The sequence below is a fragment of the Kitasatospora sp. NPDC004289 genome (genome assembly GCF_053602875.1).
On sequence record NZ_JBSGEL010000027.1, the window covers coordinates 1 to 110,029 of the forward strand.

Below are 110,029 nucleotides of genomic sequence, written 5' to 3' on the forward strand. Positions count from 1 at the left end.
GCGGCGTGGTGCTTGGAGTGGTGCAGCTCGAGGATCTCGGCGGACATCGCCTTCTCCAGAGCCGAGTAGTCGTACGGAAGATCGGGGAGCGTGTACTGACCCATGGGTAAAAGGGCTCCTAGTTCGCTGTGCTGACGGTGTGTCGGCGTGCCGTCGCCAGCCTATTGCGTATGACTTGCAATTACATCTGCCAGCCAGGAGAGTGTGTCGTGGGGGTGGTGGGCCCGTCAGTCGTCTGCTGAAGCGTCTCGGCCACCGCGCCGGGAGTCCTCCGTCAGAGCTGATCGTCTTCCCAACCGGCGACCGCCGGGACGTCGGGCCGGCCACCCCCACCCACGCCGTCGGGTGCCGACGGGCAGGGCGGAGCCCGGCTCGGGCCGGCGCCTGAGGGGGCCGCCCGCAGCTCGGCGGGGCTCGTCCCCGCTATCCGGGCGTGTTCTGCCGGGGGAGCGCCAGTGCCACCGTGTCGGCGAACTCCCGCACCGCGCTGGTCCGCGACACCACCCGCCCGCTGTGGATCACCAGTCGGCTGTGCCCGCCCGCCAGCACCCCGGCCACCGAGTCGCCCCGAACGGCCAGCAGCTCCGCCGGGAAACCGGCGTCCACCCGGACGGGCGGCAGCCCGAGCGCGATCCTGGCCTGGTTGGAGACCGCCTCGTACGCGGCCTCGGGGCTGAGCCCGCCCCCGCCCGCGAGCAGGTAGGCGGCTTCCAGCGGGTCGGCCCGGCCGACCGGGTTGCCGGTGTCCCGGAGGGCGCCGCCGCCGGCGGCGAGGATCACCCCGGCCTCGCTCAACTCCCTTACCAGGGAAGCCCGGAGGGCATGGCCTGGCCCTTCCAGTCCGACGCAGTGGCCGTTCTGCGGGAGGCAGACCACCCGCAGCCCGGCCGCGGCCAGCGCGGCGGCGGCCCCACCACCCGAACCGCCTGCCCCGCCCGAACCGCCTGCCCCACCCGAACCGCCCGCCCCGCCCGAGGTGCCGCCGACCGCCATCGCGGACAGCGGCCCGATCGTCACCCGCGGCCGAAGCGGCGCCAACGCCGCCACCAGCCGCGCGAGTTGGGCCGGATCCGCGCCGGCCGTGTGCAGGTCCACGGGGCAGTCGGCCTCCCGGGCGGCCTCCAGCAGCACCTGGACGTAGCCGACCGGGTCCGGGTCGAGGTCGGGGCAGCCGCCGGCGGCGGTGGCGCCGAGCTTGAGGGCCTCCCGCAGCTGGGCGCGGCCGTCCGCCCCGGCCCGGCCGGTGAGCAGGCGGGGTACGGCCACTGCCTGGAGGTCGGCCAGTCCGCGCAGGGCCTGACGGGCGGTCAGCACGGCCTCCAGCCGGCGCAGGCCGTGCACGTCGCCGATCCGGACGTGGGTGCGCTGCGCGGTGGCGCCGTACCCGAGTGCGGTGAGCGCGGCCTCGGTGACCCGGCGGACCAGCTCGGCCGGGGTCTCCGGGGGCGGGGTCTGCAGGGCGGCGGAGAAGGCGACGTCGTAGTGGGCGTGCGGTTCGGCGGGCGCGGGCAGCAGCAGGTAGCCGCTGAGGTCGATCTTGGCGCCGGTGGTGGTGGTCGGGGCGCCGGGCAGGGCGGGCAGCGGGCCCAGGGAGCCGCAGGTGCCGACGGCCTGGATCCGGTCGCCGCTGATCCGCACGTCCACCAGTCGGCCGTCGGTCAGCCGGGCGTTGGTGAGCAGCAGGACGGGGCCGTGGCCCAGCGGGTTGCCGCTGCGTGCGGGTTCCTCGCCCTGGTGCGGCCCGTCGGCGGGTGCGCTGTCCGCGGTCATCGGCCGGCTCCTCGTTGCCCGGCGGCCCGCCGGGCGGTCCGGGAGCCGCAAGATCAGTGAGCGTCGAGCCTATGGGGCCCGGGTGCGAGGTGCTCGGAGGCTGGCATAAGTCGTATCGGGTCGGGCCGCGGCCGCGGTGGTCGCCGCTGTCGCACGGTCGCGGCCGGCGGCTCCGGGGGGCTGCCGGCCGTTCCGTGGGTTCCACGGCGCGATCGAACGGCGGTCCTGCGGGGGAGTGCCCGTACGAGCCGTCCACCTGCGATCTTCCGGTCGGGGAACGGATTTCACCTCTGGCCGGGAAACGTGTAATCTCTTCCTCGTTCGCCCCTATAGCTCAGTCGGTAGAGCGTCTCCATGGTAAGGAGAAGGTCTGCGGTTCGATTCCGCATGGGGGCTCTGGTGAGGAAGTAGAGGATCTCCGGATCCGAAGCTCGATCATCTCAGCGGTGTAGCTCAGTTGGTAGAGCAAGCGGCTCATAATCGCTGTGTCACCGGTTCAAGTCCGGTCACCGCTACCCGCGTAGTCGATCGGGGGGATCAACTCCCGATCGGCTACTCTTGTCGTGTCATCAATCGTTGTCCAAGGAAGGCACTCCCGTGGCTGCCACCGACGTCCGCCCGAAGATCACGCTGGCCTGCGTGGAGTGCAAGGAGCGGAACTACATCACCAAGAAGAACCGGCGTAACGACCCGGACCGTCTTGAGCTGAAGAAGCACTGCCCTCGCTGCAACTCGCACACCGCGCACCGCGAGACCCGCTGACCCCGTAGGGCGTCACCGGGCCTGGTGTGATCAGGCTCTTGGCTCCAGGCCGTGTCTCCCGCAAGGGGGCACGGCCTGGAGCTTTTTCTGCATCTCCCGTACCACTGCACAGCGTGACCCACCGTCAGAGGAGTGGCCCATGGCTCTCGACCCCTCGTTCATCGGGCGGACCTACCCGCCCACCGCGCCCTACGAGGTCGGCCGCGAGAAGATCCGCGAGTTCGCGGTCGCGGTCGGGGACGCCAATCCGGCGTACACCGACGTGGAGGCGGCGAAGGCGCTCGGCTACCCGGACGTGATCGCGCCCCCCACCTTCCCGTTCGCGATCGCCTTCCAGGCGGCCGCCCAGGTGGTGAACGACCCGGAACTCGGCCTGGACTACAGCCGGGTGGTGCACGGGGACCAGAAGTTCCTCTACTCCCGGCCGGTGCAGGCGGGGGACAGGCTGAGCGTCGCCATCGTGATCGACGCCATCAAGTCGCTGGCCGGCAACGACGTGCTGACCGTCAGCGGCGCCGTGCACGACGAGAGCGGCGAGCACGTGGTCACCGCGGTCATGACCCTCGTCGCCCGCGCCGCCGACACCGCCGACACCGCGCAGGGGGAGTGAACGAGATGAGCATCACCTACGACTCGGTCGAGGTCGGCACCGAACTGCCCGCCCAGTCCTTCCCGGTGACCCGCGCCACACTGGTCCAGTACGCGGGCGCCTCCGGCGACTTCAACCCGATCCACTGGAACGAGAAGTTCGCCCTGGAGGTCGGCCTCCCCGACGTCATCGCCCACGGCATGTTCACCATGGCCGAGGCGATCCGGGTGGTCACCGACTGGGTCGGCGACCCGGGCGCGGTGGTCGAGTACGGCGTCCGCTTCACCAAGCCGGTCCCCGTCCCCAACGACGGCGTCGGCACCACCATCGAGGTGTCCGCCAAGGTGGCCGCACTGCTGGACGACAACAAGGTCCGGGTCGACCTGCTCGCCAAGAACGGCGACAACAAGGTGCTCGGCATGTCCCGCGCGGTCGTCAGGCTGAAGTGAGCCGCGGCTAGGCTGGGGGGCGTGCTCGTTGAACTGGACGCCCCCCTCGCCCCGCTGACCACGCTGCGCCTCGGCGGCCCGGCCCGCCGGCTGGTCACCGCGACCACCGACGCCGAGGTGGTCGAGACCGTCCGCAAGGCCGACGAGACCGGGGAGCCGCTGCTGGTGATCGGCGGCGGCTCCAACCTGGTGATCGGCGACGCCGGCTTCGAGGGCACCGTGCTGCGGATCGCCACCACCGGCTTCGCCCTGGACGGCACCCTGCTGGAGCTCGCCGCCGGCGAGGTCTGGGCCGAGGCGGTGGCCCGCACCGTGGACGCCGGCCTGGCCGGGATCGAGTTCCTGGCCGGCATCCCCGGCTCGGCCGGGGCCACCCCGGTGCAGAACGTCGGCGCCTACGGCCAGGAGGTGGCCACCGGCATCACCGAGGTGGTCGCGTACGACCGCCGGGCCGGCGAGACCGTCACCCTGGCCAACGCCGACTGCGCGTTCTCCTACCGGCACAGCCGCTTCAAGGCCGACCCGGAGCGCTACGTGGTCCTGCGGGTCCGCTTCCGGCTGGAGGACGCCGGCGGCCTCTCCACCCCCGTCCGCTACGCCGAGGTCGCCAAGGCGCTCGGCGTCGGCCAGGACGAGCGGATCGGCCTGCGGCAGGCGTACGAGACCGTGCTCGGCCTGCGGGCCGGCAAGGGCATGGTGCTCGACCCGGCGGACCACGACACCTGGTCGGCCGGCTCCTTCTTCACCAACCCGGTCCTGACGGCCGGTCAGTACGCCGACTTCCAGGCCCGACTGGGGGAGCTCACCGCCCCGGCCTACCCCGCGCCGGACGGCTGCACCAAGACCTCCGCGGCCTGGCTGATCGACCGGGCCGGCTTCGGCAAGGGCTACGGCTCCGGGCCCGCCACCCTCTCCACCAAGCACACCCTGGCCCTCACCAACCGGGGCGCCGCCTCCACCGAGGACCTGCTCGCGCTGGCCCGGGAGATCCGGGACGGCGTCCGGGCCGCCTTCGGGGTGGAGCTGGTGAACGAGCCGGTGATGGTCGGCGTCAGCCTGTAGGCCCGTCAGCCCGTCAGCCCGTCAGCCCGTCAGCCCGTCAGCCCGCCGGCCCGCCGGCCCGTCGGTCACGCCGGGTCCGCGGCCAGCCAGGCGTCCACGTCCGCCAGCAGCACCTTGCGGACGTCCTCCGGCGCGACCGATCCCCTGATCGACTGCCGTGCCAGCTCGGCGAGTTCGGCGTCCGAGAAGCCGTGCACGTCCCGCGCCAGGTCGTACTGGGCGGCCAGCCGGGAGCCGAACAGCAGCGGGTCGTCCGCGCCGAGCGCGAGCGGCACCCCGGCCTCGAAGAGGGTGCGCAGCGGCACCAGCCCGGGCTCCTCGTAGACCCCGAGCGAGACGTTGGAGGACGGGCAGACCTCGCAGGTCACCTGACGGTCCGCCAGCCGCTGCATCAGCCGCGGGTCCTCGGCGGCCCGCACCCCGTGCCCGATCCGGCCGGCCCCGAGGTCGTCCAGGCAGTCCCGGACCGACTCCGGCCCGGAGAGCTCGCCGCCGTGCGGGGCGGCCAGCAGGCCGCCCTTGCGGGCGATGGTGAAGGCCCGGTCGAAGTCCCGTGCCAGGCCGCGCCGTTCGTCGTTGGAGAGCCCGAAGCCGACCACCCCCTGGTCGGCGTACCGGACGGCCAGGCGGGCCAGCGTCCGGGCGTCCATCGGGGACTTCATCCGGTTCGCCGCGACCAGCACCCGGATCCCGACGCCGGTGGCCGCGGAGGCCTCCCGGGTGGCGTCCAGGATCAGCTCCAGCGCGGGGATCAGCCCGCCGAGCCGCGGCGCGTACGAGGTCGGATCGACCTGGATCTCCAGCCAGCGCGAGCCGTCCCGGGCCTCGTCCTCGGCCGTCTCCCGCACCAGCCGCCGGATGTCCGACTCGTCCCGCAGCACCGAGCGCGCGGTGTCGTACAGCCGCTGGAAGCGGAACCACCCGCGCTCGTCGGTGGCCCGCAGCCGGGGCGGCTCGCCCGAGCTGAGCGCCTCCGGCAGTCGGACCCGGTGCTTCTCGGCCAGCTCCAGCAGGGTGGCGGGCCGCATCGAACCGGTGAAGTGCAGGTGCAGGTGGGCCTTCGGCAGGGCCCGTACGTCACGAGGCTGATCCATTCACCGATCCTGCCGCATGACACCCCCGAACGGGAACCGCCCCTCTCACGTCCTCCGAAGGAGTGAAAGGGGCGGTGCGCACGGGGTGACGGAGCGTCAGTCGCGGGCCTCGCCCAGCAGCTTCTGCATCCGGCTGATGCCCTCGACCAGGTCGGCGTCGCCGAGCGCGTACGACAGGCGCAGGTAGCCCGGGGTGCCGAAGGCCTCGCCCGGGACGACCGCGACCTCGGCCTCGTCCAGGATCAGCGCGGCCAGCTCGGCGGAGGTGGCCGGACGCTTGCCGCGGATCTCCTTGCCCAGCAGCTCCTTGACCGAGGGGTACGCGTAGAACGCGCCCTCGGGCTCGGGGCAGAACACGCCCTCGATCTCGTTGAGCATCCGGACGATGGTCTTGCGGCGGCGGTCGAACGCCTCCTTCATCTCGTCCACGGCCGACAGGTCGCCCGAGACGGCGGCCAGCGCGGCGCGCTGCGCCACGTTGGAGACGTTGGAGGTGGCGTGCGACTGCAGGTTGGCGGCCGCGTTGACGACGTCCTTGGGGCCGATCAGCCAGCCCACCCGCCAGCCGGTCATCGCGTAGGTCTTGGCCACGCCGTTGACCACGATGCACTTGTCGGCCAGCTCGGGCAGCAGGGCCGGCAGCGAGGTGAAGGTCGCGTCGCCGTAGACCAGGTGCTCGTAGATCTCGTCGGTGAGCACCCAGAGGCCGTGCTCCAGCGCCCAGCGGCCGATCGCCTCGGCCTCGGCCTCGGTGTAGACCGCGCCGGTCGGGTTGGACGGCGAGACGAACAGGACCACCTTGGTCTGCTCGGTCCGGGCCGCCTCCAGCTGCTCCACCGAGACCTTGTAGCCGGTGGTCTCGTCGGAGACGACGTCGACCGGCACGCCGCCGGCCAGCTTCACGGCCTCGGGGTAGGTGGTCCAGTACGGGGCCGGGATGATCACCTCGTCGCCCGGGTCGAGGATCGCGGCGAAGGCCTCGTAGATCGCCTGCTTGCCGCCGTTGGTGACCAGCACCTGGGAGGCGTCCACCTCGTACCGCGAGTCGCGCAGCGTCTTGGCGGCGATGGCGGCCTTGAGCTCCGGCAGACCGCCGGCCGGGGTGTAGCGGTGGTTCTTCGGGTCCTGGCAGGCCTCGACGGCCGCCGCGACGATGTAGTCCGGGGTCGGGAAGTCGGGCTCGCCGGCGCCGAAGCCGATCACGGGGCGGCCGGCCGCCTTGAGGGCCTTCGCCTTGGCGTCCACCGCGAGGGTGGCGGACTCGGCGATGGCGCCGATCCGGGCGGAGACACGGCGGTCCGAGGGGCGGTTGCTGGGGGTGGGAGCGCTCATGCCCGCCATCGTCGCAGAGAGGGTGCTCCGGGGGCACGAGGGTCCAGGATGCGTACCGATCGGTCCGCATTGCGTACGGCTTGCGCCCCACCTTGGTGAATGGGGTTCGACCTGACGGCCCGGAACACGTACACTCACTGCTCGATGGCTCCCGAAGTGCAGCTCCACACCGAGGCGTAGTGAACGCAGCGGCCAGGATGCGGTAGGTTGTGAGACATCTCCGGAGCCCACAAGGCCCCGTAGGGCAATAGCTCAATTGGTAGAGCACCGGTCTCCAAAACCGGCGGTTGGGGGTTCAAGTCCCTCTTGCCCTGCTGCTTGAACCGTACTCAGCCCGTTCGCTCCACTGGAGCGAGCGGGCTTGATGCGGAGAGGGCACCTTTCAGCACTGCATTCGCCGGATCGCCCGCACCCGCGACGCGACGCTCGGCAGGACCCGGATTCAGGTGAGGACGAGTGACGGAGACCACGGGCTCCACCGCAACGCCTGAGAGCGGCAACCCCGAGGGTGCCGCGGAGGCCACGCCTGCCGACGAGGCGCTGTCGCGCCGCGACCGCAAGCGCGCCAAGAAGGCCGAGGGTGGCGACAAGAAGGCCGGCAAGCGCGCCAAGAAGGGCGTCTTCGCCCGCGCCGCGCTGTTCTACCGGCAGATCATCGCCGAGCTCCGCAAGGTGGTCTGGCCCTCCCGCAACCAGCTGACCCAGTACACCATCGTCGTGGTGGTCTTCGTGGTCGTGGTGATGGGCCTCGTCTCCGGTCTCGACTACGGCTTCTCCAAGCTCAGCCTGTGGGTGTTCGGCTGATCCGCCGTCACCTCCCGCTCCACTCCCCGACCCGGGCCGTCCTGACGGTCCGGGTCGAGCTGTCGGCGCACTCCGGGCGTTCCCGCTACCGTTGACTCGGTACTGTTGGAGGTCCGAGTCGTTCCCGCAGCGCGCCCGCCGTGGCGCCGGAAGGCCCGGAGCCGTTCCATCTCACTTCCAGGAAAGAAGCAGCCACCGTGTCTGACTCCCCCCTGTACGACGCCGACGAGACCGTCCGCGAGGCGGATGACCTCGCCGCCGAGGCCGCCGACGTCGAGGCTGCCGACGTCGAGGACGCCGAGCAGATCGTGGACGCGGTCGACTCGGACGAGGACGAGGTCGAGGCTGCGGACGAGGCCGAGGCGGGCGAGCCCGCCGAGGAGGCCGCCGTGCACGAGGTGGACGAGGACGAGCTCGACGAGGACGACGCCTTCGCCGCCGCCCTCCAGGCCGTCGGCTCCGACGCCGAGGACGAGGACGAGGCCGCCGAGGCGGAGGCCGAGGTCGAGGAGCCCGAGGTCGAGGTCGACCCGGTGGCCGCCTTCCGCGAGGAGCTGCGCACCGCGCCGGGCGAGTGGTACGTCATCCACACCTACGCCGGCTACGAGAACCGCGTGAAGCAGAACCTCGAGCAGCGCGCCGTCTCGCTCAACGTCGAGGACTACATCTTCGACTCGCAGGTGCCGCAGGAGGAGGTCGTCCAGATCAAGAACGGCGACCGCAAGACCATCCGGCAGAACAAGCTCCCCGGCTACGTGCTGGTCCGCATGGACCTCACCCCGGAGTCCTGGGGCGTCGTGCGCAACACCCCCGGCGTCACCGGCTTCGTCGGCAACGCCTACGACCCGTACCCGCTGACCCTGGACGAGGTCGTCAAGATGCTCGCCCCCGACGTGGAGCGCCAGGCGGCCAAGGAGGCCGGCAAGGCCTCGCCGATCCGTCCGGTCGAGGTCCAGGTGCTCGACTTCGAGGTCGGCGACTCGGTCACCGTCACCGACGGTCCGTTCGCCACCCTGCAGGCGACCATCAACGAGATCAACCCGGACTCGAAGAAGGTCAAGGGCCTGGTCGAGATCTTCGGTCGCGAGACCCCGGTCGAGCTGTCGTTCGACCAGATCCAGAAGAACTGACACTGAGCTTCGAGTTCGGGGCGGGGCTTCGGCCCCGCCCCGAACTCGTTTTGGTCCAGGCGCCGACAACGGTTAGCCTGGTCCGATGTGTGTCCACCCGGACGGGTGTCGCCCCGACCGCCGGACGCACCAGCAAACCACTCTCGGAAGGACCCGGAGAGCATGCCTCCCAAGAAGAAGAAGGTCACGGGGCTCATCAAGCTCCAGATCAACGCCGGCGCGGCCAACCCGGCCCCGCCGGTCGGCCCCGCGCTGGGCCAGCACGGCGTGAACATCATGGAGTTCTGCAAGGCCTACAACGCCGCGACCGAGTCGCAGCGCGGCATGATCGTGCCGGTGGAGATCACGGTCTACGAGGACCGCACCTTCACCTTCATCACGAAGACGCCGCCGGCCGCGCGCCTCATCCTGAAGGCCGCCGGCGTGGACAAGGGCTCGGCCGAGCCGCACAAGACCAAGGTCGCCAAGCTGACCGCGGCTCAGGTGCGCGAGATCGCCACGGTCAAGCTCCCCGACCTGAACGCCAACGACCTGGACGCCGCGTCGAAGATCATCGCCGGCACCGCCCGGTCGATGGGCATCACCGTCGAGGGCTGATCACCCCTCTCGTCCACCCCGTGGTAGGGCCTGCGCGGCCCGTACACCACGAACTCCATCACTTTCAGGAGAAGCAGTGAAGCGCAGCAAGGCCCTCAAGGCCGCGGACGCCCAGGTCGACCGCACCAAGATCTACGCCCCCCTCGAGGCCGTCCGCCTCGCCAAGGCGACCTCCACCTCCAAGTTCGACGGCACCGTTGAGGTCGCCATGCGTCTGGGCGTCGACCCGCGCAAGGCCGACCAGATGGTCCGCAGCACCGTGATCCTCCCGCACGGCACCGGTAAGACCGCTCGGGTCCTGGTCTTCGCGACCGGCGAGCGTGCCGAGGCCGCGCGTGCTGCCGGCGCCGACATCGTCGGTGCCGACGAGCTGATCGACGAGGTCGCCAAGGGCAAGCTGGACTTCGACGCCGTCGTCGCCACCCCGGACCTCATGGGCAAGGTCGGCCGCCTCGGCCGCGTGCTCGGTCCCCGTGGCCTGATGCCGAACCCGAAGACCGGCACCGTCACCCCCGATGTCGCCAAGGCTGTCAACGACATCAAGGGCGGCAAGATCGAGTTCCGCGTCGACAAGCACTCGAACCTGCACTTCATCATCGGCAAGACCTCGTTCTCCGATGACCAGCTGGTCGAGAACTACGCCGCCGCGCTCGAGGAGGTCCTCCGGGCCAAGCCGGCCGCCGCCAAGGGCCGCTACATCAAGAAGACCGCGTTCTCGACCACCATCGGCCCCGGCATCCAGGTGGACCCGAACCGCACCCGCAACCTCCTCGTCGAGGAGGACCCGGCCGCCGTCTGAGCCTCCGAGCTCCAGCGGTAACCGCGTTCGACGGGCCCGCACTCCCCTTCACCGGGGGGTGCGGGCCCGTCCGCGTGTCCGCGTCGACTAGAGTCCGCCTACCGAGATCCGGGACGTAGGGGGTTCCACGAATGCGCACGATACGGGTGACCGCCCTGGCCGCGCTGCTGGTGGCCGGGCTGACGGCCTGCGGGGCCGGCGGCTCCGGCGACGCGAAGAGCGCCGCCACGGCCGCGCCGTCCACCACCGCTTCCGCCGGTGCCACCGGCTCCGCCGCTCCCTCGGGGGCCGCTTCGGAGGCCGCCGGCTCGGCGAGCCCGACGGCGGGCGGCGGTACCGGGGGCTCCGGCGGCACCGCCCCGGGCACCGTCCCGGCCCCGGTCGGGGCCGCCAAGGACGTGCTGCTGGCGGCGAACGGCGTGATGGCCAAGGCCGGCAACGCCAAGCTGTCGGTCGGCACCGGCGCGGTCGCCCAGGGCGGCGGCGGCTCCTTCGCCTGGGCCCAGCCGGGCGGCATCGACCTGGTGCTGGCCCAGCCGGACGGCGCCCAGGCCCGGCTCCGCTCCACCGGCGGCTCCGTCTGGGTCGGCGCCCCCGAGCAGACCGCCGCGCTGGTCGGCGGGAAGCCCTGGATGAAGGTCGACCCCAACGCCAAGCCCGGCGGCACCCAGGTGCTGGCCGGCGGCGAGGACGCCCGCGGGCTGGTCGTGCTGGCCAAGGTGCTGGACCCGTCGGTGGCGCTGGCCGCCGGCGCGGGCAGCCCGGGCCTGACCAAGGTCGGCGTCGAGTCGGTGGACGGCCAGGAGGCCGTGCACTTCCGCGCCACCGGGGTGGCCGACGCGCTGGTCAACGGGCTGACGGAGGACCAGAAGCGCCAGGCCCTGGCCGACCTGGGCCGCAACGGGGGCGCGCTGGACCTCTGGATCAACGGCCGGAACGAGCTGGTCCAGCTCCGGGCCGCTGACCTGACCCCGTCCCGGGCCGGGGAGATGACGGTCCGTTACGGCGAGCTGGGCCGGGCGCCGCAGGTCGCCGCGCCGCCGGCCACCGATGTGTTCGAGGTCGCAGATCTGCTCAAGGGCTTCGGCGGCTGACCCGCGGCGTGAGAGGTTGGCGGGGGAGCGGCGGCACGAGGACGGGGTGACGGGATGACGAGGGCACGGCGCAGCGCGGCCGCGGCACTGGCCGTCCTGCTGCTGACCGGCCTGGCCGGCTGCGGCTCCGGCGGCTCGGGCGGCGGCAAGCCCACCCCGAGCCCCTCCGTCAGCCGGGCCCCGACCGGCCTGCCGAGCCCCACCGACCGCTCCCCGCACGGGGTGCTGCTCTCCGCCCAGCTGGCGATGGACACCGCCCGCCGGGCCGGGTACTCCGCCCGGCTCGGCGACGAGTCCGCCACCGGGGTGCTGTTCTGGGCCCCCAAGACGGTGCTCAGGCTGAAGCGCCCCGGCAGCTCCGAGCAGCTGGTGATACTCGACACCACCGCCTACCGGGGCGGCGACCAGGCCACCGCCGAGCGGAACGCCGGCCGGCACTGGGAGAAGTACGCGGCCCAGGGCGCTGCCCGGGACATCCCGTACGCCGCCCTGGTCGACCGGCTCAACCCGATGGTGGCGCTCACCGCCGCCGTCGCGGCCGAGGGTCCGCAGCTCGTCGGCGAGGAGACCGTCGACGAGCTCACCGTCCAGCACTACCGGGTGGTGCTGAGCGCCGAGCGGTACGCCGCCGCCCAGACCCAGCTGCCGGCTGGCCGCCAGGAGGCGCTCCGGGCCGGGCTCGGCAGCGGGGACGTCACCCTCGACCTGTGGCTGGACGGCAAGGACCAGCTGGTCCGCCTGCACCGCTCGGGCGGCCAGGGCAACGACACCGTGACGTACCAGGACTGGGGCGGCGCCCTCTCGGTGCAGGCCCCGGACGCGGCGGACACCGCGGACATGGGCACGGCACCCTTGCCACCACTGGCCTCCTGACCGGATTTGGTCCGAAAGCAAGGCTCGGGTACGGTAGAGCCTGCCAAAGACCGCTGGTTGTCGCCGTTTCCCTTTCGGGGGAGTCGGCACCGAAGGTCCCGCTTCGTGCGGGCGGCCCGCGCAGGTGTGTCTGGTGCCTTTGATTTCCGGTCCTTCGGGGCCGTCGAGGTCTGCGAGCCCCATGCCCCTGCGCATGGGGCTTTTTTCGTCACCCGTGGTTCGAGGCTTGGATGGTCGGCTGATCGATGGTCGGCCTGACTTCGACATCACGGAAGGAGGCGTAAGCCTATGGCCAGGCCCGACAAGGCTGCTGACGTCGCTGAGCTGACGGACAAGTTCCGTTCCTCCAGCGCCGCGCTGCTGACCGAGTACCGCGGTCTCTCGGTGAAGCAGGTCAAGACCCTGCGTCGCTCGCTGGGCGAGAACGCCCAGTACGCCGTGGTGAAGAACACGCTGACCAAGATCGCTGCCAACGAGGCTGGGATCACCGAGCTCGACGACCAGTTCACTGGTCCGACGGCCGTCGCCTTCGTCACCGGTGACCCGGTGGAGTCGGCGAAGGCTCTGCGTGACTTCGCCAAGGACAACCCCGCTCTGATCATCAAGGGCGGTGTCCTTGACGGCAAGGCGCTGTCCGCCGATGACATCAAGAAGCTCGCGGACCTCGAGTCCCGCGAGGTGCTGCTCGCCAAGTTCGCGGGTGCCCTGAAGGCCAAGCAGTCCCAGGCTGCCGCGCTCTTCCAGGCCCTGCCGTCGAAGCTCGTCCGCACCGTGGACGCTCTTCGCGACAAGGTCGAGCAGGGCGGTGCCGGCGCGCCGGCTCCCGCCGCTGAGGACGAGGCCGCGGAGTAATTCCGCAGGCTCACGCCTCGCTGCGGGCCAGTGCCCGCTTCACCCGTACATACGGCACCTACCTGCCGAACTAGTGGAAGGACGCCAATCATGGCGAAGCTGACCCAGGACGAGCTGCTCGCGCAGTTCGAGGAGCTCACCCTCATCGAGCTCGCTGCCTTCGTGAAGGCCTTCGAGGAGAAGTTCGACGTCACCGCTGCCGCCCCGGCCGCCGCTGTCGTCGTCGGTGGCCCGGCTGCCACCGAGGCCGTCGAGGAGCAGGACGAGTTCGACGTCATCCTCGACGGTGCCGGCGACAAGAAGATCCAGGTCATCAAGGAGGTGCGCGCCCTCACCTCCCTCGGCCTGAAGGAGGCCAAGGACCTCGTCGACACCGCCGGTGCGAAGGTTCTCGAGAAGGTCGCCAAGGACGTTGCCGAGAAGGCCAAGGCCCAGCTCGAGGGCGCCGGCGCCAAGGTCACCGTCAAGTGACTCAGTGCCCTCCCTGAGAGGGCGCGAGGCCGGGCCGATCACCCCTGTGGTGGTCGGCCCGGCCTTTTTTGCACTCCCGGGGACCTGACGTTCACCGTCCTGGCCGACTGTGGGCTCGGCCACTGTCGGCGGGGCCGGGTATGGTGATCGCTGTCGTCTCCGGAGGGCCCGCCACGGGGTCTGTAACGCGGTGGCCTGCTGGGACGATGTACGGCGTGAGGTCCGCACTCCGGTGCGGCCCTTGACGAACCGCACCGGGCGCGCGATTCTCAAGGCGCGCCCCGCGTGGTGGGTCCAGGCGGTCGGAGCGGTTCCGGATGCATATTCCGTGGCTCCGACGGGAACTGACTCATCGTGAGGTGCGGTGGCCCGGGGCGTCCGGGCCATTGGTGAGTGGTAGGAGAGGGGTCTCCGATTCGGTCTCCGAATCAGGGCTTGTCAGCAGTGTGCCTTTTGGCTACACTGTCCCTTTGCGCTGCCTGTTAGCTGCTCCGTGACTCGTCGCCCGGAGTGGCCCCTGTCCTGACCTGGGGTTTTCCGCCTCGGCAAGGCCCGGCCGGTACGCGCGTAGTGAGCTCCGAGCCCTCGGAAGGACCCCCCTCTTGGCCGCGCCGCGCAACGCCTCGAACAATTCCGCATCCACCGCCCCGCTCCGCGTCTCGTTCGCGAAGATCAAGGAGCCCCTCGAGGTCCCCAACCTCCTGGCCCTGCAGACCGAGAGCTTCGACTGGCTGCTCGGCAACGCGGCCTGGAGGTCGCGGGTCGAGGAGGCGTTGGAGAACGGTCAGGACGTCCCCACCAAGTCCGGTCTGGAGGAGATCTTCGAGGAGATCTCCCCGATCGAGGACTTCAGCGGGTCGATGTCGCTGACCTTCCGCGACCACCGTTTCGAGCCGCCGAAGAACTCCATTGACGAGTGCAAGGACCGCGACTTCACGTTCGCGGCCCCGCTCTTCGTCACTGCCGAGTTCACCAACAACGAGACCGGTGAGATCAAGTCTCAGACGGTCTTCATGGGCGACTTCCCGCTCATGACCCACAAGGGCACCTTCGTGATCAACGGCACCGAGCGTGTCGTGGTCTCGCAGCTGGTGCGCTCCCCGGGCGTCTACTTCGACTCGAGCCTGGACAAGGTGTCCGACAAGGACATCTACTCCTGCAAGATCATCCCCTCCCGCGGTGCCTGGCTGGAGATGGAGATCGACAAGCGCGACATGGTCGGTGTCCGCATCGACCGCAAGCGCAAGCAGTCGGTCACCGTGCTGCTGAAGGCCCTCGGCTGGACCAACGAGATGATTCTCGAGGAGTTCGGCGAGTACGAGTCGATGCGCGCCACCCTGGAGAAGGACCACACCCAGGGCCAGGACGACGCGCTCCTCGACATCTACCGCAAGCTGCGCCCCGGCGAGCCGCCGACCCGCGAGGCCGCCCAGACGCTGCTGGAGAACCTGTACTTCAACCCGAAGCGGTACGACCTCGCGAAGGTCGGCCGGTACAAGGTGAACCGCAAGCTGGGCAACGCGGAGTCCCTGGACTCCGGCGTCCTCACCGAGCCCGACATCATCGGTGCGATCAAGTACCTGGTGAAGCTGCACGCCGGCGAGGTCGAGTGGCGTGACGACGAGGGCCGCGACATCGTGGTCGAGGTCGACGACATCGACCACTTCGGCAACCGTCGCCTGCGCAACGTGGGCGAGCTGATCCAGAACCAGGTCCGTACGGGTCTCGCCCGCATGGAGCGCGTCGTGCGCGAGCGCATGACCACCCAGGACGTCGAGGCGATCACGCCGCAGACCCTGATCAACATCCGGCCGGTCGTCGCCTCCATCAAGGAGTTCTTCGGCACCAGCCAGCTGTCGCAGTTCATGGACCAGACGAACCCGCTGTCGGGCCTGACCCACAAGCGTCGTCTGTCCGCGCTCGGCCCCGGTGGTCTGTCCCGTGAGCGGGCCGGCTTCGAGGTCCGTGACGTGCACCCCTCGCACTACGGCCGCATGTGTCCGATCGAGACCCCCGAAGGCCCGAACATCGGTCTGATCGGCTCGCTCGCGTCCTACGGCCGGGTCAACGCCTTCGGCTTCATCGAGACCCCGTACCGCAAGGTCGTCGACGGTGTCGTCACCGAGGCCGTGGACTACCTGACCGCCGACGAGGAGGACCGCTTCGTCATCGCGCAGGCCAACGCCCCGCTGACGGACGACCTGCACTTCGCCGAGCCGCGTGTCCTGGTCCGCCGCCGCGGCGGCGAGATCGACTACATCCCGGGCTCCGAGATCGACTACATGGACGTCTCGCCGCGCCAGATGGTGTCGGTCGCGACCGCCATGATCCCGTTCCTCGAGCACGACGACGCCAACCGCGCGCTCATGGGCTCCAACATGATGCGTCAGGCGGTGCCGCTGCTGAAGAGCGAGGCACCCGTGGTCGGCACCGGCATGGAGTACCGCTGCGCCGTCGACGCCGCCGACGTGATCACCGCCGAGAAGGCCGGTGTCGTCCAGGAGGTCTCGGCCGACTACGTCACCGTGGCCAACGACGACGGCACGTACAACACGTACCGCGCCGCCAAGTTCACCCGCTCCAACCAGGGCACCTCCTTCAACCAGAAGGTGCTCGTCGACGAGGGCTCCCGCGTCGAGGTCAACCAGGTGCTGGCCGACGGCCCCTGCACCGACCAGGGCGAGATGGCGCTCGGCAAGAACCTGCTCGTGGCGTTCATGTCGTGGGAGGGTCACAACTACGAGGACGCGATCATCCTGTCGCAGCGCCTCGTCCAGGACGACGTCCTCTCCTCGATCCACATCGAGGAGCACGAGGTCGACGCCCGTGACACCAAGCTCGGCCCCGAGGAGATCACCCGGGACATCCCGAACGTCTCCGAGGAGGTCCTCGCCGACCTCGACGAGCGCGGCATCATCCGGATCGGTGCGGACGTCGTCACCGGCGACATCCTGGTCGGCAAGGTCACCCCGAAGGGCGAGACCGAGCTGACCCCGGAGGAGCGCCTGCTCCGCGCGATCTTCGGTGAGAAGGCCCGTGAGGTCCGCGACACCTCGCTGAAGGTGCCGCACGGCGAGTCCGGCAAGGTCATCGGCGTCCGCGTCTTCGACCGCGAGGAGGGGGACGAGCTTCCCCCGGGCGTGAACCAGCTGGTCCGCGTCTACGTCGCCCAGAAGCGCAAGATCACCCACGGTGACAAGCTCGCCGGCCGTCACGGCAACAAGGGCGTCATCTCGAAGATCCTGCCGGTCGAGGACATGCCGTTCCTGGAGGACGGCACCCCGGTCGACATCATCCTCAACCCGCTGGGTGTCCCGTCCCGAATGAACCCGGGACAGGTCCTGGAGATCCACCTCGGGTGGCTCGCCAAGCAGGGTTGGGACGTCTCCGGCCTCGCCGACGAGTGGGCCCAGCGCCTGCAGGCGATCGGCGCCGACACCGTCCAGGGCGGCACCAACCTCGCCACCCCGGTCTTCGACGGCGCCCGCGAGGACGAGATCACCGGCCTGCTGGACCACACCACCCTCACCCGTGACGGTGAGCGCCTGGTGAACTCCACCGGTAAGGCCCGGCTCTTCGACGGCCGCTCCGGCGAGCCGTTCCCGATGCCGGTGTCGGTCGGCTACATGTACATCCTGAAGCTGCACCACCTGGTCGACGACAAGCTGCACGCCCGTTCGACCGGTCCGTACTCGATGATCACCCAGCAGCCGCTCGGTGGTAAGGCGCAGTTCGGTGGTCAGCGATTCGGTGAGATGGAGGTGTGGGCCCTCGAGGCGTACGGCGCGGCCTACGCGCTGCAGGAGCTGCTCACCATCAAGTCCGACGACGTCCTGGGCCGCGTGAAGGTCTACGAGGCGATCGTCAAGGGCGAGAACATCCCCGAGCCCGGCATTCCCGAGTCCTTCAAGGTCCTCATCAAGGAAATGCAGTCGCTCTGCCTCAACGTGGAGGTGCTGTCCTCGGACGGCTCGTCCATCGAGATGCGTGACTCCGACGAGGACGTGTTCCGCGCCGCCGAGGAGCTCGGCATTGACCTGTCCCGGCGCGAGCCGAGCAGCGTCGAAGAGGTCTGATTGAGGCCGGGCCGGCTGATGCTGCATCAGCCGGCCCGCCCCCAGGCCCCCCTCAGACCAACAGACAGAACCTCGATTCACGAAAGAGGGCTTGACGACCAGTGCTTGACGTCAACTTCTTCGACGAGCTCCGCATCGGCCTGGCCACCGCCGACGACATCCGCCAGTGGTCCCACGGCGAGGTCAAGAAGCCGGAGACCATCAACTACCGCACCCTGAAGCCGGAAAAGGACGGGCTCTTCTGCGAGAAGATCTTCGGCCCCACCCGGGACTGGGAGTGCTACTGCGGCAAGTACAAGCGCGTCCGCTTCAAGGGCATCATCTGTGAGCGCTGCGGCGTCGAGGTGACCCGCGCCAAGGTGCGCCGCGAGCGGATGGGCCACATCGAGCTGGCCGCCCCGGTCACCCACATCTGGTACTTCAAGGGTGTCCCGTCCCGCCTGGGCTACCTGCTGGACCTGGCGCCGAAGGACCTCGAGAAGGTCATCTACTTCGCCGCCTACATGATCACCTGGGTCGACGACGAGCGCCGTCAGCGCGACCTGCCGTCGCTGGAGGCGCACGTCTCCGTCGAGCGCCAGCAGATCGAGAACCGTCGCGACTCCGACCTCGAGAACCGCGCGAAGAAGGCCGAGACCGACCTCGCCGAGCTCGAGGCCGAGGGTGCCAAGGCCGACGTGCGCCGCAAGGTGCGCGAGGGTGCCGAGCGCGAGATGAAGCAGCTGCGCGACCGCGCGCAGCGCGAGATCGACCGCCTCGACGAGGTCTGGGCCCGCTTCAAGAACCTCAAGGTCCAGGACCTCGAGGGCGACGAGCTGCTCTACCGCGAGCTGCGCGACCGCTTCGGCACCTACTTCTCCGGCTCGATGGGCGCGGCGGCCCTCAAGGACCGCCTCGAGACCTTCGACCTGGCCGAGGAGTCCGAGCGCCTGCGCGAGATCATCCGGACCGGCAAGGGCCAGAAGAAGACCCGTGCGCTCAAGCGCCTCAAGGTCGTCTCCGCCTTCCTGCAGACCACCAACAAGCCCAACGGCATGGTGCTGGACTGCGTCCCGGTGATCCCGCCGGACCTGCGTCCGATGGTCCAGCTCGACGGTGGCCGCTTCGCCACCTCCGACCTGAACGACCTGTACCGCCGCGTCATCAACCGCAACAACCGCCTGAAGCGGCTTCTCGACCTCGGCGCGCCCGAGATCATCGTGAACAACGAGAAGCGCATGCTCCAGGAGGCGGTCGACGCCCTGTTCGACAACGGCCGTCGTGGCCGGCCGGTCACCGGCCCGGGCAACCGTCCGCTGAAGTCCCTGAGCGACATGCTCAAGGGCAAGCAGGGTCGTTTCCGTCAGAACCTGCTCGGCAAGCGCGTCGACTACTCGGCCCGTTCGGTCATCGTCGTCGGCCCGCAGCTCAAGCTGCACCAGTGCGGTCTGCCCAAGGCCATGGCGCTGGAGCTCTTCAAGCCGTTCGTGATGAAGCGCCTGGTGGACCTGAACCACGCGCAGAACATCAAGTCGGCCAAGCGCATGGTCGAGCGCGCCCGCCCCGTGGTGTGGGACGTCCTCGAAGAGGTCATCGCCGAGCACCCGGTGCTGCTGAACCGTGCGCCCACCCTGCACCGCCTTGGCATCCAGGCCTTCGAGCCCCAGCTTGTCGAGGGCAAGGCCATCCAGATCCACCCGCTCGTCTGCACCGCGTTCAACGCGGACTTCGACGGTGACCAGATGGCCGTCCACCTGCCGCTCTCCGCGGAGGCGCAGGCCGAGGCCCGCATCCTGATGCTGTCCTCGAACAACATCCTGAAGCCGGCCGACGGTCGCCCCGTCACCATGCCGACCCAGGACATGGTGCTCGGTCTGTTCTTCCTCACCTCGGACCGCGAGGAGGTGAAGGGCGGTGGCCGCTCCTTCTCCTCCACCGCCGAGGCGATCATGGCCTTCGACGCCCGCGAGCTGGACGTCCAGGCCCCGATCGACCTGCGCCTCCCGGTCGGCACCGTGCCGCCGCGCGGCTGGACCCCGCCGGTGGACGAGGAGGGTCAGACCTCCTGGTTCGAGGGCGAGTCCTTCCGCCTGAGCACCACCCTGGGCCGCGCGCTCTTCAACGAGCTGCTGCCCGAGGACTACCCGTTCGTCGACTACGAGGTGGGCAAGAAGCAGCTCTCCGCGATCGTCAACGACCTGGCGGAGCGCTACCCCAAGGTCGTCGTCGCGGCGACCCTGGACAACCTCAAGTCGGCCGGCTTCCACTGGTCGACCCGGTCCGGCGTCACCGTCTCGATCTCGGACGTCGTCGTCCCGCCGAGCAAGCCGCAGATCCTCGAGGGCTACGAGGCCCAGGCCGAGAAGGTGCAGCGCCAGTACGAGCGCGGCCTGATCACCAACGAGGAGCGCAAGAGCGAGCTCATCGGCATCTGGACCCGCGCGACCAACGAGGTCGCCGAGGCGATGAACGCGAACTTCCCGAAGACCAACCCCATCTTCATGATGGTGGACTCGGGTGCTCGTGGAAACATGATGCAGATGCGTCAGATCGCCGGTATGCGTGGTCTGGTGTCGAACGCGAAGAACGAGACCATCCCGCGTCCCATCAAGGCCTCGTTCCGTGAGGGCCTGTCCGTGCTGGAGTACTTCATCTCCACCCACGGTGCCCGTAAGGGTCTGGCCGACACCGCGCTGCGCACCGCCGACTCGGGTTACCTGACCCGTCGTCTGGTGGACGTCTCGCAGGACGTCATCATCCGCGAGGAGGACTGCGGCACCGAGCGCGGCCTCAAGCTGGCGATCGGCGTCCGCGGCGAGGACGGCTCGCTGCGCAAGACGGACGACGTCGAGACCAGCGTCTACGCCCGCATGCTCGCCGAGGACATCACCGTCGACGGCAAGCTGCTGGCCACCGCCAACACGGACCTCGGCGACGTCCTGATCGACGAGCTGATCCGTCACGGCATCGGCGAGGTCAAGACCCGCTCGATCCTCACCTGTGAGTCGGCGGTCGGCACCTGCGCCATGTGCTACGGCCGTTCGCTGGCCACCGGCAAGCTGGTCGACATCGGTGAGGCGGTCGGCATCATCGCCGCCCAGTCCATCGGTGAGCCCGGCACCCAGCTGACGATGCGTACCTTCCACACCGGTGGTGTGGCCGGTGACGACATCACCCAGGGTCTGCCCCGTGTCGTCGAGCTCTTCGAGGCGCGCACCCCCAAGGGTGTCGCCCCGATCTCGGAGGCCCAGGGCCGGGTCCGGGTCGAGGACACCGAGAAGACCCGCAAGCTGGTCGTCACCCCCGACGACGGCAGCGACGAGATCGCCTACCCGGTCTCCAAGCGCGTCAAGCTGCTGGTCTCCGAGGGCGAGGCGGTCGAGGTCGGCCAGAAGCTGACCGTCGGTGCGACCAACCCGCACGACGTCCTGCGCATCATGGGCCAGCGTGCCGTCCAGGTCCACCTGGTGGCCGAGGTCCAGAAGGTCTACAACTCGCAGGGCGTGTCGATCCACGACAAGCACATCGAGATCATCATCCGGCAGATGCTCCGCCGCGTGACGATCATCGAGTCGGGCGACGCCGAGCTGCTCCCGGGCGAGCTCGTCGAGCGCGGCCGCTTCGAGCAGGAGAACCGTCGCGTGGTCTCCGAGGGCGGTCACCCCGCCTCCGGCCGTCCGCAGCTGATGGGTATCACCAAGGCCTCGCTGGCCACCGAGTCCTGGCTGTCGGCCGCCTCCTTCCAGGAGACGACCCGGGTCCTCACCGACGCGGCGATCCACGCCAAGTCGGACCCGCTGCTGGGCCTCAAGGAGAACGTCATCCTCGGTAAGCTCATCCCGGCCGGTACGGGTCTGCCCCGCTACCGCAACATCCGGGTCGAGCCGACCGAGGAGGCCAAGGCCGCCATGTACTCGGCCGTCGGCTACGACGACTACGACCTGTCGCCCTTCGGCGCCGGCTCCGGCCAGGCCGTTCCGCTGGACGACTACGACTACGGCCCGTACACGGGCTGACAGTCAGTCACCTGATCGCAGGGCGGTCACCCCACACGGGGTGGCCGCCCTGCGGCGTTTCCTCCCCCGCCCGGGGGAGTGCGCGGGACCGCTCCGGGGAGGGAGGTGCGGAGCGGGGGAGCGGGCCAGGCTGGGGGCAGTTGGTTCGGACTGCGGAGGGCTTGGTCGTGAAGCGGGTACTGGTGACGGGCGTGGTCGTGGCGGGTGTGCTGGCGGGGGCGGGCGGGTGTGCCGTGGAGCCGGAGCGCCGGGAGGCCGCGTACGCGGTGGACGGGCCGGCGCGGGTGCTGGTGGTGGACTCGGGGACGGGGGACGTGCAGGTCACGGGGGAGGGGTCGGGGGTGGCGGTGACGGAGCGTCAGGAGTGGCGGGGGAAGGCGCCGGAGGTCCGGCACGAGCTGGTGGACGGGACGCTGACGCTGTCGTACCGGTGCCCGGGCCACGACTGCTCGGTGGGGTACGTGGTGCGGGTGCCGACCGGGACCGAGGTGAAGGTGAAGGCGGGCACCGGCGACGTGCGGCTGGCGGGGCTGACCGGGGTGGTCACGGCGGAGGCCGGGACGGGGGACGTCCGGGGGGCCTTCGCGGTGGCGCCGAGGAGTGTGCGGGCCGTGGCCGGCACCGGTGACGTGCGGCTGGAGCTGCCGAAGGGGGAGGAGTACGCGGTGGACGCCGAGGCGGGCACCGGGTCGGTGCGGGTGGACGTGCCGGTGCGCATCGCGTCGGAGCGGAAGGTCACGGCGCGGGCGGCGACGGGTGACGTGACGGTGGTCGGTGGCTGAGGCGGGCGCCGTGCGGGATGATCGACTTCACGGGGGTGAGGTCGGGGTGGAGCGGTGGCGGGCGTACGCGGAGCGGGCCGGGGCGTGGTGGCGGGCCCGGTGGGCCGGGGTGGATCCGTACGTGCTGGACGTCGGGCTGGCGGTGGCCTCGGCGGCCATCGCGGTCTGGACGGTCTGGCACGACGAGCCGGCCTGGGAGTGGTGGGTCTACGCCCTGGCGGTCGCCACCGCGCTGCCGGTGGTGTGGCGGCGGCGCGCCCCGTTCACGGTCTTCCTGCTGAACGCGGTGGCCTCGATCGGGGTGACAGTGGCGGCGCACTCGGCGATGCCGCAGGTGCCGCTGGCGGCGGTGGTGACGGTCTACACCGTCGCGGACCGGGGCCGGGACTGGCAGCGCTGGCTGATGCTGACCGGCCTGGTCTGGGGCAACGTGGCGGGCACCCGCTCGCTGAACGGGGCGCTGTTCAGCCTGCTGACCTCCGTCGGGGCGTTCGTCTTCGGTTCGCTGGTGCGGGAGTTGCGCCGCAAGGCGGCGGACGCCGCGGACCGGGCCGGTGAGCTGGCCCGCCGGGCCGAGGCGGACGCGGCCCGCGCGGTGGCCGAGGAGCGGGCCCGGATCGCCCGGGAGATGCACGACATCCTGGCGCACGCGGTCTCGCTGATGGTGATCCAGGCCGAGGCGGGCCCGCTGGTGGTGCGCAGCGATCCGGACCGGGCGGTGCGCACCTTCGACACGATCGCCGACTCCGGCCGGGACGCGATGGTCCAACTCCGGCGGGTGCTGGGAGTGTTGAAGGAGCAGGGGGCCGGCCCCGAGCTGGCCCCGCAGCCGACCCTGGCGGAGCTGCCGGCGGTGGTGGAGCGGGTCCGGGAGTCGGGGCTGCGGGTGGAGCTGGAGTGCGCCGAGGCCGGTCCGCCGGAGGTGCAGGCCGCGGCGTACCGGATCGTGCAGGAGGCGCTCACCAACACGGTGAAGCACGCCGGGGCGACCTCCGCCGAGGTGAGCGTCACCCGTACCGGCCGGGAGCTGCTGGTGCGGGTGGCGGACGACGGGCGCGGGGTCGGTGCCCCGCGGGCGGGGGAGTGGTCGGGCGGCCGCGGGCTGGTCGGCATCCGGGAACGGGCGGCCGCCGTGGGCGGCCTGGCGGAGGCGGGGCCCGGCCCCGAGGGACGCGGCTTCGTGGTCAGCGCCCGCCTGCCGTTGGCGAGTTGAGAAGGGGAGCAGCATGACGATCCGGGTGGTGGTCGCCGACGACCAGGAGCTGGTGCGGGCCGGGTTCGGGATGATCCTGGACGCGCAGCCGGACATCGAGGTGGTGGCGGAGGCGGCCAACGGTGCGGAGGCGGTCGAGCGGGTGCGCGAACTCGCCCCGGACGTCCTGCTGCTGGACGTCCGGATGCCGGTGATGGACGGCCTGGAGGCGGCCCGCCGGGTCTGTGCGGAGCACCCGGCCACCAAGGTGATCATGCTGACCACCTTCGACGTGGACGACTACGTCTACGACGCCCTGTACGCCGGGGCCAGCGGCTTCCTGCTCAAGGACGTCCGCCGGGACGACCTGGCCCACGGGGTGCGGATGGTGGCCTCCGGCGAGGCACTGCTGGCGCCCTCGGTGACCCGCCGGCTGATCGGCGAGTTCACCGCCCGCCGGGGCTCCGGCCCGGGGCCGCAGCGGCCGCCGTCGCGGCTGCTGGAGCAGCTGACGGCCCGTGAGGCGGAGACCCTGCGGCTGCTCGCGCGCGGGCTCTCCAACGCGGAGATCGCCGGGGCCCTGGTGGTGAGCGAGCACACCGTGAAGACGCACGTCTCCAACGTGCTGGCCAAGCTGCAGCTCCGGGACCGGGTGCACGCGGTGGTCTTCGCGTACGAGTCCGGCGCGGTGGTGGCCGGGGAGGACTGATCCCGGTGGCCTCCCCCGCGCGGGGGAGACCACCGGTTCACCGGCGCGGGCGATCCCCGGGCGGCGCCCGGACGGCAGGCTGGTGGTCATCGAGAAGCCGTCACCACCAAGGGAGTTCGACGATGACCTGGGACCGTCCGGCGCTGGTCGCGCCGCTGCTGTTCGGCCTCTACGGAGCGGTCCGGCTGCTGCCGGAGGCGCGGGAGCCGGGACCGAGCTGGCTGATCGGCCATGCGCTGCTGCTGCTCGGGCTGCTGCTGTTCGTCCCGGTGCTGGCCGAACTGGCGCGCCGGGCCCGCGGGTTCGGCCGGGTGCTGGGCCCGCTGGCGTACCTGGGGCTGGCCGCCTCGGTCGGGCAGGTGCTGGTGGACCTGTGGGTGGGCCTGGTGGCGGAGGACAAGGCCGCGATGCGGGAGCTGTTCCAGCGGGTGCAGGACGTGCCCGGGGTGCTGCCGGCGTTCTACCAGGTGGGGCCGCTGCTCTTCCACCTCGGCCTGGTCGCGCTGCTCGCCGCGGCGGCCCGCCGCACCGCCTGGTGGTGCCCGCTGGTGGCGGCCGCCGGAGTGGCGCTGTCGGCGGTGAGCCTGGACCTGCTGCCGGTGGCCGCCGTGCTCTGGGTGCTGGCGCTCAGCCCGCTGGAGCGGCGGCCGGTGGCTGTCGGTGGGGCCGCGTAGATTCGTTCCCGTCACCCCACCCCACCGTCCCGAGAGGGCTCCCCAGCCATGTCCGTCGCCACCGAGCAGGTCACCTACCTGGAGCTCTCCGAGGACGCCGGGAGCGCCCACAAGTTCTACGAAGTCCGGCTGGACGGCGCCGAGTTGACCGTCACCTACGGCCGGATCGGCGAGCCGGGCCAGCGCAAGGCCACCGTCTACCCGTCGCCGGAGAAGGCGGCCGCCGCGGCGGCGAAGAAGGTCGGGGAGAAGGTCCGCAAGGGCTACGCCCCGGCGGTGCGCGGGGTGCGGCAGCGCCGCTCGGTGACGCGCCGCCAGATCGTCAGCTCCCGCTCCACCGCGCGCCAGGCCCCGCTGCTCTGGCGGTTCCGCTCCGGCGCCCCGGCCTTCGGGGTCTTCGTCGGCCAGGAGCACGCCTGGGTGGGGAACGAGCAGGGCGACGTCTACACCCTCACCCACGACGGCGAGGTGACGGGCCGTTACGGCCTCCCCGACGGCGTGAAGTGCATCGTCGCGGACGAGTACTGGATCTACGCCGGCTGCGACGACGGCAAGGTCTACGACCTGGGCGGCAAGGTCCCCCGGGTGGCGTACGAGATCGCCGCCGACGTGGACATCTACTGGCTGGACATCCACGACGGCCTGCTCGGCGTGGCGGACGCGGTCGGCGGCATCACCACGGTGGACCACGAGGACGAGTTCCAGTGGCGCCGCGCCACCCGGGGCGGCAGCGCCGGCTGGATGGTGCGCTGCGACGGGGACGCGGTCTACCACGGCTACGACCGGGGCGTGACGCGCTACGCGGCCGGCGGCGAGCAGGAGTGGCACACCCCGACCACCGGCGCGGTGCTGTTCGGCTGGCAGGAGCGGGACGAGGTCTTCGCGGGCACCTCGCGCGGCGTGGTGCACCGGCTGCGGAAGTCCGACGGGGCGCAGACCGGGCTCTACCGGTGCGACGCCGCGGTGTTCTCCTGCGCCGCCTCGCCGGACGGCCGGTACGTCTTCGCGGGGGACAACCACTCCTCGGTCTACTGCTTCGCCGCTGACGGCACCCGGCTCTGGAAGCTGGGCACCGGCTGCGGCTCGGCGTACTCCATGCAGTACCGGGACGGCCGGCTCTACCTGGTCACCACCGACGGCTCGCTGGCCTGCCTGGACGCGAGCGAGGAGGCCGTGCGGGCGGCGGAGGGCGGGCACCTCCCGCGGACCACCGACGTGAAGGCCTCGGGCTGGGAGCGGGTGGTGCCGAGCGCCGAGGTCGAGGTGGTGACGGGAGCCCTGGACGGCGGCGTCGAGGTCGAGTGCGTGCAGGAGGGCGCCCGGACCAGGGTGCGGGTGGTGACGCCCGGCTTCCGCGCGGACTGGCGGGTGCAGTTCCCGAAGGAGGTCCGGGTGCCGGGCGCCCGCTACTGGGTGTCGGAGGTGCTGGAGTCCGGCCGGGGCGGCTTCTACCGCGCTCGGGGCGAGATCAAGCGGGTGCTCTGACCTTGCTCAGCGCCGAGGCCAACTCGGCCGCTGTGGTGGGGAGTTCCGGCATCAGCTGGTCGGCGCGCAGGGCCGGGGCGCGCTCCACCACGGTGACGCCGGTGCTCGCCTCCAGCACGGGGGCGTAGCCCGCCGCGCGCAGCGCCGCCAGGGTGGCCTCGGGAGAGGCCGCGGCGATCAGCACCGTCGGTGCGACCCGGCGCAGCCCGAGCTTGGCCAGCGGGCGGCTGTGGGCGAGCTCCAGCACCAGCGCCTCGTCGTCGGAGCGCAGGCAGCTGCCGGCGGCGGCCACCCGGATCCGGCCGTGGGTGCGGGCGGTGTCCCGGACCAGGTACTCCAGCGGCTGCGGGAGCGGGGCCGAGGCGGTGCTGAACTCCCGCAGCCGGTCGATCAGTTCGGTGGCGTCCTGGCCGGCGTCCAGCGCCCGGCGGACGGAGGCGGGGCCGAACCGCCAGACGGTGGCGTGGCCCTCGGACTCCCGGTCGGCGGCTCCGGCCAGCAGCTCGGCCAGCTCGGGGGAGGCGGGTCCGGTCACCACGGCGGTGAGGTCGGCCTGGAACCGGGCGGTCCGGGCCGGCTCGGGGACGAGGCCGGCCAGGGCGTCGCGGAGCCCGGCCACGGCGGTGGCCAGCGCGTGGTGCCTGTCGAGGGAGAGCCCGGCACCGGGGACGGCCGGGAAGAAACGGTCCGCACCGGCCCGGAGCAGGTCGAGCACGGCGTGTCCCACGGGGGTGAGCACGCCGTGCCCGACCACTCCGAGCAGCGCGGCCTCCGCGAGCGTCGCCCGGGCGGCGTCCTGGGTGGCGGTGTTGACCTCGACCACCAACGGGGCGTACCAGGCGGCTGCTTCCACGAGGGCGGCGGTTCCCCCGTGGCCAGCGGTTCCCCGGGGGGCAGCGAGGGTGGTGGTCACACCGGGGGCGCGGGGAACTGCGCGCGGCGGAAGAGGCAGGCCCGTCTGCCGGGTACGGGGATCCACTTGCACGTGAGCGTCCGTACCCGGCACACGGGTCGTTGCGTTCCCCTTCGCGCAGTTCCCCGCGCCCCCGGGGTGACCACCTTCCGCAGAGCCAGCGCCTGCATCCCCCGCGCGGGAGGCCAGCGCGGCGAGCAAGGAGCGGCGGAGCGGCAATGCCGTCCGGTCCTGAGGGGTCGTCAGGGCGACCTCCGGGCCGCCGTGCTCACGGGTGAAGACCTCCGGCGTCACCGCCCAGGCCGCGACCAGCGGCAGCAGCCGCTCCGCGGGGGAGGCGGCCAGCCAGGTGTCGTAGCGGGCGGTCGGCAGCAGCTGCGCGGCCGGAGCGGGTGCGGGGCGGCGGCCCCGGGCGGGCGCGGGCGACGGCTCGCGGTGCGGGGCGAGCAGGCCGGCGTTGGCGGCCAGGTCCAGCCACAGGCGGGTCTGCGCCTCCCCGGCCCCGATCTCCTTGGCCAGCCGGGCGGTGTCCCGTACGGCGATCCCGCCCGCCTTGCGGAGCGTCAGCGGCCGGGCCGCGACCGCCCGCAGCAGCACCTCCACCCGGGAGGCCGAGGCCGTCGCGGCCGCCTGGGCCTCGGCCAGTGCGTGGCCCGTGCTCGCGTCGCCGCCCGTGTCCCCGTCCCGCTCCGCGACGGCGGTCGGCGGATCCGGCTCGAAGGGCAGCGGCCACGACGGGTCGCGCAGGGCCAGCCCCACCTCGTACGGCAGCTCCACGACGCCCGGCCCCGCCGGTGCCAGCAGCCCGCGCGCGGCCGCCCATGCCACCGTCGGATCCCCCGAACCGTTCGGCGGGAAGCGGTACTTGGCGAACGGTCCGGTGTCCTCCGAGCGGAAGTACCCGCTGCTCAGCCGCGGCGAACCGAGCCCCGGCGCGGCCAGCGCCGAGAGCAGCCGGACCACCGCCTCCGGTGCCCCCGCCAGCACCTCCCGCACGGCCGCCCGGTCCCGCAGCAGCGCGACCACACCCCGCTGCGCCTCCTCCCGGCTGCGCGCCGGGCCCAGCCCCAACGAGTCCTCCACCAGCCGGACCTGGGCCGCCAGGTAGGCGTCGGAGTACAGCACCTCGGCCGGCCGCCCGTACCCCAGCAGGCCGCCGGACGGCCGGTGCAGCACGGCCGGGAGGACCAGCGACGAGCCGTGCGGCGGCAGCAGCAGCGCACGCGCGGCCAGGTCGTCGAGCAGCGTCAGGGCCCGGGCGCCTTGCGGGCCGAGCGCGGCCGCGAGGTCGGCCCGTTCGACGGCCCGCTCGGACGGTTCCAGGCCGTCCGCACCGGCCCAGCCGCCCGGACGGCGCCCCGCGAAGCCGGTCAGTGCGGGCCCGGCGGCGTCGGCGACCGGCCCGTACCGGCGCTCGGCCAGGACGGCCACCGCGGCGAGCACCTGGAGCCGGGCCCGGTCCAGGCCGGTCAGGGCGAGCCGCACCGAGGAGGTGGTCAGCAGGAGCTCGGCCAGCCGGAGCGGATCGGCGGCCTCGGAGCGTCCGTGCGGCAGGCCGCGCTCCTCCAGCAGGACGGTCAGCTGCTCCGGGGTGCGCCGCGTCAGCCAGGTCGCCAGCGCCTTCGTGCTGTTCACCGCACCACCGTAGCGGCCCGGAAACCCACTCGCGGGCGGTGCCTGACGGACCGTAACGTCACCGGCATGACCACGAAGCGTCCGCTCACCGCCGTCCTCACCGGAGCAGGGATCTCCACCGACTCCGGCATCCCCGACTACCGGGGCCCCAAGGGCCTCTGGCAGCGCGATCCGAGCGCCCAGCAGCTGGTCACCATCGGTCCCTACCTGGCCGACACCGAGATCCGCCGCCGGGCCTGGCTGATGCGCCGCGACGCCGGGGCCCTGCACGCCGAGCCGAACGCGGGCCACCGCGCCCTGGTCGAGCTGGAGCGGGCCGGGGTGCCGATGCGGGTGCTCACCCAGAACGTCGACGGCCTGCACCAGGCCGCCGGGCAGACCCCGCGCAAGGTGCTCGAACTGCACGGCACCGCCCGGGACGTGCGCTGCGCCTCCTGCGGCGACCGGGGTCCGATGACCGGGGCGCTGGCCCGGGTCGAGGCCGGCGAGCCCGACCCGGCCTGCCTGGTCTGCGGCGGGATCCTCCGGCCGTGCACCGTGATGTTCGGCGAGAGCCTGGACCTGAAGGTGCTGGACCAGGCCGAGGCCGTCTCGATCGCCTGCGAGGTGTTCGTCGCGGTCGGCACCAGCCTCCAGGTCCACCCGGCGGCCGGTCTGGCCGAGGTGGCCGTGATGAACGGGGCGCGGCTGATCGTGGTGAACGGCGAGCCCACCCCGTACGACGAGATGGCCCACGAGGTGATCCGCGAGCCGATCTCCACCGCCCTGCCCGCCCTGGTCGAACGCCTGCTGGCCGTCTGACGACCGACCTGACGGTCCGTTCGGCCGTCTGCGTACGATGGCCCTCCCCGCACAGTCTGGGAGGGCACCAGCATGGCCGAGCAGGACAGCAGGGCCGCCGTGGCCGCCGCGTACGACCCGTGGTCGCCGGAGTTCGTCGCGCACCCGTACGAGGCGTACGCCCGGCTGCGCACCGAGGCGCCGGTGGTCTTCCACGAGCCCAGCGGGCAGTGGCTGGTCTCCCGGTACGCCGACGTCAACGCGCTGCTGCGGGACCGCCGGCTCGGCCGCACCTACACCCACCGCTTCACCCACGCCGAGTTCGGCCGCCCCGAGCCGGACCCGGCGCACGAGGCCTTCCACACCCTCAACGAGCACGGCCTGCTCGACCTGGAGGGCGTCGACCACACCCGGATCCGCCGGCTGGTGTCCAAGGCCTTCACCCCGCGCATGGTGGCCGGGCTGCGGCCGACCGTGGAGAAGCTGGCCGGCGAGCTGGTCGACGGGCTGCTCCGGGACGGCGGCGGCGACCTGATCGCGAGGGTGGCCGAGCCGCTGCCGGTCGCGGTGATCGCCGAGATGCTCGGCTTCCCGGCCGAGGACCGGCAGCTGCTGCGCCCCTGGTCGGCCGACATCACCGCGATGTTCGAGCTCAACCCCTCCGACGAGACCGCCCGACGGGCCGTCACCGCCTCCACCGAGTTCTCCGACTACCTGCGCGGCCTGATCCGGGCCCGCCGCGCCGAGCCCGGCGAGGACCTGATCAGCGCCCTGGTCGCCGCCGCCGACGGCGGCGACGCGCTGACCGAGCAGGAGATGGTCTCCACCTGCGTCCTGCTGCTCAACGCCGGCCACGAGGCCACCGTCAACACCACCGGCAACGGCTGGTGGGCGCTGTTCCGCAGCGAGGCCGAGCTGGCCCGGCTGCGCGCCGAGCCCGAGGCCCTGCTCCCCACCGCCGTCGAGGAGTTGATGCGCTGGGACACCCCGCTCCAGATGTTCGAGCGCTGGGTGCTGGACGACGTCGAGCTGCACGGCACCACGATCCCGCGCGGCGCCGAGATCGCCCTGCTCTTCGGCTCCGCCAACCGCGACCCCGAGCGCTTCCCCGACCCCGACCGGCTGGACCTCGGCCGCACCGACAACGCGCACATCACCTTCGGCGCCGGAATCCACTTCTGTCTCGGCGCCCCCTTGGCCAGACTGGAGCTGACCGAGTCCTACGGGGCGCTGCTGCGGCGGGCGCCCGGTCTGCGGCTGGTCACCGAGCCGCGCTGGCGGCCGGGGTACGTGATCCGGGGGCTCGAAGAGCTGCTGGTGGAGATCTGACAGGGGGACGGGCATGCGACGGGCGAGCGGCACCATGGTGGGCCTGGCGATCGGCGACGCTCTGGGGAAGGACACCGAGTTCACCCCGTACGAGGAGCTGCTGCGCGGCACGCCGTGGCGCGAACGCCAGCTCCCCAAGCGGGCGTTGGTCACCGACGACACCCAGATGACGCTCGCCCTGGCCACCGGCCTGCGGGCCGCCCTGGAGCGCGGCCCGCTGGCCCCGCTGCGCCTCGCCAACCGGGTCCGCGAGGAGTTCGTGCACTGGTACCACGACCCGGACAACAACCGGGCCCCCGGTACCACCTGCCTGCAGTCCTGCAACCGGCTGCGGAAGCCCGACACCACCTGGCAGCAGGCCAGCGACCTCGGCTCCAAGGGCTGCGGCGCCAACATGCGGGTCGCCCCGGTCGGCCTGGTCCCCGGCCTGACGGACCGCCAGCGCTCCGGTGCCGCGCAGCTGCAGTCCGGCCTCACCCACGGCCACCCCACCGCGCTGGCCGCCAGCGACCTCACCGCGCACACCGTCCACCTGCTGGTGAACGGCGCCGCCCCGGCCGAACTGCCCGGCCTGCTCCGGGAGTACGCGCTCACCGTCCGCGCGCGCGGCTACGACGCGCTCTGGCTCGGCGACCTGGCCGATGGCGCCCAGGACCCCTCGCCCGAGCACTTCGCCCTGCGCGGCTGGGGCGAGTGCCTGCACCAGCTCGACCGGCTGGACGCGGCCCTCGCCCACCCCGAGCCCGAGGGCGACCCGTGCACCGTCACCGGCGAGGGCTGGATCGCCGAGGAGGCCTTCGGCACCGGCCTGCTCTGCTTCCTGCTCTTCCCCGACGACCCGGTCGCGGCCGTCCGGCGCGGCGCCGTCTCCGGCGGCGACTCCGACTCCATCGCCTGCCTGGCCGGCGCCTTCGCCGGCGCCCACCACGGCCTGGACGCCTGGCCGGCCGACTGGGTCCAACGGATCGAGTACCGCGAGGAGTTGCTGGCCTTCGGCGCCCTCTGGGACTGAACGGCGCGCGCCGGGGCTGAACGGACACCCACGATTCGGCGAACACTGGGTGACGCACTGTCAGGAAGATCGCCGCGCCCCTAGGCTGCGGCCATGCTGCTGATATCCGTCATCCTGCTGGTCGTCGGCGTGGTCCTGCTCGTGCTCCGCTGGCGCGGGGCCTTCGACGGCCGGGCCTCGATCTTCGGCGGCCTGGCCTCGCTGCTGCTCGGCCTCGGCCTCGGCCTGACCACCTTCGTCCACGTGGTCGAGCCCACCGAGGTCGGCGTCCCCACCACCCTCGGCAAGGTCGGCTCCGCCTGGCAGCCCGGCCTCCACCTCAAGTCCCCGCTCACCGACGTCACCACCTTCTCCACCCGCCCGGTCGACCTCAACCTCACCGGCGACACCACCGTCGAGGTCCGCTCCTCCGAGGGCGGAGTCCTCTTCGCCGACGTCACGCTGAAGTGGTCCATCGACCCCAAGCACGCCGTCGACCTCTACAAGCTGGCCGGCAGCGAGGAGTCGGTGCAGCAGCGGCTGGTCTACTCCGACAGCCGCGAGATCATCCGCAACGTCTTCGCCCGCTACACCAACGTCGAGGGCTACAGCTCCAAGCGCGAGGCCATCAGCTCCGAGATCGACAAGCTGGTCGTCGAGCGCCTCACCCCGCGCGGCATCGTCGTCAACGGCGTCAACCTGCGCAACGTCAAGCCCAGCGACTCCCTGCAGAAGGCCATCGAGGCCAAGATCCAGCAGGACCAGGCCACCGCCCAGGCCCAGGCCTCCGTCGCCACCGCCAAGGCCGAGGCCGAGAAGAAGAAGATCGAGGCCGAGGCCCAGGCCAACGCCAACCAGCTGCTCGCCAACTCGCTGACCGACAAGATCCTGCTCAGCCAGTGCATCGAGGCCTTCAAGGCCGCCGCCGAGAAGAACCCGGTCTACGCCAGCCCCTGCGGCGGCACGGGCAACCCGGTCATCGTCGACTCCACCAAGCGCTGAACCGAGCGCCGACTCACGGGGTGACGACCCGTCCGTCGAAGGCGGCGAAGGCACTGCCGACCAGCTCGCGCAGCGCCTCGCCGTCCACGGCGTCCAGCCGCTTCACGTACAGGCACCCCTTGCCGACGGTCACCGGCCCCAGCCGGGCCAGCAGCTCCGCGTGCCGCTCGAAGCCCTCCGCGACGTAGAGCGTCAGCGCCTGCTTGCGCGGCGACAGCCCGACGGCCGGCCAGCTCCCGGTCCGGTCGCTCGCGTACCGGTACTCGTACCGCCCGAACCCGACGATCGACGGCCCCCACATCACCGGCGGCGCCCCCGTCACCTCCGCCACCAGCGCGCACAACGCCTGCGCGTCCGCCCGCCGCCGCGCGTCCGGCACGGCGGCCAGGAAGGCGGCGGGATCCTCGTCGGTCGGCACGGTCTTCGGTTCGGCCATGGCCCCACCGTAGGGGGCTCACCGGGCTGCGCCCCGCAGGGGCGCGAGGAACTGCGCGAGTACGGAAGGCGGACCGGCGTGGGATCGGGGCACGTCAGCCAGTTGCACGTGTCGCCGTTCCCCCGCGCGCAGTTCCTCGCGCCCCCGGGGCGACCACTAGCGTGTGATGGACCCCGAGCGGCCGTTCAGCGCCGCACGGTCCGCCGCGGCGCGCCCCTCGTACCAGCCGTCCGCGTTGGAGACCCGGACCCGCTGGGAGGTGAGCCGGGGGAACATCCGGTCCACCGTGTGGTCGACCGCCTCCTCGCGGGCCGCCAGCGCGGGCAGCAGCCGCTCGTCCGGCGCCAGCCGCTCGGCCGTCCCGTCCTCGCCGACCCGGTGCCCCGCGACCGCCTCCGCCGTGGCGGTGGTGAGCCGCTCGCGGATCCGCGCGGCGTAGGCGATCAGGAAGGACTGCCGGAAGGACTTGGTGCGCGAGGCGCCTTCCTTGTGGTGCCGGCTGCCGGCCCGCTGCATGGCGGCGGTCGCCTGCACCAGCAGCGAGGTGTAGAGCAGCTCCACCGCGTCCAGGTCCGAGTCGAAGCCGATCACCGTGCAGAAGCCGAACTCCTTGGCCCACACCGTCCGGCACCGGTTGGCCGTCGCCACCGCGTCGAGCAGCATCGCCTTCGGGCTCTCATACGGGTTGTCCACCCCGATCCGCACCGCCCCCGGGGTGCTGGAGGAGTCCTGACCGGCCGTCAGCAGGGCCTCGTCGATGCTGTGCTGGGCGATCAGCTGCTGCGCCTTCGCGGTGAGCGCCTCCGCCTCCTCCGGGTACTCGGTGGACTCGGCCTTGGCCAGCAGCGCCCGGATCCGGGAGAGCATCTTCGGCTCGCCCGGCACCGGCCCCACCGCGCGGTGCTCCACCGGGGCGGCGGCGCCCGGGGCGGGCCCGACCGGCGTGACGGGGGGCAGGAGCGCCCAGAGCCGGATCAGCTCCAGCGCGGCGGTGGCCAGCGCGAAGCGGTCCAAGCGGTGCTTGGCGGCGTAGGCGGCGAGGTAGGCGCCGTCGCCGTCCCACCACACCTCGGTGGCGAGTTCGCGCAGCTGCTCGTGCCAGCGCCGGTCCAGCGCGGCGGCCGGGTGCCGGCGCTGCTCGGCGGCGATCAGGTCGACCCCGAGCTCCTGGTGGACGGGGCCGAGCTCGCGGCGGACCATCCGGGCCAGGTCGGCGGGGCGCCAGCCGACCGTCCAGGCCCGGCCGACGGTCCGTTCGGCCTGGGCCACCAGGGCCCGGCTGACCTCGGCCCAGTCGGCCGCGGCGAGCAGCGAGGCCCCGGTGTCGAGGGCGAGGTCGAGGCGCTCCGCCTCGGCGCCCGTCACCTGGGCGACGGCCTGCGCGACCAGGGCTTCGGCGGTGGACTGCTGGGGCACGGTGATCTGCCTCGCACAGGAGAAGGAAGAGGGGGGACCACAGCAATGATGCCGGAGCGGCAGCGCCGCCCCGGCATCGTCGTCCTCACCCGGACGCGGTCAGCGCTCGATCGCCGTCGCCAGGATCTCCGGCAGCCGCTCCAGCAGCCGGGCGGCCGCCAGCCGGGTGCCGAGCACCGCGAACAGCGCGCCGTACAGCAGCCCGCCCGGCAGCACCGTCCACTCGGGCAGCACCAGCATCAGCAGGGCGACCGGCGAGGCGATCAGCGCGGCCAGCAGCATCGAGCCGAAGGTGTTCAGCATCACCAGTCCGCCCTGGCCCGGTGCGGCGTTGCGCATCGGGTTGGAGTCGGCCGGCAGCGCGAACGGGGCCAGCACGCTGAGCAGCGCCCCGGCACCGACCCCGGCGCCGAGGCCGGCGAGGGCCAGGCCGAGCGCCGGCGGCCACTCGGACCACTTCCCGGTGACCACCGCCAGCACCAGCGACAGCACCACCGTCACCGGAACCGCGTACGAGAGCACCCCGTAGGCGCGGCCGCGCAGCTCGTCCCGGGCGTCGGCCGGGCCGGCCAGGGTGGCCGAGACCATCCAGAACGCCGAGCCGTCCATGCCGAACAGGTTGACCATCTGCAGCCCGAGCATCATGCCGGTGAAGGAGACCAAGTAGACCGTGGCCCAGCCCTGCACCATCGACAGCACGCACATCACCAGCGTCATGCCGATGCTGGTGAAGACGGCCGCCTTGGCCCGCGGCTCGCGCCAGGCGTACCGCAGGTGACGCTGCATCACCGCGCCGACCCGGCCCGGCGGGAAGAGGTCCCGGGTGGAACGGCCGACCTGGCGGGTGGTGATCAGGGTGGAGGAGTCCGCGGTGACCATCAGGTCCACCAGGCTCCGACGCCACCAGCGCAGCAGCAGCACCAGCAGTGCGGCGGTGGCCGCCAGCTGGAGCAGCGCCAGCGGCACCGACTCGCCGGCCGTCCGGCCCGCGTCCAGCGCGCTGACCGGCGGGATCCAGCGCAGCACCGCGGCGAACGGCTCCAGCGGCGAGAGGTCCAGGCCCTTCTCGCCGGACTTGCCGAGGATCGACTGCGAGACCAGGTTGCCGACCTGGATCAGCAGCGCGAACAGCAGGCCGCCGAAGATCGCGAAGTCCTTGCCCCGGCGGCTGGAGAGCAGCTTGGCGTTGCCCGCCGCGACCGCCCGGGAGAGCGTCACCAGGGTGAGCACCGCCAGCGGCACCCCGAGCACCGCGAACGGCACCGAGACCGCGCCCGCCGAGCCGGCCACCGCGGCGCCGCTCAGCATCACCAGGGCGATCACCGGGCCGGGCCCGATCAGCGCACCCAGCAGGGTGCCGCGCAGCATCGCGGCGGGACGCAGCGGCAGCATGGTCAGCCGGGTCGGGTCGGCGGCCTCGTCGCTGCTGAACAGGAAGAGGGGGAGCGCGCCCCAGCCGATCGCCATCGAGGTGGTGAGCATCACGGCGGCGTCGCCGGCCCCGGCGTGGCCGTGCAGGAAGGCGAAGGCGGTGGCGATCAGCGCGGTGAGCAGGAGGCCGGCCAGCGAGCCGATCACGTACAGCGCCCGCCGGCCCGGGCTGCGCCTGAGCCCGTTGGCGAGCAGCCGGAGCTTGAGCCGGACCAGGGTGCGGACGACCACCGCGTCCGGGGTGACGGCGGCGCTCACCTCGCCTCGCCCAGCCAGTCCAGGCCCTGGCCCTCGTCCTCGCGGACGCCGATCAGTTCCAGGAAGGCGGTGTGCAGCGAGCGCTCGCCGCGGACGTCGTCCAGCGGGCCCTGGGCGATCACCTGACCCGCGTTCACCACCGCGACCCAGTCGCAGAGTTGCTCCACCAGCTCCATCACGTGGCTGGAGAAGACCACGGTGGAGCCGCTGGCGGCGTACCGCTTGAGCACCCCGCGGATGGTCTGGGCGGAGACCGGGTCGACGCCCTCGAAGGGCTCGTCGAGGAAGAGCACGTCCGGGTTGTGCAGCAGCGCGGCGGCCAGCCCGATCTTCTTCCGCATGCCGGTGGAGTAGTCGGCCACCAGCTTGTCGGCGGCGGCCTGCAGGTCCAGCACGGTGAGCAGTTCCTCGGCGCGGCGGTCCACCTCGGCACCGGGCAGCCCCCGCAGCCGCCCGTTGTACTGGAGGAGCTCGCGGCCGCTGAGCCGCTCGAACATGCGCAGGCCCTCGGGCAGGATGCCGATCCGGGCCTTCACGCTCACCGGGTCGGCCCAGACGTCGGCGCCGTGCACCCGCACGGTGCCGTGGTCGGGCCTGAGCAGGCCGGTGACCATCGAGAGGGTGGTGGTCTTGCCGGCCCCGTTGGGTCCGACCAGGCCGATGAAGGAGCCGGCGGGCAGGTCGAGGGTGAGTCCGGCCACGGCGGCGTGGTCGCCGAAGCGCTTCCACAGGTCGTGGATGCTGACGGCAGGTGTCATGTGCGCACTCCTAGGTACGGGTCTACCGTCAGCTTTTCAGAGGAACCCCGGACGGCGGCACCCTTCGAACGGCGGGAAGTGATCATGGTCCGTCCGGGTGAAGTTGCAACTGCCGGGCGGTGTCCTTCGTCATGCTGACTGGGGGACACGAGGAGGACCGATGAACGTCCAGCCGTGGGGTCCGCAGTACCCGCAGCAGCAGCCGGCGCGTCAGCAGGACGCCCAGCTGGCCATGCGGGCCGGCCACACCGACCGCGAGCGCGCGGTAGACGTGCTGAAGGCCGCGTACGCGGAGGGTCGGCTGTCCGCCGACGAGTACGGCCAGCGCTTCGAGGCGGTGCAGCGGGCCAAGACGTACGGCCAACTCGCCTACCTGGTCTCGGACCTGCCCGTCGGCCCGGCACCGACGCCGATGGTGGTGCCGATGGCCGCCGTCGCCCCGCTGCCGCCGCCGTACTTCCCGCCGCCCAAGGCCCGGACCAACCCGCTGGCCGTGACCTCCCTGGTGCTCGGGCTGTTGTGCCTGCCGAGCTTCGGCATGACGGCCGTACCCGCCGTGGTGACCGGGCACCTGGCGAAGGGTCAGATCCGGCAGAGCCGCGAGGAGGGTGACGGGATGGCCACCGCCGGTCTGGTGTTCGGCTGGATGGCGGTGTCGTTCTGGGTGCTGGCGATGATCAGCCTGGCCGCCTCGGGCTGAGCCGCCGGGCCCCGGTGCCGCCCCGGCCACCGCCCGTGACCGGCCCGGTCGCGGGCGGAGCTGCGGCGTTGCATTTGTTTTGACCGGCGCGGATGCGCTAGGTACGCTCTGACCTTGTGCCTGGGGTGTCCCCGGGTCCTTGTGCGTGCCAGCAGACCGGCCGCAGTGCCGGAGCGGTTCACCGCTCCGTGAGCGGCGTCACTGCACATCCATGGATTCCGTTCCTCGGACGAGGCTCAACACACCCGACCGCGTGGGTCGGAGAGTTGAGGACATCGCAGGTTAGTTTTACGCAGCCTTGGCACACAGAAAACGGAGAAACGGTGCCTACGATCCAGCAGCTGGTCCGAAAGGGCCGGCAGGACAAGGTCGAGAAGAACAAGACGCCCGCGCTGAAGGGTTCCCCCCAGCGCCGTGGCGTCTGCACGCGTGTGTACACCACCACCCCGAAGAAGCCGAACTCCGCGCTTCGCAAGGTGGCCCGTGTGCGCCTCACCAGCGGGATCGAGGTCACCGCCTACATTCCGGGCGAGGGCCACAACCTGCAGGAGCACTCCATCGTGCTGGTTCGCGGTGGCCGTGTGAAGGACCTTCCTGGTGTCCGCTACAAGATCATCCGCGGTTCGCTTGACACCCAGGGTGTCAAGAACCGCAAGCAGGCTCGCAGCCGCTACGGCGCCAAGAAGGAGAAGTAAGAATGCCTCGTAAGGGCCCCGCCCCGAAGCGCCCGGTCATCATTGACCCGGTCTACGGCTCCCCGCTGGTGACCTCGCTGGTCAACAAGATCCTGCTGCACGGCAAGCGCTCCACCGCCGAGCGGATCGTCTACGGCGCCCTCGAGGGCGTCCGTGAGAAGACCGGTGCCGACCCCGTGGTCGCCCTCAAGCGTGCGCTTGAGAACGTCAAGCCCACCCTTGAGGTGAAGTCCCGCCGCGTCGGTGGCGCCACCTACCAGGTGCCGGTCGAGGTCCGCCCGGGCCGCGCCAACACCCTGGCCCTTCGCTGGCTGGTCGGGTACTCCCGCGCCCGTCGTGAGAAGACCATGACCGAGCGTCTGCTCAACGAGATCCTCGACGCCTCCAACGGCCTCGGTGCTTCCGTGAAGCGTCGTGAGGACACCCACAAGATGGCCGAGTCCAACAAGGCCTTCGCGCACTACCGCTGGTAGTCCGAACCCCGTCACTAGACAGAGAGAGAACGAGCCACCATGGCTGCAACCTCCCTTGACCTGGCCAAGACCCGGAACATCGGGATCATGGCCCACATCGACGCGGGCAAGACCACCACCACCGAGCGGATCCTGTTCTACACCGGTGTGTCGTACAAGATCGGTGAGGTCCACGATGGCGCTGCCACCATGGACTGGATGGAGCAGGAGCAGGAGCGCGGCATCACGATCACGTCGGCCGCGACGACCTGTCACTGGACCCTCGACGGTGTCGACAACACCATCAACATCATCGACACCCCGGGTCACGTCGACTTCACCGTCGAGGTGGAGCGTTCGCTCCGCGTCCTCGACGGCGGCGTGACGGTGTTCGACGGCGTTGCCGGTGTCGAGCCCCAGTCCGAGACGGTGTGGCGTCAGGCCGACCGCTACGGCGTTCCGCGCATCTGCTTCATCAACAAGCTGGACCGCACGGGCGCCGACTTCTACTTCTGCGTCAAGACCATCGTGGACCGCCTCGGCGCCACCCCGCTGGTCATGCAGCTCCCGATCGGCGCCGAGGGTGACTTCACCGGTGTCGTCGACCTGGTGAAGATGAAGGCCCTGGTCTGGTCCGCGGACGCCCCCAAGGGCGAGATGTACGACACCGTCGACATCCCGGCCGACCTGGAGGAGAAGGCCGCTGAGTACCGCGAGGCGCTCATCGACACCGTCTCCAACACGTCCGACGAGGTCATGGAGCTCGCCCTCGAGGGCGAGGACATCCCCGAGGACGTCCTGGTCGCCGCGATCCGCAAGGGCACGCTGAACTCGGACTTCACCCCGATCTTCTGCGGCTCGGCGTTCAAGAACAAGGGCGTCCAGCCCCTGCTCGACGCGGTTGTGAAGTACCTGCCGTCGCCCCTCGACATCGAGGGCATCGAGGGCACGAAGCCGAACAACCCCGACGAGAAGATCGTCCGTCAGGCCTCGGACGACGAGCCGCTCGCCGCGCTCGCGTTCAAGATCATGTCTGACCCGCACCTGGGCAAGCTCACCTTCGTCCGCGTGTACTCCGGCCGCCTGGAGTCCGGCACCTCGGTGCTGAACTCCGTCAAGGGCAAGAAGGAGCGCATCGGCAAGATCTACCGCATGCACGCGAACAAGCGTGAGGAGATCGACTCGGTGGGCGCCGGCGACATCATCGCCGTCATGGGCCTCAAGCAGACCACCACCGGTGAGACGCTGTCCGACGAGAAGAACCCGGTCATCCTGGAGTCCATGGACTTCCCGGCCCCGGTCATCCGCGTCGCGATCGAGCCCAAGTCCAAGGGTGACCAGGAGAAGCTGGGTGTCGCCATCCAGCGTCTCGCCGAGGAGGACCCGTCCTTCCAGGTCAACACGGACGAGGAGACCGGCCAGACCATCATCGCGGGTATGGGCGAGCTGCACCTCGAGGTGCTCGTCGACCGTATGCGCCGTGAGTTCAAGGTCGAGGCCAACGTCGGCAAGCCGCAGGTCGCGTACCGCGAGACGATCCGCAAGGCCGTCGAGCGCATCGACTACACGCACAAGAAGCAGACCGGTGGCTCCGGCCAGTTCGCGAAGATCCAGATCGCGATCGAGCCGATCGAGTCCGGCGAGGGCTACGAGTTCGTGAACAAGGTCACCGGTGGCCGCGTTCCGAAGGAGTACATCCCCTCGGTCGACGCCGGTTGCCAGGAGGCCATGGAGTTCGGTGTCCTCGCCGGCTACCCGCTCCAGGGTGTCCGCGTGACCCTGCTCGACGGTGCCTCGCACGACGTCGACTCCTCCGAGCTCGCCTTCAAGATCGCCGGTTCCATGGCGTTCAAGGAGGGTGCGAAGAAGGCCGGCCCGGCTCTGCTGGAGCCGATGATGGCCGTCGAGGTCACCACGCCCGAGGACTACATGGGCGACGTGATCGGCGACATCAACTCTCGCCGTGGCCAGATCCGGTCCATGGACGAGCGTCACGGTGCCCGCGTCGTTTCGGCGCTGGTGCCGCTCTCCGAGATGTTCGGCTACGTCGGTGACCTGCGCAGCAAGACCTCTGGTCGCGCGAGCTACTCGATGCAGTTCGACTCGTACGCCGAGGTTCCGCGGAACGTGGCGGACGACATCATCGCCAAGGCCAAGGGTGAGTGACGTCCCGACATTCGGGATGTTCGTAACCCCTTAGGCTATTAGGAGGCGAACCTGGGGAATCCACCCGGATTCCCCAGGTCTCCTCCGCCCCCACCCGCGGGACGGCACGGGCTTCGGCCCGGACCCAACCCGATCAAAGACCAACTGACGTCAGCACGGCGTACAGAACTGTCCTCAGGAGGACTGCAGTGGCGAAGGCGAAGTTCGAGCGGACGAAGCCCCACGTCAACATCGGCACCATCGGTCACATTGACCACGGTAAGACCACTCTTACCGCGGCCATCACCAAGGTGCTGCACGACGCGTACCCGGAGATCAACCCCTTCACGCCGTTCGACCAGATCGACAAGGCGCCGGAGGAGCGGCAGCGCGGTATCACCATCTCGATCGCGCACGTCGAGTACCAGACCGAGGCGCGTCACTACGCCCACGTCGACTGCCCGGGTCACGCCGACTACATCAAGAACATGATCACCGGTGCGGCCCAGATGGACGGCGCGATCCTCGTCGTCGCCGCCACCGACGGTCCGATGCCGCAGACCAAGGAGCACGTCCTCCTGGCCCGCCAGGTCGGCGTCCCCTACATCGTCGTCGCGCTGAACAAGTCCGACATGGTGGACGACGAGGAGATCCTGGAGCTCGTCGAGCTCGAGGTCCGCGAGCTGCTCTCCGAGTACGACTTCCCGGGCGACGACCTGCCGGTCGTCCGCGTCTCGGCGCTGAAGGCGCTCGAGGGCGACGCCGAGTGGGGCCAGAAGCTCCTCGGCCTGATGGAGGCCGTGGACGAGGCCATCCCGACCCCGGCCCGTGCCGTGGACCAGCCGTTCCTGATGCCGATCGAGGACGTCTTCACGATCACCGGTCGTGGCACCGTCGTCACCGGCCGCATCGAGCGCGGTGTCCTCAAGGTCAACGAGACTGTCGACATCATCGGCATCAAGGAGACCAAGACCACCACCACGGTCACCGGCATCGAGATGTTCCGCAAGCTGCTCGACGAGGGCCAGGCCGGTGAGAACGTCGGTCTGCTCCTCCGTGGCATCAAGCGCGAGGACGTCGAGCGCGGCCAGGTCATCATCAAGCCGGGCTCGGTCACCCCGCACACCGAGTTCAAGGCCCAGGCCTACATCCTGTCGAAGGACGAGGGTGGCCGTCACACCCCGTTCTTCAACAACTACCGCCCGCAGTTCTACTTCCGTACCACGGACGTGACCGGCGTCGTGACCCTCCCCGAGGGCACCGAGATGGTCATGCCGGGCGACAACACCGCCATGGACGTCGTGCTGATCCAGCCGATCGCCATGGAGGAGGGCCTGAAGTTCGCCATCCGTGAGGGTGGCCGCACCGTCGGCGCCGGCCAGGTCACCCAGATCGTCAAGTAATTGCCGATCTGACCACTGGTCAGCCGGAGGGCCCGCCCCCCGTCCGCGAGGACGGAGGGCGGGCCCTCCGCCGTTCCACAGCAAGGCACCACCATGCGCATCCTCGTCACCGGCGGGGCCGGCTTCATCGGCTCCGCGTACGTCCGGGCCCGACTGGCGGCCGACCCAGCGGCCCGGGTCACCGTGCTCGACGCGCTCACCTACGCGGGCGTCGAGGCCAACCTCGCCCCGGTGGCCGGCCACCCCGGCTACTCCTTCGTCCGGGGCGACGTCTGCGACCGCGGGCTGGTGGAGCGGGTGCTCCCCGGCCACGACGCGGTGGTGAACTTCGCCGCCGAGACCCACGTGGACCGCTCGATCGCCGGAGCGGCCCCCTTCGTGCGCACCAACGTGCTCGGCACCCAGGTCCTGCTGGACGCGGCGCTGGAGCACGGTGTCGGCCGCTTCCTGCACGTCTCCACCGACGAGGTCTACGGCTCGATCGCCGAGGGCTCCTGGACCGAGGACGAGCCGCTCGCGCCGAACTCCCCGTACGCCGCCTCCAAGGCCGCCGCCGACCTGCTCGCCCTCTCCTACCACCGCACCCACGGCCTGGACGTGGTGGTCACCCGCTCCTCCAACACCTACGGGCCGTACCAGTTCCCGGAGAAGCTGATCCCGCTCTTCGCCACCGAGCTGCTGGACGGCCGGACCGTCCCGCTCTACGGCGACGGCGGTCACGTCCGGGACTGGCTGCACGTGGACGACCACTGCCGGGGCATCGAACTGGCCCTGGCCCGCGGCCGGGCCGGCCGGGTCTACCACCTGGGCGGGGGAACCGAGTTGACCAACCGTGAGCTCACCGGCCTGCTGCTGGCCGCCACCGGCCGCGGTTGGGAGGCGGTCCGCCGCGCGCCCGACCGCAAGGGCCACGACCGGCGGTACTCACTGGACGGCGCCCGGGCCCGCGCCGAGCTCGGCCACGAGCCGCGGGTGGAGTTCCGGGCCGGCCTGGCCGACACCGTCCGCTGGTACCGCGAGCACCGCGGCTGGTGGCAGCCGCTGCGAGTCGGGGGCCGAACTGTCGTACCGCGGGCCTGAGTTGGAGCCCGCAGGGGCGCGTGGTGCGGATCACGCGCTGCTCCGATTGGCATCCGACCTGCCGATTGTGGCAGGATGTCCTAGTTGCTCGGTTGAGTTGCCGATGCTGCGCGCCTCCCGCCGGGAGGACTGGAAGCGAGTCCCAGGTACTCGTCGTTCCCGTGATGGCCGTTCATATTCCCACGTGCTGTATGTGGGCGTAGTGGTGTGTAGTCGACACCGCGGCAGCTGCGGGGCGGACGTACGGGAATCTTCCGGGAAGCGTGGGCAGGGCCTCGACCCGGCGCCTGGCGGGTGCAAGACCTCGCCGACCCCGATGTACCGAGACCGAGAAGGCGTGACCTTCCCGGTTCCTTGCAAGCGAGAGGGCGACACGCCCGAGCGCGGGGGTCGGAGAAGGTAACCACCCGGGGGTGCCACCGGACCAAGCCACCCGGCCGAATCCGGCTGCAGAGGCAACAGACGACACAAAGGACTACTGAGTAGCCATGGCGGGACAGAAGATCCGCATCCGGCTCAAGGCCTACGACCACGAGGTGATTGACTCCTCGGCGAAGAAGATCGTCGAGACCGTCATTCGCACTGGTGCGCAGGTCGCGGGCCCGGTGCCGCTGCCCACTGAGAAGAACGTTTACTGCGTCATCCGCTCGCCGCACAAGTACAAGGACTCGCGCGAGCACTTCGAGATGCGCACTCACAAGCGTCTGATCGACATCCTCGACCCGACCCCGAAGACCGTTGACTCGCTGATGCGCCTCGACCTTCCGGCCGGCGTCGACATCGAGATCAAGCTCTGAGAGGCGCGACGAAGATGGCAAAGCAGATTAAGGGCATCCTGGGCGAGAAGCTCGGCATGACCCAGGTCTGGGACGAGAACAACCGGATCGTTCCGGTGACCGTCGTCAAGGCCGGGCCCAATGTCGTGACCCAGGTCCACACCGCTGACGGCATCGGCTACGACGCCGTGCAGATCGGCTTCGGCGAGATCGACCCCCGCAAGGTGAACAAGCCCCTCGCGGGTCACTTCGCCAAGGCCGGTGTCACCCCGCGCCGCTTCCTGGTCGAGCTCCGCACCGCGGATGCTTCCGAGTACACCCTCGGCCAGGAGATCACCGCAGAGCTGTTCGAGGCGGGTGTCAAGGTCGACGTGACCGGCACCTCCAAGGGCAAGGGCTTCGCCGGTGTCATGAAGCGTCACAACTTCAAGGGCCTCGGCGCCGGTCACGGCACCCAGCGCAAGCACCGTTCGCCCGGCTCGATCGGTGGCTGCGCCACCCCGGGTCGCGTGTTCAAGGGCATGCGCATGGCTGGTCGGATGGGCCACGAGCGTGTGACCACCCAGAACCTGACCGTGCACGCGGTCGACGCGGAGAAGGGCCTGCTCCTCATCAAGGGTGCGGTCCCGGGCCCGAACGGCGGCCTCGTCCTCGTCCGCACCGCGGCGAAGGGGCTGTGAAATGAGCACCATTGACATCCTGTCGCCGGCTGGCGACAAGGCCGGCAGCCTCGAGCTGCCCGCCGAGATCTTCGACGCCAAGGTCAGCATCCCGCTGATGCACCAGGTCGTCGTGGCGCAGCTCGCTGCCGCCCGTCAGGGCACCCACAAGACCAAGACCCGCGGCGAGGTCCGTGGCGGCGGCAAGAAGCCGTACCGCCAGAAGGGCACCGGTCGCGCCCGTCAGGGCTCGACCCGTGCGCCGCAGTTCGCCGGCGGTGGCGTCGTGCACGGTCCCGTGCCGCGCGACTACTCGCAGCGGACCCCGAAGAAGATGATCGCCGCCGCTCTGCGTGGCGCGCTCACCGACCGGGCCCGCCACAACCGCATCCACGTCGTCACCGGCGTCGTTGCGGCCGAGGCGCCGTCGACCAAGGCCGCCAAGGGCCTGTTCGGCAAGATCTCCGAGCGCAAGAACGTCCTCCTGGTCGTCGAGCGCGAGGACGAGCTGGGCATCAAGTCCGCTCGCAACCTGCCGAACGTGCACATCCTGGACGCGGGTCAGCTGAACACCTACGACGTGCTCGTCTCCGACGACGTGGTCTTCACCCAGGCCGCCTTCGAGCGTTTCGTGGCCGGTCCGGCCGCGTCCGCCAAGGCCGTGGCTGCTGAGGGCGAGCTCGAAGGGAGCGCCGCCTGATGGCTGCAGAGATCACGAGCAAGACGTTCACGGACCCCCGTGACGTCCTGGTGAAGCCGGTCATCTCCGAGAAGAGCTACTCGCTCCTCGACGAGAACAAGTACACGTTCATCGTGTCGCCGGGGTCCAACAAGACCCAGATCAAGCAGGCCGTCGAGGCGGTCTTCTCGGTCAAGGTCGAGGCTGTCAACACGATCAACCGTCAGGGCAAGCGCAAGCGCTCCAAGACCGGTTTCGGCAAGCGCAAGGACACCAAGCGCGCCATCGTGACGCTGGCCGAGGGCAACCGCATCGACATCTTCGGTGGTCCGACCTCCTGACGGAGGACTCGGATCGTCGTTAAGGACGAGGACGAAAATGGGTATCCGCAAGTACAAGCCGACTACGCCGGGCCGTCGTGGCTCGAGCGTGGCCGACTTCGTCGAGATCACGCGGTCCACGCCGGAGAAGTCGCTGGTTCGCCCGCTGCACAGCAAGGGCGGCCGTAACAACGCCGGTCGTGTCACCGCTCGCCACCAGGGTGGCGGCCACAAGCGCGCCTACCGCGTGATCGACTTCCGTCGTCACGACAAGGACGGCGTGCCGGCCAAGGTCGCTCACATCGAGTACGACCCCAACCGCACCGCGCGCATCGCGCTCCTGCACTACGCGGACGGCGAGAAGCGCTACATCATCGCCCCGCGCGGCATCGCCCAGGGTGACCGGATCGAGAACGGCCCCGCGGCCGACATCAAGCCGGGCAACAACCTGCCGCTGCGCAACATCCCGGTCGGTACCACCATCCACGCGGTGGAGCTGCGTCCCGGCGGCGGTGCCAAGATGGCCCGCTCCGCCGGCTCCGGCATCCAGCTGCTGGCGCGTGAGGGCAAGATGGCGCACCTGCGCATGCCCTCCGGTGAGATCCGCCTGGTCGACGCCCGCTGCCGCGCCACTGTCGGCGAGGTCGGCAACGCCGAGCAGTCGAACATCAACTGGGGCAAGGCCGGCCGTATGCGCTGGAAGGGCGTCCGCCCGACCGTGCGTGGTGTGGCCATGAACCCGATCGACCACCCGCACGGTGGTGGTGAGGGTAAGACCTCCGGTGGTCGCCACCCGGTCTCGCCGTGGGGTAAGCCCGAGGGCCGTACCCGTCGCCCGAACAAGGCGTCGGACAAGCTCATCGTGCGCCGCCGCAAGACCAACAAGAAGCGCTAGGAGCAGGTCAGATGCCGCGCAGTCTCAAGAAGGGCCCCTTCATCGACGGCCACCTTCTCAAGAAGGTGGACGCGCAGAACGAGGCGGGCACCCAGAACGTCATCAAGACCTGGTCCCGTCGCTCCGTGATCGCCCCGAGCATGCTCGGTCACACGATCGCGGTCCACGATGGCCGCAAGCACGTCCCGGTGTTCGTCACCGAGTCGATGGTCGGCCACAAGCTCGGCGAGTTCGCCCCCACGCGCACCTTCAAGGGGCACGTGAAGGACGACCGCAAGTCGAAGCGCCGCTAGTCGCTCCGCGAGCTTCAGCGCCAGCACGACTCAAGTGACTTACTCCATTAAGGGGACAACCATGGAAGCCAGGGCCCAGGCGCGGTACATCCGCGTCACGCCCATGAAGGCCCGCCGCGTGGTGGACCTCATCCGTGGCATGAGTGCCACGGAGGCCCAGGCGGTCCTGCGTTTCGCTCCGCAGGCTGCCACCGTGCCGGTCGGCAAGGTGCTCAACAGCGCCATCGCCAACGCCGCGCACAACTACAACCACTCCAACGTGGACGACCTCGTCATCAGCGAGGCGTACGTTGACGAGGGCCCGACCCTGAAGCGGTTCCGTCCGCGTGCCCAGGGCCGTGCCTACCGGATCCGCAAGCGGACCAGCCACATCACCGTGGTCGTCAGCAGCAAGGAAGGGACCCGGTAATGGGCCAGAAGGTTAACCCGCACGGGTTCCGCCTCGGCATCAGCACGGACTTCAAGTCCCGCTGGTACGCCGACAAGCTGTACAAGGACTACGTCAAGGAAGACGTCGCCATTCGTCGCATGATGACGAAGGGCATGGAGCGCGCCGGCATCTCCAAGGTCGAGATCGAGCGCACCCGCGACCGCGTCCGCGTTGACATCCACACCGCTCGCCCCGGCATCGTCATCGGCCGCCGTGGCACCGAGGCCGACCGCATCCGCGGCGACCTCGAGAAGCTGACCGGCAAGCAGGTCCAGCTGAACATCCTCGAGGTCAAGAACCCCGAGCTGGACGCCCAGCTCGTGGCTCAGGGCGTCGCGGAGCAGCTGTCCTCCCGCGTGTCGTTCCGCCGTGCCATGCGCAAGTCGATGCAGGGCACCATGAAGTCCGGCGCCAAGGGCATCAAGGTCCAGTGCTCCGGTCGTCTCGGCGGCGCCGAGATGAGCCGTTCGGAGTTCTACCGCGAGGGTCGCGTGCCGCTGCACACCCTCCGTGCGAACGTCGACTACGGCTTCTTCGAGGCCAAGACCACCTTCGGCCGCATCGGCGTGAAGGTCTGGATCTACAAGGGCGACGTCAAGAACATCGCCGAGGTCCGCGCTGAGAACGCCGCTGCCCGCTCGGGCAACCGTCCGGCCCGCAACGACGCCCGCCCCGCGCGTGGCGGCGAGCGCGGTGGCCGTGGCGGCGAGCGTGGCGCCCGTGGCGGTCGTCGTCCCGCGAACACCGAGGCCCCGGCCGCGGTGACCGAGGCGCCGGCTGCCGAGAGCACCGGAACGGAGGCCTGACCTCATGCTGATCCCCCGTCGGGTCAAGCACCGCAAGCAGCACCACCCGAAGCGCCGTGGCGCTGCCAAGGGTGGCACCGAGCTGGCGTTCGGCCAGTTCGGCATCCAGGCCGTCACCCCGGCCTACGTGACGAACCGTCAGATCGAGTCCGCTCGTATCGCGATCACCCGTCACATCCGCCGTGGCGGCAAGGTCTGGATCAACATCTACCCGGACCGTCCGCTGACCAAGAAGCCGGCCGAGACCCGCATGGGTTCCGGTAAGGGTTCGCCGGAGTGGTGGATCGCGAACGTGCACCCGGGTCGGGTCATGTTCGAGCTGTCGTACCCGAACGAGAAGGTGGCTCGCGAGGCGCTCACCCGCGCCGCGCACAAGCTGCCGATGAAGTGCCGGATCGTCCGGCGCGAGGACGGTGAGAGCTGATGTCGGCCACGAAGGCTGCAGAGCTTCGCGAGCTGGACAACGAGGCTCTCGTCGCCAAGCTCCGTGAGGCGAAGGAGGAGCTGTTCAACCTCCGCTTCCAGGCGGCGACCGGGCAGCTCGACAACCACGGACGGCTCAAGCTCGTCCGTAAGGACATCGCGCGGATCTACACCCTGATGCGCGAGCGCGAGCTGGGCATCGAGACGGTGGAGAACGCCTGATGACTGAGAACACCAACGAGACGCGCAGCTTCCGCAAGACCCGTGAGGGTCTCGTCGTCAGCGACAAGATGGACAAGACCGTCGTCGTCGCCGTCGAGGACCGCGTCAAGCACGCGCTGTACGGCAAGGTCATCCGCCGTACGAACAAGCTGAAGGCGCACGACGAGGCGAACGCCTGCGGCATCGGCGACCGGGTCCTCCTCATGGAGACCCGCCCGCTGTCCGCGACGAAGCGCTGGCGCGTCGTCGAGATCCTCGAGAAGGCCAAGTAACGAAGCCGATGTGGTACGGCCGTATGTGCCTGGTGTCGCAAGACGACCGGGTGAGCAGCGGCCGGCCCGTCGACCTTCGTTGACGATCAGGAGAAAGCTGTGATCCAGCAGGAGTCGCGACTGCGCGTCGCCGACAACACCGGTGCCAAGGAGATCCTTTGCATCCGTGTTCTCGGTGGCTCCGGTCGCCGCTACGCCGGTATCGGGGACGTCATCGTCGCCACCGTCAAGGACGCGATCCCCGGCGGTTCGGTGAAGAAGGGTGACGTCGTCAAGTGCGTCGTCGTCCGCACCGTCAAGGAGCGTCGTCGTCCGGATGGCTCGTACATCCGCTTCGACGAGAACGCCGCCGTCGTTCTGAAGAACGCCGATGGTGACCCCCGTGGCACCCGCATCTTCGGCCCGGTGGGCCGCGAGCTGCGCGACAAGAAGTTCATGAAGATCATCTCGCTGGCGCCGGAGGTGCTCTAACCCATGGCGAACAGCATGAAGATCAAGAAGGGTGACCTGGTTCAGGTCATCACCGGCAAGGACAAGGGCAAGCAGGGCAAGGTCATCCAGGCCATCCCCGCCGAGAACAAGGTCCTGGTCGAGGGTGTGAACCGGGTCAAGAAGCACACCAAGCCGGGTCCGGGCACCCAGGGTGGCATTGTCACCGTCGAGGCTCCCGTTCACGTCTCCAACGTCCAGCTGGTCGTGGAGAAGGACGGCAAGAAGGTCGTCACCCGCGTTGGTTACCGCTTCGACGACGAGGGCAACAAGATCCGCGTTGCCAAGCGAACCGGTGAGGACATCTGATGTCTGAGACGACTGTTGAGAAGGTGGCCCCCCGCCTCAAGGAGCGTTACAACTCCGAGGTGAAGGGCCAGCTGCAGGAGCAGTTCAAGTACGAGAACGTCATGCTGATCCCCGGCCTGGTCAAGGTCGTGGTCAACATGGGTGTCGGCGAGGCTGCCCGTGACAGCAAGCTGATCGAGGGCGCGATCCGCGACCTCACCGCCATCACCGGCCAGAAGCCGGCGGTGACGAAGGCCCGTAAGTCCATCGCGCAGTTCAAGCTGCGCGAGGGCCAGCCGATCGGCACCCACGTCACCCTCCGTGGTGACCGCATGTGGGAGTTCGTGGACCGTCTGGTGTCGCTGGCCCTGCCGCGTATCCGTGACTTCCGCGGCCTCTCGCCGAAGCAGTTCGACGGCCGTGGCAACTACACGTTCGGTCTGACCGAGCAGGTCATGTTCCACGAGATCGACCAGGACAAGGTCGACCGTCAGCGCGGTATGGACATCACCGTCGTGACCACCGCTCAGAACGACGACGAGGGCCGGGCGCTCCTGCGCGCTCTGGGCTTCCCGTTCAAGGAGGCGTGAGCCAATGGCGAAGAAGTCCCTCATCGCGAAGTCCGAGCGCAAGCCGAAGTTCGGCGTGCGTGCGTACACCCGCTGCCAGCGCTGCGGCCGTCCGCACTCGGTGTACCGCAAGTTCGGCCTGTGCCGTGTGTGCCTCCGTGAGATGGCGCACCGCGGCGAGCTGCCGGGCGTGACCAAGAGCTCCTGGTAAGCCAGAGCCTTAGTCGCACCAGCGAATCAGCAGGAGTGCCCGACCCCACACGCCCCCGTTTTGGGGAGCCGTACGGAATCCCGTAAGGTAGTGGGGTCGGGCCCCCTGTCGCGGTCAGTTGTGTGCTGTCCGCGACCCTCTATGAGAGGGCTCGCACCCAGTCTTACTACGTCGCAGGTCCCCTGCGTCTGTGCCCCCGCCGCACTCCACGAGTGCGTCGGGGGGACCTGGCGCGGAGAAACCACGGCGAGAGAGGCCTGAGGCCATCATGACCATGACCGACCCCATCGCAGACATGCTCACGCGTCTGCGTAACGCGAACTCGGCGTACCACGACACCGTGGCGATGCCGGCCAGCAAGCTCAAGGCGCACGTCGCCGAGATCCTGCAGCAGGAGGGGTACATCTCCTCCTACAAGGTTGAGGAGCCGGTTGAGGGCGAGGTCAGCAAGAAGCTGACCATCGAGCTCAAGTTCGGCCCCAACCGTGAGCGCTCCATCGCCGGCATCAAGCGCATCAGCAAGCCGGGTCTGCGCGTTTACGCAAAGTCCACCAACCTGCCGAAGGTCCTCGGCGGCCTGGGCGTGGCGATCATCTCCACGTCCTCGGGTCTCCTCACGGACAAGCAGGCTGCCAAGAAGGGCGTAGGCGGAGAAGTTCTCGCCTACGTCTGGTAATTCGGGAAACGGAGGTACAGCAATGTCTCGCATTGGACGGCTGCCCATCCCGGTTCCCGCCGGCGTGGACGTCACCATCGATGGCCAGGCGGTCTCGGTGAAGGGCCCCAAGGGCACCCTCACCCACGTCGTCGCCGCGCCGATCGAGATCGGCAAGGGCGAGGACGGCACGCTGCTCGTCACCCGCCCGAACGACGAGCGTCAGTCGAAGGCCCTCCACGGCCTTTCCCGCACGCTGGTGGCGAACATGATCACCGGCGTGACCGCGGGCTACCGCAAGTCGCTCGAGATCAGCGGTGTTGGTTACCGTGTCGCCGCGAAGGGCTCCGACATGGAGTTCCAGCTCGGCTACAGCCACCCGATCCTGGTCGAGGCGCCGGAGGGCATCTCCTTCGTCGTCGAGTCGCCCACCAAGTTCCACGTGGACGGCACCGACAAGCAGAAGGTCGGCGAGGTCGCCGCGAAGATCCGCAAGCTGCGGAAGCCCGACCCGTACAAGGCCAAGGGTGTCAAGTACGCGGGCGAGGTCATCCGCCGCAAGGTCGGAAAGAGTGGTAAGTAAGCCATGACTGTCTCTGTCAAGATCGGCAAGGGCAACGGCTACAAGAACGCCGCCCGCAAGCGCCGCGCGATCCGCGTTCGCAAGCGCGTCGTCGGCACCGAGGTGCGTCCGCGCCTCGTTGTGACGCGCTCGAACCGTCACATGGTCGCCCAGGTCATCGACGACGCCAAGGGTCACACCCTGGCGTCGGCGTCCACCCTCGACGTGTCCATCAAGGGCAACGAGGGCGACAAGACCGAGCTGGCCAAGAAGGTCGGGAGCCTGGTCGCCGAGCGCGCCAAGGCCGCCGGCATCGAGTCGGTCGTCTTCGACCGCGCGGGCAACCGGTACGCCGGCCGCATCGCCGCCCTGGCGGACGCGGCCCGCGAGGCCGGGCTCGACTTCTAAGCCGCTCGTCGACCCAGTCGACGGACGTAAACGAGAGAGGTAATACCAATGGCTGGACCCCAGCGCCGCGGCAGCGGCGCCGGCGGCGGCACCGGCGGTGGCGAGCGGCGTGACCGTAAGCGCGACGACCGGGGCAACGCCCCCGCCGTCGAGAAGACTGCTTACGTCGAGCGCGTCGTCGCGATCAACCGTGTCGCCAAGGTTGTCAAGGGTGGTCGTCGTTTCAGCTTCACCGCGCTGGTCGTGGTGGGCGACGGTGACGGCACCGTGGGTGTCGGTTACGGGAAGGCGAAGGAGGTTCCGGCCGCCATCGCCAAGGGTGTTGAGGAGGCCAAGAAGAACTTCTTCAAGGTCCCCCGTATCCAGGGCACCATCCCGCACCCGATCCAGGGTGAGAAGGCCGCCGGCGTCGTGCTCCTGAAGCCGGCGTCCCCCGGTACCGGTGTTATCGCCGGTGGCCCGGTGCGTGCCGTCCTGGAGTGCGCCGGCGTTCACGACATCCTGTCGAAGTCGCTCGGCTCGGACAACGCCATCAACATCGTGCACGCCACGGTTGCCGCTCTGAAGGGCCTCGTGCGCCCCGAGGAGATCGCGGCCCGTCGTGGCCTGCCGCTGGAGGACGTGGCCCCGGCCGCGCTGCTGCGCGCCCGTGCCGCCGGTACCGCTGCGGCGGTGAGCGCCTGATGGCTCGCCTGAAGGTCACTCAGACCAAGTCGTACATCGGCAGCAAGCAGAACCACCGTGACACCCTGCGTTCGCTCGGCCTCAAGCGGCTGAACGACACCGTGGTGAAGGAGGACCGCCCGGAGATCCGCGGCATGGTCCACACCGTTCGTCACCTCGTCACGGTCGAGGAGGTGGACTGAAATGGCAGACAACTCGCCGATCAAGATCCACAACCTGCGCCCGGCCCCCGGTGCCAAGACCGACAAGATCCGCGTCGGTCGTGGTGAGGGTTCCAAGGGTAAGACCGCAGGTCGTGGTACCAAGGGCACCAAGGCCCGCTACCAGGTTCCGCAGCGCTTCGAGGGTGGCCAGATGCCCCTCCACATGCGCCTGCCGAAGCTGAAGGGCTTCAAGAACCCGGCCCACAAGCAGTTCCAGGTCGTGAACCTGGACAAGCTGGCGGAGCTCTACCCGAACGGTGGCGAGGTCACCGTGGCCGACCTGATCGCGAAGGGCGCCGTTCGCAAGAACGAGCTCGTCAAGGTCCTCGGCCAGGGCGACATCGCGGTCGCGCTGCAGGTGACGGTCGACGCCGTCTCCGGCTCCGCCGCCGAGAAGATCACCGCCGCCGGCGGTTCGGTCACCGAGCTCATCTGAGCCCGCTGACGTTCCTCGGAACCCCGTTCCTCCTTCGGGAGGGACGGGGTTCCGTGCTTTCCCGGCCGATTTTCCGCTGACTTTTGTGTGTCAAAACGGGCATCCCGTCCCCCGTGCGTGGGGGAGGGGTGGTACGCGCTTCTTTCGGGTGGCCGAGCACTGTTAGAGTCCGTGGAGTTCCCTTGTAGGCTGCGCCCAGGCTTGCCTGTGCCGTCCGGAGAAACCCGGGGCCCACGGGGGCTGCAATCCCCACACACCCATTCAGGACCGACCCTTCCGCCGACGACGTGCGGGAGGCGCAGGAGGCACCGTGCTCAGTGCGTTCGCGCGGGCGTTCCAGACGCCCGACCTGCGCAAGAAGCTGCTGTTCACGCTGGGCATCATGGTGCTGTTCCGGCTGGGCGCCCACGTTCCCGTACCGGGCGTCGACTTCGTCGCGGTCAACCAGTGTCTGAAGGACCAGTCGCAGAGCGGTCTGTTCGGCCTGGTCAACCTCTTCAGCGGTGGCGCACTGCTCCAGCTGACGATCTTCGCGCTCGGCATCATGCCGTACATCACGGCCAGCATCATCCTCCAGCTCCTCACCGTGGTCATCCCGCGGCTCGAGGCGCTGAAGAAGGAGGGCCAGGCCGGCACCGCGAAGATCACCCAGTACACCCGCTACCTGACCATCGCGCTCGCCGTGCTCCAGGGCACCGGCATCGTCGCGACGGCCTCCAGCGGCGCCCTGTTCTCGGGCTGCTCGCTCGCCAACCAGGTGGTGCCGGACCAGTCGATCTTCCGCATCGCCTCCATGGTGATCACCATGACCGCGGGCACCACCGTGGTCATGTGGCTCGGTGAGCTGATCACCGACCGCGGCATCGGCAACGGCATGTCCATCCTGATCTTCACCTCCATCGCCTCCGGCTTCCCGGGCTCGATGTGGGCGATCAAGCTCTCCGGCAAGATCGGTGGCGGCTGGGTCGAGTTCTTCAGCGTGATCGCGATCGGCGTCGTCGTCGTGATCCTGGTCATCTTCGTCGAGCAGGCGCAGCGCCGGATCCCGGTCCAGTACGCCAAGCGCATGATCGGCCGCCGCGCCTTCGGCGGCACCTCGACCTACATCCCGCTGAAGGTCAACCAGGCGGGTGTCATCCCGGTCATCTTCGCCTCCTCGCTGCTGTACATCCCGGCGCTGGTGGCCCAGTTGACGAACAGCCAGGCCGGCTGGGCGACGTGGATCAACACCAACTTCGTCCGCGGTGACCACCCGATCTACATGGCCACCTACTTCGTGCTGATCGTGTTCTTCGCCTTCTTCTACGTCGCCATCTCCTTCAACCCCGAAGAAGTTGCCGACAACATGAAGAAGTATGGTGGGTTCATCCCGGGCATCCGGGCCGGCCGACCGACGGCCGAGTACCTTAACTACGTGCTGACCCGTATCACGTGGCCGGGGTCGCTCTACCTGGGCCTGATCGCGTTGATCCCGATGATCGCCCTGGTCGCCTTCAACGCGAACCAAAACTTCCCGTTCGGTGGCACCAGTGTGCTCATCGTCGTCGGTGTCGGACTCGAAACTGTGAAGCAGATCGAGAGCCAGCTCCAGCAGCGTAATTACGAAGGGTTCCTCCGCTGATGCGTATCGTCCTCGTCGGACCTCCCGGGGCCGGGAAGGGTACTCAGGCGCACGTCCTGGCCAAGACCCTGTCCATTCCCCACATCTCCACCGGAGACCTGTTCCGCGCCAACATCAGCCAGGGCACCCCGTTGGGGCTCGAGGCGAAGGCGTACATGGACGCGGGTCGCCTGGTACCGGATGAGGTCACCATCGGGATGGCCAAGGACCGGATGTCGCAGCCCGACGCCGCCAACGGCTTCCTGCTGGACGGTTTCCCCCGGAACCTCGGCCAGGCCAAGGCCTTGGACGAGATCCTGGTCGAGTTCGGCATCGCCCTCGACGGCGTGCTGGACCTGGAGGTCCCCGAGGACGAGGTCGTCAAGCGGATCGCCGGCCGCCGGATCTGCCGCAACAACGGCGCGCACGTCTTCCACGTCGCCTACAACCCGCCGAAGGCGGAGGGCGTCTGCGACGAGTGCGGCGGCGAGCTGTACCAGCGCTCGGACGACACCGAGGACAAGGTGCGGACCCGGCTGGAGGTCTACCACACGGAGACCGAGCCGATCATCGCCTACTACGAGCAGCAGGGCCTGCTGGTCACCATCTCGGCACTGGGCAAGGTCGACGAGGTCACCGAGCGCGCGGTCGGCGCACTGAAGAAGAACGCCTGACGGTCTGACGACGACGGCCGGGAAGCCCCTCGTGGACTTCCCGGCCGTCGTCGCGTCGTACCGTAGGTGAGTAGCTGTAGTACGGACGGAAGGCGTGGAACCCAGATGGTGGAGATCAAGACCCCCGAGCAGATCGCCAAGATGCGCGTGGCCGGGCTGGTCGTGGCCGAGGCGCTGAAGGCCTGCCGGGAGGCGGTGGCCCCGGGGATCACCACCCAGGAGCTGAACGACATCGCGGACAAGGTGATCACCGGCCACGGTGCGACCTCCAACTTCCGCGCGCACCACGGCGGTCTGTGGTTCCCCGGCGTGATCTGCGCCTCCGTCAACGAGGAGGTCGTGCACGGCATCCCCGGCGAGCGGGTCCTCCAGGAGGGCGACATCATCTCGATCGACTGCGGCGCGATCGTCGACGGCTGGCACGGCGATGCGGCGATCACCGTCGCGGTGGGGGAGACCGCCCCGCAGAACGAGCTGCTCTCCCGGGTGACCGAGGGCTCGATGTGGGCCGGCATCGCCCAGATGAAGAAGGGCAACCGCCTGGTCGACGTCTCCCGGGCGATCGAGGGCTTCATCCGCCGCCAGCCGCTCCCGCCCAAGGGCAAGTGGGGCATCACCGAGGGCTACGGCGGCCACGGCATCGGCACCGCGATGCACATGGAGCCGCACGTGCTGAACTACGTGGCCGGCCGGGGCAAGGGCCCCAAGCTGATCCCGGGCACCGTGCTGGCGATCGAGCCGATGGTCTCGCTCGGCACCCCGCACACCGCGATCCTGGACGACGAGTGGACCGTCGTCACCAACGACGGCACCTGGGCCTCGCACTGGGAGCACTCGGTGGCCGTCACCGAGCAGGGCCCGCTGGTGCTCACCGCCTTCGACGGCGGCAAGGCCGAGCTGGCGAAGCTGGGCGTGGTGGCGGCTCCGGATCCCCTGGGCTGAGCCCTTCGACACACGTACGGCCTGCAGGTTTCGTCCTGCAGGCCGTTTGTCCTATTTTTAGCAGCTGACAACCGCTGAGAAGGGGACGAGCAAGTGCTCAAGGGATTCCGCGACTTCATGATGCGCGGCAACGTGATCGACATGGCCGTCGGTGTGGTCATCGGCTCGGCCTTCACCGCGGTGGTGACCGGCTTCGTGGCCGCGTTCCTCACCCCGCTGGTCGGCGTGGTGGTCGGTGCGGCCGGCGACTTCCGCTCGTACAGCTTCACCGTGCTGGAGGTCACCTTCCCGTACGGCCAGTTCCTGAACGTGCTGATCGCGTTCCTGCTGACCGCCGCGGTGCTGTACTTCTGCGTGGTGCTGCCGGTCACCAAGGCGACCGCCCGCTACATGCCGAAGAAGCCGAAGGCCGCGAAGCGCCCGTGCCCGGAGTGCCTGAGCGAGATCCCCGAGGCGGCCCGCCGCTGTGCGCACTGCACCGCGCACGTCGAGCCGCTGGTCGTCACCAGCCTCTGAGCCGGTTTTGGCGTGGCTGGGCCCGTGGCGTACGATGGACCGTCGGCTCACTCGTAGCGTGCTTCTGCACGCCCTCTACCCACTCGGGCGGGGGTGAACCCAGGTTCGCACGAGCGTGCCGCATACGGTAGCCGTTCCCCGGAAGGTGGATCTCGTAGTTCATGGCAAAGAAGCAAGGCGCCATTGAGATCGAGGGCACCGTGATCGAGTCCCTGCCGAACGCCATGTTCAAGGTGGAGCTGCAGAACGGTCACAAGGTCCTCGCGCACATCAGCGGCAAGATGCGGATGCACTACATCCGCATCCTCCCGGACGACCGGGTCGTCGTGGAGCTCAGCCCTTATGACCTGACTCGAGGCCGGATCGTCTACCGGTACAAGTAACAAGCATCTGTCAGATCTAGACCCGGAGAACCTGAACCATGAAGGTCAAGCCGAGCGTCAAGAAGATCTGCGACAAGTGCAAGGTGATCCGCCGTCACGGCCGGGTCATGGTGATCTGCGACAACCTGCGCCACAAGCAGCGCCAGGGCTGACCAGCCTCACCCCGCATTTCTCGTAGTACTTCGCGCGACGCGAAAAAACGTCATACGCGGGCTACCCGATCCGTCCCCTCCGGGGACGGACTGCCACCCTCGGCTCAGAGGCCGGGGCTCCCACACCGAGAGGTGTCGGAGTAGGTAGCGCGTCAGACCTCTGAAAGAACCACAGGAGCCTTGAATGGCACGCCTCGCAGGCGTTGATCTCCCGCGTGAGAAGCGGATCGAGATCGCTCTGACCTACGTCTACGGCATCGGCCGCACCCGCGCGCAGCTCGCGCTCGCCGAGACCGGCGTCAACCCGGATGTCCGCGTTCGCGACATCACCGAGGACGACCTGGTCAAGCTGAGCCAGTACATCGACGCGAACTTCGAGGTCGAGGGTGACCTCCGCCGCGCCGTTGCCGCCGACATCCGCCGCAAGGTCGAGATCGGCTGCTACGAGGGTCTGCGTCACCGCCGTGGCCTCCCGGTCCGCGGTCAGCGCACCCACACCAACGCGCGTACCCGCAAGGGCCCGCGTCGCGCGATTGCCGGCAAGAAGAAGCCGGGCAAGAAGTAGTCCGCCCGTTAACCGGACATCCCTCCGGCCCGCGGGTTAGCGGACCGACCACCTCAGTAGGAGAACAGACTTATGCCCCCCAAGGGTCGTCAGGCTGCCGGCGCGAAGAAGATCCGCCGCAAGGAAAAGAAGAACGTCGCTCACGGCCACGCGCACATCAAGAGCACGTTCAACAACACCATCGTTTCGATCACCGACCCGCAGGGCAACGTGATCTCCTGGGCCTCCGCCGGCCACGTCGGCTTCAAGGGCTCGCGCAAGTCCACCCCGTTCGCCGCGCAGATGGCCGCCGAGGCCGCTGCCCGTCGCGCGATGGAGCACGGCATGCGCAAGGTCGACGTCTTCGTCAAGGGCCCGGGTTCCGGCCGTGAGACCGCGATCCGTTCGCTGTCCGCCGCCGGCATCGAGGTCGGCTCGATCCAGGACGTCACCCCCACCCCGCACAACGGCTGCCGTCCGCCGAAGCGCCGCCGCGTCTGACGCAGCGCCTTCGGGCAGTCTGGGTGTTTTAAACCTCGTACGGGGTCCGGTCTGAGGCCGGACCCCGTACGCTGGTTCTGTTCGGCATCAAATAGTGGGTGCCGAGTCCAACTGGAGGATCTGAAAACATGCTGATCGCTCAGCGTCCCTCGCTGACCGAAGAGGTCGTCGACGAGTTCCGCTCGCGGTTCGTGATCGAGCCGCTGGAGCCGGGCTTCGGCTACACCCTCGGCAACTCTCTCCGCCGCACGCTCCTCTCCTCGATCCCCGGCGCCGCTGTCACCAGCATCCGGGTCGACGGTGTCCTGCACGAGTTCACCACCGTGCCGGGCGTCAAGGAGGACGTCACCGACCTCATCCTGAACATCAAGCAGCTGGTCGTCTCCTCGGAGCACGACGAGCCGGTCGTGATGTACCTGCGCAAGCAGGGTCCGGGTGTGGTCACCGCCGCCGACATCGCGCCCCCGGCCGGTGTCGAGGTGCACAACCCCGAGCTGGTCCTCGCCACCCTGAACGGCAAGGGCAAGCTGGAGATGGAGCTGACCGTCGAGCGCGGTCGCGGCTACGTCTCCGCCGTGCAGAACAAGGCTTCCGGCCAGGAGATCGGCCGCATCCCGGTCGACTCGATCTACAGCCCCGTGCTGAAGGTCACCTACAAGGTCGAGGCCACCCGTGTCGAGCAGCGGACCGACTTCGACAAGCTCATCGTCGACGTCGAGACCAAGCCCGCCATGCGCCCCCGTGACGCCATGGCCTCGGCCGGCAAGACCCTGGTGGAGCTGTTCGGTCTCGCCCGCGAGCTGAACATCGACGCCGAGGGCATCGACATGGGCCCGTCCCCGACGGACGCCGCCCTGGCCGCCGACCTGGCGCTGCCGATCGAGGAGCTCGAGCTCACCGTTCGGTCGTACAACTGCCTCAAGCGCGAGGGCATCCACACCGTGGGTGAGCTCGTCGCCCGCTCCGAGGCCGACCTGCTCGACATCCGCAACTTCGGTGCGAAGTCGATCGACGAGGTCAAGGCGAAGCTGGCCGGCATGGGCCTGGCGCTCAAGGACAGCCCGCCCGGGTTCGACCCGACCGCCGCCGCCGACGCCTTCGGCGCCGACGACCTGGACGACGCGGGTTACGCGGAGACCGAGCAGTACTAAGAGATTTGTGGCGGGGCGGCCCCAACCGGGCCGCTCCGCTTCATGAAAGCCGTACGGGCACAGTGCCCGTACGCCCGTTCCGGTACCTGATACGGCCGGTGACGGTGATTCAAGGAGTTACGCATGCCGCGTCCCACGAAGGGTGCCCGCCTCGGCGGCGGCCCGCACCACGAGCCGCTGCTGCTCGCCGGTCTGTGCCGGGAGCTGTTCCAGTACGGCCGCATCACCACGACCGAGGCCAAGGCCCGTCGGATGCGCCCGCTGGCCGAGAAGCTGATCACCAAGGCGAAGAAGGGCGACATCCACAACCGTCGCATCGTCCGCAAGACGATCACCGACGTGTCGGTGCTGCACACCCTCTTCACCGAGATCGCCCCCCGCTACGAGAACCGCCCCGGTGGTTACACCCGCATCACCAAGATCGGTGGTCGTCGTGGTGACAACGCGCCGATGGCCGTGATCGAGCTGGTCGAGGCCCTCACCGTCGCGCAGACCGCCGTCGGCGAGGCCGAGGCGGCCACCAAGCGTGCCGTCAAGGAGGCCGACGCCAAGGCCGAGGAGACCGCGGTCGAGGAGACCGAGGCCACCGAGGTCGAGGCCGACAAGGCCTGACACCTTCTCAGGTGACGTCCGGGCCCGCTCCCTTCACCGGGGGGCGGGCCCGTTCCCTTTCTAGGAGTACTTACGTGGTGAACGACTGCGCCGAGCAGCCCCCGGTCAAGGACGGCCCGGCGGACGGGCACGTGCGGATCCGGCTCGACCTGGCGTACCAGGGCGCCGAGTTCTCGGGGTGGGCGCGGCAGCGGGGCCGGCGCACCGTGCAGGAGGAGATCGAGAGCGCGCTGCAGATCGTGACGCGCAGTCAGGAGCTCTTCCCGCTCACGGTGGCCGGCCGGACCGACGCCGGGGTGCACGCCCGGGGCCAGGTCGCGCACGTGGACCTGCCGGCGGAGCTGTGGGCCGAGCACGGCGAGAAGCTGCTGCGGCGGCTCGCCGGGCGGCTGCCGGGCGACGTGCGGATCTACCGGGTGTCGGAGGCGCCGTCGGGCTTCGACGCGCGGTTCGCGGCCGTCTGGCGGCGGTACGCGTACCGGGTCGCCGACCACCCGGGCGGGGTGGACCCGCTGCTGCGGGGGCACGTGCTGTGGCACGACCGGCCGCTGGACGTGGAGAGGATGAACGAGGCGGCGCGGCTGCTGCTGGGGGAGCACGACTTCGCGGCCTACTGCAAGAAGCGGGAGGGTGCGACGACCATCCGGACGCTGCTGGAGCTGCGGTGGGACCGGGTGCCGGTGGACTCCTACGCCTCGCAGGAGGGGTCGCTGGCGGTGGCGACGGTGCGGGCGGACGCCTTCTGCCACAACATGGTGCGGTCGTTGGTCGGGGCGATGCTGCTGGTCGGCGACGGGCACCGGCCGGTGGACTTCCCGGGGCAGGTGCTGGCCGGACGGGTCCGGAACTCGGCCGTGAACGTGGTCCGGCCGTACGGGCTGACGCTGGAGGAGGTCGGCTACCCGGCCGACGACCAGCTCGCGGAGCGGAACCGGCTCGCGCGGCGGATGCGGACGCTCCCGGGGACGTAAGTGGCCACCCCGGGGGCGCGAGGAACTGCGCGCTGGGGAACGGCATGTGCTGCAACTGGCTGACGTGCCCCGATCTCACGCTGGTCCGCCTTCCGTACTCGCGCAGTTCCTCGCGCCCCTGGGGCCTTCGGCCCAGAGGCGTGGCCAAATCCGTTTGGGCGCATAGGTGCGGGCTTGGCACAATCCTCGGCATGGGACACGTCGAGATTTCGCACCTGGAGTACTACCTGCCGGACGGGCGGGTGCTGTTCGACGACGCGTCCTTCCGGGTCGGCGAGGGCTCCGCGGTGGCGCTGGTGGGCGCGAACGGGGCCGGGAAGACCACGCTGCTGCGCATGATCGCGGGGGACACCCAGCCGCACGGCGGCTCGGTGACGGTGAGCGGCGGGCTGGGCGTGATGCGCCAGTTCGTCGGGACCACCGGGCGGGAGGACCAGCGGGAGACGCCGGGGGCGCTGCCCGCCGACGCCTCGGTGCGGGACCTGCTGGTGTCGGTGGCGCCGCCGCGGATCGCCGTCGCGGCCAAGGCGGTGGACGCCGCCGAGCTGGCGATGATGGCGCAGGACGACGAGAAGTCGCAGATGGCGTACGCGCAGGCGCTCTCGGACTGGGCCGACGCCGACGGGTACGACTACGAGACGGTCTGGGACGTCTGTACCACCGCCGCGCTGGGCATGCCCTTCGACCGGGCGCAGTTCCGCGGGCTGAACACCCTCTCCGGCGGTGAGCAGAAGCGCCTGGTGCTGGAGGCGCTGCTGCGCGGCCCCGAGGAGGTGCTGCTGCTGGACGAGCCGGACAACTACCTGGACGTGCCGGGCAAGCGCTGGCTGGAGGAGGCCATCAAGGCCACCCCGAAGACCGTCCTCTTCATCTCGCACGACCGCGAGCTGCTCTCCCGCTCGGCCGACAAGATCATCAGCGTCGAGACCGGCTTCGGTGGCGGCGGCAGCTCGGTCTGGGTGCACGGCGGGGGCTTCGACTCGTTCCACGAGGCCCGCAAGGAGCGCTTCGAGCGCTTCGAGGAGCTGGGCCGGCGCTGGGACGAGGAGCACGCCAAGCTGAAGAAGCTGGTGGTGAACCTCCGTCAGGCCGCCTCCGTCAGCCATGCGCTGGCCACCCGGTACGCGGCGGCGCAGACCCGGCTGAAGAAGTTCGAGGAGGCGGGCCGGCCGGAGGAGCCGCCGCGCGAGCAGAACATCACCATGCGGCTCAAGGGCGGCCGCACCGGTGTGCGTTCGCTCACCATCGAGCAGCTGGAGCTCACCGGTCTGATGAAGCCCTTCGACCTGGAGGTCTTCTACGGCGAGCGGGTCGGCGTGCTGGGCTCCAACGGCTCCGGCAAGTCGCACTTCCTGCGCCTGCTGGCCGGCGACGAGACGGTGAAGCACTCCGGCTCGTTCAAGCTCGGCGCCCGGGTGGTGCCGGGGCACTTCCGGCAGACCCACGCCCATCCGGAGCTGCTCGGACGGACCGTCAGGTCGATCATCGAGGAGGAGCACGCGCTCAGCCGCGGCGCCGCGATGGGGGCGCTGCGCCGGTACGAGCTGGACCGCCAGGAGGAGCAGAAGTTCGAGTCGCTCTCCGGTGGCCAGCAGGCCCGGTTGATGATCCTGAAGCTGGAGCTGGACGGCGTCACCGCGCTGCTGCTGGACGAGCCGACGGACAACCTGGACCTGGAGAGCGCCGAGGCGCTCCAGCAGGGCCTGGAGGCCTTCGAGGGCACCGTGCTGTGCGTGACCCACGACCGCTGGTTCGCCAAGACCTTCGACCGCTTCCTGGTCTTCGGCTCCGACGGCCGGGTCTACGAGTCCAAGGAGCCGGTCTGGGACGAGACCCGCGTGCAGCGGGACCGCTAGGCCGAGCGTTTTTGACCCGTACGGACCCTGCCGGTAGGCTGGGCCCTTGTTGTGCGTATTGGCTCGCTCCATCTCACGTGAGAGGTCGGTACGCCGGAGACACCAAGGCCGATGACCAGCGGCTTCCCCTTGAATTGCGTCCAAGTGGAACCGGGCTGATCCCCCGCCCAGGTGCTCCTGTCAGGACTCACTCACTGAAAAGCAGAGGCTACGACCGTGCGTACGTACAGCCCCAAGCCCGGCGACGTCCAGCGTCAGTGGCACGTCATCGACGCGCAAGACGTTGTGCTCGGCCGCCTGGCCTCCCAGGCCGCCAACCTCCTCCGGGGCAAGCACAAGGCGATCTACGCGCCGCACGTTGACACGGGTGACTTCGTCATCATCATCAACGCGGACAAGGTGCACCTGTCGGGTAACAAGAAGACCCAGAAGATGGCGTACCGCCACAGCGGTTTCCCGGGCGGTCTCCGCGCGGTCCGCTACGACGACCTCCTGGCGAACAACCCGGAGAAGGCCGTCGAGAAGGCCATCAAGGGCATGATCCCCAAGAACAGCCTGGGCCGTCAGATGCTCTCGAAGCTGAAGGTCTACTCGGGCGACCAGCACCCGCACGCTGCCCAGCAGCCGGTGCCGTTCGAGATCACCCAGGTCGCGCAGTAATTCCGGCCACCAAGCCCCCATCACTGAAAAGCTGAGGAACATCGTGGCCGAGACTGCCATCGAGAGCACCCTTGAGGTCGACTTCGACGAGAACGTCGAGGGCGACTACACCTCGGAGGAGACCTACACCTCCGAGTCCCTGGCCGGCCGCTTCGGCGAGGCCATCCCCGGCGCCGGCCTCGGCCGTCGCAAGGAGGCCATTGCCCGCGTCCGGATCGTCCCGGGCACCGGCAAGTGGAAGATCAACGGTCGCACCCTGGAGAACTACTTCCCCAACAAGGTGCACCAGCAGACCGTGAACGAGCCCTTCAAGCTCCTCGAGCTCGATGGCCGTTACGACGTCGTCGCCCGCATCGCGGGTGGCGGTGTCTCGGGTCAGGCCTACGCGCTGCGCCTCGGCGTGGCCCGCGCCCTGAACGAGGCCGACGTGGACAACAACCGCGGCGCCCTCAAGAAGGCCGGCTTCCTGACCCGTGACGCCCGCGCCGTCGAGCGCAAGAAGGCCGGTCTCAAGAAGGCCCGCAAGGCGCCGCAGTACAGCAAGCGCTAAGCATCCCCGCCGGGGGGCGTACCGTTTCGATGGTCCGCACCCCCGGGGTGTGCTTGTACGCCCCGGAGCACCCCGTGTGCTCCGGGGCGTCGTGCTTTCCGCGTTCGAGCGCCTGTGCGGGGGCTGGTGAACGCGAGAGATTCTGCCTGTCAGAATTCCGGTGCAACGGTGACGAAGGACGGAAAACGTGGGACGACTCTTCGGTACGGACGGCGTGCGCGGTGTGGCCAACGAGGGCCTGACCGCCGAACTGGCACTCGGCCTCTCGGTGGCGGCCGCGCACGTGCTCGGTGATGCGGGGGCCTTCGCCGGCCACCGCCCGGTGGCGGTCGTGGGCCGCGACCCGAGGGCGTCCGGGGAGTTCCTGGAGGCGGCGGTGATCGCCGGGCTGGCCAGCGCCGGCGTGGACGTGCTGCGGGTCGGCGTGCTGCCGACCCCCGCCGTGGCGTACCTCACCGGTGCGCTCGGGGCCGACTTCGGCGTGATGCTGTCGGCCAGCCACAACGCGATGCCCGACAACGGCATCAAGTTCCTCGCCCGCGGCGGCCACAAGCTGGACGACGCCATCGAGGACGCCATCGAGGCGCACTACCACCGCTACGGGGTCGGCACGGACGAGAACTGGAAGCGCCCGACCGGCGCGGCCGTCGGCCGGGTCCGCCAGTACACCGAGGGCTTCGACCGGTACGTGGCCCACCTGGTCGCCGTGCTGCCCAACCGCCTGGACGGCGTGAGGGTGGTCATCGACGGCGCCCACGGCGCCGCCGCCCGGGTCGCCCCCGAGGCCTTCGCCCGGGCCGGTGCCGAGGTGGTCTACACGCTCGGCGCCGAGCCGGACGGGCTCAACATCAACGACGGCGTCGGCTCCACCCACCTGGACAAGCTGCGGGTGGCGATGAAGGAGCACAGGGCCGACCTGGGCATCGCCCTGGACGGCGACGCCGACCGCTGCCTGGCCGCCGACGCGGACGGCAACGAGGTGGACGGCGACCAGATCATCGCGATCCTCGCCGTGGCCATGAAGGAGGCCGGCACCCTGCGCCGCAACACCGCGGTGGCCACCGTGATGTCCAACCTGGGCTTCAAGCTGGCGATGGAGCGCGAGGGCGTCGAGCTGGTGCAGACCGCCGTCGGCGACCGCTACGTGCTGGAGGAGATGAAGAAGCACGGCTTCGCGCTGGGCGGCGAGCAGTCCGGCCACGTGATCCTGCTGGACCACGCCACCACCGGCGACGGCACCCTCACCGGCCTGATGCTCGGTGCCCGGGTGGCCGCCACCAAGCAGCCGCTGGCCGACCTGGCCGCCGTGATGACCCGCCTGCCGCAGGTGCTGATCAACGTCAAGGGCGTGGACAAGAGCCGGGTGTCGACCAGCGCCGAGCTGATCGCCGCCGTCGCGGCCGCCGAGGCCGAGCTGGGCGCCACCGGGCGGGTGCTGCTGCGCCCCTCGGGCACCGAGCCGCTGGTGCGGGTGATGGTGGAGGCGGCCGACGAGGTGCAGTCCAAGGCCGTCGCGGAGCGGCTGGCCGAGGCCGTGCGGACGCACCTGGGCTGAGTGCCCGGAGCTGAGCAGTACTCAGGCCCCCACCTCTGGTGGGGGCCTGAGGGCGTTTCAGGGGCCGGCGCGGCTCAGAGCTTGCGGAGCAGGGCGCGGCGGACCTTGTGGTCGGCGCCCTTCTGGAGGACCAGGGTGGCCCGGCCGCGGGTGGGGAGGACGTTCTCCAGCAGGTTGGGCTTGTTGATGGTGCGCCAGACCTGGCGGCCGTACTCCATCGCCTCCTCCTCCGGGACCTCGGTGAAGCGGCGGAAGTAGGAGTTCGGGTCCTGGAAGGCGGTGTCCCGGAGCTTCTTGAAGCGGGACAGGTACCAGCGCTCGATGTCGTCGGTGCGGGCGTCCACGTAGATGGAGAAGTCGAAGTAGTCGGCCACCGCGAGGCGGGTGCGGCCGTCGGTGCCGGGCAGGGCCGGCTGGAGCACGTTGAGGCCCTCGACGATCAGGATGTCGGGGCGCTCCACGGTGAGGCGCTCGTCCGGCACGATGTCGTAGACCAGGTGCGAGTAGACCGGGGCGGTGACCCGGTCCTTGCCGGCCTTCACGTCCGCCACGAAGCGCATCAGGGCCCGGCGGTCGTAGGACTCGGGGAAGCCCTTGCGGGCCATCAGGCCCCGGCGGCGGAGCTCCTCGTTGGGGAGCAGGAAGCCGTCGGTGGTGACCAGCTCGACCCGGGGGTGTTCGGGCCAGCGGGCCAGCAGGGCCTGGAGGAGGCGGGCGGTGGTGGACTTCCCGACCGCGACCGAGCCGGCCACGCCGATCACGAACGGGGTGCGGGTGCGCTCGGTGTCCGGGGTGTCCAGGAAGGTACCGACGGCGCCGCGCAGCTCGTGGGTGGCGTGGATGTAGAGGTTCAGCAACCGGGACAGCGGCAGGTAGACGTCCCGGACCTCGTCCAGGTCGAGTGCGGTGCCCAGGCCTCGGAGCTGCTCGACCTCTTCGGCCGTCAGCGGCAGCGGGGTGCGCTCGCGCAGGGCGCTCCACTCGGCCCGGTCCAGATCCACGTACGGGGAGGGGGTGGGCGTCGCGGGAGCGCCCCTCGTACAGAGTTCGGTCAGCACGTGCTCCATTGTGGGCCGTTCCGGGGCGGGCGGGTGCTGTGGTGTCGGTCACGAGCGGCGGAGGGCCGGTCACGGGGGGCACGCATATGCTGACCTTATGTGCGGAATTGTGGCTTATGTGGGCTCTCAGGGAGCCATGGACGTGGTCGTCGAGGGCCTACGGCGACTGGAGTACCGCGGTTACGACTCGGCCGGTGTGGCGGTTCAGACACCTCGACCTGACGGACGGTGGGCCCTCGCCACCGAGAAACGGGCCGGAAAGCTGGTCAATCTGGAGAAGGCGCTCGCCGAGCGACCGCTCCCCGCCGGGACGGTCGGCATCGGTCACACCCGGTGGGCGACGCACGGCGGTCCGACGGACCTGAACGCGCATCCGCACCTGGACGACCACGGGCGGGTGGCGGTGGTGCACAACGGGATCATCGAGAACTTCGCCGAGCTGCGGGAGGAGTTGGCGGGGCGGGGGCACACCCTCAGGTCGGAGACGGACACCGAGGTGGTGGCGCATCTGTTGGGGGAGGTGTTCGCGGGGGACCTGGCGGAGGCGATGCGGGTGGTGTGCCGGCGGTTGGAGGGTGCGTTCACGCTGGTGGCGGTGCACGCGGACCAGCCGGGTGTGGTGGTGGGGGCGCGGCGGAACTCTCCGCTCGTCGTCGGCAGGGGTGCGGGGGAGAACTTCCTGGCCTCGGACGTGGCGGCGTTCATCGCGTTCACGCGGGAGGCGGTGGAGCTGGGGCAGGACCAGGTGGTGGAGCTGCGCTCTGACGGGGTGTCGGTGACGGACTTCGACGGCGCGCCGGCGGTGGTGCGGGAGTACCACGTGGACTGGGACGCCTCGGCGGCGGAGAAGGGGGGCTACGACTACTTCATGCTGAAGGAGATCGCCGAGCAGCCCAAGGCGGTGGCGGACACCCTGCTCGGGCGGATCGGCGCCCACGGGCAGCTGACGCTCGATGAGCTGCGTTTGGACGACGCGGACTTGCGGGCGGTGGAGAAGGTGGTGATCGTCGCCTGCGGGACGGCCTTCCACGCGGGGGCGATCGCCAAGTACGCGATCGAGCACTGGACGCGGGTGCCGTGCGAGGTGGAGGTCGCGAGCGAGTTCCGCTACCGGGACCCGATCCTGGACGAGCGGACGCTGGTGATCGCGATCTCCCAGTCCGGGGAGACGATGGACACCCTGATGGCGCTGCGGCACGCGCGCGAGCAGGGCGCGAAGGTGCTGGCGATCTGCAACACCAACGGCTCCACCATCCCGCGGGAATCGGACGCGGTGCTCTACACCCACGCCGGGCCGGAGGTCGCGGTCGCCTCGACCAAGGCCTTCCTCACCCAGCTGGTCGCCTGCTACCTGGTGGCGCTGTACCTCGGGCAGGTGCGCGGCACCAAGTGGGGGGACGAGATCCTCGCGGTCATCGAGGAGCTGCGGGACGCGCCGAAGCAGGTCGAGCAGGTACTGCGGACCATGGAGCCGGTGCGCGAGCTGGCCCGTTCGCTGGCGGACGCCCGGGCGGTGCTGTTCCTGGGGCGGCACGTGGGCTATCCGGTGGCGCTGGAGGGCGCGTTGAAGCTCAAGGAGCTGGCCTACATGCACGCCGAGGGCTTCGCGGCCGGCGAGCTCAAGCACGGCCCGATCGCCCTGATCGAGGAGGGCCTGCCGGTGGTCGTGGTGGCACCGTCCCCGCGCGGGCGCTCGGTGCTGCACGACAAGGTGGTCTCCAACATCCAGGAGATCCGCGCCCGCGGCGCCCGCACCATCGTGATCGCCGAGGAGGGCGACGAGGCCGTGGCCCCGTACGCGGACCACCTGATCCGCATCCCCGCCACCCCGGTCCTGCTCCAGCCGCTGGTGGCCACCGTCCCGCTCCAGGTCTTCGCCTGCGAGCTGGCCACGGCCAAGGGCCACGAGGTCGACCAGCCCCGCAACCTCGCCAAGTCCGTCACCGTCGAGTAGCCCTGACCCGGTGTCACCCCGTCGGCCCGCTCCGGCGGGGTGACACCCTTGGACGGGTCGAGAGGAGCAGAGGGTGATCGTCGGGGTCGGGATCGACGTGGCGGAGATCGCGCGGTTCGGGGCGGCGTTGGAGCGGACGCCCGGGATGGCGGAGCGGCTGTTCACGGAGGGGGAGCTGGTGCTGCCGAGCGGGGCGCGGCGGGGGGTGGCCTCGCTGGCGGCGCGGTTCGCGGCGAAGGAGGCGCTGGCCAAGGCGCTGGGGGCGCCGGGCGGGCTGCGGTGGACGGACGCCGAGGTGTCGACGGAGGCCTCGGGGCGGCCGGTGCTGACGGTGCGCGGGACGGTGGCGGCGCGGGCGGCGGAGCTCGGGGTGCGGTCGTGGCACGTGTCGCTGAGCCACGACGCGGGCGTAGCGTCGGCGGTGGTCATCGCCGAGGGGTAGCAGGAGGACGCATGCGCAGCGCTCACACGGTCGGTCAGGTCCGGGCGGCGGAGGCGGAGCTGATGGCCCGTCTGCCGGAGGGGACGCTGATGCAGCGGGCCGCGTACGGCCTGGCGGCGGTCTGCGCCCGGCTGCTGGGGCGGGTGTACGGGGCGCGGGTGCTGGTGCTCGCGGGCAGCGGGGACAACGGCGGGGACGCGCTGTACGCGGGGGCGCTGCTGGCCCGGCGCGGCGCCTCGGTGCGGGCACTGCTGCTCAGCCCCGAGCGGGTGCACGCCGGCGGACTGGCGGCGTTGCGGGCGGCCGGCGGCGTGGTGACGGCGGATCAGGGGGAGTACGCCGGGGCGGACCTGGTGCTGGACGGGATCGTCGGCATCGGCGGCCGGGGCGGGCTGCGCCCCGAGGCCTCCTGGGCGGCGACCGCCGAGCGGCGCGGGACGCTGGTCGCGGTGGACGTGCCGAGCGGGGTGGACGCGGACACCGGGGAGGTGCCGGGGGCGGCGCTGCGGGCGGACGTGACGGTCTGCTTCGGCACGTACAAGCCGGGCCTGCTGATCGACCCGGGCGCCTCGTACGCCGGGGTGGTGCACCTGGTGGAGATCGGCCTGGACCTGCCGCAGGCGCGGGTGACGGCGCTTCAGGAGGCGGACGTGGCGGCGCTGCTGCCGGTGCCCGGGACGGAGAGCGACAAGTACCGGCGGGGCGTGGTCGGGGTGGCCGCCGGTTCGGAGCAGTACCCCGGGGCCGCGGTGCTGGCGGTGGCGGGGGCGCTGCGCGGCGGGGCCGGTGCGGTGCGGTACGCCGGCTCGGCGGCGGCCGAGGTGGTGCGGCGCTTCCCGGAGGTGCTGGTGTCCGAGGGGACGCTGGCCGCGGCCGGGCGGGTGCAGGCCTGGGTGGTCGGGCCCGGCGGCGGCGCGGGGGCGGGGGAGCGGCTGGACCAGGCCCTGGCGGGCACCGTGCCGGTGGTGGTCGACGCGGACGGCCTCACCGAGCTGGCCCGGCGCGGCCCGCAGGACGGCCCGCCGCTGGTGCTCACCCCGCACACCGGGGAGGCGGCCCGGCTGCTGGCGGCGGGCGGGGAGCCGCCCGCAGCCGCGGACCTGGCGGCCACCCGGCTGCGCACCGCCCGGCGGCTGGCGGAGCGGTACGGCGCGGTGGTCCTGCTGAAGGGCTCGACGACGGTGGTCGCCACCCCGGACGGCCGAGCCCGGGTCAACCCCACCGGCACCTCCTGGCTCGCCACGGCGGGCAGCGGCGACGTGCTGGCCGGCCTGCTCGGCTCCCTCATGGCGGCCGGCCTGAGCCCCTTCGACGCGGCCTCGGTCGCGGCGTACCGGCACGGGTTGGCGGGCAGGAGGGCGGCTGCACAAGGCACACCGATCACAGCGACAGAGGTAGCCGGGGAATTGGTGATCCGTCCGGGGGCGCGAGGCTCTGCTGATGTGCGGCTCCGCCGCGGGGCGCGATTCGGAGGTACAGACCTCTAGATCGGGGCGCACGAGCCAGTTGCACGCGGAACCGAACGTTCCACCCGCCGCGTCGCAGAGGCGTATGCACAGGGGGGCCGGAGCCGTCTGGGAGACTGGTACGCGATGACGACTGCGAACACGACCGGGACGGCCCTGCTCACCGACGGGGTCCGCGCCGAGGCGACCATCGACCTGGCCGCCCTGCGCGGGAACCTCGACGCCCTGCGCGCCCGTACCAACGGCCCCGAGCTGATGGCCGTGGTCAAGGCGGACGCCTACGGCCACGGTGCGGTGCGCTGCGCCCGCGAGGCGGTCGCGGCCGGCACCCGCTGGCTGGGCACCGCCACCCCGGAGGAGGCGCTGGCGCTGCGCGCGGCCGGGATCTCGGCGGCCGAGGCCCGCATCCTCTGCTGGCTGTGGATCCCGGGCGGCCCGTGGGCAGAGGCGCTCCGGGCCGACATCGACATCTCGGTGAGCGGCCAGTGGGCGCTGGACGAGCTGCTGGCCGCCGTCCGCGAGACCGGCGTCCAGGCCCGGGTGCACCTGAAGGCCGACACGGGCCTGGGCCGCAACGGCTGCCAGCCGCACGACTGGCCGGACCTGGTGGCCGCCGCCCGCCGCGCCGAGGCCGAGGGGATGCTGAACGTCGTCGGGATCTGGTCGCACTTCGCGGCGGCCGACGAGCCCGGCCACCCCTCGATCCGGCTCCAGCAGGACGCCTTCGCCCTGGCGCTGGCGCACGCCGAGCGGGCCGGGCTGCGCCCGGAGGTGCGGCACCTGGCCAACTCCCCGGCCACCCTGCTGCTGCCCGCGTCGCACTACGACCTGGTCCGGCCGGGCCTGGCGATGTACGGGCTCTCCCCGGTGCCCGAGGTCGGCGCCCCGGCGGACTTCGGGCTGCGGCCGGTGATGGCGCTGACCGCGCGCCTGGCCCTGGTGAAGGAGGTGCCGGGCGGACACGGCGTCAGCTACGGCCACCACTACACCACTCCGGGCCCGTCCACCCTGGGCCTGGTGCCGGTCGGCTACGCGGACGGCGTCCCCCGGCACGCCAGCGGCACCGGCCCGGTGCAGGTCGGCGGCAAGTGGTACACGGTGGCCGGCCGGGTGGCGATGGACCAGTTCGTGATCGACCTCGGCGGCGACCACGCCCGGGTCGGCGACGAGGTGCTGCTGTTCGGCAACGGCGAGCACGGCGAGCCGACCGCCGAGGACTGGGGCCGGGCCTGCGGCACCCTCTCGTACGAGATCATCACCCGGATCGGCGCCCGGGTCCCGCGCCGCTACCTGGGGGCGTCGGAGTGACCGAGGCCAAGGGGGTCGGCCGGACGGCGGGACTGATCGGCATCTCGGTCGGCCTGCTGGCCGCCGGTGCGGCCGCCGGCGTCGCGGTCGAGCGGCTCACGGTCGGCCGGGCCACCCGGCGCCGGGCCCGCGAGGAGCTGGACGCCGCCGCCCCGTACGGCTCGCTGCGCGGGCGGTCGGTGCCGGTGACGGCGTCCGACGGCACCGTCCTGCACGTCGAGGTGGACGGCGACGAGAGCGCCCCGCTGACCGTGGTGTTCAGCCACGGCTACTGCCTGAGCCAGGACAGCTGGCACTTCCAGCGGGCCGCGCTGCGCGACTCGGCCCGGCTGGTCCTCTGGGACCAGCGCAGCCACGGCCGCTCCGAGCGCTCCCGCACCTACCTGGCCGGCGAGCCCGCGAGCATCGACCAGCTGGGTGAGGACCTGAAGGCGGTGCTGGACGCCGTCGTGCCCGAGGGCCCGGTGGTGCTGGTCGGGCACTCGATGGGCGGCATGACGGTGATGGCGCTGGCCGACCGGCACCCGGAACTGTTCGGCCCCCGGGTGGTGGGCGTCGCCCTGGTCGGCACGCTCGCCAGCGGCTGGGACGAGGTGACCCTCGGACTGCCCGCCTTCGGCTCCAAGCTGGTCAAGCGGATGGCGCCCGGCGTGGTGAAGCTGCTGGGCCGTCAGGCCGCGCTGGTGGAGGCCACCCGGCGGGCCGGCTCGGACCTGACCGCGGTGTTCTACCGGCGGTACTCCTTCGGCACCAAGGACGTGGACCCGGGCGTGGTCCGGTTCGCCGAACAGCTGCTGGAGGCCACCCACTTCGACGTGGTCGCCGAGTTCTACCCGGCCTTCAGCGGCATGGACAAGGTGGCCGCGCTGCGGGCGATGGCCGCACTGCCCGTCCTGGTGCTGGCCGGGACGAAGGACCTGCTCACCCCGCCCGAGTACAGCGAGGCCATCGCGGCCGAACTGCCCGGCTGCGAGCTGGTCCTGGTGCCGGAGGCCGGGCACCTGGTGATGCTGGAGCGGCCCGACCTGGTGAACCGTCAGCTGGCGGACCTGCTGGCCGCCGTAGGAGAGAAGGAGTGACCTCGGTGATCACGGTGGACACGCCGGAGCGGATGAACCGCCTCGGCAAGGCGCTGGCCGGACTGCTGCGCCCCGGCGACCTGGTGATGCTCTCGGGCGAGCTCGGTGCGGGCAAGACCACCCTCACCCGCGGCCTGGGCGAGGGCCTCGACGTGCGCGGCGCGGTCACCTCGCCGACCTTCGTGATCGCCCGGGTGCACCCGCCGCTGGGCACCGGCCCGGCCCTGGTGCACGTGGACGCGTACCGGCTCGGCGGCGGCCTGGACGAGATGGAGGACCTCGACCTCGACGTCTCGCTGCCCGAGTCGGTGGTGGTGGTCGAGTGGGGTGAGGGCAAGGTCGAGCAGTTGACGGACGACCGGCTGGAGGTCCGGATCGAACGGGCGATCGGCGCGGACGCGGTGGACGACTCCGACCCGCGGCAGGTCCGGCTCACCGGGATCGGCGAGCGCTGGGCCGGGGTCGACCTGACGGCGCTGGCCGACGTCTGACGCCTCGTGTTTGCCGACGGGCTGTCGGCAAGCGGTTGTGGGCGGGTGCGCCGGTGTGGTGGGATGACCCTGGCAGTTAGGTGTGCCTAACCAGGGAGACACATCATGACGAGCACCACGCCCACCGCTCCCCAGTCGCCCAGCCCGATGCGGGCCCTGCTCGCCGCCTGCGCGGCCGCGAGGGCGGTCTCCACACCGCCCCCGCCGCAGCCGGTCGAGCGCTGATCCTGAGGCCCGTCAGGGGATGACGACGACCTTCGTCCCGTTCGGGGCGAAGTCCCACAGGCTCTGGCCGTCCGTCCGGCTCGAACGGATGCCGCCGGTCTTGGTCTTCGGATCGGCCGACGGCGCCGCGGCGGCGGCGTCCATGGCCGCGCTGAAGCCGAACACCACGCCGTTCTGCTGGGCGAAGCGCACCACGTGCTCGATCTGGGCGCCGTCGGTGCCGGTGCCGGCCGGGGTCCGGCTGTAGACCGAGTAACTGCCCGGAGCCGGTTCGGCCGTGCCGGGAGTGACGGTGAAGGCCGTCTGCACGGGGGTCGGCTTCTTCGGGTCGACCAGCCAGACCCAGTGGGTGCCGGCCGAGTAGACGACCCGGCGGCCGGTGCCCGAACTCGCGGGCAGGGCCGGGGCCGTGACGGTCGGTGAGGCGGACGGGCTCGGTGCGGCCGAACTCACCGGAGCGGACGGCTTCGCCACCGGCGTCCGGGAGGCCGCCCCGTTCGCCTGGAACGCCAGCAGCCCGACGGCCGCCAACGCCGCCACGGTCAGACCGGCTACCACCACTCCAGGACGCGACACGTCGGCTCCCGCCAGGCTCGAGGTTTTCTGACTCGGCCATCGTGCCAGTTCCTGCGGAGCGCCACGGTCAGCACCACGCAGTGGACCCGGGGCGCGAGGAACTGCGCGAGGCGGGAGGCGCTGACCTGATCGCCGGGTACGGGGGCTCAGTTGCACGTGGCTGTCCGCGCCCGGCAGACGGGTCGGTGTCTTCCGATTCGCGCTCACGCGGCGGAGCCGCACATCAGCAGAGCCTCGCGCCCCCGGGGTGGCCACCGAGCCGCTTCGCGCCCACGCGGCGGAGCCCCGCGCCCCTGAAGAGCCGATGGCCGGGTGCCTGCGGAAGAGGCCGTAATCTTGGGGGCGTGCTGCTGCTTGCCTTCGACACCGCGACCCCTGCCGTCACCGCCGCCGTCCACGACGGGGAGCGGATCCTCGCCGAGGCCCATCAGGTGGACGCCCGACGGCACGGGGAGCTGCTGCTGCCGTCGATCGACCGGGTGCTGCGCGACGCCGGGGTGGACAAGCACGCGCTGACCGCCATCGCCGTCGGCGTCGGCCCCGGCCCGTACACCGGCCTGCGGGTCGGCCTGGTCACCGCCGCGACGCTCGGCCACGCGCTGGGCCTGCCGGTCCACGGCGTCTGCACGCTCGACGCGATCGCGCACCAGGCCGAGAACGACGGCGCCCCGTTCACGGTGGCGACCGACGCCCGCCGCAAGGAGGTCTACTGGGCCTCGTACGACGGCGACAAGCGCCGCACCGAGGGCCCGGACGTCAGCCGCCCGGCGGATCTGACGCCGCACCAGGTGTCGTTCGGCGCCGGTGCGCTGCTGTACCCCAAGACCTTCCCGGCCGCCGCCGCGCCCGAGCACGTCTCGGCGGGTGCGCTGGCCGACTTCGCCGTCAAGGAGCTGGCGGCCGGCCGCGAGCTGCTGCCGAACGTGCCGCTGTACCTGCGCCGCCCGGACGCCCAGGTCCCCGCGGGCTACAAGGCGGTGCTCCCGGCATGAGCGTGCGGCTGCGGCCGATGCGCTGGTGGGACATCGAGCCGGTGATCGCGCTGGAGCAGGAGCTCTTCCCGGAGGACGCCTGGTCGCGCGGCATGTTCTGGTCCGAGCTGGCCGACACCGGTCCGGAGGGCACCCGGCACTACACGGTGGCGGAGCTCGACGGCGCGCTGGTGGGCTACGCCGGGCTGATGGCGATCGGCGTCGAGGGCGACGTGCAGACCATCGCGGTGGCCCCGGGCCACCAGGGGGCCGGGCTGGGCGCCCGGCTGCTCACCGACCTGATCGACGAGTCGGCCCGCCGGGGCTGTACCGAGCTGCTGCTGGAGGTGCGGGTGGACAACCTCGGCGCCCAGCGGCTGTACGAGCGGCACGGCTTCGAACCCGTCGGCATCCGGCGCGGCTACTACCAGCCCGCCAACGTGGACGCGCTGGTGATGCGCCTCGACGACCCGGGTCTGGACGACCCGCGCCTCGACAACCCGAAAGAGCGGCAGCATGGCTGACGAACCGTTGGTCCTCGGCATCGAGACCTCCTGCGACGAGACCGGCGTCGGCATCGTCCGGGGCACCACCCTGCTGGCCGACGCGGTCGCCTCCAGCGTCAACGACCACGCCCGCTTCGGCGGCGTGGTGCCGGAGATCGCCAGCCGGGCACACCTGGAGGCGATGGTCCCGACCATCCAGCGCGCGCTGGACACCGCCGGGATCAAGGGCACCGACCTGGACGGCATCGCCGTCACCGCCGGGCCCGGCCTGGCCGGTGCGCTGCTGGTCGGCGTCTCCGCGGCGAAGGCCTTCGCCTGGGCGCTGGACAAGCCGCTGTACGGGGTGAACCACCTGGCCTCGCACATCTGCGTGGACCAGCTGGAGCACGGCCGGCTGCCGCAGCCCACCATGGCGCTGCTGGTCTCCGGCGGGCACTCCTCGCTGCTGCTCAGCGAGGACATCACCACCGACGTCCGCCCGCTCGGCGCGACCATCGACGACGCGGCCGGCGAGGCCTTCGACAAGGTGGCCCGGGTGCTCGGCCTGGGCTTCCCCGGCGGCCCGGTGGTGGACCGGATGGCCCGCGAGGGCGACCCGAAGGCGATCAACTTCCCGCGCGGGCTGAGCGGTCCGAAGGACCCGGAGTTCGACTTCTCGTTCTCCGGCCTGAAGACCGCGGTGGCCCGCTGGGTGGAGGCCAAGCGCCGGGCCGGCGAGGAGGTGCCGGTGGCCGACGTGGCCGCGTCCTTCCAGGAGGCGGTCACCGACGTGCTGACCCGCAAGGCCGTCAAGGCCTGCAAGGCCCAGGGCGTCGACCACCTGATGATCGGCGGCGGCGTGGCGGCCAACTCGCGGCTGCGCGAGATGGCCCAGCAGCGCTGCGACAAGGCCGGCATCGTGCTCCGGGTGCCCCGCCCGGGCCTGTGCACCGACAACGGCGCGATGGTCGCGGCGCTCGGCGCCGAGATGGTCTGGCGCAACCGTGCCCCCTCGGCCCTCGAACTCTCCGCGGACTCCTCGCTGCCCGTGACCGAGGTCTCCGTCCCGCACACCGATCTGCACGCGGCGGCGCACGAAGCGCTGCGCTGACCCCGGTAGTGTTCCTGGGAGTTCGCTGGGAGCGCACGACGACGGGGAGCACGGTGAAGAGGACGTACGGGGTGGCGGCGCTGACCCTGCTGCTGGTGGCCGGCTGCGGGAGCGGGACGACGGCGCCGTCCAGCCCCGCGCCGCCCGCTCCCAGCAGTGCCCGGCCGCAGGTGAAGGAGAGTCAGCCGGCGGTGGGCGGCAGCCCGGTGGCCTCCGCGGACGCCTGGGCCAAGTGGGGGATCAAGCCGCTGCCCGCCGCCCCGCCGGCCCCGGCCGACAAGCCGGTGAAGCTGACCGCGAGCGGCCCGGTGCCGGTCTTCTCCGAGGTGCCGACCAAGGACAAGGTCGTCTTCGTGACGATCGACGACGGGGCCGAGAAGGACCCGAAGTTCGTCGAGATGATCCGGGACCTCAAGGTGCCCGTCTCGATGTTCCTGACCAAGAACATCGTCAAGGACGACTACGGCTACTTCAAGCCGCTCCAGGAGCTGGGCAACCAGATCCACAACCACACCACGGACCACGCCCAGCTGAGCAAGGTCTCGCCGGAGAAGCAGAAGTCCGAGGTCTGCGACGCCCAGGCCGCGCTCACCCAGCAGTACGGCAAGGCCCCGCTGCTGTTCCGCCCGCCGTACGGGGACGGCGCGCACACCCCGCAGCTCAACGCCTCGGTGCAGCAGTGCGGGCCGCGCGCCATCGTGCTCTGGCGCGAGTCGATGCAGATCCACGACATGCAGTACCAGGCCGCCGACAAGAAACTGAAGCCCGGCGACATCGTGCTGGCGCACTTCCGCGGCCCGAAGGACCTCAAGGGCGAGACGATGACCGAGATGTTCGCCGAGATGCTGCGCCGGATCCAGGAGCAGGGCTTCGCGGTGGCCCGGCTGGAGGACTACATTGCGGCGCCGGCGGGCTGACCGAGCATCATGAGCGGGCCGTGGTCGGTCCGGGCGAGGATGACCGTCAGCTCGTTCGGACCGCTGGGCCTGAGCTGCTTGCGGAGCTCCTCGGGCGTGACGGAGACGCCGCGCTTCTTGATGACCACGGTGCCGACCCGGCGCTCCTTCAGCAGGGCCTTGAGCTTCTTGACGTTGTAGGGCAGCACGTCGGTGAGCTCGTAGGCGTGGGCGTAGGGGGTGCTGACCAGCCGGTCGGAGGTGACGTACGCGATCCTGGGGTCGATCAGCCGGCCCCCGACCTGCTCGGCGACCTCGGCCACCTGGTGGGCGCGGATCACCGCGCCGTCCGGCTCGTAGAGGTAGCGGCCGACCGGACCCGCCTCCGGGTCCGGGAGGTGACCGCCCGTCAGCGAGTGCGGGCCGGGGAGGAGGGTGGCCCGGTGCGGGGCGGTGGCGCCGGTGCCGAACCAGAGGACGGCCTCCTTGACCTCGCCGTGGTCCGAGACCCACTCCGCCTCGGCGCCCTCCGGCACCAGCTCGTGCGGGATGCCCGGGGCCACCTTGAGCGCCCCGTACGGGGTGCGGCGGGCCGCCTCGACCGCCCAGGACAGCGGCGGCGAGTACGCCTCCGGGTCGAACACCCGGCCCCGGGCGGTCCGGCGGGCCGGATCGGTGAAGACCGCGTCGTAGCCGGCGACGTCCACCTCGGTGACGTCGGCCTCGCGGACCTCGACGAGCTCGGTGAGGCCGAGGGCGGCGGCGTTGGCGGTGGCGACGGCGCAGGTCAGCGGGTCGCGGTCGACGGCGAGCACGTGCACCCCGGCCCGGGCGAGGGCGATCGCGTCGCCACCGATCCCGCAGCAGAGGTCCGCGAGGCGGCGCACGCCGAGGGCCGCGAAGCGGCCGGCGCGCCACTCGGCGACGCTGCGGCGGGTGGCCTGCTCGACTCCGTTGGGGGTGAAGTACATGGCGTCGGCGTCGGTGCCGAACTTCGCGCGGGCGCGCTGGCGCAGGTGCGCCTGACCGATCGCGGCGGTCACCAGCTCGGCCGGGTGCTCCTTGCGCAGCCGGGTGGCCAGCGCCAGCTCCTCGCCGGGCTTGAACTCCCGCAACTCGGCCAGCAGGGCCTGGCCCTGATCGGTCAACAGGGCCTTGAACGCGTCGATCTCCACGGGGCCATTCTCGCCGCTCCCGCAGGGTGGGCACGCCTGTGGCCCCGCAGGGGCCATCAGGGGCGCGAGGAACTGCGCGAAGCGGAAGGTGCGCGCCGGTGGCCGGGCGCGGGCGCTCACTTGCAGGTGGTTGTCCGTACCCGGCGATCAGGTCGGTGCCTTCCGTCTCGCGCAGTTCCCCGCGCCCCTGAGGGCCCCTGCGGGGCCCCGGGGCGCCGGGGCGCCACGCGCGGCGTTGGCACTCTGGTTGACTGAGTGCTAACCGCGGCCTATGGTCGTTCCTGGCACTCCCCACCGGGTGAGTGCTAACGCGATGGAGCGTGTCCGACCCCCGCGACGGCGGGCGCGTGCACATCGCCACCTACCTGTAGAACAACCCCGTAATCTCCGAAGGGGAGCTCGGACGTGACCGCCAGCAGCAAGGTTGCCATCAAGCCGCTCGAGGACCGCATCGTGGTCCAGCCGCTCGACGCCGAGACCACCACGGCCTCCGGCCTGGTTATCCCGGACACCGCCAAGGAGAAGCCCCAGGAGGGCGTCGTCCTGGCCGTCGGCCCGGGTCGCTTCGAGGATGGCCAGCGTCTTCCGCTCGATGTCGCGGTCGGCGACATCGTTCTGTACTCCAAGTACGGCGGCACCGAGGTGAAGTACCAGGGCGAGGAGTACCTCGTCCTCTCGGCCCGCGACGTTCTCGCCATCATCGAGAAGTAAGTCGTTCCAGCCCGCCCCGGTCACGTGTCGTCAGACAGCGGCCGGGGCGCGGTTGTTGGCTCCCGCAGTCAGTAGATCCCCAGAGGAAACGGAACCATGGCGAAGATCCTGCAGTTCGACGAGGACGCCCGCCGCTCGCTCGAGCGCGGTGTCAACAAGCTGGCCGACACGGTGAAGGTGACCATCGGCCCCAAGGGCCGCAACGTCGTCATCGACAAGAAGTTCGGCGCGCCGACCATCACCAACGACGGCGTCACCATCGCCCGTGAGGTCGAGCTGGACGACCCGTACGAGAACCTCGGCGCCCAGCTGGTCAAGGAGGTGGCCACCAAGACCAACGACGTCGCGGGTGACGGCACCACCACCGCCACCGTGCTGGCCCAGGCCCTGGTCAACGAGGGTCTGCGCAACGTCGCCGCCGGCGCCGGCCCGGCCGCCCTGAAGAAGGGCATCGACAAGGCCGTCGCCGCCGTCTCCGAGCACCTGCTCTCCATCGCCCGCGAGATCGAGGGCAAGGAGGACGTGGCCGCCGTCGCGTCCCTGTCCGCCCAGGACCAGCAGGTCGGCGACCTGATCGCCGAGGCGATCGACAAGGTCGGCAAGGACGGCGTCATCACCGTCGAGGAGTCGAACACCTTCGGCGTGGAGCTGGACTTCACCGAGGGCATGCAGTTCGACAAGGGCTACCTGTCGCCGTACTTCGTCACCGACGCGGAGCGTCAGGAGGCGGTCCTCGAGGACCCGTACATCCTGATCAACCAGGGCAAGATCTCCTCCATCCAGGAGCTGCTCCCGCTGCTGGAGAAGATCCTTCAGGGCGGTGCCTCCAAGCCGCTGCTGATCATCGCCGAGGACGTGGACGGCGAGGCGCTCTCCACCCTGGTCGTCAACAAGATCCGCGGCACCTTCAACGCCGTCGCGGTGAAGGCCCCCGGCTTCGGCGACCGCCGCAAGGCGATCCTCGGCGACCTGGCCACCCTGACCGGTGCCACCGTCATCTCCGAGGAGGTCGGCCTCAAGCTCGACCAGGCCGGTCTGGACGTGCTGGGCACCGCCCGCCGCGTCACCATCACCAAGGACGACACCACGGTCGTCGACGGCGCCGGTGACTCGGACGCCGTCGCGGGCCGCGTCGCCCAGATCAAGGCCGAGATCGCCAACACCGACTCGGACTGGGACCGCGAGAAGCTGCAGGAGCGCCTGGCCAAGCTGGCCGGCGGCGTCTGCGTGATCAAGGTCGGCGCTGCCACCGAGGTCGAGCTCAAGGAGCGCAAGCACCGTCTGGAGGACGCCATCTCCGCGACCCGCGCCGCGGTCGAGGAGGGCATCGTCGCCGGTGGTGGCGCCTCGCTGGTGCACGCCGCCAAGGTCCTGGAGGACGGCCTCGGCCTCTCCGGCGACGAGGCGACCGGTGTCGCCGTCGTCCGCAAGGCGCTCGCCGAGCCGCTGCGCTGGATCGCCCAGAACGCCGGCCTCGAGGGCTACGTCATCACCTCGAAGGTCGCCGAGCTGGAGGCCGGCCAGGGCTACAACGCCGCCACCGGCGAGTACGGCGACCTGGTGAAGGCCGGCGTCATCGACCCGGTCAAGGTCACCCGTTCCGCCCTGGAGAACGCCGCCTCCATCGCCTCGCTGCTCCTCACCACCGAGACCCTCGTGGTGGAGAAGCCGGCCGACGAGGAGCCGGCCGGCCACAGCCACGGCGGCCACGGCCACTCCCACTGACGCACCGTCAGCCCGACCGGAGGCCCGGTTCCCCTGCGGGGGAGCCGGGCCTCCGGCGTTCTTCCCGGGCCGCCCGGGCCGCCCGGAGGGCGGTCAGGGGCGCGGGGAACTGCGCGCGGGGGAACGGCAGCGCGTGCAACTGGCTCGCGTGCCCCGATCTCACGCCGGTCCGCCTTCCGGTTCGCGCAGTTCCTCGCGCCCCTGGGTCGCTGCCCTGCCGGGCCCACGTTGCGAGCTGCGCGGTTGGGTGTTTGCCCAAAGGATCGCTTATAACGGAGTCATGATCGAGGCCCGCCACCTGCGCGTCCTGCGCGCCGTCGCCCGCACCGGTTCGTTCTCCGCGGCCGCCAGGGAGCTCGGCTGCACGCAGCCGGCCGTCAGCCAGCAGATGAAGGCGCTGGAGAAGTCGGTGGACACCCCGTTGGTGGTGCGCTCCGGCAAGGGGATGCAGCTGAGCGAGGCCGGCCAGGTGCTGCTGAAGCACGCGAACGGGATCCTCTCGGGCCTGTCGGCCGCCGAGGAGGAGGTCGCCGCGATCGCCGGGCTGCGGGCCGGGCGGGTGCGGCTGGTGTCGTTCCCGACCGCGAGTTCCACCCTGGTGCCGCCCGCCGTCGCCCGTCTGCGGGGCGCCCGTCCGGGGGTGCGCGTGTCGTTGGTGGAGGCGGAGCCGCCGGAGTCGCTGGCGATGCTGCGCGGGGGCGAGTGCGAGGTGGCGCTGGCGTTCCGGTACCCGGACTCGCAGGGGGTGACCACGGTGCCGGCGCCGCACGTGACGGCGCGTCAGGCGCGGGCCGAGGCGACCCTGGAGGCGGCCGCCAGCCAGGCGGCGAGCGACTGGTCGGACCTGGTGGTGCGGCCGCTGCTGGACGACCCGCTGGTGGGCCTGCTCCCGGCCGGGCACCCGCTGGCGGACCGGGACGAGAGCAGGCCGGTGGAGCTGGTGGAGCTGGCGGGGGAGCAGTGGATCGCCGGCTGCCCGCAGTGCCGGGGGCACCTGGTGGGGCTCTGTGCGGACGCGGGCTTCGAGCCGCTGATCGACTTCGCCACCGACGACTACCCGGCGGTGGTCGGTCTGGTGGCGGCCGGGCTCGGGGTCGCGGTGCTGCCGGGGCTGGCGCTGGAGGCGGCCCGGCACGAGGGCGTCGCGGCGGTGCCGGTGCGGGCCGCCTCGGGAGCCCCGGCGGTGCGTCAGGTGGTCGCGCTGACGCTGCCGGACCTGGCCGGGGTGCCGGCCGTCGCGCTCATGCTGGACCAGCTGGCCGGGGCGGCCGCCGCGCGCTGAAGGCGTGGTGCCGTGGAGGACCCGGGCGGAAAAACGTTTCTGCGGTTACGGCGAAGGAGTGACGCGCCGTCAGCGCCTGATGGTGGCGGGCATGGTGAGCGGCACCTCGACCAGCCGGTTGCGCGAACGACCCATCAGTTCCTCGCGCTCGTCCTCGGTCAGGCCGCCCCAGACGCCGTAGGGCTCGCGGACCGCCATCGCGTGCGCCGCGCACTGGGCCCGTACCGGGCAGCGCATGCAGACCTCCTTGGCGCTGGCCTCGCGCGAGCTGCGGGCCGCTCCGCGCTCGCCCTCCGGGTGGAAGAAGAGCGAGCTGTCCACGCCGCGGCAGGCGGCGGAGAGCTGCCAGTCCCAGAGGTCCGCGTTCGGGCCGGGGAGGCGGGAGAAGTCGGCCATGGCACTTGTTCCCTTCATGGACTGCTGGCGAGGGTCTCGGTCCGTCCGGCGAGCTTGCTCTGAGCCGATATGGACACCTGGAAATATGACTTACGGCAACCACTGGGACAAGTCACTCACAGCGGTGCACAACAGTCAATGACCCCACAGAAGCTATAAAAACGGACAAATGGGGGCATGAGGTTTGGCGTGTGTCGGCGTGCCGATCGGGTGGCTCCGGGCGCGCGGAAGGTCGTTCGTCGGCGCCGGTGGTGCGCGGCAAGCGCGTGAGCAGCACGAAAGTGCGGCGTGTGCACCGCGATGCGGCTGATCGGTAACGGGTCGGCCACGTACAGTGGTGGAGATGGCCCTGAAGGCCGTAACTCATTCGAGTGACGGTCGTTGGAAGTGCGGAGGCGGTTAGCGGGCGCTGGGCGCCGGGAACGATCGCGGGAGACCGCGAGCGACCGGAGTCCCTCGCCATTCGGCCGTGTCGGAGAGATTCGTACCAGCCAGGAGGCTCAACGTGACGCGGATCAGCTGCGGAGGACGACGGTCATGACATCCGTACTCGTCTGCGACGATTCCCCGCTCGCCCGGGAGGCGCTTCGCCGCGCGGTGGCGACGGTGCCCGGGGTGGACCGGGTGACCACGGCGACGAACGGTGAGGAGGTCCTCCGCCGCTGGGTGGCCGACCGCTCCGATCTCGTCCTGATGGATGTCCGGATGCCCGGCCTGGGCGGGGTGGAGACGGTCCGCCGGCTGCTCTCGGCCGACCCGGGCGCGCGCATCATCATGCTCACCGTGGCCGAGGACCTGGACGGGGTCGCGCTCGCGGTCGCCGCCGGGGCCCGCGGCTACCTGCACAAGGACGCCTCGCGCGCCGAGCTGCGGGCCACCGTCACCCAGGCGCTGGCCGACCCGACCTGGCGGCTGGCCCCGCGCCGGCTGCGCAGCCCGGACATGGGCGCCGCACCGACCCTGACGGCCCGTGAGATCCAGGTCCTGGAGGGCATGAGCCACGGGCGGAGCAACGCGGAGATCGGCCGCGAGCTCTTCCTCTCCGAGGACACCGTGAAGACGCACGCCAGGCGCCTGTTCAAGAAGCTCGGCGCCTCGGACCGCGCGCACGCGGTGGCGCTCGGCTTCCGCTGGGGCCTGGTCCGCTGACCGGCCCGCACCGGTCACCGCTCGCTCAGACGTATGACGTCACGGTCCCGAGGCTGCACCATGGAGCAGTGGAGCACCTCGGGGACCAGCGGGCGGAGGCGGGGGCGGTGGGGGAGACGCATAACGTTCCGATGCACAACTCCGGAGGCGGTGCCGCGTTTTCCGTGCCGACCAGGCACCATGGACCGATGCGCGACGACGACGCTCCTCCGGCCGGTGGCCCACCCGGCGCCCCGGCCGAGGCACCGGCCGTCGCGGCGTCGGCGGTCGAGCTGGGCGAACTGGTCGCCGCGGCGGTCCGCGGCGAGGGCCCGGCCATCGAGGCCCTGCTGGCGTACGTCCACCCGCTGGCGCTCCGCTACTGCCGGGGCAGGCTGCTCCGGCTCCCCGGCGGGGCCCGGCACCACGTGGACGACGTGGCCCAGGAGGTCTGCGTCGCGGTGCTCTGCGCGCTCCCCCGGTACAAGGACGAGGGGCGTCCCTTCGAGGCCTTCGTCTACGGGATCGCCGCGCACAAGGTGGCCGACCTCCAGCGGGCCGCGATGCGCGGCCCCGGGTCGACGGTGATCCCGCCGGACGACCTGCCGGAGCTGCCGGACGACGCGCTGGGCCCCGAGGAGCGGGCGCTGCTCAGCAGCGACGCGGCCTGGGCCAAGGAGCTGCTCTCCAACCTGCCGGCCCGCCAGCGCGAGCTGGTGCTGCTGCGGGTCGCCGCCGGGCTCTCGGCGGAGGAGACCGGGGAGGTGCTCGGGATGTCGCCGGGCGCCGTCCGGGTGGCGCAGCACCGGGCGCTCAGCCGGCTGCGGGCGCTGGCCGAGCTGGCCGAGGAGAGCTCGTAGCGGCTGCCGGAAGGGATTCGGCCCGGACGGTGTTGTCAAGGGGGCGCGAGTTCGGCATACGGGATGCCAGTACCATGGGGTATCGGCGCCTGGGCAGGTCGCCAAAGTTTCGCGGGTGTGGGCGAGGTTCCCTCGGAGGTTCCTCCAAGACCTCGGGTGTGCTTGGCGGTCCTGAGCTAGTGCCGGTTCGAGAGCAGCGTGCTCCCCCGGACCCTCAGCGGGGAGCGCGGGATCAGACGACGGCCGCCATGGAAGGTCCCCACTCATGTCCTACAACGCCGCAGGCGTACCCGAGAAGTTCGCGATGCTCGGACTCACCTACGACGACGTCCTGCTGCTGCCCGGGGCCTCCGAGGTGATGCCGAACCAGGTGGACACCTCCTCCCGCGTCTCCCGCAACGTCCGGGTGAACATCCCCCTGCTCTCCGCCGCGATGGACAAGGTCACCGAGTCCCGGATGGCGATCGCGATGGCCCGCCAGGGCGGCGTCGGCGTGCTGCACCGCAACCTCTCGGTCGAGGACCAGGTCAACCAGGTCGACCTGGTGAAGCGCTCCGAGTCCGGCATGGTCACCGACCCGATCACGGTCGGCCCGGAGACCACGCTCGCCGAGGCGGACGCGCTCTGCGCGAAGTTCCGCATCTCCGGCGTGCCGATCGCGGACGAGACGGGCAAGCTGCTCGGCATCGTCACCAACCGGGACATGGCCTTCGAGTCGGACCGCAGCCGCAAGGTCCGCGAGATCATGACCCCGATGCCGCTGATCACCGGCAAGGTCGGCATCAGCGGGACGGACGCGATGGCGCTGCTCCGCCGCCACAAGATCGAGAAGCTGCCGCTGGTCGACGACGAGGGCCGGATCAAGGGCCTCATCACGGTCAAGGACTTCGTCAAGGCCGAGCAGTACCCGAACGCCGCCAAGGACGCCGAGGGCCGGCTGCTGGTCGGCGCGGCCGTCGGCGCCTCGGCCGAGGCCTTCGACCGGGCGCAGGCGCTGGTCGGCGCGGGCGTGGACTTCCTGGTGGTCGACACCTCGCACGGGCACAGCCACAACGCGCTGTCCTGGATCTCGAAGATCAAGTCGGCGGTGGGCGTCGACGTGGTCGGCGGCAACGTCGCCACCCGGGACGGCGCCCAGGCGCTGATCGACGCGGGCGTGGACGGCGTCAAGGTCGGCGTCGGGCCGGGCTCGATCTGCACCACCCGCGTGGTGGCCGGCATCGGCGTGCCGCAGGTGACGGCGATCTACGAGGCGGCGCTGGCCTGTCAGGCGGCCGGGGTGCCGGTGATCGGTGACGGCGGCCTGCAGTACTCCGGCGACATCGGCAAGGCGCTGGCCGCCGGTGCCGACACCGTGATGCTCGGCTCGCTGCTGGCCGGCTGCGAGGAGTCGCCGGGCGAGCTGCTCTTCATCAACGGCAAGCAGTTCAAGTCGTACCGCGGCATGGGCTCGCTGGGTGCGATGCAGTCGCGCGGCCAGGCGAAGTCCTTCTCCAAGGACCGCTACTTCCAGGCCGACGTCTCCTCGGACGAGAAGCTGATCGCCGAGGGCATCGAGGGTCAGGTGCCGTACCGCGGGCCGCTCTCCGCCGTGCTGTTCCAGCTGGTCGGCGGTCTGCGGCAGACCATGGGCTACGTCGGCGCGGCCACCGTCGCCGAGATGGAGTCCAAGGGCCGCTTCGTCCGGATCACCTCGGCGGGGCTCAAGGAGAGCCACCCGCACGACATCCAGATGACCGTCGAGGCGCCGAACTACCACGGCCGCTGAGACTGACCGCTGACGCTGACGCTGACGCGCGCCCAGGGGCGCGGGGAACCGCGCGCAGGGGAACGGCAGCACCGGCAACTGGCTCTCGGAGCCCGGGTTGCAGGTGGGTTGCCTTCCGACTCGCGCAGTTCCTCGCGCCCCTCGGCGTCCGCCCCGGCGGACACTTGCGCGCCCGCGCGGCGCGGTGCGGGATACTGGGGCGACCAGCAAAGCATGTGCAGGAAGGGCTCGAAGTGACTGAGATCGAGATCGGGCGAGGCAAGCGCGGCCGGCGGGCGTACTCCTTCGACGACATCGCCGTCGTCCCCAGCCGTCGTACGCGGGACCCGAAGGAGGTCTCGATCGCTTGGCAGATCGACGCCTACCGGTTCGAGCTGCCGTTCCTGGCGGCGCCGATGGACAGCGTGGTCTCGCCCGCGCAGGCGATCGCCATCGGTGAGCTGGGCGGTCTCGGGGTGTTGAACCTGGAGGGTCTGTGGACCCGGTACGAGGACCCGCAGCCGCTGCTGGACGAGATCGCGACGATCACCGACGAGGCCGCGGCGACCCGTCGGCTCCAGGAGGTCTACGCGGAGCCGATCAAGGCGGAGCTGATCAAGGAGCGGATCAAGCAGGTCCGTGACTCGGGCGTGGTGACCGCCGCGGCGCTGTCGCCGCAGCGGACCGCCGAGTTCTCCAAGGCCGTGGTGGACGCGGGCGTGGACGTGTTCGTGATCCGCGGGACGACCGTCTCGGCGGAGCACGTCTCGGGTGCGGCCGAGCCGCTGAACCTGAAGCAGTTCATCTACGAGCTGGACGTGCCGGTGATCGTCGGTGGCTGCGCCACCTACACCGCCGCGCTGCACCTGATGCGGACCGGCGCGGCCGGCGTGCTGGTGGGCTTCGGCGGCGGCGCCGCGCACACCACCCGGAACGTGCTGGGCATCCAGGTGCCGATGGCGACCGCGGTGGCGGACGTGGCGGCGGCCCGCCGGGACTACATGGACGAGTCGGGCGGCCGGTACGTGCACGTGATCGCCGACGGTGGCGTGGGCTACAGCGGCGACCTGGCGAAGGCGATCGCCTGCGGCGCCGACGCGGTGATGATCGGTGCGGCGCTGGCGCGGGCCACCGACGCCCCGGGCAGGGGCTTCCACTGGGGCATGGAGGCGGTGCACGAGGAGCTGCCGCGCGGCAAGCGCGTCGACCTGGGCACCGTGGGCACCACGGCGGAGATCCTCTCCGGCCCGTCGCACACCCCGGACGGCACCATGAACCTGTTCGGTGCGCTGCGCCGGGCGATGGCCACCACCGGGTACTCGGAGCTCAAGGAGTTCCAGCGCGTCGAGGTGACGGTCAACCCGGCCCAGCGCTGACGCTCCGTCAAGACGGAAGGCCCCCGCTCCCTTCGGAGCGGGGGCCTTCCGCGTCGGGAGGCGAAGCGCCGGGCGGAGTCGAAGCCGGGAGGGGAGCACCGGCCGGGCCGGGGCGGTGATCAGGGTGTGCCTCTCCCGGGGTGGTGGTGTGAACGACCGCGGACGGTGGCAGTGCGTGGCCGGAGCGGAACGGCGGTTTCCGGCCACGGGTCGGGTACGAACGCGGTTGTGGCCGGGGGTGGCTGACAGGGAGTCGGGTGGACGCGAGATGATGGGGGCTTGGCTGCCGGACGCTGGGGGACATCGATGACCGAGACCGACGGACGTCTGCTGGGGCGGCGGTACCGGTTGACCGGTGTGCTCGGCCGCGGCGGGATGGGGACGGTCTGGCGGGCCGAGGACGAGATGCTCGGCCGGGTGGTCGCGGTCAAGGAACTGCGGATGCAGGAGGGCGTGGACGAGGCCGACCGCCACCGGCTGATCGCCCGTACGCTGCGGGAGGCCAAGGCCACCGCGCGGATCCGGCACGCGGCGGCGGTGACCGTCTTCGACGTGGTCGAGGAGGACGGCCGGCCGTGGATCGTGATGGAGCTGGTCGGCGGCCGTTCGCTGGCCGAGGTGATCAAGGAGGACGGCCCGCTGGCTCCGGCCCGGGCCGCCGAGATCGCCCTGGAGGTGCTCGGGGTCCTGTGCGAGGCGCACGAGTTGGGCATCCTGCACCGGGACGTGAAGCCCTCCAACGTGCTGGTCGACGACGACGGCCGGGTGGTGCTCACCGACTTCGGGATCGCCAGCGTCGAGGGGGACACCTCGATCACCTCGACCGGGATGCTGGTCGGGGCGCCCTCGTACATATCCCCGGAGCGGGCCAAGGGGCAGAAGCCCGGGCCGCCGGCCGACCTCTGGTCGCTGGGCGGCACGCTGTACGCGATGACCGAGGGCAAGCCCCCGTACGACCGGGGTTCGGCGCTGGCCACCCTGACGGCGGTGATGACCGAGGAGCTGGAGCCTCCGGTGAACGCCGGGCCGCTGCTGCGACCGGTGATCGAGGGGCTGCTGGACAAGGACCCGGCCACCCGGATGGACGCCGGCCGGGCCCGGGCCATGCTGCGCCGGGTGGCGGCCGAGGCCACCACCCGGGCCGAGGCCACCACGGTGGTGGCCGCGGCTGCCGTCCCGTCGGCGGCCCCGGGGGCCCCGGTGGCCCCGGCGGGCGGGGACGCGGCGCGCAGGCGGTGGCTGCTGGTCGCGGCGGCCGTCGCGCTGGTGGTGGCGCTGGTGGTCGGGGCGGTGCTCTGGCCGAAGGGGGACGGGGACGAGGGGAAGCCGACCGGAGCGGCGGCCCCGGCGGGCAGCGGGCAGGTGACGCCCTCGCCGACGCCGCCCGCCCAGGGGCAGGACCAGCAGCAGAGCCCGGCGCCGACCTCGACCGTGACGGCCACGGCCACGGTGACGGCCACCGCGACGCAGACCCAGACGCAGACGCAGCCGGGCCAGACCCCGGCCGCGCAGACGCCGCCGGCGGCCCCGGCCGGGTACCAGAGCCAGCGGGGCACGCAGGGCTTCACGGTGTCGGTGCCGGACGCGCTCAAGCCGCAGCCGGCGGGCAAGACCCAGCAGGCGTACCGGGGCAACGGCGTCAGCCTGATCATCGACTGGACGACCACTCCCGGGCCGAGCGCGCTGAAGGACTGGGAGGAGGCGGACGCCGCGGGCCCGGCGAACTTCCGCGGGTACCAGAGCCTCGGCACCCGTCCGGCACCCTTCCGCGGCTGGACCAACTCGGCGGACTGGGAGTGGACGTACGACAAGGACGGCGTCCGCATGCACGCGCTCAACCGGGGCTTCGTGACCGGGAAGTACGGCTACGCGATCTACTGGATCGCCCCGGACGCGGTCTGGAACTCGCCGGAGCAGGTGCAGGCCCGTCAGGCCTCGTTCGACTCCTTCCAGCCCGCTCCCTGAGCGGGCGTCAGCGGGCGGGTGAGAGCCCGGGCGCGGTGCGGACGCCGAACTCGCGGCGCAGCGCCGAGCGGGCCGCCAGGTAGCCGGACATGCCGTGCACGCCGGGCCCCGGCGGGGTGGAGGCCGAGCAGAGGTAGACGCCCTTGAGCGGGGTGCGGTGCGGGTCCCAGGCGGGGACGGGGCGGAACAGGGCCTGACGGAGGGTCATGGCGCCCGCCGCGATGTCGCCGCCGACGTAGTTGGGGTTGTACGCCTCCAGGGCGGCGGCGCTGACCGAGCGGCGGTCCACCACCGTCTCCGCGAAGCCGGGGGCGTACTGCTCGATCCGGGCGGTGACCGCGTCGGCCGGGTCGGTGCGGTCGCCGTGCGGGACGTGGGCGTAGGCCCAGAGCGGGCGGTGGCCGTCGGCGGCGACCCGGGAGGGGTCGGCGGCCGACGGGTCCACCACGAGGACGAACGGGGCGTCACCGGGGAACCCCTTGGCGACCAGGCTCTCCTGTGCGAAGACCTGCTGCTGGGTGCCGCCCAGGTGCACGGTGCCGGCCCGGCCGACCAGCGGATCGGCCCACGGGACCGGGCCGTTGACGAGGAAGTCCACCTTGGCGGCGCCGGGGCCGTGGCGGAACCGGGTGAGGGCGCGGCGGTAGGCGGGGGGCATCAGCGGGCCGGCCACGCGGAGGAACTCCTTGGGGCCGAGGTCGAGCAGGACGGCTCGGGCTCCCCGGAGTTCGCGCAGGTCGTCCAGGCGGGCCCCGGTGGTGACGGTGCCGCCGTGCGCGATGAGGTCGTCGGTCATCGCCCCGGCGATGCGGGCGCTGCCACCGCGGGGCACCGGCCAGCCGCCCGCGGTGTGGGCGAGGTGGCCGAGCAGCAGGGCGACGGAGGCGGAGGACGGCGTGGGCATCGGACCGACCACGTGGGCGGCCACGCCGGAGAGCAGGGCGGCGGCCTCGGGGCGGCGGAACCGGTGGGCCGCGAGCGGGGTGCCGTGGGCGAGCAGGCCGCGGGCCAGGAGGAGCGGGGCGGCCAGGTCGGCGGGGAAGGTGCGCTGGCCGGACATCACGAAGTCGACCAGGCCCTGACTGTGCCTCAGCAGGGGCTCCATCAGGGCGCGCCAGCGGGGGCCGTCCTCGGGGCCGAGGTGCTCGCAGGTGGCGTCGAGGCGGCGGTGGGCCAGGGCGGCGCGGGTGGGGGTGACGGGGTGGGCGTAGCTGATCTCCGGGGTGAGGAGTTCGACGCCGCGGGCGGGGAGGTCGAAGGCGCGGAAGAAGGGGGAGGCGGTGGCCATCGGGTGGACGGCCGCACAGATGTCGTGGACGACGTCGGGGCGGAAGAGCGGTTCCGTGCGCAGGCCCCCGCCGGGGGTGTCGGCGGCTTCGCGGACCTCGACCCGGAGGCCGGCGCGGGCCAGGGTGAGGGCGGCGGCGAGGCCGTTCGGTCCGCTTCCCACGACGACGACTTCGGCTACCACTGGGTGACACCTCTTCCGGTACGGGACGAGCATAGGCGCGGGGCCACGCCTTCGGGGGCGCGGGGAACTGCGCGCGGGGGAACGGCAGCGCGTGCAACTGGCTCGCCTGCCCCGATCTCACGGTGGCCGCCTTCCGAACTCGCGCAGTTCCCCGCGCCCCTGGGGTGCTGCCCTGCCGGGCGGAGCCGCCCTCCGATTCGCGCCCCCGGCCACACCACCTGGCGGGTGCGGGCGCGTACGCTGGCGTTCGAGGGAGGACACATGCACGCCCCGGGGGATGTGGTCGGTGGGCGGTACCGGGTGACGGGCCGTCCGATGGGTGGTGCCCTGGCGGGGGTGCTGGGGGACGAGCCGGTCCGGTTGACGGGGATCGCGCTGCCGGAGGTGCTGGACCAGGAGGACTGGGACCGGCCGCAGCCCTGGGAGGGGTTGGCGGTGCGGGTGGCGGGGGAGTTGGCCGGGGCGCCGGCCGGGCCGCGGCTGCTGCGCGGGTTCGAGGCCTTCGTGGAGGGGCGCCGGCTCTGGGTGGCGGAGGAGGCTCCGCCGGGGAGCGTGCTCGCGGAGTTGACGGAGCGTCCGTGGTCGCCGTACCGGGTGGCGGAGCTGGCGGCGGACCTGGCCCGGGCGCTGGCGGAGCTGCACCGCGGCGGGGTGGTGCACGGGAACGTGGCGCCGGAGTCGGTGCTGGTCTGCGAGGACGGCGCGGCGATGCTCGGCGGGCTGCTGCTGGGGGCGGTGCAGGAGGCGTACTGCCGGGAGCTCGGCGGGGTGGTGGAGCGCCGGGTGTACGAGACCAGGGCGGTGCTGCTGGGGGTGCGGGCGGAGCGCTGGGCGCCGTACGGCGGGGCGGCCGGGGACGCCTGGGCGCTGGGGGTGCTGATGCACCGTCTGCTGACCGGGCGGGCGCCGTACCCGGAGCGGGACCTGGGCGAGCTGCTGGCGGCGGTGCGGGACGGGCGGCACGAGCCGCTGGACGGCTGCGGGCCGTTGGCCGGGGTGGTCGGCGGGCTGCTGGCCGGGCGGCTGACGGTGGGCCAGTTGCGGTCCTGGCTGGCCGCGTTCCTGGTCGGGGCGCCGGAGCCGTACGACCCGGGCCGGGTGGCGGAGGTGCTGCCGGTCGTGCGCCGGCCGGGGGCGGTGACGGCCCGTCGGCGGGGGCCGGTGGAGCGCAGGCGGGCGGGGGCGGTGGAGCGGCGGCCGTCGAGGGTGTCGCCCGCGGTGCTGGGGTCGCTGTTGGTGGGCGGGGTGCTGGTGCTGATGCTGGCGGCGGTGGCGGCGGTGGCCGCGTTCGCGGGCTGATCTAACCTGTGCAGGTACGGAATTCGAACACCTGGGTACGGGGGGAGCAGTCGCTGTGGACGGGCAGGACGGCCAGCGGCTGCTGGCGGGGAGATACCGGCTCGGTGAGCGGCTCGGCCGGGGCGGCATGGGGACCGTCTGGCGGGCCAGTGACGAGATGCTGGACCGCGAGGTGGCGGTCAAGGAGCTGACGGTCAGCCACCTTCCGGAGGAGGACCTGGAGATCCTCCAGTCCCGGATGAAGCGGGAGGCCCGCGCGGCCGCCCGGATCAAGCACCCGGGCGTGATCACCATCCACGACGTGCTGGAGCAGGACGGCCGGCCGTGGATCGTGATGGAGCTGGTGGACGGCCGTTCGCTGGCCGACGTGATCAGCCAGGACGGGACGCTGTCGCCGCGGGAGGCGGCCGAGGTCGGCTGCCAGGTGCTGGCCGCGCTGCACCGGGGGCACCAACTCGGGGTGCTGCACCGGGACGTGAAGCCGGCGAACGTGCTGCTGGAGCACGGCACCGGCCGGGTGGTGCTGCTGGACTTCGGCATCGCCACCTTCGAGGGCTCCACCGAACTGACCCGCCCCGGTGACCTGGTGGGCTCGCCGGACTACCTGGCCCCGGAGCGGGCCCAGGGCGAGCGGCCGGGCCCGGCCTCCGACCTGTGGGGGCTGGGCGCGACGCTGTACGCGGCGGTGGAGGGCGACTCGCCGTTCCGCCGGACCTCGCCGATCACCACGCTGGCCGCCGTGGTCGGCGACCCGCTGCCGGAGCCCCGCCGGGCCGGGGCGCTGGGGCCGGTGCTGGCCGCGCTGATGACCAAGGACCCGGCGGAGCGCCCGAACGCGGACCAGGCGATGCGGATGCTGGCCGAGGTGCGGTCCGGGCACACCCTGGCGATCAAGCCGCAGGGGCAGGAGCGGCCGCAGGCCCAGCCCACCCAGAACGTGCCGGTGGTGGACCGGGCCGAGACGGTGGAGCCGGAGACGGCCCCCGTCGAGCCGGTCACCGTCCCGGTGGCGCCGCAGCCGACGGTGGCGGCGGCTGCCGCGCCGAGGCGGCGCTGGCCGCGGCTGCTGCTGGCCGGGGTGCTGGTGGCGGTGCTGGCCGGGGCCGGCACGTACGCGATGACCACGGACCGGGGCGGCGGCGAGTCCGGAACGGCCGCGCCGACCGCCTCGGTCACCCCGGGTGCGCCGGCGCCCAAGGGCTTCCGCTGGACCGACGACCCGGTCGGCTTCCGCTTCCTGCTGCCCACCACGGGCACCTGGGAGCGGACGGTGGAGAACAACCAGATCTACTACTCGCCGGACAAGCGCAACCGCTACCTCCAGTTCGCCGTGACGGTCGGTCAGCCGCTGACGCCGATGGCGCACTTCAAGGAGATGGAGGCCACGGTCTCCAAGAGCCTCAAGGAGTACAAGCGGGTCGCCTTCGACGAGGTGGACGTGCACGGGCAGGAGGGCGCGGTCTGGGAGTTCAGCTACCTGGGCAAGGACGGCCGCCGGCACGCCCGCGAGGTGGAGTTCCGGGACGACAAGGGCACCTCGTACGCGATCTACGTCTCGTACCCCGACGCCGAGTGGACCGACGGGCAGCGCCTCTACACGACGGTGCTCAACGGTTTCGGTACGCCCTGACACGCCACCCTCCTCCGGGTGTTTTCTGTTACCGGCGGGTACACAAGCGGGGGCGCAGGCCCTAGGCTGCGCCCATGACGGACACCACGGCAGCCCGACAGACCACCGGACGCAACCCCGCGGCCCCCGGCTCGGCCCGCACCGTCGCCTCGGCGGTGCCGGCCGCGCTGGTCGCCCGGCTGGCCAAGGGCGTCACCGCCACCGGCGAGCCCGACCTGGTGCACACCACCGCCCCGCTCACCGGTGAGCGCCTCGCCACCCTGCCGCGCTCCACCCCGGCCGACGTCGAGGTGGCCTACCAGCTGGCCCGGCGGGCCCAGAAGACCTGGGCCGCGCTGCCGGTGCGGCACCGGCAGGGCGTGCTGCTGCGCTTCCACGACCTGCTGCTGAAGCGCCAGGACGAGGTGCTCGACCTCATCCAGGCGGAGACCGGCAAGGCCAGGCTGCACGCCTTCGAGGAGGTGCTGGCCGCCGCGCTGGCCGCCCGGCACTACGGCCGCAAGACCGCCTCCTACCTGCGCGACCGCCGTCGCGGCGGGGCCGTGCCGGTGCTCACCCACACCGTGGAGGCCCGCCGCCCCAAGGGCGTGGTCGGCCAGATCTCGCCGTGGAACTACCCGCTGGAGCTCTCGGTCGGCGACGCGTTGCCCGCCTTCGCGGCCGGCAACGCGGTGGTCAACAAGCCCGACACCCAGACCGCGCTGACCGCCCTGTGGGCGCGCGAGCTGCTGATCGAGGCCGGGCTGCCCGCCGACCTCTGGCAGATCGTCATCGGCGACGGCCCGGTGGTCGGCCCCGAGGTGGTCGCGCACGCCGACTACGTCTCCTTCACCGGTTCCACCCGCACCGGCCGCGACGTGGCCCAGCGGGCCGCCGCCCGGCTGATCGGCGCCTCGCTCGAACTCGGCGGCAAGAACGCCCTGCTGGTGCTGGAGGACGCCGACCTGGACAAGGCGGCCGAGGGCGCCGTACGGGCCTGCTTCTCCTCCGCCGGGCAGCTCTGCATCTCCATCGAGCGGCTCTACGTGCACCGCGCGGTGGCCGAGGAGTTCCTCGCCCGCTTCACCGCCCGGACGGCCGCGCTGCGCCTCGGCGGCGGCCTGGCCTACGGCGCCGACATGGGATCGCTGGTCTCCGAGCGCCAGCTGGAGGTCGTCACCCGGCACGTGGAGGAGGCCGTCAAGGCCGGCGCCACCGTGCTGACCGGCGGTCAGGCCCGCCCCGACCTCGGCCCGCTGTTCTACGAGCCGACCGTGCTGGACGGGGTCACCCGGGAGATGGCGGTCTGCGCGGAGGAGACCTTCGGCCCGGTGGTCTCGGTCTACCGCTTCGACACCGAGGACGAGGCGGTCGAGGCCGCCAACTCCACGCCGTACGGCCTGAATTCGAGTGTCTGGACCAAGGACGCCCGGCGTGGCCGGGCGGTCGCGGCCCGGTTGCACACCGGCACCGTGAACGTGAACGAGGCGTACGCCGCCGCTTACGGCTCGGTCTCCGCCCCGATGGGCGGCATGGGCGACTCCGGCCTGGGCCGCCGGCACGGCTCGGACGGCATCCTGCGCTACACCGAGGCGCAGACCATCTCCACCCAGCGGGTGATGCCGCTCGGCCCGTCCTTCGGGCTCAGCGACGAGAAGTTCGCCGCGCTGTTCACCTCCAGCCTGAAGGCGCTGAAGGCGCTCCGCTTCAAGTAAGCAACTGGTGCTCGCTTCCCGGGAGTTGTGGGTCTCATGACGGATGGTGGTTTCGACTACGACGTGGTCGTGGTCGGGTCGGGCTTCGGCGGGTCGGTCTCGGCGCTGCGGTTGACCGAGAAGGGCTACAAGGTCGCGGTGCTGGAGGCCGGCCGGCGGTTCGGCCGGGACGAGCTGCCGAAGACCTCCTGGGACACCAGGAACTACCTCTGGGCCCCCGCGCTCGGGCTCTACGGCATCCAGCGGATCCACCTGCTGGCCAACGTGCTGATCCTGGCCGGCGCCGGGGTCGGCGGCGGCTCGCTGAACTACGCCAACACCCTGTACGTGCCGCCGGAGCCGTTCTTCCGGGACCGTCAGTGGGCCCACATCACCGACTGGCAGGAGGAGTTGGCGCCCTTCTACGACCAGGCCAAGCGGATGCTCGGGGTCCGCGAGAACCCCACCATGACCCCCTCCGACGTCCACCTCAAGGACGCCGCCGAGCGGATGGGCGTCGCGGACACCTTCCACATGGCCCCGGTCGGCGTCTTCTTCGGCGACGGCCGGGACGGCGAGGGGGACGTCACCGCCGCTCCCGGCGCCGAGGTCGAGGACCCGTACTTCGGTGGGGCCGGACCCCGGCGGCGGGCCTGCACCGAGTGCGGGGAGTGCATGACCGGCTGCCGGCACGGCGCCAAGAACATGCTCACCGAGAACTACCTCTACCTGGCCGAGCGCAACGGCGCCGAGATCCACCCGCTCACCACCGTGGAGCGGCTGCGGCCGCACGGCGAGGGCTTCGCGGTGGACGTGCGGCGCACCAACTCCCGGTCCAGGGACCGGGTGGCGGCCGGGGCCCGGACCATCACCGCGGCCCGGGTGGTGGTGGCGGCCGGGACGTACGGCACCCAGAACCTGCTGCACCGGATGCGCGACCGGGGCTTCCTGCCCGGTCTCTCGGCCAAGCTGGGCGAGCTGACCCGGACCAACTCCGAGGCGCTGGTGGGGGCTTCGACCACCGACCGGCGCTACGGCGAGCGCGTGGACTTCACCAAGGGGGTGGCGATCACCTCCTCCATCCACCCGGACGCCAACACCCACATCGAGCCGGTCCGCTACGGCAAGGGCTCCAACGCGATGGGCGCCCTCTCGGTCCAGCAGGTCAGCGGCGCCGGGCGAGGGCCGCGCTGGCTGCGCTACGCGGTCACCGCCGCCCGGCACCCGTGGATCTTCGCGCTCTCGATGAACCAGCACCGCTGGTCCGAGAAGACCATCATCGGCCTGGTGATGCAGTCGCTGGACAACTCGATCACCGTCTCGCTGAAGAAGGACGGCCTCGGCAAGGGCAAGCTGACCTCCCGTCAGGGCCACGGTGCGCCCAACCCCACCTGGATCCCGGCCGCCGAGCAGGGCGCCAACGCGCTGGCCGCCTCGATCAACGGCTTCGCCGGGAGCTCGGTCGGCGAGATCTTCGACATCCCGATGACGGCGCACTTCCTCGGCGGCTGCCCGATCTCGGACCGGCCCGAGGACGGCGTGGTGGACCCGTACCACCGGCTCTTCGGCCACCCCGGGATCAGCGTGGTCGACGGCTCGGCGGTCTCCGCCAACCTCGGGGTCAACCCCTCGCTCACCATCACCGCGCAGGCCGAGCGGGCCATGTCGATGTGGCCCAACAAGGGCGAGGCCGACCCCCGCCCGGAGCAGGGCGAGGCGTACCGCCGGGTGGCCGCGGTGGCCCCCGCCGCGCCCGCGGTGCCCAAGGGCGCCTTCGGCGAGCTGCTGCTGCCGGTGCCGGAGGTGCCGAAGAAGCGCTCGTGAGCGAACCGGGTGTGCGGAGCCCGGTTGACACCCCGTCAGCGCCGGTGGGATAAACGCCCCTCGAAGAGGGGGGACGAGATGGCGATCTGCACGACCTGCGGGGCGGCCTCGGCGGTGGGGGCGGCGCACTGCGCCGCCTGCGGGGCCGCCTTCACGGCGGTCCGACCGGGCCCGGAGCCGGCGGCCGGACCGGCGATCGGCGAGGTGGAGTTCGAGGGCGGCCACGCCGGCGGCCCCGAGGGCGGGCCGCGGCCCTGGGGCGGCGGCCGGGTGGTGGCGCCCCGGCGGTGGAGCCGGGTGCTCGACCTGGTGGCCGACCCGGACTGGCTGCCCGCGCTGAAGGTGGTGGCCGCGCCGACCGCCCTGCTGCTGCTCGCCGGGCTGCTGCTCGCCTTCGGCCTGGACGACCTGGGCTGGGTGGGGCCGGGCGGATCGGACTTCGCGTCCCGGTACGGCGTCGGCCTGGCCGCCGCCCTGACCGCCTTCGGCGGGCCGCTGAGCTCGGCCAGCAGCAACCGGACGGAGCTCTACGGCACCGAGACCGCGCTGACGCTCCAGGTGCTGCCGATGACCGTCACGCTGCTCTGGGCGCTGCTGTTCGGCGTCGGGCTGCGCCGGTGGGCCGGGCCGGCGGTCCGGCACGCGGTCCGGCACGCGGTCCGTGCGGTGCTGCTCGCCGTGCTGACCGGCGGGCTGCTCGCACTGTTCTCCGGGGTCGACCAGGTCCGGACCACGAGCGAGGGCACCCGCGACTACACCGAGCACGTCGTGCTGACGGCAGGTCAGGCCGGGCCGCTGCTCGGCACCGCCGTGCTGGCCGCACTGGTGGCGGCCTGGACCGGCCGGGGCGCCCCGGCGCTGCGCGAGCGGGCCCCGCTCTGGTGGGCCGCCGTGGTGGCGGCCGCCCGGGGCGCGGGCCTGACGGTGGGTCTGTCGGCGCTGGCGGCCCTGGTGGTGCTCGCGGTGGTCGCGCCCTGGAAGGCGACCCTGGCCGGGCTGCTGGCCCTGCCCAACCTCGGCCTCACCCTGCTCGGCTTCGGTGCCGGGGCAGGGCTCCACCTGGAGTCCTCCGGCCGGGACGAGGGCGGGGCGGCACAGAACTGGACCGACCGGACCGTCTCGCTCGTCGACCTGGAGGGCTGGCCGGAGTCCTGGCGGCTGGCCGTCCTGCTGGTGCCGGCCGTCCTGGCGCTGCTCACCTGGTCGGTGCGCCGGCTGGAGCGGCCCGTCCGGCTGCGGGCGGCCGCCCTGCTCTGGCCGCTCTTCACCGCGCTGACCGCAGTGGCCGGGGCCGGCTACGCGATGGACGTCCGGATGCCCTCCTACGGCCAGGGCGCCGAGGTGTACACGCTCGCCAACGAGTCCGCGGCCGGGATGGGGCTGCTCCCGCTGCTGACGGTCCATCTGCTGCTGGTGGCGCTCGGCGTGCTGGCCGTACCCGAGCTGCTCGACCGCCTCGGCGGGCGCGACCGTCCGGCCCGGGTGGAGGAGCCGGACCCGGAGGCGTACGACCCGGCCGGTCTGGAGCTGACCGCCTCCTCCGGGTACCTGCCGCCGCAGGGCGGCGAGGTGCTGGACTTCGGGAAGCGCTGAGCCGGCGGGCGTGCGGCCCGGCCGCCCGGCCCGGAACGGGCAAAGGGCCCCGCGGGGGAACGGGGCCCTTTGTCGTTCAGCACACGGCGTCAGGGCGGCGCCGGTGCTGGGTGACGGCGCCGGGGGATGAGCGCCGTCTCGGAGAGATGGTCATGGGTGCGGAGCGGTCGGCCATGACGGAGCGTGATCATCCGGCTGGTGTCAGGGCGACCTCCACATCCAGCATCGTGCTGGACGGAGCCCCGGCTCTGCAACCGGTTCGACGCAGTTCGGTACAGTCCGGCGCGTACTTCCCGGGGCGGGCATACCCTGTCCGACCGTTCGGAGACGGTCGAACGCCGCTGAATACCGACCCGTTGGTCGACTACTGTCCGTAGTACTGGCACGCCGGGACGGGCGTGCGGAGGTACGGCGGCCGTCCCCGGCGTCCCGGGAGTCGCCCGCCGCACCTCCTTCACCGTTTTCAGTCGTGCCCGACCCGGCTGTCCCCTGCCGGCCCGGCCACTCCCACCCGCGCACGGTCCCACGGCGGGCCGCTCCGTTCGGGAGCGGCGGCGCCACGTGCGCCGGTGGACTGAAGAGAGATCCACGCGCATGGTTCGGTGTCCGCGCCGTCCGGCCCGCCCCTGGCCGGGGCGGCCCGCGCGGTGCGGTCGATGGGTGCAACGATCCTGCCGTGACGCCGGTCACGGCCCGCCGCCCCGGCAAGCGGGTGAAACGGCGCGCGGTGGGTGCCCGGTAGAATCGGCGGCGACACCCCCACATCGCTGCCGGAAGGCCGTCTGTGTCCTCTGCTACTCCCGACCTGTCCGCCGCCGAGCTCGACACCGTGCTGGTCGTCGACTTCGGCGCCCAGTACGCCCAGCTCATCGCCCGTCGGGTGCGTGAGGCCCGGGTCTACAGCGAGATCGTGCCGTCCACCATGCCGGTGGCCGAGATGCTCGCCAAGAACCCGAAGGCGATCATCCTCTCCGGCGGCCCGTCCTCGGTCTACGAGGAGGGCGCGCCCCGCCTGGACCGCGCGATCTTCGAGGCCGGCGTCCCGGTCTTCGGCATGTGCTACGGCTTCCAGCTGATGGCCATCACCCTCGGCGGCACCGTGGACAACTCCGGTGCCCGCGAGTACGGCCGCACCCCGCTGCACGTCTCCAAGTCCGGCTCCACCCTGTTCGAGGGCACCCCGGCCGAGCAGTCGGTGTGGATGTCGCACGGCGACGCCTGCTCCGCCGCCCCCGAGGGCTTCTCCGTCACCGCCTCCACCGACGTGGTGCCGGTCGCGGCCTTCGAGGACGACGAGCGCAAGCTCTACGGCGTCCAGTACCACCCCGAGGTGCTGCACTCGACCCACGGTCAGCAGATCCTGGAGCATTTCCTCTACCGCGGTGCGGGCATCGCCCCGACCTGGACCACCACCAACGTGGTGGAGGAGCAGGTCAACGCGATCCGCGAGCAGGTCGGCACCAAGCGCGCCATCTGCGGCCTCTCCGGCGGCGTGGACTCGGCCGTCGCGGCCGCGCTGGTGCAGCGGGCCATCGGCTCCCAGCTCACCTGCGTGTACGTGGACCACGGTCTGATGCGCAAGGGCGAGACCGAGCAGGTCGAGAAGGACTTCGTCGCCGCCACCGGCATCCAGCTCAAGGTGGTCGACGCCCAGGAGCGCTTCCTGACCGCGCTGGCCGGGGTCACCGACCCCGAGGAGAAGCGCAAGATCATCGGCCGGGAGTTCATCCGGGTCTTCGAGCAGGCCCAGGCCGAGATCATCGCCGAGGCGGGTGAGCACGGCGAGGAGGTCGAGTTCCTCGTCCAGGGCACCCTCTACCCGGACGTGGTCGAGTCCGGCGGCGGCACCGGCACCGCGAACATCAAGTCGCACCACAACGTCGGCGGCCTCCCCGAGGACCTGCAGTTCAAGCTCATCGAGCCGCTGCGCCAGCTGTTCAAGGACGAGGTCCGGATGGTCGGCCAGGAGCTCGGCCTGCCGGAGGAGATCGTCCAGCGGCAGCCGTTCCCGGGCCCGGGCCTGGGCATCCGGATCGTCGGCGAGGTCACCAAGGAGCGCCTGGACCTGCTCCGCGACGCGGACGCCATCGCCCGCGAGGAGCTCACCAAGGCCGGCCTGGACCGCGAGATCTGGCAGTGCCCCGTGGTGCTGCTGGCCGACGTCCGCTCGGTCGGCGTGCAGGGCGACGGCCGCACCTACGGCCACCCGATCGTGCTCCGTCCGGTCTCCTCCGAGGACGCCATGACGGCCGACTGGTCGCGCCTGCCGTACGAGACCCTGGCCCGGATCTCCACCCGGATCACCAACGAGGTCAAGGACGTCAACCGCGTGGTCCTGGACTGCACCAGCAAGCCGCCGGGCACCATCGAGTGGGAGTGACCTCCCGCCACGGCTGAACGACCGCGCCGCCGTCCCCGACCGCATCGGGGGCGGCGGCGCGGTCGTTTCCACCGGGGGGCGTGCCCCCGAAACCGCCCGGTTGCGGGCAGAATCGGACCGGACCCGTCAGGAGTTGACGGGCCGTGAGCGAAGGGTGTCGGCGATGGCGGTGGGGCTGAGCGGGCCGGAACGTCCTGGCAGAGCCGAACGGGCAGCCCAGCGGCGGGAGTTTGCCACCCGGTACGCACTGCTGCCGCTCCGGCTGTTCCTCGGGGTGACCTTCGTCTACGCGGCCCTGGACAAGCTGGCCGACCCGCACTACCTGGCCGGGGCGGCGGACACCGCCTCCTTCGTCGCGCAGACCACCGCCGCCAAGGCGAACAGCCCGATCGGCTGGGCGCTCGGCCCGGCCCTCGACGCGCCCACCTTCTCCGCGCTGGCCATCGCCTTCGGCGAGCTGGCGGTCGGCCTCGGCACCCTCTTCGGCCTCTGGGGGCGGCTGGCCGCGGCCGGTGGCGCGGCGCTCAGCCTCAGCCTCTGGCTCACCGTCAGCTGGAACACCTCCCCGTACTACTACGGCAACGACCTGGCCTACCTGATGGCCTGGACCCCGCTGCTGCTGGCCGGCACCCCCCACCTCTCGGTGGACGGCTACCTGGCCGCCCGCGCGGGCCGGGACCGGCGCCGGGGCCTGACGGAGGACCAGGTCGGCCGCCGGGCGCTGGTGGACGGCGGGATCGCGGCGGTCGCGCTCGGCGGGGCCGGGCTGCTGGCCGGCTCGCTGACCGCCACCTTCGGACGCGACGAGCTGCCCGCGAACGCGGCGGGCCCGTCGCCGGTGCCCACCGGTTCGGGCAGCCCGAGCGCGGGCGCGAGCGCGAGTGCCGGCAGTGCCGTCTCGGTGCCCGCCGCCTCGGTGCCGGTCGGCGGCTCGGCGAAGGTCAAGGACCCGGCCACCGGGGACGCGCTCTACGTGGTGCAGCCCAAGGCCGGCCAGTACTGCGCCTTCTCCTCGATCTGCACCCACTCCGGCTGCGCGGTGGACGCCCCGAAGGACAACCAGATGTACTGCCCGTGCCACGGCTCCCGCTTCGACGCCACCACCGGCGCGGTGCTCAACGGGCCGGCCACCAAGCCGCTGGCGAAGTTCGCGGTCACCAAGAAGGGCGACCAGCTGGAGCTCGGCGCGCAGCAGAAGGCCTGACGGTCAGTCGGAGGAGGAGCGCACCTCCCGGGCCTCCCGGATCCGGCGCAGCTCCCGGGAGCGGCGGGTCATCGCGGTGACCGCGCCGATCACCGCGGCGCCGCCCAGCACCAGGAAGGTGACCGGCAGCACCACCCGGCCGCTCACCTCCTTGCCGTTCAGCGAGGCGAGCAGGCAGAGCACCGCCAGGGTGCCGAAGAGCAGACCCGCGATCAGCGAGAACGGGTCGAGCGGGTGCTTCCTCACGACTGCACCACCTGGAGGTCGCCGAGGCCCACGGTCAGGGTGAGGTCGAGCGTCCCCCGGGACGGCCGGCCGTTGGTCGGGTGCAACTGGTACTCCACGTCGTTGCCCGCCCCGGAGGACAGGTGGCGGTCGGCGACCTGGATCTCGCCCAGGCCGTTCTTCAGGGTCAGCCGGACCTCCACGTCGCCCGGCACGGTCACCTGCATGTCGCCGGCGCCGAGCTTCGCCGTGGTGGCCACGGTGGCGCCGGCCGGGTCGAAGTCGGTCAGGTCGAGCTTCATGTCGCCCACGCCCAGGGTGTACTCGGGCTTCACCTCGGAGACCGAGGTGGGTGCCCAGTAGCGGTCCCCGGCGCTGCTCGCCAGGGTGAAGTCCGAGCCGGTGGTGGCGGTCAGCAGGATCACCAGCAGCGCCGCCGGGAGGGCCAGGCCGCGGGCCCGGCCGAACTTGGCGCCGATCAGCAGCGCCAGCCCGAGCCCGGCGAGCGCGGCGGCCAGCACGGTGGAGAGCAACACCGAGCCGCCCTGACGCTCCGTCACCCACCAGGCGAGCGCACCGCCGCCGGCGGCCAGCAGCAGGCCCAGCAGCGGAAGCACGTTCGGGCCCCGGTGGACCGGGTGGACCGGGTGGACCGGGGGGAGGGGCGGCAGCGGCGGGTCCGCGGGGGAGGGCGGGGCCCCGGCCTTGCGCAGCGGGTCGCCCTCCGGCAGGTCGGTCCGCTGCCACCAGGGCCGCGCGGGCGCGCCGGGCGGGGGCGTGGAGCCGTACGGGTTGCGCTCCGGGTGGCGCGGGTCCCAGAGGTAGCCGCTCGGGCCGGCCGGCGGGGTGTCGGGGTGGGCCTTGTCCCGGGCCTGTCCGAAGGCGGAGCGCATCGCCTCCTCGTGGGTCCGCCAGGCCTCCTTCATGTGCTGCTCGGCCTGGTCCCACCAGTGCGGGGAACCGGCCCCGGCCCCGTCGCCGGCCCGGTCGTTGACGGCGCGCCAGCCCGGTGCGGCGCCGGTGGCGTCGTACGGGTGCCCGGTCTCGTCGGTGAGCCGGTCGTACGGGCCGTCGTGGCCCCGGCGGCGGCCGCGCCGGCGCGGGTGGCGGCGGCGCTCCGGGTCGTAGCGGACCGCCAGCAGCACCAGGCCGCCGAGCAGCAGGATCGGGAAGAGCTGGCCGCCGTCGCCCATCGAGGAGAAGAAGACGCCGGTGCCGATCACGGTGAGCAGCACCGCGCCGATCGACTGGCCGTCCACCCGGCCGGTCAGCACCCGCTGCAGCTCGGTCCGGCCGGCCGTCCCTTCCTCCGGCTCGCGCGGCACGATCAGCCAGGCCAGGCCGTAGAGGAAGAGGCCGAGACCGCCGGAGAGGCAGAGCACCGCGGTGACGACCCGGAAGACCACCGGGTCGATGTCCAGGTGGCGGCCCAGGCCCCCGCACACGCCGGCCACCACCCGGTGCCTCTCGCTCCGGCTGAGCGGCGGGCGGGGCGGCTGCTCCGGCCCGGTGGGGGCGTCGGGCCCCGGCGCGGTGGTCTGCTCGTCGGTCATGCCCCTTATCCTGCTGCCCGCGCGGCCGTGGCCCAACCGGCGCGGGCCCGGTGCGTACCCTGATCTGTCCCTGAGACGGGTTCGGGGTGGCACCCTGATGCGCGCGGGGGCGCGCACGTGTGACCATTCGGGGCGTGGCAGCCCCCGGAACCGATCCCAGAGCCCTCGACGGCCCCTTCCCCGCTGACGGTGGATCAGGGGACGGCGGCGTCGAACGCCCGCCGTACCGGCGGCTCTACCGCAGTCGGCACGGCCGGATCCTCGGCGGCGTCGCGCACGGCCTCGCGGTCCACCTGGGGCTGCCGGTGGCCTGGGTGCGGGTCGCCTTCGTGCTGCTGTTCTTCGCCCAGGCCGTCGGGGTGCTGCTGTACGCGGCGTTCTGGTTCGTGGTGCCGATAGGGATCGGCGAGCCGGCCGGCGGCGGGCCGCGCTGGCTGTACGTCAACGGCCGCTTCGTGCCGGGCGACGCGGTGGTCGGCGGCGAGGAGCTGAGGAAGGGGAGGCCGGCCCGGCTCGGGCGGCTGCGCGAGCTGCTCCAGCGGACCTTCCACGGCGAGGCGGCGGTGGCCGCCGGAGCCCCCGCCGAGGAGCGGGCCGGCGCCGTCCCGCGCGGCGGGCTCGGCCAGGTCTTCGCGCTGCTCGGCCTGGTGGTCGGCATCATGGCGCTGCTCAGCGCGCTGAACATCCAGCCGGCCAAGCCGTACGTCTGGCCGCTGCTCACCATCGGGGTCGGCGTCGCGCTGGTCTGGCGGCAGGCCGACGACTCCCGCTGGCAGCGCTGGTTCGGGGTGGAGGGCACCCGGCGGCGGGCCGCGTACACCCGGATCGGCGCCGGGGTGCTGCTGGTGGTGGCCGGCATCGTGGCCTTCCTGATCCTGCAGGGCAGCGGCTCCACGCTGGCCTCCGTGCTGGAGGCCTCGCTGGCGGTGCTGGCCGGGGTGCTGGTGCTGGTCGGCCCGTACGCGCTGCGGATGTGGCAGGACCTGGGCGCCGAGCGGACCGCCCGGATCCGGGCCCAGGAGCGGGCCGAGATCGCCGCGCACGTGCACGACTCGGTGCTGCACACCCTCACCCTGATCCAGCGCAACGCCGACGACGCCAAGGAGGTGCTGCGCCTGGCCCGGGCGCAGGAGCGCGAGTTGAGGCTCTGGCTGTACCGCCCGGAGGCGGCCGCCGAGGCCGCGCCGGACACCCTGGCCGAGCGGATCCGCTCGGTGGTGGCCGAGGTCGAGGACCGGCACGGGGTCGCGGTCGAGCTGGTCTGCGTCGGCGACTGCCCGATGGACGAGCGGATCTCGGCACAGGTGCAGGCCGCGAGGGAGGCGATGGTCAACGCCGCCAAGTACGGTGGCGGTGGGCCGGTCCAGGTCTACGCCGAGGTGGAGGGGCGGACGGTGTCGGTCTTCGTCCGTGACCACGGCCCCGGCTTCGACCCGGACGACGTGCCCGAGGACCGGATGGGCGTACGGGAGTCGATCATCGGCCGGATGAAGCGCAACGGCGGCACCGCGAAGGTGCGGCCCGCGCCCGACGGCGGGACCGAGGTCGAGCTGGAGATGGAGAGGGCAGATGACTGACGCAGTGTCGGCTACGGGGGCGGCAGAGCCGGAGCGGCGGGCCCGGGTGGTGCTGGTGGACGACCACCGGATGTTCCGCACCGGGGTCCGGGCCGAGATCGGCCGGACGGAGCTGACCGGCATCGACGTGGTGGGGGAGGCCGACGACGTCGAGTCGGCGGTCAAGGTGGTGGCCGAGACCAGGCCGGACGTGGTGCTGCTCGACGTCCACCTGCCCGGCGGCGGCGGGGTCGAGGTGCTGCGCCGCTCCGCGCCGGTGATGGCCGACCCGAACGGGGTCCGCTTCCTGGCGCTCTCCGTCTCGGACGCGGCCGAGGACGTGATCGGGGTCATCCGCGGCGGTGCCCGCGGCTACGTGACCAAGACCATCACCGGCACCGACCTGGTCAACGCGGTCTTCCGGATCGCCGACGGCGACGCGGTCTTCTCGCCCCGGCTGGCCGGCTTCGTGCTGGACGCCTTCGCCGCCACCGACACCCCGCCGGTCGACGAGGACCTGGACCGGCTGACCCAGCGCGAGCGCGAGGTGCTGCGGCTGATCGCCCGCGGCTACGCGTACAAGGAGATCGCCAAGCAGCTCTTCATCTCGGTGAAGACGGTGGAGTCGCACGTCTCGGCGGTGCTGCGCAAGCTCCAGTTGAGCAACCGTCACGAGCTGACCCGCTGGGCCACCGCGCGCCGGCTGGTCTGACGGGTACCCACCACCCGTTCGGGTGGACACGAACGGGCACTGCGGCGTACGGCCGGGTGCCCGTCCGTGTGCCACGGGAGGGTAAAGGCGGTGGGGGAGCGTCGGGACAGCGGGCCGCGGGTTGGTTAGGGTGAGACCGCTTTTCGGCCGGGCCCCCCGTCGGCCGCACCCTCACCCCCGAAGGTCCTCATGCTCACCTCTCCCTGGGCGGGCAGCCGCTCCGCACCCCTTGCCGAGCCCGTCGTGATCGCCGCCCCGGAGCGCCGCGGCGGACGGCTCCACGTGCTGGACGCGCTGCGGCTCATCGCCGCCGTCTCGGCGATGACCTGGCACTACGCCGGGTTCCAGCGGTTCAGTCCGATCTGGGGCGACACCACGCCGGCCAAGGCGGTCCCGCTGCTCCACCCGTTCGCCGTGTACGGCTGGGTCGGCGTCGAGCTCTTCTTCCTGATCAGCGGCTTCGTGATCTGCATGTCCGTCTGGGGGCGCAGCGTCGGACAGTTCGTCACCTCGCGGGTGAGCCGGCTGTTCCCGGCCTACTGGGCCGGCGTGCTGATGACCTCGGCGATGCTCTTCCTGGTCAAGCCGGTCTGGGACGAGGGCGCCCGGGACTGGGAGTTCACCGACATCCTGACCAATCTGACGATGATGCAGAACGGCATCGGCGGCCAGGACCTGGACGGCGTGTACTGGACGCTCTGGCTGGAGCTGCGGTTCTACGTGCTGATCGGCCTGCTGGCGCTCTGGGGGCTGACCTACCGCCGGGTGGTGGCCTTCTGCGGGGTGTGGACGCTGCTCTCGGTCTTCGCCACCAACAGCCCGATCCCGCTGATCGGGGTGATGACCTTCCCGCAGTACTCGCCGTACTTCATCTCCGGCGTCGCGATGTACCTGATGTACCGCTTCGGGCCCAACCTGCTGCTCTGGGGGCTGATCGGGCTCAACTGGCTGCTCGCGCAGAACCAGCTCCGCGGCGTGGTCGCCATTTACTCCTGGGACGCCAAGGAGCACGTCTCGTTCGGCGTCGCCTTCGCCCTGATCACGCTGGCCTTCCTGGCCATGATCGGGGTGGCGCTGGGCAAGTTCGACTGGGTGCGGTGGAAGTGGCTGACGGTGGCCGGCGCGCTGACCTACCCGGTCTACCTGCTGCACCAGCAGCTCGGCTGGTGGGTCATCCGTGAACTGCACGACCGGATGAACCCGTACCTGCTGCTGGCCGGGCTGATGGCCACCATACTGCTGGTCGCCTGGCTGCTCCACCGGCTGGTCGAGCGGCCGCTGGGGAGCCTGCTGAAGCGGAAGATGGAGCAGGGCCTGCGACAGGTCAGGACCGCCTCCCAGCCGCCGGTCCGCCGGGGCTGACCGGGGCGGAGGAACGGACGAGGGCGGGGTCCGACGGAACGGTGGTTGCCGTTCCGTCGACGATGAACACGCTGCTGCTGGGTGAAGCGGCGGATGCTGCCGATCTGAACCTTGGTGCCGGAGGAGGTCTCCAGCCACTGGCCGGGCTGGAGCTGCTC

General features: G+C 71.4%; 108 protein-coding genes, 3 tRNA genes and 2 pseudogenes. 97 read left to right on the forward strand and 16 right to left on the reverse strand.

Going from position 1 to position 110,029, the window contains the following annotated elements; translation table 11 throughout:
- Together ACWEPF_RS19550 and ACWEPF_RS19555 are read right to left on the reverse strand one after the other, a co-directional pair.
- Positions 1–104: pseudogene (locus tag ACWEPF_RS19550) on the reverse strand (superoxide dismutase); the annotation flags it as partial.
- 319 nt (positions 105–423) lie between these two features.
- Positions 424–1,770: a hydrolase gene (locus tag ACWEPF_RS19555; protein WP_452173582.1), complete on the reverse strand. Its 1,347-nt coding sequence runs from the start codon at positions 1,768–1,770 to the stop codon at positions 424–426.
- 323 nt (positions 1,771–2,093) lie between these two features.
- Between ACWEPF_RS19555 and ACWEPF_RS19560 the strand changes: the two genes are divergently transcribed.
- The 6 genes from ACWEPF_RS19560 to ACWEPF_RS19585 all read left to right on the forward strand — a co-directional run bounded on the left by ACWEPF_RS19560 (position 2,094) and on the right by ACWEPF_RS19585 (position 4,632).
- A tRNA-Thr gene (locus ACWEPF_RS19560) sits at positions 2,094–2,166 on the forward strand.
- 46 nt (positions 2,167–2,212) lie between these two features.
- Positions 2,213–2,285, forward strand: a tRNA-Met gene (locus tag ACWEPF_RS19565).
- An 82-nt stretch (positions 2,286–2,367) separates the two neighbouring features.
- On the forward strand, positions 2,368–2,532 hold the full coding sequence (rpmG, locus tag ACWEPF_RS19570) for a 50S ribosomal protein L33 (RefSeq protein WP_014144273.1): 165 nt from the start codon (positions 2,368–2,370) through the stop codon (positions 2,530–2,532).
- 139 nt (positions 2,533–2,671) lie between these two features.
- Complete coding sequence (locus ACWEPF_RS19575) at positions 2,672–3,142, forward strand: MaoC family dehydratase N-terminal domain-containing protein (protein ID WP_345286306.1); 471 nt, start codon at positions 2,672–2,674, stop codon at positions 3,140–3,142.
- A gap of 5 nt (positions 3,143–3,147) precedes the next feature.
- Positions 3,148–3,570 carry a MaoC family dehydratase gene (locus ACWEPF_RS19580; RefSeq protein WP_345286305.1) on the forward strand — a complete coding sequence of 141 codons (423 nt, stop codon included), beginning with the start codon at positions 3,148–3,150 and terminating at the stop codon, positions 3,568–3,570.
- Positions 3,571–3,591: 21 nt separating this feature from the next.
- Positions 3,592–4,632 (forward strand): UDP-N-acetylmuramate dehydrogenase, encoded by a 1,041-nt coding sequence (locus ACWEPF_RS19585; protein ID WP_452173583.1) that lies wholly within the window; start codon positions 3,592–3,594, stop codon positions 4,630–4,632.
- A gap of 65 nt (positions 4,633–4,697) precedes the next feature.
- Here ACWEPF_RS19585 and ACWEPF_RS19590 read toward each other — a convergent pair whose 3' ends face one another.
- Positions 4,698–5,726: an adenosine deaminase gene (locus ACWEPF_RS19590; RefSeq protein WP_452173584.1), complete on the reverse strand. Its 1,029-nt coding sequence runs from the start codon at positions 5,724–5,726 to the stop codon at positions 4,698–4,700.
- A gap of 96 nt (positions 5,727–5,822) precedes the next feature.
- Positions 5,823–7,058 (reverse strand): pyridoxal phosphate-dependent aminotransferase, encoded by a 1,236-nt coding sequence (locus tag ACWEPF_RS19595; RefSeq protein ID WP_452173585.1) that lies wholly within the window; start codon positions 7,056–7,058, stop codon positions 5,823–5,825.
- Positions 7,059–7,299: 241 nt separating this feature from the next.
- On the opposite strand from ACWEPF_RS19595, the gene ACWEPF_RS19600 reads away from it, so the two are divergent.
- The 16 genes from ACWEPF_RS19600 to ACWEPF_RS19675 all read left to right on the forward strand — a co-directional run bounded on the left by ACWEPF_RS19600 (position 7,300) and on the right by ACWEPF_RS19675 (position 26,591).
- A tRNA-Trp gene (locus tag ACWEPF_RS19600) sits at positions 7,300–7,372 on the forward strand.
- Between the two features lie 142 nt (positions 7,373–7,514).
- Positions 7,515–7,862: a preprotein translocase subunit SecE gene (gene secE / locus ACWEPF_RS19605; RefSeq protein ID WP_380149372.1), complete on the forward strand. Its 348-nt coding sequence runs from the start codon at positions 7,515–7,517 to the stop codon at positions 7,860–7,862.
- Positions 7,863–8,059: 197 nt separating this feature from the next.
- Positions 8,060–8,992: a transcription termination/antitermination protein NusG gene (gene nusG / locus ACWEPF_RS19610; protein ID WP_449798481.1), complete on the forward strand. Its 933-nt coding sequence runs from the start codon at positions 8,060–8,062 to the stop codon at positions 8,990–8,992.
- Positions 8,993–9,154: 162 nt separating this feature from the next.
- A complete protein-coding gene (gene rplK, locus ACWEPF_RS19615) occupies positions 9,155–9,589 on the forward strand; it encodes a 50S ribosomal protein L11 (RefSeq protein WP_345286294.1) in 435 nt (144 codons plus the stop codon).
- Positions 9,590–9,665: 76 nt separating this feature from the next.
- On the forward strand, positions 9,666–10,388 hold the full coding sequence (gene rplA, locus ACWEPF_RS19620) for a 50S ribosomal protein L1 (RefSeq protein WP_345286292.1): 723 nt from the start codon (positions 9,666–9,668) through the stop codon (positions 10,386–10,388).
- A 131-nt stretch (positions 10,389–10,519) separates the two neighbouring features.
- Positions 10,520–11,482 carry a hypothetical protein gene (locus ACWEPF_RS19625; RefSeq protein ID WP_452173586.1) on the forward strand — a complete coding sequence of 321 codons (963 nt, stop codon included), beginning with the start codon at positions 10,520–10,522 and terminating at the stop codon, positions 11,480–11,482.
- Between the two features lie 54 nt (positions 11,483–11,536).
- Positions 11,537–12,355, forward strand: coding sequence for a hypothetical protein (locus ACWEPF_RS19630; protein ID WP_452173587.1), 819 nt, complete (start codon positions 11,537–11,539; stop codon positions 12,353–12,355).
- Between the two features lie 288 nt (positions 12,356–12,643).
- Complete coding sequence (rplJ, locus tag ACWEPF_RS19635; protein WP_345286286.1) at positions 12,644–13,207, forward strand: 50S ribosomal protein L10; 564 nt, start codon at positions 12,644–12,646, stop codon at positions 13,205–13,207.
- Positions 13,208–13,294: 87 nt separating this feature from the next.
- Complete coding sequence (gene rplL / locus ACWEPF_RS19640) at positions 13,295–13,678, forward strand: 50S ribosomal protein L7/L12 (RefSeq protein ID WP_452173623.1); 384 nt, start codon at positions 13,295–13,297, stop codon at positions 13,676–13,678.
- Positions 13,679–14,280: 602 nt separating this feature from the next.
- On the forward strand, positions 14,281–17,754 hold the full coding sequence (gene rpoB, locus ACWEPF_RS19645; RefSeq protein WP_345286282.1) for a DNA-directed RNA polymerase subunit beta: 3,474 nt from the start codon (positions 14,281–14,283) through the stop codon (positions 17,752–17,754).
- A gap of 101 nt (positions 17,755–17,855) precedes the next feature.
- On the forward strand, positions 17,856–21,749 hold the full coding sequence (locus ACWEPF_RS19650; protein ID WP_345286280.1) for a DNA-directed RNA polymerase subunit beta': 3,894 nt from the start codon (positions 17,856–17,858) through the stop codon (positions 21,747–21,749).
- Between the two features lie 167 nt (positions 21,750–21,916).
- Positions 21,917–22,531, forward strand: a complete 615-nt coding sequence (locus ACWEPF_RS19655; protein WP_452173588.1) for a DUF4097 family beta strand repeat-containing protein — start codon at positions 21,917–21,919, stop codon at positions 22,529–22,531.
- A gap of 46 nt (positions 22,532–22,577) precedes the next feature.
- Complete coding sequence (locus tag ACWEPF_RS19660; RefSeq protein ID WP_452173589.1) at positions 22,578–23,744, forward strand: sensor histidine kinase; 1,167 nt, start codon at positions 22,578–22,580, stop codon at positions 23,742–23,744.
- Between the two features lie 13 nt (positions 23,745–23,757).
- Complete coding sequence (locus ACWEPF_RS19665; RefSeq protein ID WP_345286273.1) at positions 23,758–24,432, forward strand: response regulator transcription factor; 675 nt, start codon at positions 23,758–23,760, stop codon at positions 24,430–24,432.
- A gap of 122 nt (positions 24,433–24,554) precedes the next feature.
- Positions 24,555–25,106 (forward strand): hypothetical protein, encoded by a 552-nt coding sequence (locus ACWEPF_RS19670; RefSeq protein WP_452173590.1) that lies wholly within the window; start codon positions 24,555–24,557, stop codon positions 25,104–25,106.
- 48 nt (positions 25,107–25,154) lie between these two features.
- Complete coding sequence (locus ACWEPF_RS19675) at positions 25,155–26,591, forward strand: WGR domain-containing protein (protein ID WP_452173591.1); 1,437 nt, start codon at positions 25,155–25,157, stop codon at positions 26,589–26,591.
- Here the strand turns inward: ACWEPF_RS19675 and ACWEPF_RS19680 are convergent.
- A complete protein-coding gene (locus tag ACWEPF_RS19680; RefSeq protein WP_452173592.1) occupies positions 26,575–29,139 on the reverse strand; it encodes a helicase-associated domain-containing protein in 2,565 nt (854 codons plus the stop codon). The two genes, ACWEPF_RS19675 and ACWEPF_RS19680, sit on opposite strands and share 17 nt — an antisense overlap.
- 66 nt (positions 29,140–29,205) lie before the next feature.
- On the opposite strand from ACWEPF_RS19680, the gene ACWEPF_RS19685 reads away from it, so the two are divergent.
- The 4 genes from ACWEPF_RS19685 (at position 29,206) to ACWEPF_RS19700 (ending at position 33,241) form a co-directional block, all read left to right on the forward strand.
- Positions 29,206–29,940: an SIR2 family NAD-dependent protein deacylase gene (locus ACWEPF_RS19685; protein ID WP_452173593.1), complete on the forward strand. Its 735-nt coding sequence runs from the start codon at positions 29,206–29,208 to the stop codon at positions 29,938–29,940.
- A 72-nt stretch (positions 29,941–30,012) separates the two neighbouring features.
- A complete protein-coding gene (locus tag ACWEPF_RS19690) occupies positions 30,013–31,248 on the forward strand; it encodes a cytochrome P450 (protein WP_452173594.1) in 1,236 nt (411 codons plus the stop codon).
- Positions 31,249–31,261: 13 nt separating this feature from the next.
- Positions 31,262–32,260: an ADP-ribosylglycohydrolase family protein gene (locus ACWEPF_RS19695; protein WP_452173595.1), complete on the forward strand. Its 999-nt coding sequence runs from the start codon at positions 31,262–31,264 to the stop codon at positions 32,258–32,260.
- Positions 32,261–32,353: 93 nt separating this feature from the next.
- The gene (locus ACWEPF_RS19700) at positions 32,354–33,241 is read left to right on the forward strand and encodes a prohibitin family protein (RefSeq protein WP_345286259.1); all 888 of its coding nucleotides are present in this window, start codon (positions 32,354–32,356) and stop codon (positions 33,239–33,241) included.
- A gap of 13 nt (positions 33,242–33,254) precedes the next feature.
- Here the strand turns inward: ACWEPF_RS19700 and ACWEPF_RS19705 are convergent, their stop codons facing one another.
- From ACWEPF_RS19705 to ACWEPF_RS19720, 4 genes are all read right to left on the reverse strand, one after another.
- Positions 33,255–33,677 (reverse strand): DUF1801 domain-containing protein, encoded by a 423-nt coding sequence (locus ACWEPF_RS19705; RefSeq protein WP_452173596.1) that lies wholly within the window; start codon positions 33,675–33,677, stop codon positions 33,255–33,257.
- 156 nt (positions 33,678–33,833) lie between these two features.
- Positions 33,834–35,093 carry a DUF2786 domain-containing protein gene (locus ACWEPF_RS19710; RefSeq protein WP_452173597.1) on the reverse strand — a complete coding sequence of 420 codons (1,260 nt, stop codon included), beginning with the start codon at positions 35,091–35,093 and terminating at the stop codon, positions 33,834–33,836.
- Between the two features lie 99 nt (positions 35,094–35,192).
- Positions 35,193–36,782 carry a transporter gene (locus tag ACWEPF_RS19715; RefSeq protein WP_452173598.1) on the reverse strand — a complete coding sequence of 530 codons (1,590 nt, stop codon included), beginning with the start codon at positions 36,780–36,782 and terminating at the stop codon, positions 35,193–35,195.
- Positions 36,779–37,540, reverse strand: a complete 762-nt coding sequence (locus ACWEPF_RS19720; RefSeq protein WP_449798472.1) for an ABC transporter ATP-binding protein — start codon at positions 37,538–37,540, stop codon at positions 36,779–36,781. Before ACWEPF_RS19720 ends, ACWEPF_RS19715 begins: the two co-directional genes overlap by 4 nt.
- Before the next feature lie 160 nt (positions 37,541–37,700).
- Here ACWEPF_RS19720 and ACWEPF_RS19725 point away from each other — a divergent pair, with 160 nt between their 5' ends.
- The 42 genes from ACWEPF_RS19725 to glmM all read left to right on the forward strand — a co-directional run bounded on the left by ACWEPF_RS19725 (position 37,701) and on the right by glmM (position 66,962).
- Positions 37,701–38,240: a DUF1707 and DUF4190 domain-containing protein gene (locus ACWEPF_RS19725; RefSeq protein ID WP_452173599.1), complete on the forward strand. Its 540-nt coding sequence runs from the start codon at positions 37,701–37,703 to the stop codon at positions 38,238–38,240.
- 323 nt (positions 38,241–38,563) lie between these two features.
- On the forward strand, positions 38,564–38,935 hold the full coding sequence (gene rpsL, locus ACWEPF_RS19730; protein WP_014144289.1) for a 30S ribosomal protein S12: 372 nt from the start codon (positions 38,564–38,566) through the stop codon (positions 38,933–38,935).
- A gap of 2 nt (positions 38,936–38,937) precedes the next feature.
- Positions 38,938–39,408, forward strand: a complete 471-nt coding sequence (gene rpsG, locus ACWEPF_RS19735; protein ID WP_030457432.1) for a 30S ribosomal protein S7 — start codon at positions 38,938–38,940, stop codon at positions 39,406–39,408.
- Between the two features lie 39 nt (positions 39,409–39,447).
- Positions 39,448–41,553, forward strand: coding sequence for an elongation factor G (fusA, locus tag ACWEPF_RS19740; protein ID WP_452173600.1), 2,106 nt, complete (start codon positions 39,448–39,450; stop codon positions 41,551–41,553).
- A 188-nt stretch (positions 41,554–41,741) separates the two neighbouring features.
- Entirely contained in the window at positions 41,742–42,935 is a 1,194-nt protein-coding gene (gene tuf / locus ACWEPF_RS19745; RefSeq protein WP_345286245.1) for an elongation factor Tu, read from the forward strand.
- A 93-nt stretch (positions 42,936–43,028) separates the two neighbouring features.
- Positions 43,029–44,015: a dTDP-glucose 4,6-dehydratase gene (gene rfbB, locus ACWEPF_RS19750; RefSeq protein WP_452173601.1), complete on the forward strand. Its 987-nt coding sequence runs from the start codon at positions 43,029–43,031 to the stop codon at positions 44,013–44,015.
- Between the two features lie 488 nt (positions 44,016–44,503).
- On the forward strand, positions 44,504–44,812 hold the full coding sequence (rpsJ, locus tag ACWEPF_RS19755) for a 30S ribosomal protein S10 (protein ID WP_012785157.1): 309 nt from the start codon (positions 44,504–44,506) through the stop codon (positions 44,810–44,812).
- A 14-nt stretch (positions 44,813–44,826) separates the two neighbouring features.
- The gene (gene rplC, locus ACWEPF_RS19760; RefSeq protein ID WP_345286242.1) at positions 44,827–45,471 is read left to right on the forward strand and encodes a 50S ribosomal protein L3; all 645 of its coding nucleotides are present in this window, start codon (positions 44,827–44,829) and stop codon (positions 45,469–45,471) included.
- Position 45,472: 1 nt separating this feature from the next.
- Positions 45,473–46,150 carry a 50S ribosomal protein L4 gene (gene rplD / locus ACWEPF_RS19765; RefSeq protein ID WP_345286240.1) on the forward strand — a complete coding sequence of 226 codons (678 nt, stop codon included), beginning with the start codon at positions 45,473–45,475 and terminating at the stop codon, positions 46,148–46,150.
- Positions 46,150–46,470 carry a 50S ribosomal protein L23 gene (gene rplW / locus ACWEPF_RS19770; protein ID WP_380149358.1) on the forward strand — a complete coding sequence of 107 codons (321 nt, stop codon included), beginning with the start codon at positions 46,150–46,152 and terminating at the stop codon, positions 46,468–46,470. The genes rplD and rplW overlap by 1 nt, the downstream gene beginning before the upstream one ends.
- A gap of 37 nt (positions 46,471–46,507) precedes the next feature.
- The gene (gene rplB / locus ACWEPF_RS19775; protein ID WP_345286238.1) at positions 46,508–47,344 is read left to right on the forward strand and encodes a 50S ribosomal protein L2; all 837 of its coding nucleotides are present in this window, start codon (positions 46,508–46,510) and stop codon (positions 47,342–47,344) included.
- Positions 47,345–47,355: 11 nt separating this feature from the next.
- A complete protein-coding gene (gene rpsS, locus ACWEPF_RS19780) occupies positions 47,356–47,637 on the forward strand; it encodes a 30S ribosomal protein S19 (protein WP_345286236.1) in 282 nt (93 codons plus the stop codon).
- Positions 47,638–47,698: 61 nt separating this feature from the next.
- Positions 47,699–48,046 carry a 50S ribosomal protein L22 gene (rplV, locus tag ACWEPF_RS19785; RefSeq protein ID WP_057231334.1) on the forward strand — a complete coding sequence of 116 codons (348 nt, stop codon included), beginning with the start codon at positions 47,699–47,701 and terminating at the stop codon, positions 48,044–48,046.
- Positions 48,046–48,873, forward strand: coding sequence for a 30S ribosomal protein S3 (rpsC, locus tag ACWEPF_RS19790; RefSeq protein WP_345286233.1), 828 nt, complete (start codon positions 48,046–48,048; stop codon positions 48,871–48,873). The genes rplV and rpsC overlap by 1 nt, the downstream gene beginning before the upstream one ends.
- Before the next feature lie 4 nt (positions 48,874–48,877).
- Entirely contained in the window at positions 48,878–49,297 is a 420-nt protein-coding gene (gene rplP, locus ACWEPF_RS19795) for a 50S ribosomal protein L16 (protein WP_030232476.1), read from the forward strand.
- On the forward strand, positions 49,294–49,518 hold the full coding sequence (gene rpmC / locus ACWEPF_RS19800; protein WP_345286356.1) for a 50S ribosomal protein L29: 225 nt from the start codon (positions 49,294–49,296) through the stop codon (positions 49,516–49,518). Before rplP ends, rpmC begins: the two co-directional genes overlap by 4 nt.
- Complete coding sequence (rpsQ, locus tag ACWEPF_RS19805; RefSeq protein WP_345286229.1) at positions 49,518–49,790, forward strand: 30S ribosomal protein S17; 273 nt, start codon at positions 49,518–49,520, stop codon at positions 49,788–49,790. Before rpmC ends, rpsQ begins: the two co-directional genes overlap by 1 nt.
- A gap of 99 nt (positions 49,791–49,889) precedes the next feature.
- Positions 49,890–50,261 (forward strand): 50S ribosomal protein L14, encoded by a 372-nt coding sequence (gene rplN, locus ACWEPF_RS19810; protein ID WP_014136277.1) that lies wholly within the window; start codon positions 49,890–49,892, stop codon positions 50,259–50,261.
- Positions 50,262–50,276: 15 nt separating this feature from the next.
- Positions 50,277–50,588, forward strand: coding sequence for a 50S ribosomal protein L24 (gene rplX / locus ACWEPF_RS19815; protein WP_345286354.1), 312 nt, complete (start codon positions 50,277–50,279; stop codon positions 50,586–50,588).
- Positions 50,588–51,157, forward strand: a complete 570-nt coding sequence (gene rplE, locus ACWEPF_RS19820) for a 50S ribosomal protein L5 (RefSeq protein WP_345286227.1) — start codon at positions 50,588–50,590, stop codon at positions 51,155–51,157. Before rplX ends, rplE begins: the two co-directional genes overlap by 1 nt.
- A gap of 4 nt (positions 51,158–51,161) precedes the next feature.
- Positions 51,162–51,347: a type Z 30S ribosomal protein S14 gene (locus tag ACWEPF_RS19825; protein ID WP_030055830.1), complete on the forward strand. Its 186-nt coding sequence runs from the start codon at positions 51,162–51,164 to the stop codon at positions 51,345–51,347.
- A 268-nt stretch (positions 51,348–51,615) separates the two neighbouring features.
- Positions 51,616–52,023 (forward strand): 30S ribosomal protein S8, encoded by a 408-nt coding sequence (gene rpsH, locus ACWEPF_RS19830; protein WP_345286223.1) that lies wholly within the window; start codon positions 51,616–51,618, stop codon positions 52,021–52,023.
- 22 nt (positions 52,024–52,045) lie between these two features.
- Entirely contained in the window at positions 52,046–52,585 is a 540-nt protein-coding gene (rplF, locus tag ACWEPF_RS19835; protein ID WP_345286221.1) for a 50S ribosomal protein L6, read from the forward strand.
- Between the two features lie 3 nt (positions 52,586–52,588).
- The gene (gene rplR / locus ACWEPF_RS19840; protein ID WP_345286219.1) at positions 52,589–52,972 is read left to right on the forward strand and encodes a 50S ribosomal protein L18; all 384 of its coding nucleotides are present in this window, start codon (positions 52,589–52,591) and stop codon (positions 52,970–52,972) included.
- Positions 52,973–53,020: 48 nt separating this feature from the next.
- Complete coding sequence (rpsE, locus tag ACWEPF_RS19845; RefSeq protein WP_345286217.1) at positions 53,021–53,656, forward strand: 30S ribosomal protein S5; 636 nt, start codon at positions 53,021–53,023, stop codon at positions 53,654–53,656.
- Positions 53,656–53,838, forward strand: a complete 183-nt coding sequence (gene rpmD, locus ACWEPF_RS19850) for a 50S ribosomal protein L30 (RefSeq protein ID WP_014136270.1) — start codon at positions 53,656–53,658, stop codon at positions 53,836–53,838. The genes rpsE and rpmD overlap by 1 nt, the downstream gene beginning before the upstream one ends.
- Before the next feature lies 1 nt (position 53,839).
- Positions 53,840–54,295, forward strand: a complete 456-nt coding sequence (gene rplO / locus ACWEPF_RS19855; RefSeq protein WP_345286214.1) for a 50S ribosomal protein L15 — start codon at positions 53,840–53,842, stop codon at positions 54,293–54,295.
- A gap of 310 nt (positions 54,296–54,605) precedes the next feature.
- Positions 54,606–55,916 carry a preprotein translocase subunit SecY gene (secY, locus tag ACWEPF_RS19860; protein WP_452173602.1) on the forward strand — a complete coding sequence of 437 codons (1,311 nt, stop codon included), beginning with the start codon at positions 54,606–54,608 and terminating at the stop codon, positions 55,914–55,916.
- Positions 55,916–56,569, forward strand: a complete 654-nt coding sequence (locus ACWEPF_RS19865; protein WP_452173603.1) for an adenylate kinase — start codon at positions 55,916–55,918, stop codon at positions 56,567–56,569. Before secY ends, ACWEPF_RS19865 begins: the two co-directional genes overlap by 1 nt.
- A 105-nt stretch (positions 56,570–56,674) precedes the next feature.
- Positions 56,675–57,511 (forward strand): type I methionyl aminopeptidase, encoded by an 837-nt coding sequence (gene map, locus ACWEPF_RS19870; protein ID WP_452173604.1) that lies wholly within the window; start codon positions 56,675–56,677, stop codon positions 57,509–57,511.
- Positions 57,512–57,604: 93 nt separating this feature from the next.
- Positions 57,605–58,027, forward strand: coding sequence for a large conductance mechanosensitive channel protein MscL (mscL, locus tag ACWEPF_RS19875; protein ID WP_452173605.1), 423 nt, complete (start codon positions 57,605–57,607; stop codon positions 58,025–58,027).
- 161 nt (positions 58,028–58,188) lie between these two features.
- A complete protein-coding gene (gene infA / locus ACWEPF_RS19880; protein ID WP_003956442.1) occupies positions 58,189–58,410 on the forward strand; it encodes a translation initiation factor IF-1 in 222 nt (73 codons plus the stop codon).
- Between the two features lie 38 nt (positions 58,411–58,448).
- A complete protein-coding gene (rpmJ, locus tag ACWEPF_RS19885; RefSeq protein ID WP_003956441.1) occupies positions 58,449–58,562 on the forward strand; it encodes a 50S ribosomal protein L36 in 114 nt (37 codons plus the stop codon).
- Positions 58,563–58,746: 184 nt separating this feature from the next.
- A complete protein-coding gene (gene rpsM / locus ACWEPF_RS19890) occupies positions 58,747–59,127 on the forward strand; it encodes a 30S ribosomal protein S13 (RefSeq protein WP_345286202.1) in 381 nt (126 codons plus the stop codon).
- Positions 59,128–59,199: 72 nt separating this feature from the next.
- On the forward strand, positions 59,200–59,607 hold the full coding sequence (rpsK, locus tag ACWEPF_RS19895) for a 30S ribosomal protein S11 (RefSeq protein WP_345286200.1): 408 nt from the start codon (positions 59,200–59,202) through the stop codon (positions 59,605–59,607).
- A gap of 128 nt (positions 59,608–59,735) precedes the next feature.
- Complete coding sequence (locus tag ACWEPF_RS19900) at positions 59,736–60,758, forward strand: DNA-directed RNA polymerase subunit alpha (protein ID WP_030232516.1); 1,023 nt, start codon at positions 59,736–59,738, stop codon at positions 60,756–60,758.
- Between the two features lie 123 nt (positions 60,759–60,881).
- Positions 60,882–61,370, forward strand: a complete 489-nt coding sequence (gene rplQ, locus ACWEPF_RS19905) for a 50S ribosomal protein L17 (protein ID WP_345286197.1) — start codon at positions 60,882–60,884, stop codon at positions 61,368–61,370.
- Positions 61,371–61,444: 74 nt separating this feature from the next.
- Positions 61,445–62,341 carry a tRNA pseudouridine(38-40) synthase TruA gene (gene truA / locus ACWEPF_RS19910; RefSeq protein WP_452173606.1) on the forward strand — a complete coding sequence of 299 codons (897 nt, stop codon included), beginning with the start codon at positions 61,445–61,447 and terminating at the stop codon, positions 62,339–62,341.
- 191 nt (positions 62,342–62,532) lie between these two features.
- Positions 62,533–64,197 carry an ABC-F family ATP-binding cassette domain-containing protein gene (locus ACWEPF_RS19915; protein WP_345286193.1) on the forward strand — a complete coding sequence of 555 codons (1,665 nt, stop codon included), beginning with the start codon at positions 62,533–62,535 and terminating at the stop codon, positions 64,195–64,197.
- A 216-nt stretch (positions 64,198–64,413) separates the two neighbouring features.
- Positions 64,414–64,857, forward strand: a complete 444-nt coding sequence (rplM, locus tag ACWEPF_RS19920) for a 50S ribosomal protein L13 (RefSeq protein ID WP_345286191.1) — start codon at positions 64,414–64,416, stop codon at positions 64,855–64,857.
- 43 nt (positions 64,858–64,900) lie between these two features.
- The gene (gene rpsI, locus ACWEPF_RS19925; RefSeq protein ID WP_345286189.1) at positions 64,901–65,407 is read left to right on the forward strand and encodes a 30S ribosomal protein S9; all 507 of its coding nucleotides are present in this window, start codon (positions 64,901–64,903) and stop codon (positions 65,405–65,407) included.
- A 187-nt stretch (positions 65,408–65,594) separates the two neighbouring features.
- Positions 65,595–66,962: a phosphoglucosamine mutase gene (gene glmM / locus ACWEPF_RS19930; protein ID WP_452173607.1), complete on the forward strand. Its 1,368-nt coding sequence runs from the start codon at positions 65,595–65,597 to the stop codon at positions 66,960–66,962.
- 74 nt (positions 66,963–67,036) lie between these two features.
- On the opposite strand, the gene coaA is transcribed toward glmM, so the two are convergent.
- Entirely contained in the window at positions 67,037–68,029 is a 993-nt protein-coding gene (gene coaA / locus ACWEPF_RS19935; RefSeq protein ID WP_396296766.1) for a type I pantothenate kinase, read from the reverse strand.
- 88 nt (positions 68,030–68,117) lie between these two features.
- Between coaA and glmS the strand changes: the two genes are divergently transcribed.
- The 6 genes from glmS (at position 68,118) to tsaE (ending at position 74,760) form a co-directional block, all read left to right on the forward strand.
- Positions 68,118–69,974 (forward strand): glutamine--fructose-6-phosphate transaminase (isomerizing), encoded by a 1,857-nt coding sequence (gene glmS, locus ACWEPF_RS19940; protein ID WP_452173608.1) that lies wholly within the window; start codon positions 68,118–68,120, stop codon positions 69,972–69,974.
- Between the two features lie 73 nt (positions 69,975–70,047).
- Positions 70,048–70,416 (forward strand): holo-ACP synthase, encoded by a 369-nt coding sequence (locus ACWEPF_RS19945; RefSeq protein ID WP_345286185.1) that lies wholly within the window; start codon positions 70,048–70,050, stop codon positions 70,414–70,416.
- 11 nt (positions 70,417–70,427) lie between these two features.
- Positions 70,428–71,903, forward strand: coding sequence for an NAD(P)H-hydrate dehydratase (locus ACWEPF_RS19950; protein ID WP_452173609.1), 1,476 nt, complete (start codon positions 70,428–70,430; stop codon positions 71,901–71,903).
- Between the two features lie 105 nt (positions 71,904–72,008).
- Complete coding sequence (alr, locus tag ACWEPF_RS19955) at positions 72,009–73,190, forward strand: alanine racemase (protein ID WP_452173610.1); 1,182 nt, start codon at positions 72,009–72,011, stop codon at positions 73,188–73,190.
- Positions 73,187–74,269, forward strand: coding sequence for an alpha/beta fold hydrolase (locus ACWEPF_RS19960; RefSeq protein WP_345286180.1), 1,083 nt, complete (start codon positions 73,187–73,189; stop codon positions 74,267–74,269). The genes alr and ACWEPF_RS19960 overlap by 4 nt, the downstream gene beginning before the upstream one ends.
- A gap of 32 nt (positions 74,270–74,301) precedes the next feature.
- Positions 74,302–74,760, forward strand: a complete 459-nt coding sequence (gene tsaE, locus ACWEPF_RS19965; protein WP_452173624.1) for a tRNA (adenosine(37)-N6)-threonylcarbamoyltransferase complex ATPase subunit type 1 TsaE — start codon at positions 74,302–74,304, stop codon at positions 74,758–74,760.
- Between the two features lie 237 nt (positions 74,761–74,997).
- On the opposite strand, the gene ACWEPF_RS19970 is transcribed toward tsaE, so the two are convergent.
- Positions 74,998–75,561, reverse strand: coding sequence for a hypothetical protein (locus ACWEPF_RS19970; protein ID WP_345286178.1), 564 nt, complete (start codon positions 75,559–75,561; stop codon positions 74,998–75,000).
- Positions 75,562–75,905: 344 nt separating this feature from the next.
- Here ACWEPF_RS19970 and tsaB point away from each other — a divergent pair, with 344 nt between their 5' ends.
- The 4 genes from tsaB to ACWEPF_RS19990 are packed head-to-tail and all read left to right on the forward strand — an operon-like array spanning position 75,906 to position 79,045.
- Complete coding sequence (gene tsaB / locus ACWEPF_RS19975) at positions 75,906–76,553, forward strand: tRNA (adenosine(37)-N6)-threonylcarbamoyltransferase complex dimerization subunit type 1 TsaB (RefSeq protein ID WP_452173611.1); 648 nt, start codon at positions 75,906–75,908, stop codon at positions 76,551–76,553.
- Positions 76,550–77,056, forward strand: a complete 507-nt coding sequence (gene rimI, locus ACWEPF_RS19980) for a ribosomal protein S18-alanine N-acetyltransferase (RefSeq protein ID WP_345286174.1) — start codon at positions 76,550–76,552, stop codon at positions 77,054–77,056. The genes tsaB and rimI overlap by 4 nt, the downstream gene beginning before the upstream one ends.
- Positions 77,049–78,128, forward strand: coding sequence for a tRNA (adenosine(37)-N6)-threonylcarbamoyltransferase complex transferase subunit TsaD (gene tsaD / locus ACWEPF_RS19985; protein ID WP_345286172.1), 1,080 nt, complete (start codon positions 77,049–77,051; stop codon positions 78,126–78,128). The genes rimI and tsaD overlap by 8 nt, the downstream gene beginning before the upstream one ends.
- A 53-nt stretch (positions 78,129–78,181) precedes the next feature.
- The gene (locus ACWEPF_RS19990) at positions 78,182–79,045 is read left to right on the forward strand and encodes a polysaccharide deacetylase family protein (RefSeq protein ID WP_452173612.1); all 864 of its coding nucleotides are present in this window, start codon (positions 78,182–78,184) and stop codon (positions 79,043–79,045) included.
- Here ACWEPF_RS19990 and ACWEPF_RS19995 read toward each other — a convergent pair.
- Positions 79,021–80,199, reverse strand: a complete 1,179-nt coding sequence (locus ACWEPF_RS19995) for a class I SAM-dependent methyltransferase (protein ID WP_452173613.1) — start codon at positions 80,197–80,199, stop codon at positions 79,021–79,023. The genes ACWEPF_RS19990 and ACWEPF_RS19995 overlap by 25 nt on opposite strands.
- 405 nt (positions 80,200–80,604) lie before the next feature.
- On the opposite strand from ACWEPF_RS19995, the gene groES reads away from it, so the two are divergent.
- The 3 genes from groES to ACWEPF_RS20010 all read left to right on the forward strand — a co-directional run bounded on the left by groES (position 80,605) and on the right by ACWEPF_RS20010 (position 83,917).
- On the forward strand, positions 80,605–80,910 hold the full coding sequence (gene groES / locus ACWEPF_RS20000) for a co-chaperone GroES (RefSeq protein WP_057231242.1): 306 nt from the start codon (positions 80,605–80,607) through the stop codon (positions 80,908–80,910).
- 96 nt (positions 80,911–81,006) lie between these two features.
- Positions 81,007–82,635, forward strand: coding sequence for a chaperonin GroEL (gene groL, locus ACWEPF_RS20005; protein WP_345286165.1), 1,629 nt, complete (start codon positions 81,007–81,009; stop codon positions 82,633–82,635).
- Between the two features lie 280 nt (positions 82,636–82,915).
- Complete coding sequence (locus tag ACWEPF_RS20010; RefSeq protein ID WP_345286163.1) at positions 82,916–83,917, forward strand: LysR family transcriptional regulator; 1,002 nt, start codon at positions 82,916–82,918, stop codon at positions 83,915–83,917.
- A 69-nt stretch (positions 83,918–83,986) separates the two neighbouring features.
- Here the strand turns inward: ACWEPF_RS20010 and ACWEPF_RS20015 are convergent, their stop codons facing one another.
- Positions 83,987–84,313, reverse strand: a complete 327-nt coding sequence (locus ACWEPF_RS20015; RefSeq protein WP_345286160.1) for a WhiB family transcriptional regulator — start codon at positions 84,311–84,313, stop codon at positions 83,987–83,989.
- Between the two features lie 537 nt (positions 84,314–84,850).
- Here ACWEPF_RS20015 and ACWEPF_RS20020 point away from each other — a divergent pair.
- From ACWEPF_RS20020 to ACWEPF_RS20040, 5 genes are all read left to right on the forward strand, one after another.
- Positions 84,851–85,462, forward strand: coding sequence for a response regulator transcription factor (locus ACWEPF_RS20020; protein WP_014136228.1), 612 nt, complete (start codon positions 84,851–84,853; stop codon positions 85,460–85,462).
- Between the two features lie 188 nt (positions 85,463–85,650).
- Positions 85,651–86,301, forward strand: a complete 651-nt coding sequence (shbA, locus tag ACWEPF_RS20025; RefSeq protein WP_345286158.1) for an RNA polymerase sigma factor ShbA — start codon at positions 85,651–85,653, stop codon at positions 86,299–86,301.
- Between the two features lie 265 nt (positions 86,302–86,566).
- On the forward strand, positions 86,567–88,069 hold the full coding sequence (gene guaB / locus ACWEPF_RS20030) for an IMP dehydrogenase (protein ID WP_345286156.1): 1,503 nt from the start codon (positions 86,567–86,569) through the stop codon (positions 88,067–88,069).
- 233 nt (positions 88,070–88,302) lie between these two features.
- Positions 88,303–89,424: a GuaB3 family IMP dehydrogenase-related protein gene (locus ACWEPF_RS20035; RefSeq protein ID WP_452173614.1), complete on the forward strand. Its 1,122-nt coding sequence runs from the start codon at positions 88,303–88,305 to the stop codon at positions 89,422–89,424.
- A gap of 306 nt (positions 89,425–89,730) precedes the next feature.
- A complete protein-coding gene (locus ACWEPF_RS20040; RefSeq protein WP_452173615.1) occupies positions 89,731–91,389 on the forward strand; it encodes a serine/threonine-protein kinase in 1,659 nt (552 codons plus the stop codon).
- A 7-nt stretch (positions 91,390–91,396) separates the two neighbouring features.
- On the opposite strand, the gene ACWEPF_RS20045 is transcribed toward ACWEPF_RS20040, so the two are convergent.
- On the reverse strand, positions 91,397–92,839 hold the full coding sequence (locus ACWEPF_RS20045) for a phytoene desaturase family protein (RefSeq protein ID WP_452173616.1): 1,443 nt from the start codon (positions 92,837–92,839) through the stop codon (positions 91,397–91,399).
- 282 nt (positions 92,840–93,121) lie between these two features.
- Here ACWEPF_RS20045 and ACWEPF_RS20050 point away from each other — a divergent pair, with 282 nt between their 5' ends.
- From ACWEPF_RS20050 to ACWEPF_RS20085, 8 genes and pseudogenes are all read left to right on the forward strand, one after another.
- Positions 93,122–94,159, forward strand: a complete 1,038-nt coding sequence (locus ACWEPF_RS20050; protein ID WP_449796968.1) for a protein kinase domain-containing protein — start codon at positions 93,122–93,124, stop codon at positions 94,157–94,159.
- 55 nt (positions 94,160–94,214) lie between these two features.
- Complete coding sequence (locus ACWEPF_RS20055; protein ID WP_452173617.1) at positions 94,215–95,789, forward strand: serine/threonine-protein kinase; 1,575 nt, start codon at positions 94,215–94,217, stop codon at positions 95,787–95,789.
- A 74-nt stretch (positions 95,790–95,863) separates the two neighbouring features.
- Positions 95,864–97,483 (forward strand): succinic semialdehyde dehydrogenase, encoded by a 1,620-nt coding sequence (locus tag ACWEPF_RS20060; RefSeq protein ID WP_452173618.1) that lies wholly within the window; start codon positions 95,864–95,866, stop codon positions 97,481–97,483.
- 36 nt (positions 97,484–97,519) lie between these two features.
- Positions 97,520–99,286, forward strand: coding sequence for a GMC oxidoreductase (locus ACWEPF_RS20065; RefSeq protein WP_452173619.1), 1,767 nt, complete (start codon positions 97,520–97,522; stop codon positions 99,284–99,286).
- A gap of 78 nt (positions 99,287–99,364) precedes the next feature.
- Complete coding sequence (locus tag ACWEPF_RS20070; RefSeq protein ID WP_452173620.1) at positions 99,365–100,879, forward strand: hypothetical protein; 1,515 nt, start codon at positions 99,365–99,367, stop codon at positions 100,877–100,879.
- Between the two features lie 784 nt (positions 100,880–101,663).
- Complete coding sequence (gene guaA / locus ACWEPF_RS20075; protein ID WP_345286137.1) at positions 101,664–103,259, forward strand: glutamine-hydrolyzing GMP synthase; 1,596 nt, start codon at positions 101,664–101,666, stop codon at positions 103,257–103,259.
- A 163-nt stretch (positions 103,260–103,422) separates the two neighbouring features.
- Positions 103,423–103,950: pseudogene (locus ACWEPF_RS20080) on the forward strand (DoxX family protein); the annotation flags it as partial.
- Between the two features lie 225 nt (positions 103,951–104,175).
- Positions 104,176–104,463, forward strand: a complete 288-nt coding sequence (locus tag ACWEPF_RS20085; protein WP_452173625.1) for a Rieske (2Fe-2S) protein — start codon at positions 104,176–104,178, stop codon at positions 104,461–104,463.
- A gap of 3 nt (positions 104,464–104,466) precedes the next feature.
- Here ACWEPF_RS20085 and ACWEPF_RS20090 read toward each other — a convergent pair whose 3' ends face one another.
- Positions 104,467–104,709: a hypothetical protein gene (locus ACWEPF_RS20090; RefSeq protein WP_345286135.1), complete on the reverse strand. Its 243-nt coding sequence runs from the start codon at positions 104,707–104,709 to the stop codon at positions 104,467–104,469.
- Positions 104,706–106,241 (reverse strand): PspC domain-containing protein, encoded by a 1,536-nt coding sequence (locus tag ACWEPF_RS20095; RefSeq protein WP_452173621.1) that lies wholly within the window; start codon positions 106,239–106,241, stop codon positions 104,706–104,708. The genes ACWEPF_RS20090 and ACWEPF_RS20095 overlap by 4 nt, the downstream gene beginning before the upstream one ends.
- 134 nt (positions 106,242–106,375) lie before the next feature.
- On the opposite strand from ACWEPF_RS20095, the gene ACWEPF_RS20100 reads away from it, so the two are divergent.
- The 3 genes from ACWEPF_RS20100 to ACWEPF_RS20110 all read left to right on the forward strand — a co-directional run bounded on the left by ACWEPF_RS20100 (position 106,376) and on the right by ACWEPF_RS20110 (position 109,871).
- On the forward strand, positions 106,376–107,818 hold the full coding sequence (locus tag ACWEPF_RS20100) for a PspC domain-containing protein (protein WP_345286131.1): 1,443 nt from the start codon (positions 106,376–106,378) through the stop codon (positions 107,816–107,818).
- Complete coding sequence (locus tag ACWEPF_RS20105) at positions 107,811–108,509, forward strand: response regulator transcription factor (RefSeq protein ID WP_345286129.1); 699 nt, start codon at positions 107,811–107,813, stop codon at positions 108,507–108,509. Before ACWEPF_RS20100 ends, ACWEPF_RS20105 begins: the two co-directional genes overlap by 8 nt.
- A gap of 189 nt (positions 108,510–108,698) precedes the next feature.
- Positions 108,699–109,871: an acyltransferase family protein gene (locus tag ACWEPF_RS20110; protein WP_452173622.1), complete on the forward strand. Its 1,173-nt coding sequence runs from the start codon at positions 108,699–108,701 to the stop codon at positions 109,869–109,871.
- The last annotated feature ends 158 nt before the right edge of the window (positions 109,872–110,029 follow it).

Excerpts from the sequence above, each read along its gene's own strand:
- ACWEPF_RS19555 (WP_452173582.1), bottom strand. The coding sequence starts at position 1,770 with ATGACCGCGGACAGCGCACCCGCCGACGGGCCGCACCAGGGCGAGGAA.
- ACWEPF_RS19575 (WP_345286306.1), top strand. The coding sequence starts at position 2,672 with ATGGCTCTCGACCCCTCGTTCATCGGGCGGACCTACCCGCCCACCGCG.
- ACWEPF_RS19580 (WP_345286305.1), top strand. The coding sequence starts at position 3,148 with ATGAGCATCACCTACGACTCGGTCGAGGTCGGCACCGAACTGCCCGCC.
- ACWEPF_RS19590 (WP_452173584.1), bottom strand. The coding sequence starts at position 5,726 with ATGGATCAGCCTCGTGACGTACGGGCCCTGCCGAAGGCCCACCTGCAC.
- ACWEPF_RS19595 (WP_452173585.1), bottom strand. The coding sequence starts at position 7,058 with ATGAGCGCTCCCACCCCCAGCAACCGCCCCTCGGACCGCCGTGTCTCC.
- rplK (WP_345286294.1), top strand. The coding sequence starts at position 9,155 with ATGCCTCCCAAGAAGAAGAAGGTCACGGGGCTCATCAAGCTCCAGATC.
- ACWEPF_RS19625 (WP_452173586.1), top strand. The coding sequence starts at position 10,520 with ATGCGCACGATACGGGTGACCGCCCTGGCCGCGCTGCTGGTGGCCGGG.
- ACWEPF_RS19630 (WP_452173587.1), top strand. The coding sequence starts at position 11,537 with ATGACGAGGGCACGGCGCAGCGCGGCCGCGGCACTGGCCGTCCTGCTG.
- rplJ (WP_345286286.1), top strand. The coding sequence starts at position 12,644 with ATGGCCAGGCCCGACAAGGCTGCTGACGTCGCTGAGCTGACGGACAAG.
- ACWEPF_RS19665 (WP_345286273.1), top strand. The coding sequence starts at position 23,758 with ATGACGATCCGGGTGGTGGTCGCCGACGACCAGGAGCTGGTGCGGGCC.
- ACWEPF_RS19670 (WP_452173590.1), top strand. The coding sequence starts at position 24,555 with ATGACCTGGGACCGTCCGGCGCTGGTCGCGCCGCTGCTGTTCGGCCTC.
- ACWEPF_RS19675 (WP_452173591.1), top strand. The coding sequence starts at position 25,155 with ATGTCCGTCGCCACCGAGCAGGTCACCTACCTGGAGCTCTCCGAGGAC.
- ACWEPF_RS19685 (WP_452173593.1), top strand. The coding sequence starts at position 29,206 with ATGACCACGAAGCGTCCGCTCACCGCCGTCCTCACCGGAGCAGGGATC.
- ACWEPF_RS19690 (WP_452173594.1), top strand. The coding sequence starts at position 30,013 with ATGGCCGAGCAGGACAGCAGGGCCGCCGTGGCCGCCGCGTACGACCCG.
- ACWEPF_RS19695 (WP_452173595.1), top strand. The coding sequence starts at position 31,262 with ATGCGACGGGCGAGCGGCACCATGGTGGGCCTGGCGATCGGCGACGCT.
- ACWEPF_RS19700 (WP_345286259.1), top strand. The coding sequence starts at position 32,354 with ATGCTGCTGATATCCGTCATCCTGCTGGTCGTCGGCGTGGTCCTGCTC.
- ACWEPF_RS19705 (WP_452173596.1), bottom strand. The coding sequence starts at position 33,677 with ATGGCCGAACCGAAGACCGTGCCGACCGACGAGGATCCCGCCGCCTTC.
- ACWEPF_RS19720 (WP_449798472.1), bottom strand. The coding sequence starts at position 37,540 with ATGACACCTGCCGTCAGCATCCACGACCTGTGGAAGCGCTTCGGCGAC.
- ACWEPF_RS19725 (WP_452173599.1), top strand. The coding sequence starts at position 37,701 with ATGAACGTCCAGCCGTGGGGTCCGCAGTACCCGCAGCAGCAGCCGGCG.
- rpsG (WP_030457432.1), top strand. The coding sequence starts at position 38,938 with ATGCCTCGTAAGGGCCCCGCCCCGAAGCGCCCGGTCATCATTGACCCG.
- fusA (WP_452173600.1), top strand. The coding sequence starts at position 39,448 with ATGGCTGCAACCTCCCTTGACCTGGCCAAGACCCGGAACATCGGGATC.
- rfbB (WP_452173601.1), top strand. The coding sequence starts at position 43,029 with ATGCGCATCCTCGTCACCGGCGGGGCCGGCTTCATCGGCTCCGCGTAC.
- rpsJ (WP_012785157.1), top strand. The coding sequence starts at position 44,504 with ATGGCGGGACAGAAGATCCGCATCCGGCTCAAGGCCTACGACCACGAG.
- rplC (WP_345286242.1), top strand. The coding sequence starts at position 44,827 with ATGGCAAAGCAGATTAAGGGCATCCTGGGCGAGAAGCTCGGCATGACC.
- rplD (WP_345286240.1), top strand. The coding sequence starts at position 45,473 with ATGAGCACCATTGACATCCTGTCGCCGGCTGGCGACAAGGCCGGCAGC.
- rplW (WP_380149358.1), top strand. The coding sequence starts at position 46,150 with ATGGCTGCAGAGATCACGAGCAAGACGTTCACGGACCCCCGTGACGTC.
- rplB (WP_345286238.1), top strand. The coding sequence starts at position 46,508 with ATGGGTATCCGCAAGTACAAGCCGACTACGCCGGGCCGTCGTGGCTCG.
- rpsS (WP_345286236.1), top strand. The coding sequence starts at position 47,356 with ATGCCGCGCAGTCTCAAGAAGGGCCCCTTCATCGACGGCCACCTTCTC.
- rplV (WP_057231334.1), top strand. The coding sequence starts at position 47,699 with ATGGAAGCCAGGGCCCAGGCGCGGTACATCCGCGTCACGCCCATGAAG.
- rpsC (WP_345286233.1), top strand. The coding sequence starts at position 48,046 with ATGGGCCAGAAGGTTAACCCGCACGGGTTCCGCCTCGGCATCAGCACG.
- rplP (WP_030232476.1), top strand. The coding sequence starts at position 48,878 with ATGCTGATCCCCCGTCGGGTCAAGCACCGCAAGCAGCACCACCCGAAG.
- rpsQ (WP_345286229.1), top strand. The coding sequence starts at position 49,518 with ATGACTGAGAACACCAACGAGACGCGCAGCTTCCGCAAGACCCGTGAG.
- rplX (WP_345286354.1), top strand. The coding sequence starts at position 50,277 with ATGAAGATCAAGAAGGGTGACCTGGTTCAGGTCATCACCGGCAAGGAC.
- rplE (WP_345286227.1), top strand. The coding sequence starts at position 50,588 with ATGTCTGAGACGACTGTTGAGAAGGTGGCCCCCCGCCTCAAGGAGCGT.
- ACWEPF_RS19825 (WP_030055830.1), top strand. The coding sequence starts at position 51,162 with ATGGCGAAGAAGTCCCTCATCGCGAAGTCCGAGCGCAAGCCGAAGTTC.
- rpsH (WP_345286223.1), top strand. The coding sequence starts at position 51,616 with ATGACCATGACCGACCCCATCGCAGACATGCTCACGCGTCTGCGTAAC.
- rplF (WP_345286221.1), top strand. The coding sequence starts at position 52,046 with ATGTCTCGCATTGGACGGCTGCCCATCCCGGTTCCCGCCGGCGTGGAC.
- rplR (WP_345286219.1), top strand. The coding sequence starts at position 52,589 with ATGACTGTCTCTGTCAAGATCGGCAAGGGCAACGGCTACAAGAACGCC.
- rpsE (WP_345286217.1), top strand. The coding sequence starts at position 53,021 with ATGGCTGGACCCCAGCGCCGCGGCAGCGGCGCCGGCGGCGGCACCGGC.
- rpmD (WP_014136270.1), top strand. The coding sequence starts at position 53,656 with ATGGCTCGCCTGAAGGTCACTCAGACCAAGTCGTACATCGGCAGCAAG.
- rplO (WP_345286214.1), top strand. The coding sequence starts at position 53,840 with ATGGCAGACAACTCGCCGATCAAGATCCACAACCTGCGCCCGGCCCCC.
- ACWEPF_RS19865 (WP_452173603.1), top strand. The coding sequence starts at position 55,916 with ATGCGTATCGTCCTCGTCGGACCTCCCGGGGCCGGGAAGGGTACTCAG.
- map (WP_452173604.1), top strand. The coding sequence starts at position 56,675 with ATGGTGGAGATCAAGACCCCCGAGCAGATCGCCAAGATGCGCGTGGCC.
- infA (WP_003956442.1), top strand. The coding sequence starts at position 58,189 with ATGGCAAAGAAGCAAGGCGCCATTGAGATCGAGGGCACCGTGATCGAG.
- rpmJ (WP_003956441.1), top strand. The coding sequence starts at position 58,449 with ATGAAGGTCAAGCCGAGCGTCAAGAAGATCTGCGACAAGTGCAAGGTG.
- rpsM (WP_345286202.1), top strand. The coding sequence starts at position 58,747 with ATGGCACGCCTCGCAGGCGTTGATCTCCCGCGTGAGAAGCGGATCGAG.
- rpsK (WP_345286200.1), top strand. The coding sequence starts at position 59,200 with ATGCCCCCCAAGGGTCGTCAGGCTGCCGGCGCGAAGAAGATCCGCCGC.
- ACWEPF_RS19900 (WP_030232516.1), top strand. The coding sequence starts at position 59,736 with ATGCTGATCGCTCAGCGTCCCTCGCTGACCGAAGAGGTCGTCGACGAG.
- rplQ (WP_345286197.1), top strand. The coding sequence starts at position 60,882 with ATGCCGCGTCCCACGAAGGGTGCCCGCCTCGGCGGCGGCCCGCACCAC.
- ACWEPF_RS19915 (WP_345286193.1), top strand. The coding sequence starts at position 62,533 with ATGGGACACGTCGAGATTTCGCACCTGGAGTACTACCTGCCGGACGGG.
- coaA (WP_396296766.1), bottom strand. The coding sequence starts at position 68,029 with ATGGAGCACGTGCTGACCGAACTCTGTACGAGGGGCGCTCCCGCGACG.
- glmS (WP_452173608.1), top strand. The coding sequence starts at position 68,118 with ATGTGCGGAATTGTGGCTTATGTGGGCTCTCAGGGAGCCATGGACGTG.
- ACWEPF_RS19950 (WP_452173609.1), top strand. The coding sequence starts at position 70,428 with ATGCGCAGCGCTCACACGGTCGGTCAGGTCCGGGCGGCGGAGGCGGAG.
- alr (WP_452173610.1), top strand. The coding sequence starts at position 72,009 with ATGACGACTGCGAACACGACCGGGACGGCCCTGCTCACCGACGGGGTC.
- tsaE (WP_452173624.1), top strand. The coding sequence starts at position 74,302 with ATGAACCGCCTCGGCAAGGCGCTGGCCGGACTGCTGCGCCCCGGCGAC.
- rimI (WP_345286174.1), top strand. The coding sequence starts at position 76,550 with ATGAGCGTGCGGCTGCGGCCGATGCGCTGGTGGGACATCGAGCCGGTG.
- tsaD (WP_345286172.1), top strand. The coding sequence starts at position 77,049 with ATGGCTGACGAACCGTTGGTCCTCGGCATCGAGACCTCCTGCGACGAG.
- groL (WP_345286165.1), top strand. The coding sequence starts at position 81,007 with ATGGCGAAGATCCTGCAGTTCGACGAGGACGCCCGCCGCTCGCTCGAG.
- ACWEPF_RS20010 (WP_345286163.1), top strand. The coding sequence starts at position 82,916 with ATGATCGAGGCCCGCCACCTGCGCGTCCTGCGCGCCGTCGCCCGCACC.
- ACWEPF_RS20015 (WP_345286160.1), bottom strand. The coding sequence starts at position 84,313 with ATGGCCGACTTCTCCCGCCTCCCCGGCCCGAACGCGGACCTCTGGGAC.
- ACWEPF_RS20020 (WP_014136228.1), top strand. The coding sequence starts at position 84,851 with ATGACATCCGTACTCGTCTGCGACGATTCCCCGCTCGCCCGGGAGGCG.
- shbA (WP_345286158.1), top strand. The coding sequence starts at position 85,651 with ATGCGCGACGACGACGCTCCTCCGGCCGGTGGCCCACCCGGCGCCCCG.
- guaB (WP_345286156.1), top strand. The coding sequence starts at position 86,567 with ATGTCCTACAACGCCGCAGGCGTACCCGAGAAGTTCGCGATGCTCGGA.
- ACWEPF_RS20040 (WP_452173615.1), top strand. The coding sequence starts at position 89,731 with ATGACCGAGACCGACGGACGTCTGCTGGGGCGGCGGTACCGGTTGACC.
- ACWEPF_RS20050 (WP_449796968.1), top strand. The coding sequence starts at position 93,122 with ATGCACGCCCCGGGGGATGTGGTCGGTGGGCGGTACCGGGTGACGGGC.
- ACWEPF_RS20060 (WP_452173618.1), top strand. The coding sequence starts at position 95,864 with ATGACGGACACCACGGCAGCCCGACAGACCACCGGACGCAACCCCGCG.
- ACWEPF_RS20065 (WP_452173619.1), top strand. The coding sequence starts at position 97,520 with ATGACGGATGGTGGTTTCGACTACGACGTGGTCGTGGTCGGGTCGGGC.
- ACWEPF_RS20070 (WP_452173620.1), top strand. The coding sequence starts at position 99,365 with ATGGCGATCTGCACGACCTGCGGGGCGGCCTCGGCGGTGGGGGCGGCG.
- ACWEPF_RS20095 (WP_452173621.1), bottom strand. The coding sequence starts at position 106,241 with ATGACCGACGAGCAGACCACCGCGCCGGGGCCCGACGCCCCCACCGGG.
- ACWEPF_RS20105 (WP_345286129.1), top strand. The coding sequence starts at position 107,811 with ATGACTGACGCAGTGTCGGCTACGGGGGCGGCAGAGCCGGAGCGGCGG.
- ACWEPF_RS20110 (WP_452173622.1), top strand. The coding sequence starts at position 108,699 with ATGCTCACCTCTCCCTGGGCGGGCAGCCGCTCCGCACCCCTTGCCGAG.